Annotated in this window: 113 protein-coding genes (1 of these 113 only partly in view); 67 read left to right on the top strand and 46 right to left on the bottom strand. The window is 57.3% G+C overall.

Annotation, left to right across the window (positions count from 1 at the left end; translation table 11 throughout):
- Together recG and Q672_RS27760 are read right to left on the bottom strand one after the other, a co-directional pair.
- Positions 1–631 carry the 5' end (the start) of an ATP-dependent DNA helicase RecG gene (recG, locus tag Q672_RS27765; protein WP_022985768.1) on the bottom strand. It extends 1,466 nt beyond the left edge of the window, so 631 of the gene's 2,097 nt are visible here — the first part of the coding sequence; its start codon is at positions 629–631; its stop codon lies off the left edge, out of view.
- A 95-nt stretch (positions 632–726) separates the two neighbouring features.
- The gene (locus tag Q672_RS27760) at positions 727–1,629 is read right to left on the bottom strand and encodes a hydrogen peroxide-inducible genes activator (protein WP_022985767.1); all 903 of its coding nucleotides are present in this window, start codon (positions 1,627–1,629) and stop codon (positions 727–729) included.
- A gap of 203 nt (positions 1,630–1,832) precedes the next feature.
- On the opposite strand from Q672_RS27760, the gene Q672_RS27755 reads away from it, so the two are divergent.
- From Q672_RS27755 to Q672_RS27740, 4 genes are all read left to right on the top strand, one after another.
- Positions 1,833–2,678, top strand: coding sequence for an NAD-dependent epimerase/dehydratase family protein (locus Q672_RS27755; protein WP_022985766.1), 846 nt, complete (start codon positions 1,833–1,835; stop codon positions 2,676–2,678).
- A gap of 385 nt (positions 2,679–3,063) precedes the next feature.
- The gene (gene purE / locus Q672_RS27750; RefSeq protein ID WP_022985764.1) at positions 3,064–3,555 is read left to right on the top strand and encodes a 5-(carboxyamino)imidazole ribonucleotide mutase; all 492 of its coding nucleotides are present in this window, start codon (positions 3,064–3,066) and stop codon (positions 3,553–3,555) included.
- Between the two features lie 44 nt (positions 3,556–3,599).
- On the top strand, positions 3,600–4,706 hold the full coding sequence (locus Q672_RS27745; protein WP_022985763.1) for a 5-(carboxyamino)imidazole ribonucleotide synthase: 1,107 nt from the start codon (positions 3,600–3,602) through the stop codon (positions 4,704–4,706).
- A 205-nt stretch (positions 4,707–4,911) separates the two neighbouring features.
- On the top strand, positions 4,912–5,493 hold the full coding sequence (locus Q672_RS27740) for a TVP38/TMEM64 family protein (protein WP_031226621.1): 582 nt from the start codon (positions 4,912–4,914) through the stop codon (positions 5,491–5,493).
- A 338-nt stretch (positions 5,494–5,831) separates the two neighbouring features.
- Here Q672_RS27740 and Q672_RS27735 read toward each other — a convergent pair whose 3' ends face one another.
- The 7 genes from Q672_RS27735 to Q672_RS27710 form a co-directional block, all read right to left on the bottom strand.
- The gene (locus tag Q672_RS27735; RefSeq protein ID WP_022985761.1) at positions 5,832–6,068 is read right to left on the bottom strand and encodes a DUF2789 domain-containing protein; all 237 of its coding nucleotides are present in this window, start codon (positions 6,066–6,068) and stop codon (positions 5,832–5,834) included.
- Between the two features lie 204 nt (positions 6,069–6,272).
- Complete coding sequence (locus Q672_RS0117260) at positions 6,273–6,659, bottom strand: RidA family protein (protein ID WP_031226619.1); 387 nt, start codon at positions 6,657–6,659, stop codon at positions 6,273–6,275.
- A 198-nt stretch (positions 6,660–6,857) separates the two neighbouring features.
- Entirely contained in the window at positions 6,858–8,969 is a 2,112-nt protein-coding gene (gene spoT, locus Q672_RS27730) for a bifunctional GTP diphosphokinase/guanosine-3',5'-bis pyrophosphate 3'-pyrophosphohydrolase (RefSeq protein WP_022985759.1), read from the bottom strand.
- Positions 8,970–9,176: 207 nt separating this feature from the next.
- Positions 9,177–9,440 carry a DNA-directed RNA polymerase subunit omega gene (rpoZ, locus tag Q672_RS27725; protein ID WP_022985758.1) on the bottom strand — a complete coding sequence of 88 codons (264 nt, stop codon included), beginning with the start codon at positions 9,438–9,440 and terminating at the stop codon, positions 9,177–9,179.
- Positions 9,441–9,550: 110 nt separating this feature from the next.
- A complete protein-coding gene (gene gmk / locus Q672_RS27720; protein WP_022985757.1) occupies positions 9,551–10,180 on the bottom strand; it encodes a guanylate kinase in 630 nt (209 codons plus the stop codon).
- A 112-nt stretch (positions 10,181–10,292) separates the two neighbouring features.
- Positions 10,293–11,075 (bottom strand): oxygenase MpaB family protein, encoded by a 783-nt coding sequence (locus Q672_RS27715; protein ID WP_081703657.1) that lies wholly within the window; start codon positions 11,073–11,075, stop codon positions 10,293–10,295.
- Positions 11,076–11,285 (bottom strand): hypothetical protein, encoded by a 210-nt coding sequence (locus tag Q672_RS27710; RefSeq protein ID WP_022985755.1) that lies wholly within the window; start codon positions 11,283–11,285, stop codon positions 11,076–11,078.
- 190 nt (positions 11,286–11,475) lie between these two features.
- Between Q672_RS27710 and doeB the strand changes: the two genes are divergently transcribed.
- The 4 genes from doeB to Q672_RS27690 all read left to right on the top strand — a co-directional run bounded on the left by doeB (position 11,476) and on the right by Q672_RS27690 (position 15,937).
- Positions 11,476–12,468 carry a N(2)-acetyl-L-2,4-diaminobutanoate deacetylase DoeB gene (gene doeB, locus Q672_RS27705; protein ID WP_022985754.1) on the top strand — a complete coding sequence of 331 codons (993 nt, stop codon included), beginning with the start codon at positions 11,476–11,478 and terminating at the stop codon, positions 12,466–12,468.
- Between the two features lie 43 nt (positions 12,469–12,511).
- Positions 12,512–13,372 carry a sigma-70 family RNA polymerase sigma factor gene (locus tag Q672_RS27700; RefSeq protein ID WP_152521830.1) on the top strand — a complete coding sequence of 287 codons (861 nt, stop codon included), beginning with the start codon at positions 12,512–12,514 and terminating at the stop codon, positions 13,370–13,372.
- Complete coding sequence (locus tag Q672_RS27695) at positions 13,362–14,135, top strand: hypothetical protein (RefSeq protein ID WP_022985752.1); 774 nt, start codon at positions 13,362–13,364, stop codon at positions 14,133–14,135. Before Q672_RS27700 ends, Q672_RS27695 begins: the two co-directional genes overlap by 11 nt.
- A gap of 116 nt (positions 14,136–14,251) precedes the next feature.
- Complete coding sequence (locus tag Q672_RS27690) at positions 14,252–15,937, top strand: vWA domain-containing protein (protein WP_200866015.1); 1,686 nt, start codon at positions 14,252–14,254, stop codon at positions 15,935–15,937.
- A 49-nt stretch (positions 15,938–15,986) separates the two neighbouring features.
- On the opposite strand, the gene slmA is transcribed toward Q672_RS27690, so the two are convergent.
- From slmA to Q672_RS27665, 6 genes are all read right to left on the bottom strand, one after another.
- Complete coding sequence (gene slmA / locus Q672_RS27685) at positions 15,987–16,571, bottom strand: nucleoid occlusion factor SlmA (protein ID WP_022985750.1); 585 nt, start codon at positions 16,569–16,571, stop codon at positions 15,987–15,989.
- 91 nt (positions 16,572–16,662) lie between these two features.
- Positions 16,663–17,562 (bottom strand): acetylglutamate kinase, encoded by a 900-nt coding sequence (gene argB / locus Q672_RS27680; RefSeq protein WP_022985749.1) that lies wholly within the window; start codon positions 17,560–17,562, stop codon positions 16,663–16,665.
- Positions 17,563–17,684: 122 nt separating this feature from the next.
- A complete protein-coding gene (locus tag Q672_RS34425) occupies positions 17,685–20,084 on the bottom strand; it encodes a phosphomannomutase/phosphoglucomutase (protein ID WP_022985748.1) in 2,400 nt (799 codons plus the stop codon).
- A gap of 38 nt (positions 20,085–20,122) precedes the next feature.
- Positions 20,123–20,575: a dUTP diphosphatase gene (gene dut, locus Q672_RS27675; RefSeq protein WP_022985747.1), complete on the bottom strand. Its 453-nt coding sequence runs from the start codon at positions 20,573–20,575 to the stop codon at positions 20,123–20,125.
- Between the two features lie 22 nt (positions 20,576–20,597).
- Positions 20,598–21,797 (bottom strand): bifunctional phosphopantothenoylcysteine decarboxylase/phosphopantothenate--cysteine ligase CoaBC, encoded by a 1,200-nt coding sequence (gene coaBC / locus Q672_RS27670; protein WP_022985746.1) that lies wholly within the window; start codon positions 21,795–21,797, stop codon positions 20,598–20,600.
- Positions 21,798–21,929: 132 nt separating this feature from the next.
- Complete coding sequence (locus Q672_RS27665; RefSeq protein WP_022985745.1) at positions 21,930–22,715, bottom strand: type IV pili methyl-accepting chemotaxis transducer N-terminal domain-containing protein; 786 nt, start codon at positions 22,713–22,715, stop codon at positions 21,930–21,932.
- A 192-nt stretch (positions 22,716–22,907) separates the two neighbouring features.
- Between Q672_RS27665 and radC the strand changes: the two genes are divergently transcribed.
- The 14 genes from radC to Q672_RS27595 all read left to right on the top strand — a co-directional run bounded on the left by radC (position 22,908) and on the right by Q672_RS27595 (position 34,291).
- Entirely contained in the window at positions 22,908–23,582 is a 675-nt protein-coding gene (gene radC, locus Q672_RS27660) for a RadC family protein (protein WP_022985743.1), read from the top strand.
- 238 nt (positions 23,583–23,820) lie between these two features.
- The gene (gene rpmB / locus Q672_RS27655) at positions 23,821–24,057 is read left to right on the top strand and encodes a 50S ribosomal protein L28 (RefSeq protein ID WP_022985742.1); all 237 of its coding nucleotides are present in this window, start codon (positions 23,821–23,823) and stop codon (positions 24,055–24,057) included.
- Between the two features lie 22 nt (positions 24,058–24,079).
- Positions 24,080–24,247, top strand: coding sequence for a 50S ribosomal protein L33 (gene rpmG, locus Q672_RS27650; RefSeq protein WP_007151127.1), 168 nt, complete (start codon positions 24,080–24,082; stop codon positions 24,245–24,247).
- Positions 24,248–24,640: 393 nt separating this feature from the next.
- The gene (locus tag Q672_RS27645) at positions 24,641–24,871 is read left to right on the top strand and encodes a Flp family type IVb pilin (protein WP_022985741.1); all 231 of its coding nucleotides are present in this window, start codon (positions 24,641–24,643) and stop codon (positions 24,869–24,871) included.
- 27 nt (positions 24,872–24,898) lie between these two features.
- Positions 24,899–25,348, top strand: coding sequence for a TadE/TadG family type IV pilus assembly protein (locus Q672_RS27640; protein WP_022985740.1), 450 nt, complete (start codon positions 24,899–24,901; stop codon positions 25,346–25,348).
- 60 nt (positions 25,349–25,408) lie between these two features.
- The gene (cpaB, locus tag Q672_RS27635) at positions 25,409–26,242 is read left to right on the top strand and encodes a Flp pilus assembly protein CpaB (RefSeq protein WP_022985739.1); all 834 of its coding nucleotides are present in this window, start codon (positions 25,409–25,411) and stop codon (positions 26,240–26,242) included.
- On the top strand, positions 26,232–27,392 hold the full coding sequence (locus tag Q672_RS27630) for a type II and III secretion system protein family protein (RefSeq protein WP_022985738.1): 1,161 nt from the start codon (positions 26,232–26,234) through the stop codon (positions 27,390–27,392). Before cpaB ends, Q672_RS27630 begins: the two co-directional genes overlap by 11 nt.
- A 4-nt stretch (positions 27,393–27,396) precedes the next feature.
- On the top strand, positions 27,397–28,587 hold the full coding sequence (locus Q672_RS27625) for an AAA family ATPase (protein ID WP_022985737.1): 1,191 nt from the start codon (positions 27,397–27,399) through the stop codon (positions 28,585–28,587).
- Between the two features lie 27 nt (positions 28,588–28,614).
- Positions 28,615–29,775 (top strand): CpaF family protein, encoded by a 1,161-nt coding sequence (locus Q672_RS27620; RefSeq protein ID WP_022985736.1) that lies wholly within the window; start codon positions 28,615–28,617, stop codon positions 29,773–29,775.
- Entirely contained in the window at positions 29,772–30,692 is a 921-nt protein-coding gene (locus Q672_RS27615) for a type II secretion system F family protein (protein WP_022985735.1), read from the top strand. Before Q672_RS27620 ends, Q672_RS27615 begins: the two co-directional genes overlap by 4 nt.
- A complete protein-coding gene (locus Q672_RS27610) occupies positions 30,685–31,560 on the top strand; it encodes a type II secretion system F family protein (protein WP_031226611.1) in 876 nt (291 codons plus the stop codon). The genes Q672_RS27615 and Q672_RS27610 overlap by 8 nt, the downstream gene beginning before the upstream one ends.
- A 25-nt stretch (positions 31,561–31,585) precedes the next feature.
- Complete coding sequence (locus Q672_RS27605; protein ID WP_022985733.1) at positions 31,586–32,257, top strand: hypothetical protein; 672 nt, start codon at positions 31,586–31,588, stop codon at positions 32,255–32,257.
- Entirely contained in the window at positions 32,254–32,523 is a 270-nt protein-coding gene (locus Q672_RS27600; protein WP_022985732.1) for a hypothetical protein, read from the top strand. The genes Q672_RS27605 and Q672_RS27600 overlap by 4 nt, the downstream gene beginning before the upstream one ends.
- A complete protein-coding gene (locus Q672_RS27595; protein ID WP_022985731.1) occupies positions 32,501–34,291 on the top strand; it encodes a hypothetical protein in 1,791 nt (596 codons plus the stop codon). Before Q672_RS27600 ends, Q672_RS27595 begins: the two co-directional genes overlap by 23 nt.
- 67 nt (positions 34,292–34,358) lie before the next feature.
- On the opposite strand, the gene Q672_RS27590 is transcribed toward Q672_RS27595, so the two are convergent.
- Both Q672_RS27590 and Q672_RS27585 read right to left on the bottom strand, forming a co-directional pair.
- On the bottom strand, positions 34,359–35,546 hold the full coding sequence (locus tag Q672_RS27590; RefSeq protein ID WP_022985730.1) for a DesA family fatty acid desaturase: 1,188 nt from the start codon (positions 35,544–35,546) through the stop codon (positions 34,359–34,361).
- A 178-nt stretch (positions 35,547–35,724) separates the two neighbouring features.
- Positions 35,725–37,710, bottom strand: coding sequence for a hydantoinase/oxoprolinase family protein (locus Q672_RS27585; protein ID WP_031226607.1), 1,986 nt, complete (start codon positions 37,708–37,710; stop codon positions 35,725–35,727).
- Between the two features lie 134 nt (positions 37,711–37,844).
- On the opposite strand from Q672_RS27585, the gene mutM reads away from it, so the two are divergent.
- Complete coding sequence (gene mutM, locus Q672_RS27580) at positions 37,845–38,654, top strand: bifunctional DNA-formamidopyrimidine glycosylase/DNA-(apurinic or apyrimidinic site) lyase (protein WP_022985728.1); 810 nt, start codon at positions 37,845–37,847, stop codon at positions 38,652–38,654.
- Positions 38,655–38,790: 136 nt separating this feature from the next.
- Positions 38,791–39,165 carry a hypothetical protein gene (locus Q672_RS27575; RefSeq protein WP_022985727.1) on the top strand — a complete coding sequence of 125 codons (375 nt, stop codon included), beginning with the start codon at positions 38,791–38,793 and terminating at the stop codon, positions 39,163–39,165.
- A 79-nt stretch (positions 39,166–39,244) separates the two neighbouring features.
- Here Q672_RS27575 and Q672_RS27570 read toward each other — a convergent pair whose 3' ends face one another.
- Together Q672_RS27570 and hemW are read right to left on the bottom strand one after the other, a co-directional pair.
- A complete protein-coding gene (locus Q672_RS27570) occupies positions 39,245–40,018 on the bottom strand; it encodes a TetR/AcrR family transcriptional regulator (protein WP_022985726.1) in 774 nt (257 codons plus the stop codon).
- Positions 40,019–40,083: 65 nt separating this feature from the next.
- Positions 40,084–41,232 carry a radical SAM family heme chaperone HemW gene (gene hemW, locus Q672_RS27565; protein ID WP_031226605.1) on the bottom strand — a complete coding sequence of 383 codons (1,149 nt, stop codon included), beginning with the start codon at positions 41,230–41,232 and terminating at the stop codon, positions 40,084–40,086.
- Positions 41,233–41,369: 137 nt separating this feature from the next.
- On the opposite strand from hemW, the gene Q672_RS27560 reads away from it, so the two are divergent.
- Positions 41,370–41,825, top strand: coding sequence for a YaiI/YqxD family protein (locus Q672_RS27560; protein ID WP_022985724.1), 456 nt, complete (start codon positions 41,370–41,372; stop codon positions 41,823–41,825).
- On the opposite strand, the gene Q672_RS27555 is transcribed toward Q672_RS27560, so the two are convergent.
- The 4 genes from Q672_RS27555 to metX all read right to left on the bottom strand — a co-directional run bounded on the left by Q672_RS27555 (position 41,816) and on the right by metX (position 44,989).
- Complete coding sequence (locus Q672_RS27555) at positions 41,816–42,493, bottom strand: hypothetical protein (RefSeq protein ID WP_022985723.1); 678 nt, start codon at positions 42,491–42,493, stop codon at positions 41,816–41,818. The two genes, Q672_RS27560 and Q672_RS27555, sit on opposite strands and share 10 nt — an antisense overlap.
- Positions 42,494–42,577: 84 nt before the next feature.
- Positions 42,578–43,174 carry an RdgB/HAM1 family non-canonical purine NTP pyrophosphatase gene (gene rdgB, locus Q672_RS27550; protein ID WP_022985722.1) on the bottom strand — a complete coding sequence of 199 codons (597 nt, stop codon included), beginning with the start codon at positions 43,172–43,174 and terminating at the stop codon, positions 42,578–42,580.
- Positions 43,175–43,230: 56 nt separating this feature from the next.
- Positions 43,231–43,821, bottom strand: coding sequence for a methionine biosynthesis protein MetW (metW, locus tag Q672_RS27545; protein ID WP_022985721.1), 591 nt, complete (start codon positions 43,819–43,821; stop codon positions 43,231–43,233).
- Positions 43,814–44,989 (bottom strand): homoserine O-succinyltransferase MetX, encoded by a 1,176-nt coding sequence (gene metX, locus Q672_RS27540; protein WP_022985720.1) that lies wholly within the window; start codon positions 44,987–44,989, stop codon positions 43,814–43,816. The genes metW and metX overlap by 8 nt, the downstream gene beginning before the upstream one ends.
- Positions 44,990–45,110: 121 nt before the next feature.
- Here metX and Q672_RS27535 point away from each other — a divergent pair, with 121 nt between their 5' ends.
- Complete coding sequence (locus tag Q672_RS27535) at positions 45,111–46,412, top strand: MFS transporter (RefSeq protein ID WP_022985719.1); 1,302 nt, start codon at positions 45,111–45,113, stop codon at positions 46,410–46,412.
- 90 nt (positions 46,413–46,502) lie between these two features.
- Positions 46,503–47,114 (top strand): outer membrane beta-barrel protein, encoded by a 612-nt coding sequence (locus tag Q672_RS27530; RefSeq protein WP_031226603.1) that lies wholly within the window; start codon positions 46,503–46,505, stop codon positions 47,112–47,114.
- Between the two features lie 290 nt (positions 47,115–47,404).
- Here Q672_RS27530 and Q672_RS27525 read toward each other — a convergent pair whose 3' ends face one another.
- The 15 genes from Q672_RS27525 to ftsY form a co-directional block, all read right to left on the bottom strand.
- Positions 47,405–48,214: a hypothetical protein gene (locus Q672_RS27525; RefSeq protein ID WP_022985717.1), complete on the bottom strand. Its 810-nt coding sequence runs from the start codon at positions 48,212–48,214 to the stop codon at positions 47,405–47,407.
- Entirely contained in the window at positions 48,211–48,879 is a 669-nt protein-coding gene (locus Q672_RS34460; RefSeq protein ID WP_022985716.1) for a CatB-related O-acetyltransferase, read from the bottom strand. The genes Q672_RS27525 and Q672_RS34460 overlap by 4 nt, the downstream gene beginning before the upstream one ends.
- The gene (locus tag Q672_RS27520; protein ID WP_022985715.1) at positions 48,869–49,612 is read right to left on the bottom strand and encodes a phytanoyl-CoA dioxygenase family protein; all 744 of its coding nucleotides are present in this window, start codon (positions 49,610–49,612) and stop codon (positions 48,869–48,871) included. The genes Q672_RS34460 and Q672_RS27520 overlap by 11 nt, the downstream gene beginning before the upstream one ends.
- Entirely contained in the window at positions 49,609–50,286 is a 678-nt protein-coding gene (locus Q672_RS27515) for a sulfotransferase family 2 domain-containing protein (RefSeq protein WP_022985714.1), read from the bottom strand. Before Q672_RS27515 ends, Q672_RS27520 begins: the two co-directional genes overlap by 4 nt.
- The gene (gene lanM / locus Q672_RS27510; RefSeq protein ID WP_022985713.1) at positions 50,283–53,438 is read right to left on the bottom strand and encodes a type 2 lanthipeptide synthetase LanM; all 3,156 of its coding nucleotides are present in this window, start codon (positions 53,436–53,438) and stop codon (positions 50,283–50,285) included. The genes Q672_RS27515 and lanM overlap by 4 nt, the downstream gene beginning before the upstream one ends.
- Positions 53,428–55,158 (bottom strand): ABC transporter ATP-binding protein, encoded by a 1,731-nt coding sequence (locus Q672_RS27505; RefSeq protein WP_022985712.1) that lies wholly within the window; start codon positions 55,156–55,158, stop codon positions 53,428–53,430. Before Q672_RS27505 ends, lanM begins: the two co-directional genes overlap by 11 nt.
- Positions 55,159–55,226: 68 nt before the next feature.
- Positions 55,227–55,394: a hypothetical protein gene (locus Q672_RS34235; RefSeq protein WP_022985711.1), complete on the bottom strand. Its 168-nt coding sequence runs from the start codon at positions 55,392–55,394 to the stop codon at positions 55,227–55,229.
- 146 nt (positions 55,395–55,540) lie between these two features.
- The gene (gene trmB, locus Q672_RS27500) at positions 55,541–56,257 is read right to left on the bottom strand and encodes a tRNA (guanosine(46)-N7)-methyltransferase TrmB (RefSeq protein WP_022985710.1); all 717 of its coding nucleotides are present in this window, start codon (positions 56,255–56,257) and stop codon (positions 55,541–55,543) included.
- A 241-nt stretch (positions 56,258–56,498) separates the two neighbouring features.
- A complete protein-coding gene (locus tag Q672_RS27495; protein ID WP_022985709.1) occupies positions 56,499–57,278 on the bottom strand; it encodes a thiazole synthase in 780 nt (259 codons plus the stop codon).
- A gap of 51 nt (positions 57,279–57,329) precedes the next feature.
- Positions 57,330–57,527, bottom strand: coding sequence for a sulfur carrier protein ThiS (gene thiS / locus Q672_RS27490; protein ID WP_022985708.1), 198 nt, complete (start codon positions 57,525–57,527; stop codon positions 57,330–57,332).
- 8 nt (positions 57,528–57,535) lie between these two features.
- Positions 57,536–57,904, bottom strand: a complete 369-nt coding sequence (locus Q672_RS27485) for a DUF423 domain-containing protein (RefSeq protein ID WP_022985707.1) — start codon at positions 57,902–57,904, stop codon at positions 57,536–57,538.
- Between the two features lie 366 nt (positions 57,905–58,270).
- Positions 58,271–59,134 (bottom strand): RNA polymerase sigma factor RpoH, encoded by an 864-nt coding sequence (gene rpoH, locus Q672_RS27480; RefSeq protein WP_022985706.1) that lies wholly within the window; start codon positions 59,132–59,134, stop codon positions 58,271–58,273.
- Positions 59,135–59,370: 236 nt separating this feature from the next.
- Entirely contained in the window at positions 59,371–60,393 is a 1,023-nt protein-coding gene (ftsX, locus tag Q672_RS27475; protein WP_022985705.1) for a permease-like cell division protein FtsX, read from the bottom strand.
- Positions 60,383–61,084, bottom strand: coding sequence for a cell division ATP-binding protein FtsE (gene ftsE / locus Q672_RS27470; protein ID WP_022985704.1), 702 nt, complete (start codon positions 61,082–61,084; stop codon positions 60,383–60,385). Before ftsE ends, ftsX begins: the two co-directional genes overlap by 11 nt.
- A gap of 75 nt (positions 61,085–61,159) precedes the next feature.
- Positions 61,160–62,332, bottom strand: a complete 1,173-nt coding sequence (gene ftsY, locus Q672_RS27465; protein ID WP_022985703.1) for a signal recognition particle-docking protein FtsY — start codon at positions 62,330–62,332, stop codon at positions 61,160–61,162.
- 418 nt (positions 62,333–62,750) lie between these two features.
- On the opposite strand from ftsY, the gene Q672_RS27460 reads away from it, so the two are divergent.
- The 7 genes from Q672_RS27460 (at position 62,751) to Q672_RS27435 (ending at position 69,026) form a co-directional block, all read left to right on the top strand.
- Entirely contained in the window at positions 62,751–64,103 is a 1,353-nt protein-coding gene (locus Q672_RS27460; protein WP_022985702.1) for a M16 family metallopeptidase, read from the top strand.
- Positions 64,100–65,533 carry a M16 family metallopeptidase gene (locus tag Q672_RS27455; RefSeq protein WP_022985701.1) on the top strand — a complete coding sequence of 478 codons (1,434 nt, stop codon included), beginning with the start codon at positions 64,100–64,102 and terminating at the stop codon, positions 65,531–65,533. The genes Q672_RS27460 and Q672_RS27455 overlap by 4 nt, the downstream gene beginning before the upstream one ends.
- Positions 65,520–66,122: a 16S rRNA (guanine(966)-N(2))-methyltransferase RsmD gene (rsmD, locus tag Q672_RS27450; RefSeq protein WP_022985700.1), complete on the top strand. Its 603-nt coding sequence runs from the start codon at positions 65,520–65,522 to the stop codon at positions 66,120–66,122. Before Q672_RS27455 ends, rsmD begins: the two co-directional genes overlap by 14 nt.
- Before the next feature lie 176 nt (positions 66,123–66,298).
- Positions 66,299–66,811 carry a methanogen output domain 1-containing protein gene (locus Q672_RS27445; protein ID WP_022985699.1) on the top strand — a complete coding sequence of 171 codons (513 nt, stop codon included), beginning with the start codon at positions 66,299–66,301 and terminating at the stop codon, positions 66,809–66,811.
- Positions 66,811–67,740 (top strand): sensor domain-containing diguanylate cyclase, encoded by a 930-nt coding sequence (locus tag Q672_RS33815; protein ID WP_022985698.1) that lies wholly within the window; start codon positions 66,811–66,813, stop codon positions 67,738–67,740. Before Q672_RS27445 ends, Q672_RS33815 begins: the two co-directional genes overlap by 1 nt.
- Positions 67,741–67,841: 101 nt before the next feature.
- Entirely contained in the window at positions 67,842–68,702 is an 861-nt protein-coding gene (locus Q672_RS27440; RefSeq protein WP_031226594.1) for a metal-dependent hydrolase, read from the top strand.
- Positions 68,703–68,756: 54 nt separating this feature from the next.
- A complete protein-coding gene (locus tag Q672_RS27435; RefSeq protein ID WP_022985696.1) occupies positions 68,757–69,026 on the top strand; it encodes a hypothetical protein in 270 nt (89 codons plus the stop codon).
- 6 nt (positions 69,027–69,032) lie between these two features.
- Here Q672_RS27435 and Q672_RS27430 read toward each other — a convergent pair whose 3' ends face one another.
- Together Q672_RS27430 and Q672_RS27425 are read right to left on the bottom strand one after the other, a co-directional pair.
- The gene (locus Q672_RS27430) at positions 69,033–69,836 is read right to left on the bottom strand and encodes a mechanosensitive ion channel family protein (protein ID WP_022985695.1); all 804 of its coding nucleotides are present in this window, start codon (positions 69,834–69,836) and stop codon (positions 69,033–69,035) included.
- Positions 69,829–72,570 (bottom strand): ATP-binding protein, encoded by a 2,742-nt coding sequence (locus Q672_RS27425; protein ID WP_022985694.1) that lies wholly within the window; start codon positions 72,568–72,570, stop codon positions 69,829–69,831. Before Q672_RS27425 ends, Q672_RS27430 begins: the two co-directional genes overlap by 8 nt.
- 180 nt (positions 72,571–72,750) lie before the next feature.
- Between Q672_RS27425 and Q672_RS27420 the strand changes: the two genes are divergently transcribed.
- The 5 genes from Q672_RS27420 (at position 72,751) to Q672_RS27400 (ending at position 76,809) form a co-directional block, all read left to right on the top strand.
- Positions 72,751–73,158 (top strand): CBS domain-containing protein, encoded by a 408-nt coding sequence (locus Q672_RS27420; protein ID WP_022985693.1) that lies wholly within the window; start codon positions 72,751–72,753, stop codon positions 73,156–73,158.
- A gap of 118 nt (positions 73,159–73,276) precedes the next feature.
- A complete protein-coding gene (locus tag Q672_RS27415; protein ID WP_022985692.1) occupies positions 73,277–73,768 on the top strand; it encodes an Mpo1 family 2-hydroxy fatty acid dioxygenase in 492 nt (163 codons plus the stop codon).
- Positions 73,769–73,803: 35 nt separating this feature from the next.
- Positions 73,804–74,595, top strand: a complete 792-nt coding sequence (locus Q672_RS27410) for a helix-turn-helix domain-containing protein (RefSeq protein WP_022985691.1) — start codon at positions 73,804–73,806, stop codon at positions 74,593–74,595.
- Positions 74,596–74,616: 21 nt separating this feature from the next.
- Positions 74,617–75,483, top strand: a complete 867-nt coding sequence (locus Q672_RS27405; RefSeq protein ID WP_022985690.1) for an enoyl-CoA hydratase-related protein — start codon at positions 74,617–74,619, stop codon at positions 75,481–75,483.
- A 54-nt stretch (positions 75,484–75,537) separates the two neighbouring features.
- Positions 75,538–76,809, top strand: a complete 1,272-nt coding sequence (locus Q672_RS27400) for an O-acetylhomoserine aminocarboxypropyltransferase/cysteine synthase family protein (protein ID WP_022985689.1) — start codon at positions 75,538–75,540, stop codon at positions 76,807–76,809.
- On the opposite strand, the gene Q672_RS27395 is transcribed toward Q672_RS27400, so the two are convergent.
- Positions 76,810–77,778 carry an AraC family transcriptional regulator gene (locus Q672_RS27395; RefSeq protein ID WP_022985688.1) on the bottom strand — a complete coding sequence of 323 codons (969 nt, stop codon included), beginning with the start codon at positions 77,776–77,778 and terminating at the stop codon, positions 76,810–76,812.
- Between the two features lie 136 nt (positions 77,779–77,914).
- Between Q672_RS27395 and Q672_RS27390 the strand changes: the two genes are divergently transcribed.
- The 6 genes from Q672_RS27390 to Q672_RS27365 all read left to right on the top strand — a co-directional run bounded on the left by Q672_RS27390 (position 77,915) and on the right by Q672_RS27365 (position 83,272).
- Positions 77,915–79,207: a flavin-containing monooxygenase gene (locus Q672_RS27390; RefSeq protein WP_022985687.1), complete on the top strand. Its 1,293-nt coding sequence runs from the start codon at positions 77,915–77,917 to the stop codon at positions 79,205–79,207.
- 1 nt (position 79,208) lies between these two features.
- Positions 79,209–80,129 carry a bile acid:sodium symporter family protein gene (locus tag Q672_RS27385; RefSeq protein WP_022985686.1) on the top strand — a complete coding sequence of 307 codons (921 nt, stop codon included), beginning with the start codon at positions 79,209–79,211 and terminating at the stop codon, positions 80,127–80,129.
- Complete coding sequence (locus tag Q672_RS27380; protein WP_022985685.1) at positions 80,126–81,070, top strand: SDR family oxidoreductase; 945 nt, start codon at positions 80,126–80,128, stop codon at positions 81,068–81,070. The genes Q672_RS27385 and Q672_RS27380 overlap by 4 nt, the downstream gene beginning before the upstream one ends.
- The gene (locus Q672_RS27375; RefSeq protein ID WP_022985684.1) at positions 81,067–81,858 is read left to right on the top strand and encodes an SDR family NAD(P)-dependent oxidoreductase; all 792 of its coding nucleotides are present in this window, start codon (positions 81,067–81,069) and stop codon (positions 81,856–81,858) included. Before Q672_RS27380 ends, Q672_RS27375 begins: the two co-directional genes overlap by 4 nt.
- Positions 81,859–81,861: 3 nt before the next feature.
- Positions 81,862–82,599, top strand: a complete 738-nt coding sequence (locus Q672_RS27370; RefSeq protein ID WP_022985683.1) for a sulfite exporter TauE/SafE family protein — start codon at positions 81,862–81,864, stop codon at positions 82,597–82,599.
- A gap of 82 nt (positions 82,600–82,681) precedes the next feature.
- On the top strand, positions 82,682–83,272 hold the full coding sequence (locus tag Q672_RS27365; protein WP_022985682.1) for a GNAT family N-acetyltransferase: 591 nt from the start codon (positions 82,682–82,684) through the stop codon (positions 83,270–83,272).
- A 239-nt stretch (positions 83,273–83,511) separates the two neighbouring features.
- On the opposite strand, the gene Q672_RS27360 is transcribed toward Q672_RS27365, so the two are convergent.
- Positions 83,512–84,144 carry a class I SAM-dependent methyltransferase gene (locus tag Q672_RS27360; RefSeq protein WP_022985680.1) on the bottom strand — a complete coding sequence of 211 codons (633 nt, stop codon included), beginning with the start codon at positions 84,142–84,144 and terminating at the stop codon, positions 83,512–83,514.
- Position 84,145: 1 nt separating this feature from the next.
- Positions 84,146–85,237, bottom strand: a complete 1,092-nt coding sequence (locus Q672_RS27355; RefSeq protein WP_022985679.1) for an alpha/beta fold hydrolase — start codon at positions 85,235–85,237, stop codon at positions 84,146–84,148.
- 168 nt (positions 85,238–85,405) lie between these two features.
- On the opposite strand from Q672_RS27355, the gene Q672_RS27350 reads away from it, so the two are divergent.
- Entirely contained in the window at positions 85,406–85,645 is a 240-nt protein-coding gene (locus Q672_RS27350; protein ID WP_022985678.1) for a hypothetical protein, read from the top strand.
- Between the two features lie 69 nt (positions 85,646–85,714).
- Here Q672_RS27350 and Q672_RS27345 read toward each other — a convergent pair whose 3' ends face one another.
- Positions 85,715–86,422 carry an HNH endonuclease gene (locus tag Q672_RS27345; RefSeq protein WP_022985677.1) on the bottom strand — a complete coding sequence of 236 codons (708 nt, stop codon included), beginning with the start codon at positions 86,420–86,422 and terminating at the stop codon, positions 85,715–85,717.
- A 387-nt stretch (positions 86,423–86,809) separates the two neighbouring features.
- Between Q672_RS27345 and Q672_RS27340 the strand changes: the two genes are divergently transcribed.
- From Q672_RS27340 to Q672_RS27320, 5 genes are all read left to right on the top strand, one after another.
- Positions 86,810–87,421 (top strand): hypothetical protein, encoded by a 612-nt coding sequence (locus Q672_RS27340; protein WP_022985676.1) that lies wholly within the window; start codon positions 86,810–86,812, stop codon positions 87,419–87,421.
- 2 nt (positions 87,422–87,423) lie between these two features.
- Entirely contained in the window at positions 87,424–88,017 is a 594-nt protein-coding gene (locus tag Q672_RS27335; RefSeq protein ID WP_022985675.1) for a hypothetical protein, read from the top strand.
- A 79-nt stretch (positions 88,018–88,096) separates the two neighbouring features.
- Positions 88,097–88,384: a hypothetical protein gene (locus Q672_RS27330; protein WP_022985674.1), complete on the top strand. Its 288-nt coding sequence runs from the start codon at positions 88,097–88,099 to the stop codon at positions 88,382–88,384.
- Positions 88,381–88,638: a hypothetical protein gene (locus tag Q672_RS27325; protein ID WP_022985673.1), complete on the top strand. Its 258-nt coding sequence runs from the start codon at positions 88,381–88,383 to the stop codon at positions 88,636–88,638. The genes Q672_RS27330 and Q672_RS27325 overlap by 4 nt, the downstream gene beginning before the upstream one ends.
- The gene (locus Q672_RS27320) at positions 88,635–90,245 is read left to right on the top strand and encodes a PepSY-associated TM helix domain-containing protein (protein WP_022985672.1); all 1,611 of its coding nucleotides are present in this window, start codon (positions 88,635–88,637) and stop codon (positions 90,243–90,245) included. Before Q672_RS27325 ends, Q672_RS27320 begins: the two co-directional genes overlap by 4 nt.
- 77 nt (positions 90,246–90,322) lie before the next feature.
- On the opposite strand, the gene Q672_RS27315 is transcribed toward Q672_RS27320, so the two are convergent.
- Positions 90,323–91,606 carry an OmpP1/FadL family transporter gene (locus Q672_RS27315; protein ID WP_022985671.1) on the bottom strand — a complete coding sequence of 428 codons (1,284 nt, stop codon included), beginning with the start codon at positions 91,604–91,606 and terminating at the stop codon, positions 90,323–90,325.
- Between the two features lie 299 nt (positions 91,607–91,905).
- Positions 91,906–92,808: a fatty acid desaturase family protein gene (locus tag Q672_RS27310; protein WP_022985670.1), complete on the bottom strand. Its 903-nt coding sequence runs from the start codon at positions 92,806–92,808 to the stop codon at positions 91,906–91,908.
- Between the two features lie 67 nt (positions 92,809–92,875).
- Between Q672_RS27310 and Q672_RS27305 the strand changes: the two genes are divergently transcribed.
- The 16 genes from Q672_RS27305 to Q672_RS27235 form a co-directional block, all read left to right on the top strand.
- The gene (locus Q672_RS27305; protein ID WP_235047198.1) at positions 92,876–93,943 is read left to right on the top strand and encodes an AraC family transcriptional regulator; all 1,068 of its coding nucleotides are present in this window, start codon (positions 92,876–92,878) and stop codon (positions 93,941–93,943) included.
- Positions 93,944–94,148: 205 nt separating this feature from the next.
- Positions 94,149–94,469, top strand: a complete 321-nt coding sequence (locus Q672_RS33810) for an HIT family protein (protein ID WP_052017515.1) — start codon at positions 94,149–94,151, stop codon at positions 94,467–94,469.
- Between the two features lie 21 nt (positions 94,470–94,490).
- The gene (locus Q672_RS27295) at positions 94,491–95,402 is read left to right on the top strand and encodes a restriction endonuclease (RefSeq protein WP_031226586.1); all 912 of its coding nucleotides are present in this window, start codon (positions 94,491–94,493) and stop codon (positions 95,400–95,402) included.
- 61 nt (positions 95,403–95,463) lie between these two features.
- Positions 95,464–96,147 (top strand): type I restriction-modification system subunit M, encoded by a 684-nt coding sequence (locus Q672_RS27290; protein WP_022985667.1) that lies wholly within the window; start codon positions 95,464–95,466, stop codon positions 96,145–96,147.
- Positions 96,148–96,482: 335 nt separating this feature from the next.
- The gene (locus Q672_RS0117230) at positions 96,483–97,748 is read left to right on the top strand and encodes a tyrosine-type recombinase/integrase (protein ID WP_052017520.1); all 1,266 of its coding nucleotides are present in this window, start codon (positions 96,483–96,485) and stop codon (positions 97,746–97,748) included.
- Entirely contained in the window at positions 97,741–99,471 is a 1,731-nt protein-coding gene (locus tag Q672_RS27285) for a hypothetical protein (protein ID WP_022985665.1), read from the top strand. Before Q672_RS0117230 ends, Q672_RS27285 begins: the two co-directional genes overlap by 8 nt.
- Entirely contained in the window at positions 99,468–101,501 is a 2,034-nt protein-coding gene (locus Q672_RS27280) for a hypothetical protein (RefSeq protein ID WP_022985664.1), read from the top strand. The genes Q672_RS27285 and Q672_RS27280 overlap by 4 nt, the downstream gene beginning before the upstream one ends.
- Complete coding sequence (locus tag Q672_RS27275; protein ID WP_031226584.1) at positions 101,482–101,934, top strand: hypothetical protein; 453 nt, start codon at positions 101,482–101,484, stop codon at positions 101,932–101,934. The genes Q672_RS27280 and Q672_RS27275 overlap by 20 nt, the downstream gene beginning before the upstream one ends.
- Positions 101,935–102,179: 245 nt before the next feature.
- Positions 102,180–102,425 (top strand): helix-turn-helix domain-containing protein, encoded by a 246-nt coding sequence (locus Q672_RS27270; RefSeq protein WP_022985662.1) that lies wholly within the window; start codon positions 102,180–102,182, stop codon positions 102,423–102,425.
- Positions 102,422–102,808, top strand: a complete 387-nt coding sequence (locus tag Q672_RS27265) for a hypothetical protein (protein WP_022985661.1) — start codon at positions 102,422–102,424, stop codon at positions 102,806–102,808. The genes Q672_RS27270 and Q672_RS27265 overlap by 4 nt, the downstream gene beginning before the upstream one ends.
- An 81-nt stretch (positions 102,809–102,889) precedes the next feature.
- Entirely contained in the window at positions 102,890–105,037 is a 2,148-nt protein-coding gene (locus tag Q672_RS27260) for an HsdM family class I SAM-dependent methyltransferase (RefSeq protein ID WP_031226583.1), read from the top strand.
- Positions 105,037–106,569: a hypothetical protein gene (locus Q672_RS27255; RefSeq protein ID WP_022985659.1), complete on the top strand. Its 1,533-nt coding sequence runs from the start codon at positions 105,037–105,039 to the stop codon at positions 106,567–106,569. Before Q672_RS27260 ends, Q672_RS27255 begins: the two co-directional genes overlap by 1 nt.
- Before the next feature lie 2 nt (positions 106,570–106,571).
- A complete protein-coding gene (locus Q672_RS27250; RefSeq protein WP_022985658.1) occupies positions 106,572–107,891 on the top strand; it encodes a hypothetical protein in 1,320 nt (439 codons plus the stop codon).
- Positions 107,892–107,899: 8 nt separating this feature from the next.
- Positions 107,900–112,189: a hypothetical protein gene (locus tag Q672_RS27245; protein WP_200866014.1), complete on the top strand. Its 4,290-nt coding sequence runs from the start codon at positions 107,900–107,902 to the stop codon at positions 112,187–112,189.
- Between the two features lie 10 nt (positions 112,190–112,199).
- Positions 112,200–113,048 (top strand): hypothetical protein, encoded by an 849-nt coding sequence (locus Q672_RS27240; RefSeq protein WP_022985656.1) that lies wholly within the window; start codon positions 112,200–112,202, stop codon positions 113,046–113,048.
- A gap of 2 nt (positions 113,049–113,050) precedes the next feature.
- Positions 113,051–113,676 (top strand): hypothetical protein (locus Q672_RS27235; protein WP_031226582.1); only part of this gene is annotated, 626 nt, incomplete at its 3' end.

Below are 113,676 nucleotides of genomic sequence, written 5' to 3'. Positions count from 1 at the left end.
CATCCGGGCGCGGGTTGTGCAGCTTGGTCAAGGCGTCGGTGAGGCTGGGCAGGCCGCTCTGATCCAGCAGGGTGGAAGGAATCAGCTCGCGGGGCGGGTGTGCCTGCAAATACGCCAGAGCCTGGGTGGTGAGGTTGCGCAGGGTTTTCTGGCTGACGCCATCGGTGGTGGGATATACCGGTGTCAGCGCTTTTTCCAGCGGCGGTAGCGGCTGGTGGCCATGGGCGATCTGGTATTCGGGGTGATAGAACTCCAGGCCGGCGGCTCCCGGGCGGGGTTCGCCGTATACCCGGATCGGCCGACCCCGTTCCAGGTTGTTCTTCTGTGCGGCAGTAAAGTGATAAAAACGCAGCGTGACCATGCCGGTGCCGTCTGCCACCTTGCAGAGCAGGGAGCGGCGGCGGCCGAAGACCACATCGGCGGCCATGACTTCCCCTTCAATGACCACCCCGGTTTCCGGTCGCAGGCTGCCAATGGGGGTAATGCGGGTGCGGTCCTCGTAGCGAAAGGGCAGATGGAAGAGCAGGTCTTCCAGATTGTGCAGCCCCAGCTTGGTCAGTTTCTCGGCCGCAGCCGGTCCCACGCCCTTGAGGCGATTCAGTGGGAGGCTGGAGAGAGAATCACTGGCCATCAATAATGCGTTCCGTCAGCGAGTTGCGAGGAGCGAGTGTCGAAAGGCAAAACCGCTTTTGCACTTCGTCACCCGTCACTCGTGTGTCGACACGTTTACCCCGACAGTCCTTCCTTGGGCACGGCCTGGCGCAGTACCTCGATGGCCTTGGGACGCGGGAAGCTGTCACGCCAGACCAGCGCAATGGTTCGTGACGGGACCGGCTCCTCGAAGGGACGAACGGTAAAGGTGTCTTTGTCATAGCCGTGCTGATAGAGCGCGGAGTTGGGCAACACCGTGACCCCGAGACCGCCGGCCACCATGTGGCGCAGGGTTTCCAGGGAGCCACCTTCGATCTGCACCAGGTTTTTCTGGCTTTGAGAATCGATGGCCGGGCACAGCTCCAGCACCTGGTCCCGGAAACAATGGCCTTCGCCCAGCAGCAGCAGGGTTTCGTTAAGCAGCTGTTCCGGGGCGATTTTCTTTTGCGAGGACCAGGCGTGGTCCTTGGGCAGCAATACCGAGAACGACTCTTCGTACATGCGTGCCCGCACCAGACCACCACCGGAGAACGGCAGCGCCACAATGATGGCATCCAGCTCGCCGTGTTCCAGTTTACGACGCAATACGTGGGTGTAGTTTTCCTCGATAAACAGAGGCATGTCCGGGGCCGCCTTGCGTACTCGAGGCACCATGGCCGGGAACAGATAGGGGGCGACAGTAAAAATGGCGCCAACACGCAGGGGGGAACCCAGTTGGTCACGCTGACTCAGGGCCATTTGCGACAGCAGGTCGGCTTGCTCCAGTACCCGCTGTGCCTGGGTGACGATGGGCTCCGCCTGCGGGGTCACCACCACTTCTCGGGGACGGCGCTCGAACAGGGGCATGCCGAGCTGTTCTTCCAGCTTCTTGATGGCGGCACTGAGGGTTGGCTGGCTGACGTTACAGGCCTGGGCGGCGTGGCCGAAATGGCGTTCACGGGCCAGGGCGACTAGATAGCGAAGTTCTGTTAATGTCATGGCGTCGATATGTTTAGTCGATGATGGCCCATTGTGCACCTCGTAGAACCTCGATGCTAGAGGGTCGGGCAGTTAACAGTTAACAGTGAATAGTTAACAGCTCGCGGAGCGGGTGTGGTACCAGATTTTGGGCTGTTGTGCCGCGGTTGCAGAATGTCGTGCGGCCAGCGGTTGTTAAACACGCGTTTTTAATTTGGAGCGATATGTCTCATATCCTGATTGCGGGTCTCGGGGATCTGGGCTCGGGGCTGGCGCAAGTCTTGCTGGCCGAAGGGCATCGGGTCAGTGCCATCCGCCGCGGGCAGCAGTGTCCGGCAGGGGTGGAGTTGTATAGCCAGGATCTCACTGAGGGCGCGGCCATGTTGCCGCCGGATCAGGTGGATCTGCTGGTGATCATCATGACGCCGTCCGAGTACAGCGAAGCGGGTTACCTGAAGGCGTTCGTGCGGGCGCCGCTGACCTTGCTGGATGCCCTGGCCCAACAACAACCCCTGCCGCCAGTGGTGTTTGTGTCCAGCAGTGCCGTCTTCGGTGAACTGGCCGGCGAGGTGGATGAGCTAACGTCGCCCAGGCCGTCCCGCTATAACGGCAAGGTATTGCTGGCCGCGGAAGAGGAAATCAGCGCCCGCAGCATGGCCACGGTGGTACGCTTCACCGGTATCTATGGGCCTGGCCGCTATCGCCAGATCGACAAGGCGGCGCGGTTGGCCAGGGGCGAAGAGGCCCTGCCGGCGTCTCAGTGGACTAACCGTATCCACCGCGATGACTGCGTGGGCCTGCTGCACTGTGTGGTGAGCGGCTGGCTGGAGGGGCAGGAGATGCCGCCGCTGGTGGTGGGTACGGACTCGGTGGGTGGCCGTAATCTGGATGTGTTGCAGTGGTTGGCACAGCAGCAAGGGCTAAGCCTGGAGGTTCCCGGCGATACGCTCGACGCCCCCCCCGCCGGCAAACAGGTTAGAAGTCGGTATATATCTCAAGGTCACTACACCCTCAAGTATCCCGGTTACCGGGAAGGGTATGCTCAGGTGCTGGCGGAGAGGGATAGTTGAAAGTTTAAAGTTGAAAGTTCAAAAGGGGCTGGTGGTGTCCCCCTATGTGGGAGCCGGCCTGCCGGCGATTTTGAGCTTTCCGGCCTGAATCGCTTGCAGGCAAGCTCCCACAGGATGGGCAATCAGGCTGTTGGCTGCATGCCGGGCCCACGTTTTAACGTTCACCTTGTTCCCTTGAACGGCTCTTGAAGCGCATTTCCGGCGTTTTCACGCTAAAATCGCCCTCCTGTCGGGCAATGACGGTTTCGTTGGTCATTTTTTCGCCGTCAGACTTGCCTCCGGCGCTGGCATTAGTAAAGTGTGCGCCTCAAATTTTATCCGTGGCGGTGCCAGACCCTCCTGAAGCGCCGCAAAGGCCCGTGGTGGGCGCAATGGAGAGATGTGCATGAGTACACCGGTTGCCGTGGTAATGGGCTCCCAATCCGATTGGGAAACCATGAAAGAAGCCTGTGACGCCCTGACCCAGTTCGGTGTTGGCTGGAAAGCCGAGGTGGTCTCTGCCCACCGCACCCCCCAGCGCATGTACGACTTCGCCAAAAGTGCCCATGAAAACGGCTACAAGGTCATCATCGCCGGTGCCGGTGGTGCGGCTCACCTGCCGGGCATGATCGCCGCCCTGACCCCGCTGCCAGTGCTCGGTGTGCCGGTGAAAAGCCGGACCCTGTCTGGCTGGGACAGCCTGTTGTCCATCGTGCAGATGCCCAAGGGCGTGGCGGTGGGTACCCTGGCGATCGGCGCGGCCGGGGCCTGGAATGCCGGGCTGCTGGCGTCGCAGATGCTGGCAGCGGAGAATCCAGAGCTGCTGAACAAGATTGCTGAATGGAAAGCCTCGCGTGCTGACGAGGTGCTGGCCAACGCGGAGCTGGGCCAGGGCTAGGCCCGACCCTCAATTCGCCCCTGCTTGTGACTAACGGATCTGCTATGAATCGCGTACTCGTTCTTGGTGGTGGCCAGCTTGGCCTGATGATGGCGGAGGCCGCAGCCCGGCTGGGGCTGGTGGTGGACCGTTACGATCCGGAGCGAGCGTTGCTGCTGCCAGGCACCTCTGATCTGGCGGTACCGATCAGCTGGGAAGAATGCCAGGAGCGTTACCCGGTGATTACCGTGGAGCGCGAAGCGTTTCCGGAAGAGGGCCTGTCGGCGGACCTGGCCAGAAGCGACCGCTGCGTGGCCCGCGGTGCCCTGCAGGTGATCCCGGATCGCTTCACCCAGAAAGCCATGCTCGACAAGCTGGGCATCCCCACCGCGCCCTGGGTCACCTTGGACAAGGCAGAGGATCTGCAGGCGGCTGTCGCGCAGTTTGGGGGTGTGGTGGTGAAAGCCCGCACCGGCGGCTATGACGGTCGTGGCACCTGGATTGTGGGCGAAGGGGGCGATCTGTCTTCCGTGCCCGCGGCAGAGCTGGCCGGCAAAGCCATCATTGAGCAAAAGATTCCTTTCCGCCGTGAACTGTCCATCGTGGGGGCTCGCAGTATCAGTGGCGAAACCCTGTTCTACCCACTGACCCGTAACTGGCATGTGGACGGTATCCTGCGCCTGAGTCTGGCGCCAGCCAATGCCTGTAGCGATCTGCAAAAGCCGGCGGAACAGATGCTCAAGGGCATCATGGAGGAACTGGATTACGCCGGTGTCATGGCGGTGGAGTTCTTCGAAGTGGATGGCCAGTTGATGGTCAACGAAATTGCCCCGCGGGTGCACAACTCCGGCCACTGGACCCACGAAGGCGCGGACTGGTCCCAGTTCGACCTGCACGTCCATGCCTTGGCCGGTGTGCCGCTGCACGCGCTCAACGTCCATGGCCCCTCTGCCATGGTTAACCTGATCGGCACGCCTTTCGAGAGCGCCTGGTTGCAACACCCGGGTGTGGTGCACTGGTACGGCAAGAGCGTGCGACCGGGCCGCAAGGTGGGCCATGCCAACCTGGTGGCGGGTACTCTGGAAGGGTTACGAAAGGGCCTGGATGCCTGGGCCGACGTGCTTCCGGAAGGCTATCAGGCGGTCCTGGATTCCGAGCTGGGGCTGGGCTGATCGCCTGGCTTTTGCCTTGCGGCAGCTGGCTCAACACTTTAATCGCTTGCAGGCAAGCTCCCACAGGGGGCAGGTTGCCCTGCCTGTAGGCGACGGGGGCTGACTGAGGCGCTGTCAGTGACAGGGTCATGCTGCCTTCACATTCTCTCCCGTGGCCAATGGGGTACACTCACGGCTGACTGCAATCAGGATGCTTGTCGTGCCCATGTCACTCTCTTCACTCACGCTCACGCGCTATCGTCGATTGATCATGCTCGTCATGATCGTGGCACTGGTGCTGATCACGGTTGAGCTTAGCGGCCTGCGGGAGCAGATGTCGGTATCCTTTCTGCGTGCCCAGCTTGAAGCCAATCCGGTCACGGGTGTGCTCGCCTTTGTGCTGGTGTTTGTGATCGGTAACCTGATTCAGCTGCCCGGCTGGATTTTCCTTGTGGCGGCGATCCTTGCGCTGGGTACCGTGATGGGGGGGCTGGTTACCTATCTGGCGGCGGTTACGTCATGCCTGGTCACCTTCACGCTGGTGCGTGGGCTTGGTGGTAATGCCCTGAGAGAAATCAACAATCCCTGGGCGAAGAGTATTCTGGCCCGGCTGGATACCCACCCGATTCGCAGCGTGGCACTGCTGCGGATCCTGCTTCAGACCATGCCCGCGTTGAATTACACCCTGGGGCTCAGCGGTGTGCCTCTGCGCCCCTATCTTGTCGGTACCCTGATTGGGTTACCGATACCTATTGCGTTGTACTGCCTGTTTTTCGACAGAGTTCTATTGTTGCTGCCGATCGGGTAGATACAAGCTTCAAGTTTCAAGCTGCAACGCGAATTGAGGCTGTGCCACGCAAAACAAGACAGTGCTCGCGCACCCACTTCGGGGCTGCCTCTGTAGGAGCTTTCTTGCAAGCGATCCGAGCGATAGCGAGGTTTGCAGTTGAGTTGCGAGTGTTCTGCCTTTCGAAACCCGCTACTCATCACTCGTTTCTGGAATCTTTACCTTCGCCAAGGCTCGGATCGCTTGCAGGCAAGCTCCCACAGCGGGGATGCTTTTGAAAGCTCAAAGCTCAAAGCTCAAAGCTCAAAGCTCAAAGCTCAAAGCTCAAAGCTCAAAGCTCAAAGCTCAAAGCTGCCCCTTCAATGTCTTAACAGGGCGCTGAGCGAGTCCACCACTTCTGCCCAATCCGCATCTTCGCGCACGGCCTCTGCCAGGAATTTCGACTGGGAGGGGTTCCAGAATGGGGCTTGATGAAGGTGCATGCTGTCAGCCAGCTGGCCACCGTGTTGGTGGATGAAGTCTTCGATATCGTCGTCGCTGTTGGCCAGCCCGAGCTGGGCAAACAGGGTGTTGAGGTCGTGGGTGGCGGTATCCATATCGCTCTCCCTTGCTTGATGTGATTACGCTGTAATGCTGCTGCGGACTCCTGTCCTTGGCATTGCGTTATTGATATTGCGCTTTTTTAGCGGACCTGTCCTCCCCTGCTTTGGTCTTAATGGAGGAACGCCGTTCATCCTGTGGGCCGAAAACAACAACGCCCGCGCGAAGCGGGCGTTTACTCCGGTGTGTGCGGGTAAGGCTCAGGCGATATCCATGATCCCGTCCATTTCCACCTGGGCGCCCTTGGGCAGCGCGGCGACGCCGATGGCGGCACGGGCTGGGTAGGGCTGTTTGAAATGGCGAGCCATAACTTCGTTCACCAGGGCGAAGTGGCCCAGATCGGTGAGGAAGATATTCAGTTTCACGATGTCCTGCAGGTTGCCACCAGCGGCTTCGCAGACAGCCGTCAGGTTGCTGAAGACCTGCTCGATCTGCGCTTCCATGTCGCCTTCCACCAGCTCCATGGTGTCTGGAACCAGGGGAATCTGGCCAGACAGATAAACGGTAGAGCCGGCCTTGATGGCCTGGGAATAGGTGCCAATGGCTTGCGGTGCCTTGTCGGTGCTGATGACGGAATGGTTGGACATGATGCGTTCTTCGTCGGTTGAGCCCCGGCCATGGCCGTCAGGCGAAATAAGGAAGCGGCTATGCTGGCATGCCGCCCGCCGGCACGCAACACCGCCAACATCCATGCTGTGGGAGCTTGCCTGCAAGCGATTTGGGCTTTGATCAAGAACGTAATCGCTTGCAGGCAAGCTCCCACAGGGGCACAGGATTCAGCGACCTCAAAGGCGATGAATGCGGACGATGCTGTCCAGGGTTCTCAGTTTCTTGATGATGCGGGCCAGGTGGATACGGTCTTTCACCGTCATGGACACGTTCAGGGTGGTAAGGGTGGGGTCTTTTTCTGCCATGTCGATGGTGTCGATGTTGGAGCCCAGTTCGGACACGCTGTTGGCCAGGGTGGCAAGTACCCCCCGTTTGTTGATCAGCTCGATGCGCAGCGCCGCCGTGAATTCCTGCTCCACGTCCTTGTCCCAGCTCAGCGCAATGCATTTTTCCGGGGCGTTACGCATTTCGGCCAGCAGGTTCTTGCAGGTGTCGCGGTGGACCACGATGCCCCGGCCTGCACTGAGGTGGCCGATAATGGTGTCGCCGGGCAGTGGATAACAGCACTTGGCATAGCTGACCATCAGGCCTTCGCTGCCGCGGATAGCGAGAGGGCGGCGATCGTCTTCATGCTGGCGTTCATCATCGTCGCGGGCGCCCGCCAGCTTGCGGGCCACCAGCGGTGCCAGTCGGTTACCGATACCGATATCTTCCAGCAGGTCGTCCAGCTCCACATAGCCGTTGCCGGCCAGTTCGCTAACCACCCGTTCGATGGGCAGATCATCCAGGCCCATGTCGTAGCTGTGCAGGGCTTTTTCCAGTAGCCGCTGCCCCAGCTCCACGGCATCTTCGCGTTGCTGGTGCTTGAGGAAGTGGCGAATGTTGGTGCGCGCCTTGCCGGTGACGACAAAGTTGAGCCAGGCCGGGTTGGGGGTGGCATTGGGGGCGGTGATGATCTTGACGGTCTGGCCCGATTCCAGTGGTGTGGACAGCGCGGCGAGCTTGCCGTCGATACGGGCAGCCACGCACTTGTTGCCCACCTTGGTGTGCACGGCGTAGGCAAAATCCACTGCGGTGGCGCCACCGGGCAGCTCCTTGATGTCCCCCTTGGGGGTGAATATATAGGCTTCGTCCGGGAACAGGTCCACCTTCACATTCTCGATAAACTCCATGGAGTTACCGGTCTTCTGCTGCAGTTCCAGCAGGCGCTGCATCCAGCTCTGGGTGCGGCTGTGGGTGGGCGTGCCCGGTTGGCCGTCGGACTTGTACAGCCAGTGGGCGGCGATGCCGTTGTTGGCCATGGCCTCCATTTCCTCGGTGCGGATCTGCATTTCCAGTGGAATGCCGGAGCGCGCCTTGAGGGTGGTGTGCAGGCTCTGATAGCCATTGGCCTTGGGGATGGCGATGTAATCCTTGAAGCGGCCGGGGATCGGCGTGAAGTAATTGTGCACCGCCCCCAGTACCCGGTAGCAGGTGTCTACCCGGTCGACGATGATGCGGAAACCGAACACATCCATGATGTCCGCGAACGGTTTGTGCTGTTCTTTCATCTTCGAATAGATGCTGAACAGGTGCTTCTCGCGACCCAGTACCCGGGCTTCGATGCCTTCTTCTTCCAGGCAGTGCTCGAGGCTGGTCTTGATGGTGGTAAGGATTTCCTTGCGATTGCCGCGGGCCTTCTTCACCGCCTGGCCAATCAGCTTGGCGCGCATGGGGTGAATGGCATGGAACGCCAGGTCCTCGTACTCCACGCGCATGTTGTACATGCCCAGCCGGAAGGCGATGGGGGCGTAGATTTCCAGGGTTTCTGTGGCGATACGGCGGCGTTTTTCAGCACGCATGACATGCAGGGTGCGCATGTTGTGCAGACGATCGGCCAGCTTGATCAGAATGACCCGGATATCCCGGGTCATGGCCAGCATCATCTTGCGCAGGTTTTCCGCTTGCTGTTCGGCCTTCGATTCGAACTTGATCTGGGCAATCTTGGAGACGCCATCGACCAGCTCGGCCACTTCTTCGCTGAATTCCTCGGCCAGTTGTTCCTTGCTGATGCCGGTATCTTCGATCACATCGTGCAGCATGGCCGCCATGAGCGAGGCATGGTCCATGTGCATGTCCGTGAGAATGTTGGCCACGGCCAGAGGGTGGGTGATGTAAGGGTCCCCGGTGCGCCGGTACTGGCCTTCATGGGCCTGCTCGGCGAAATGGTAGGCGCGTACGACCTGGGCGATCTGCTCGTCGTCCAGATAACTGCGTAACCGTTTTTCCAGGTTATGAATCGTGGGCAAAAGGCCTCGTCACGCCCTTGGCGAGTAGCAAGTAAGAAGTACCTGTTAGCTTAGATTTGAGGGCAGGTTTTGTCTATGACAAGGAGACATGCAACGGGTGATAACCCGCAGAGGGAATAACTATCAGGGAAATGCAGGCAACGAGAAGGCAGGTGCCTTCCGGTTTCCGCTCCTGCGCGGGTGCGCAGGAGGGCAAAGGTGGCGCGCTTATTCGCCGAAAGACTGGGTCAGCAGTGCCAGCTCGTCCACGTCGGCGCTGCGGTCAGCCATGGGGCTGTCCACGGATTCGGCCGTGACGTGACCTTCAGCAATTTCACGCAGGGCCACTACGGTGGGCTTGTCGTTTTCCCAGGCGACGCGGGGCTCTTTGCCACCGGTCTGCAGTTGGCGGGCGCGTTTGCCTGCCACCAGCACCAGCTCGAAGCGGTTATCGAGTTGTTCCAGGCAATCTTCAACGGTTACACGGGCCATGCTGTTCTCCTACAGGCGGGTGCCACCACCGGGCAACACCAACTCAAATTCGCAAGGCGGGGATTTTAATGGCGAAAGCTTGATCAGTCCAGTCTCGCAGGCCCGCAGCCTTAGTGGCGACGATCGCGGAGCAGGTCTTCCAGGGTGCTGGCCAGCCGCGCTTGCTGACGGGGAGTGTCCAGACGGCGAGCCTCGACGATGGCTTCCAGCTCGTAGAGGGCCCGTTGAAAGTCATCGTTGACGATCAGGTAATCGAACTCGGCGAAGTGGCTCATTTCGTCCTGAGCACCGTCCAGACGGCGCTGGATTACCGCATCATCGTCGGTCTCCCGACCACGCAGGCGTTGGGCAAGGATGTCCAGAGAGGGGGGCAGAATGAAGATGCTGACGGCATCGGGCAGCTGTTTGCGGATCTGGGTGGCCCCCTGCCAGTCGATTTCCAGGATCACATCTTCGCCGCCGTTAAGGGTCTGCTTTACCCAATCGGCGCTGGTGCCGTACAGGTTGCCGAACACTTCGGCGTGTTCCAGAAAGCGCCCTTGTTCGACCTGGCGGACAAAGCTGTCGCGGTCAGTGAAGTGGTAGTTGACCCCGTCTTCCTCGCCCGGCCGCATGGTGCGAGTGGTATGAGACACCGAAATGCGCAGCCGTGGCACCTTCTCCACCAGGGCGGCGACAAGGCTGGTCTTGCCGGCGCCAGAGGGGGCGGAAACGATATAGAGCGTGCCTTTGTCGGCCATGATGACGGTGTCCTGTGATCCCGGTAAAAGGCGCATTATAGGGGGAAGGTTGCGGCCCGTCATACCCGCTGCGCCCGAGGTTCTGTTCCTCCGGCGCAGCGCGCTGGTGGGGTTACGACACCAGCAATGGGCGCCCGTAGACGATTTTGTTGGTCAGTCGCGTGATCAGATCCGCTTTTTTGCCCTGGATGCGGCGGCGCGCTTCGATCTGTGAGGGAATCCAGCGCAGGTGTACCGGCACACACTTCATGGCCGTTCGGATCAGGCGCACATCCATGTCGAACTTTTTCTGCACCTCGGGGGTGACCTCGGGCATGCCGAAAGGCCTGCGCAGGGAGTCTGGCAGCAGTACGGCAGTATGAATGCGATGGCGGTTGAGGAACGGCATTAGCCAGGGGCGCATGCTGAAAAGGTAGTCCACCAATTCGCGGCCCACCGTACCTACCGCCAGAAGATCGGACGTCACCACCTCGTTGAACCAGGCCACATAGGCATCCCAGTTCTCCGGCATGGCCTGTTCGGGAATGCCGAACAGGAAGGCAAACAGTTTTGATTCCTCGTAATACTGTTCCCGCTCGGCCTGGCTGAGCGCGCCATAGAACATTTCGTGGACCCGCAGGGCGACGATCCACAGGGTGGCGTGCACCCACAACAGCGCTTCTACCTGGTTGGCGAAGTACTGGCTTTGTTTCTGGGTGCGCCCGGTGGACTCGGAGATCTGGCCGGTGATTTTTGCATGAATGTTGTGTACCCGTACGGCCGAGTCCAGCACCTGGTCCAGATTGCCGAAGACCATGGAGTGCACATTCAGAAAGGTGCGTTGCAGTCGGCCCATGGGGTCTGTCTGGGTCTGGGAATGCTGATCAATGGCTTGGGAGACCCAGGGATGGGCCAGCTACAACAGGTTGGCGGCGCCAGCCCCAAACATCACAGAGATATTGCCGTGAATTTTCCAGGCCATGGAGTCGGGTCCGTAGAGGCCGATGTCCGGGTCCAGCACTCGCTGGGTCATGATTTCCAGCTGTTGGTGTAACGCCTCTTTGGTCACGGCCTGGTTAAGGGCGGGATTGCGCGGTTGGATGGGCTTGTTGGGCTGGGGCTGCATAGGGTGTCCTCCATTGATTCGCCTCAGGCTAATCAAGCAGAACTTGCCAGTTTTGATGCAGATCAACTTTTCTGTCTCAAGGCGGCTGGCGGATACAGATTTCGTCATCGTGATGACAGCCAAACCCGGTGAAAGTAAACATGGAAAGGCGCAATATGGCGACACTGTCCAGTAACGGGTGTCCTTCTGCATGAGCAACAGTCCCCTCAGCGCCACTGTGGAATTCCAGCGTGATGGCATTCAGCACGGCTTTCTGAAACTGCCCTATTCCCATGATGGCTCGGCCTGGGGGCATGTGATGACGCCCATCACGGTAGTGCGCAATGGCGATGGGCCAACCGCACTGTTGACCGGGGGCAATCACGGTGATGAATACGAGGGCATTACCGCGCTGATCAAGTTGGCCAATCGTCTGCGGCCGGAGCAGATTCGTGGCCGGGTGATCATTCTTCCCATGCTCAATCATCCGGCGGTGGTCAATGGTAGCCGCACCTCGCCGCTGGATGGCGGTAACCTGAATCGCTGTTTTCCCGGCAATCCCGCCGGGACGCTGACAGAAAAACTGGCGGATTACCTGACCCGTTATCTGGTGCCGCTGGCGGATGTGGTGCTGGATATCCATTCCGGGGGCCGCACCCTGGATCTGCTGCCTTTCGCGGCGACCCATCGCATGGACGACAAGGCCTTTGAGGCGCGCTGTTTGGCGGGGGCCACGGCCTTCGGTGCGCCCTTCACCCTGTTCATGGCCGAACTGGAAGGGGAGGTGCTGTTCGACAGTGTGGTGGAAGCCCAGGGCAAGGTGTTTATCAGTACCGAACTGCGTGGCGGCGGCACCACCACGCCGGAGACGGTCGCGTTGGCGGAGCAGGGGGTGGACAACGTGCTGCGCTTTGCCGGGATCCTGCCTGGCGAGCCCGTGGAGGCCGTCTCGCAAGCGCTGGAAATTCCGGATGGCGACGCCTACCGGGTCAGCGAGCATGCGGGCATTCTTGAATTCACCGTGACGCTGGGCCAGTGGCTGCAGCAGGGAGAGGTGATTGCCCGGGTGTATTCGCTGGAGCGGACCGGCCAACCCCCGGTGGAGTATCGCGCTCCCTATGACGCCATGCTGCTGGGGCGTCGGCATCCTGCCCGGGTAAATATTGGCGATACCTTTGCGGTGCTGGCGGTGCCGCGGGTTTAATGGAGCCCGACGTGACTGATCGCAACGTGATTCCTTTCTCTTGATGACTTCAGCAAACAGGTCCGACATCCCGGTGGACTGGTCTTCCGTGATTCTGGACCCGGCATTTCTTGCCGGGCTCGACCGTATGGCGGCAAAGCGGTTTGTCCAGCCGGCACTGGCGGAAGAGGCCGCTGGGGCCATGCTGGACGCGCTTAGCGAAACGGATTGGCAGCGTTTACGTGCTTTTGGTGGAAAAAGCGCACCGGCCACGTATGCCTATGCGGTCGCTGGCCGAGCCATGGAAGATTTTGCCCGTCGCCGTTTTGGGCGGCCCCGGCCCCCGCAATGGCTGCAGGAGAAGGGGCAGGCCTGGGTTCGGTTATGGCGGATGCTGTGCCTGGAGCGTCAGTGGCCGGAAACCCTTATGCAGGTGTTGGGTAAAGAGTTTGTCGACGGGCTGGTACGTGAGGCGATTGCGGTGATCAAGCAGCGTATTCCGCGCTGTGGTGAACCGGGATTCTCGGAATGTTGTGTGACAGAGCTGGGGCTGGAGCAGTTGCCTGACGACGCCGGAGACAGCGTGGATCAGGCACTGGCCCGTACGCAACATCAGCACGCGTTGGCCGTGTTGGGTCGCTTGCTGAATCCTGCTGATGCAACCGTGGGGTCGGGTCCGTCTGATGAAGAAGACGTGCTGAACGAGCTGATCAGGCGTTTGGCTTTGACGGCAGACGATCGTTTGTTGCTGTCGCTCAGTTACGAAGACGGCCTCTCCAGTCGCAAGATTGCCACGCTGCTGGAAACCAGTGCGGCAACGGTGCAGCGCCGTCTGGCGGGCTTGCACCATCAACTTGAGCAGGCCCTGCGTGTGATGGGGCTGGCCGACACTACCGCTGCCGGGGAGGTGAACCTTGAATCCTGAAACAGAAAAAAGCCTGTTCAGGGCATTGCGGTATCAGGATCAGCCGTCCCTGCTGTCGAGGCCGGAGTTTGAGGGCTTTGCCACCACGGATGAGATTCTCGCCGCTCATGCCGACGGCCGGCTGACGTCGGCGCAGCAGGAGTGGCTGACGGTTGCGTTGGCCAACAGCAATATACTTCGGCAGCAGTGGGTGGCCTTGCTGGAGTCCCGGGAGACGGTGGCGGCACGACAGGGTGTCTGGCGGCGTTTCGCCATGGCCGGGGCGGCGGCCAGTGTGCTGCTGGCGGGTGTGTTGGTGTTTGTGAATGACCCGCCCCAGGAGTTCTCTCCGCCGGCGTCGCCCATGGCAGAATCCCACCAAGCCCCACAGGCAAGGGCGCAGGTGGACGCCCCGATGCACAAGCAATCGTCTGCCGATCAGTCGTTCGCGTTCGAAGACAGGGCTGAGCCGCCACAACGCCCGGCGGCGGCTCTGGCGATGCCCGTTCCGGATTGGAATGGGTTCATGGCCGTGTATGCCGGTGATCAGGCGCATCTTTCTGATAGCCCGGAGGGGCGTTTCCAGGCATTGGCGCTATCGCTTCGGCACTTGCAGCAAGAGGACTGTTCTGTGGCGGCGGCGGAGACGTTTCTGCAACGGCTTACACTGTCCCGCCAGGATTATCCCGCCCCATTATCGCCGCTGGAGCCGGGCTTGACCGCAGACGCATGTGCTCTGGGGGAACAGCTGATACAGATGGCACGGCAGGCCGTGGGGCAATAGCAATCGCAGGGTAACGTCTTGTTGTCGCAGGTTCCTTCGAAAACGGGTCACAGTTCCTGAAGCAATTGTCCAGGCTGTCCGTCTCATTAAGGAAACCGACCTTGATGGAGATCGACATGAGCCTTACCCGTCCCATTGCAACGCTGCAACGTTACCGTTCCCTGATGCCCTCTGGTCCACTGGCTGTGGGCTTGTGTACGGGGGTCCTGACGCTGTTGAGCGCGGGTTGCCAAAACGGCGGCCAGGAAACGCTGGCGGACAGTCAGACGGGCCAACCGGCCCAACGAGAGCAGCTGCTGGTGGATGCCATGGCCTCACCGGCGCGGATGCAGCCGCAGGCCAAAATGATGGCGATGCCGGCGCCGCAGCCCCTGCCGCAGCCGTCCCGTGACCGCTTTGAGGCGGTTGAAGAAAACACCGTCAAGCAGGCTTCTGTTGATCCGGTGTCGACGTTTTCCATTGATGTGGATACCGCGTCCTACAGCTTCTCCCGGCGGATGATCAACGAGGGGCGGCTGCCGACTCCGGACGCAGTGCGCCTGGAGGAGTGGGTCAACTATTTCGATTATGACTACACCGCCCCGGCCAGCCCGGATACACCGTTCAGCACCGGGGTGACAGTGGTGGAATCACCCTGGACTGCAGGCAACAAGCTGGTGCATATCGGCATCAAGGGTTATCAGGTGGACGCCTCCAGCCGTCCCCGCGCCAATCTGGTTTTCCTGCTTGACGTCTCCGGCAGCATGGGCGCGCCGGACAAGCTGCCACTGCTACAGCAATCGTTATCGATGATGGTCAAGGACATGCACCCCGAGGATAGCGTGGCCATTGTGGTGTATGCCGGGGCCTCCGGGGTGGTACTGCCGCCCACGGCCGTGAAAGACCGTACGGCGATTACCCAGGCCCTGAGCCGCTTGCAGGCGGGCGGCTCTACCGCTGGAGGGGAGGGTATCCAGCTGGCGTATCAGCTGGCAGAACAACACTTTGATGAGAAGGCCATCAATCGAGTGATTCTTGCCACCGATGGTGATTTCAATGTTGGCGTTACAGACCCGCGGTCACTGGAGGCGCTGGTCAGTCGCCAGCGCGAGAAGGGCATTTACCTGTCTGTCCTGGGGTTTGGCCAGGGCAACTATAACGATCATTTGATGCAGACCCTGGCCCAGAACGGCAACGGGGTGGCGGCCTATATCGATAACCTCAATGAAGCGCGCAAGGTGCTGGTAACAGAATCAACCTCGTCGCTGTTCACCATTGCTGAAGACGTGAAAATTCAGGTGGAGTTCAACCCGGCCACCGTGCAGGAGTACCGTTTGCTGGGTTACGAAACCCGCGCGCTGGAGCGTGAAGATTTCAATAACGACAGCGTGGACGCCGGGGAGATCGGTGCTGGCCATACCGTCACCGCGCTTTACGAAATTACCCCGGCAGACAAGACGCCGTTAATCGACCCCCCGCGTTATGGTGCCAGGGAGAATGCGGCGACCGCAGGGGCGCAGAGCAACGAGTATGCGTTCATCAAGTTGCGTTATAAGCGGCCGGGGGAATCCCGTTCCCGACTGCTACAGACACCGGTAGCCATGAGCCAGCCGGCCCTTTCTGCAGAGGCTCGCCAGGAGGTGGAATTTGCTGTGGCGGTGGCGGGCGCTGCCCAGATCATCAAGGGCAGCAAGTTCAGCGGCAACTGGACCCTGGAGGAGGCGATTGCATTGGCACAGAACAATCGCGGCGAAGATCCGTATGGTTATCGGAGTGAGTTTGTGCAGTTGCTGCGTCAGGCGCAGGTCAGCCGGGACATCTGAGGGCCGGTGTGCCCCGTGATGAATTTCGCCCGGCAAGGCCGGGCGGCGTTCAGCGGAACAGGGTGGGGGCCAGTAGCTCCCATTGAGCGGGCCAGTCCTGGCTGGGTTTCTGCTTGAAACCGGAACGTACAAACTGGGCAATGCGGCCTTCTACTACGGCCAGCAGCAAGTTGGCGGTGATCGTGGGGGTGGCCTGGGTGCGTAGCCCTTCCTTGAATTCCGCGTCGCGCAATACCTGTTTGAGCTGGGTCTCCACGCGGTCGTAGAACTGCTGGATACGTTGGTGCAGGCGCTCGTTTTCACCGGTAAGGGCATCACCGGTGAGCAGTCGGGTAATGCCCGGGTTGCGCTCGGTGAAGGCCAGCATCAGTGCGAGAATCTGCTCCACCTGACTGGCGGCGCTGCCGTCTTCGGTGATGCGATTGATCCGCGAGAAAATCGCTTCTTCAATAAAACTGATCAGCCCTTCGAACATTTTCGCCTTGCTGGGAAAATGCCGGTAGAGGGCCGCCTCGGAGACACCCACTTCGCGGGCCAGCCCGGCGGTGGTAATCCGCCCTCCGGGTTCGGCTTCCAGCATGTGGGCGAGCGACTGCAGGATCTGCTCTTTGCGAGACGGTTTCTTGTCTGTCATGAATCGTCGTTCCCCAGTGATTGTTCTGTTGTAGCGATGCATCTGATGGCAAGGTGCCTTCCCCCTGGCACCTTGCTCGGGTTGTTTGTGCTCAGTCCTTGCTGATCAGGGTGCCGATGCCTTTGTCGGTCAGGATCTCCAGCAGCACGGCGTGGGAGACGCGGCCATCAATGATGTGCGAGGTATGCACACCGTTCTGGACTGCTTCCAGGGCGCAGCCGATTTTCGGCAGCATGCCGCCGTGAATGGTGCCGTCCTTGATCAGGTCGTTCACCCGGTCCGCATTGAGACCGGTGAGGACCTTGCCTTGCTTGTCTTTGAGACCGGCCACGTTAGTCAGCAGGATCAGCTTTTCCGCGCGAAGGACTTCGGCCACCTTGCCGGCCACCAGGTCGGCGTTGATGTTGTAGCTGACGCCGTCATTATCGACCCCGATGGGGGCAATCACCGGGATGAAATCACTGCCGGAGAGCAGGTCGATAACGCGGGTGTCGATGCCCTGCACTTCGCCCACATGACCGATGTCGATGATCTCGGAGGTCTTCAGGGCCGGGTCGTTTTCGTCCTGGGCCTTGAGCAGCATCTTGCGCGCCTTGATCAGTCGGCCGTCCTTGCCTGTCAGGCCGATGGCCTGACCGCCGTTGTGCTGAATCAGGTTGACGATGTCCTTGTTGACCAGCCCGCCGAGGACCATCTGTACCACGTCCATGGTCTCTCGGTCGGTCACCCGCATGCCCTGAATGAATTTGGATTCCTTGCCCAGGCGCTCCAGCAGGCTGCCGATCTGTGGGCCACCGCCATGGACGATCACCGGGTTGATGCCCACCTGTTTCATCATCACCACATCACGGGCAAAGCTGTTCTTCAGCTCGTCGTTTTCCATGGCGTTACCGCCATATTTGATGACCACGGTGGTGCCGGTAAAACGCTGAATATAAGGCAGCGCTTCAATCAGAATCCGGGCGGTATCGTGCGCACTGTTGGCGTCCATCATGTCTCCTGAACGTGGGCGGTGAATTCCGGGCAGGGAGGCAATGGCCTGTGCCATTGCCTCCCTGCGAAGCGGGATTATACGGGAAAAACCGCAGTTTCGCGTTGCCCGGAACGGTGCCTCTAGAACGGCACGTCCAGGCTGTCGTCAACGGCTTTCAGGTGGTTGCGGAACTGGGTCTTGACCCGTTGCAGGGCTTCCTCGTCGCGACCTTCAAAGCGGGCGACCAGTGAGGCGGTGGTGTTGGAGGCCCGCACCAGGCCCCAGCCATCCGGGAAGTCCACACGTAGTCCGTCAATGGTCGTGGGGCGGCCGCCGGCAAATTGCTCGGCGCGGGCGCTAAGTGCATCCACCAGCTGGAACTTCTTGTCTTCCGCTACCTCAATGTAGAGAGCGGGCGTGGTAATGCCGGTCTTCAGGCCGGCAAACACCTGGCTGGCCGGATCATCGAGTAGCGACAGGATTTCCAGCAGGCGGCAGCCGGCATACATGCCGTCATCGCAGCCAAACCAGCGATCCGCAAAAAAGATGTGACCACTGATTTCGCCAGCCAGAGGGGCGCCGGTTTCTTTCATCTTGGCCTTGATCAGGGAGTGCCCGGTTTTATACATCATCGGACGGCCGCCGCTCTTGCGGATGATAGCCGGAAGGGCGCGGCTGCATTTCACGTCGAACAGGATGTCGGCGCCGGGGGTGCGGCCGAGCAAATCGCGGGCGAACAACATCAGCAGGCGGTCAGGCCAGATAATTTCGCCCCGATTGGTGACCACGGCAACCCGGTCGCCATCGCCATCGAAGGCCAGGCCGAGATCCAGCTGTTCCTGTTGAACCATGCGCACCAGGTCTTGCAGGTTGTCCGGGTTGCCCGGGTCCGGGGCGTGGTTGGGGAAGTTGCCGTCGATATCGGTGTATAACGGTGTGACTTCGCAGCCCAGCTGGGTGAACAGGCGCGGCGCCAGCTCGCCGGTGGCGCCATTACCGCAATCGATAGCGATCTTCAGCGGGCGGGCCAGCACGATGTCGTTGACCACGTCGTTCAGGTAGCGGTCGGTAATGTCGCGTTGCTCTTCTCTGCCGCGGCCTTCGGAGAAGTCCCGGGACTTGATGCGTTCCTTGAGCGACTGAATACGATCACCAAACAGGGTCTCGCCATTGATGACGATCTTCATGCCGTTGTGGGACGGAGGGTTGTGACTGCCGGTGACCATGACGCCGGTCTGGGTTTCCAGCACCTCGGTGGCGTAATAGAGCACCGGGCTGGGTACCAGTCCCAGGTCGATGACGTCACGACCGGCTTCCAGCAACCCCTTGATCAGTGAGCGGGTCAGCTCCGGGCTGGACAGGCGACCATCGCGGGCTACCAGTACGGTTTGCTGGCCGGCATCGCTGGCTTCGGTGCCGATAGCCCGGCCTAGCAGGTAGGCAGCCTGGGCGGTAAGGGACACGCCAGCCACGCCGCGAATGTCGTAAGCACGGAAGATATCATCCGGCAGGGACTCGGTTTGTTGCTCATCGGTCAGCAGGATGCCGTCATCCATTTCTTCGGCGATTTCCATGGGGGCGGCTTCCGGCGTTTTGCGGGCTTTGCGCACTCCGCCTCGCTCCCGTAATTTCTCAACGGTCTTGGCGTGGGCGGTGTTAACAGTCTGGAAAATATCGAAGTGAAAGTGGTTGCGGGCGGTGACGCCGGGCTGTCGTGCCAGCTCGTCGCTGTAGCGGATCAGCTCGGCGGCATCCTGGCGCAGGGCGCGTGCCAGCAAGCGGTTCACGACCAGAGTGACCAGTAGCAGCAAGACAACCGAAAGCCCGATGGCCGCTGTTGCCAGTACCACGAGTTGGCTGTCGGCACGGGGCAGGACGACAGTGGCCTTGACGGGGCCCGCAGAGGCCGTGCTTTTTGCTCCATTGGCGCTCTGTCCGTTGGCAAAAATACCGGCATTGCCAAACTTGATTTCCAGTTTGGCGCCATCGGGGAGGGCTGCATTGACCAGCGTTGACAAGGACGCAAGGGAGCGGGTCAGGAGCAGGGTGCCATTCTGGTTTTTGGTGGCGCGCGCAATCACCAGTTCAGGGGGCTTTCCGGCAATCACAACCGGTTTGGGTTGTTGGCCCAGTCGGACTTCTTTCAATAATTCCTGGGCCGTGTAACTGAACTGGCTGGTGTCCGCGCCACGGCGGGGCACCAGGATCAGGGTTGAGTCGGGTTGCCATAAATGGGGGGAGGCATTGAACTGTGTCAGGGTGTTGTTGGCGAGAGCATTTTCCACTTCGGGGCGATCGGCCAGCAGGTCGAGTTGGGTGCTGGCCTCGTGAATCAGGCCCCGTACCTGATTGGCTATGGCGGAAGCCAGTGCCTTGGCCTGGCTTTGTTCAAGCGCGACCTTTTCATGGTTGCTCTGGTAGACAAACAGGCCGCCAATACTCAATACAATAGCCGCGATGCCAGTGACCATTAATGGCAGGATTTGCTTCATGGCGCTGACCGTCATGGGCTTGTCGCCGTTGTTCTTGTTCTTTCCCATTATCCCCTCCAGAAACCCGTCTCTTAAGGACGTTATTATTAATGGCGGCCGCTGTGACCAAAGCCCCCGCTTCCCCTTTCGCTGGCGCTGAAGTTGTCGACCTGTTCGAGTTCTACCTGCATGACCGGGACAATCACCAATTGGGCAATGCGCTCGCCGGCTTCGATGGTGAAGGGCTGCTGGCCGCGATTCCAGCAGGATACCATCAGCTCTCCCTGGTAATCGGAGTCGATCAGCCCCACCAGATTGCCGAGCACAATGCCGTGTTTGTGGCCCAGCCCGGAGCGGGGCAGGATCATGCCGGCGAAGCCGGGATCGCTAATATGGATAGACATGCCTGTGGGTAGTAACTGGGTGTCACCGGGAGCAAGGGTGAGGGGTTCCTTGACCATGGCGCGCAGATCCAGTCCCGCAGAGCCATCGGTCGCGTAGTGGGGCAAAGGGATGCTGTCGCCAAGGCGGGGGTCCAGAACCCGGTACTGCAGTTTCATCGGTGTGTCCTTGTGGTTGGATTCAGTCTTTATACCGGATCGCAATCAGTTCAATAAGCTGTTTGGCGATTTGTGTCTTGGATGCCAGTGGCAGCACCTTGTGGCCGCCAGGCCAAATCACGGTGAGGGCATTGTTGTCGCTGTTGAATCCCACGTTACTGCCCGAGACGTCGTTGGTGGCAATCATGTCCAGTTTCTTGTTGACCAGCTTGCCCTGGGCATAGGCCATGACATCCTGGGTCTCGGCGGCAAAACCGACAGTGAAGGGCCGCTTGTTGTGTTCAGCTACAGAGGCAACGATGTCGGGGTTTTTCACCAGTGTCAGATGGATTTCTTCGGTGGACTTCTTGATCTTGTGATCGGCTGTCACGGTGGGGCGATAGTCGGCTACGGCAGCGGTGGCGATAAAGACGTCACAGCCTGTTTCGACTACCTCCATACAGGTCTCGTACATATCCACTGCGCGCACCACATCAATCCGATCCACCCGGTTGGGCGTGGGCAGATTCACCGGTCCGGCAATCAGGGTGACGCGAGCGCCAGCTTCGGCGGCGGCCTCTGCCAGCGCAAAGCCCATTTTCCCGGAGCTCTTGTTGGTGATGTAGCGCACCGGGTCGATGGCTTCCCGGGTGGGGCCGGCGGTGATGACCACATGTTTGCCGGTGAGCAGGGAGTAATCGAACACTTCGGCGGCCTGCTGGATGATCTCCAGGGGTTCCAGCATGCGCCCTGCGCCCACATCGCCGCAGGCCTGGCTTCCGGAACCGGGGCCGAAAACATGAATGCCTTTCTCTTGCAGGATAAGCAGGTTCTTCTGGGTGCTGGTGTCCGCCCACATTTGCTGGTTCATGGCCGGCGCGATGGCAATGGGGGCGCCCGTTGCCAGACACAGGGTGGAGAGCAAATCGTTGCCGTGCCCATGGGCCAGGCGCGCCATGAAATTGGCAGATGCTGGAGCAATTAACACCAGGTCGGCCCAGCGAGCCAGTTCAATGTGGCCCATGGCGGCCTCGGCAGCCGGGTCCAGCAGGGTGGTATGAACCGGGTGGCCGGATAGCGCCTGCATGGTCAATGGGGTAATGAACTCGCAGGCGCCCTGGGTCATCACGACCCGGACCTGAGCTCCCGCGTCCTGAAGGCGGCGGACCAGATCGGCGGCCTTATAGGCGGCGATGCCACCGGTGACTCCCAGGAGGATGCGCTTGTTGACCAGACGTTGCATGCAAAAACCCTTAATGGCTGACGGCAATCATGGCAAATCTCTCCTGCCACGGAGCCCGCGAACGGCGAATAATTCAGGCGCATAGGGTAGCACTAAGGGGAGTGCTAAGGGACTCCCCGCCAATCCAGTACCTTAATGCACGTTCTGCTGCATGAGATTCTGGTACTGGAAGGTAATGGCATCCATGCGCGAGAGGATGGAATCGGTGGTCACGGCGATTACCGTGGGGACGTAGCGGCCACTGTCTTCCAGCTGGAAGCCGGTGCGTGAGAAGTCCCATTGATTGCGTACCCGTTGCAGGGCGTCACGTAGCTCGTCGGTGTTGCTGGGATAGCGTTCCAGTTCATTGAGGGAGCGGTCGAACAGGGTGATGGCATCATCCAGTTCCTGCTTCAGGCTGTCGGAGCGGACCCGCCAGGCGCGTGCCACGTACACCTTGGCGATCTTCTGCGAGAGCATGCGCTGGCGGCCGGAGAGGTTAACGAGCCGGGCACTGTCGATCCCGGAGTGGGCTTCGATGGCTTTGACCACGTCATCACAGGCTTTCAGAAGCGCCAGGTTGTCCTCCATCAGCAGGGAGGCGCCGGTCTTGCTGGGGGCGCTGATGATGCGTAGCCGGTGCGGAAACCACAGGGCCTCTACGGTATCCAGTTTGCTGTCGATGGCAGCCGTGGGGCTGTAGTCGCGCAGCATCAGCAGCTGTTCTTCAAACAGAGCGACGGCTTCGTCCAGTTGCCGCTGGGCTTTATCGGTCTGGATTTCTGCGCCAATCAGCAAGTGATTCTTCATCATTCGCTGGGTGAGCATGCGCTGGCGCCCTGAAATGTTGACGGCTTCGGCATCATTGATAGCCATGACCGGAGTCGGGATAAGCAGAGGCAGGAGCAGGGCAACAAGCGGAAGGAGCAGGCGTTTCATGGTCGTATCTCATGCTGTTGTTGTTTGTGCGGGCGTTGACGACAGGGGTGGAGCAAGGACTGGGCCAGTGGTGTGTTGCTATGAAAATCAATGAGTTGGTGGCTGACAGCGATAAAGCGGGCCTTTTTGGCGCGCCATTGCCGCCCACTGCTGGTGCATAAAGGGGCGTTTTGATCACTTCAGGGGAGCGTAATGGCGATTACTGACTGGCCCGTGGATGAGCGGCCCAGGGAAAAGCTGCTAAGCCGTGGGGCCGAATCACTCAGTGATGCAGAGCTGCTGGCGATCTTCTTGCGCACTGGTCTGCGAGGTGCCACGGCAGTGGACCTGGCCCGCCAGCAGCTGGCTGCTGGCGGGGGGTTGCGGGCGATGTTGGACAGCAGCCCGGAGGTGATGGCGCGGCTGCCGGGGATGGGGATGGCCCGCCGTGCATTGTTGCTGGCGGCGCTGGAGCTGGGGCGGCGCTATCTGGCGGAACCACTGGAGCGTGGCATGCCCCTGGATAATCCAGACAAGGCCGGGCAATTACTGACGGCCCGCCTGCGCGGTTTGCCCTATGAGGTGTTTGCCTGCCTGTTTCTCGACAACAAGCATCGGCTGATTGCTTTCGAAAAGCTGTTTCAGGGCACCATTGATGCGGCGGCGGTGTATCCCCGTGAAGTGGTACGGCGTGCGATGGAGCTCAACGCCGCGGCGGTGATCCTGTCCCATAATCACCCTTCCGGGGTTGCCGAACCGAGCCAGGCGGACCACGCGATTACCCGGCGACTGGTGGAGGCTCTGGGGCTGGTGGATATCCGTGTGCTGGACCACCTGGTGATCGGTGACGGAGGCTGGGTCTCGTTGGCCTCCCGTGGGGCGCTTTAACCAGGGGCTGAGTGGCGGAAATGGCTCGTTGCGCTCACCCCTTCGGCTGATCTGCGTTTGGGTTTTCGGCGAAGGTCGATCTCCGCGGGGTTTGTGGCAGCCATCGTAACCCATTGAATGTTGGTGAATCCGGGCGTGGATCCAAGATAGCGCTTGAATCCTGACCAGCGTACTGGTATAAAACGCGCCTTTTCCGGGGCTCTACCGTCCCCCGCAAGAAGATTTACGGAGCAAGACAATGTCCAAAGTTTGCCAGGTGACCGGTAAGCGCCCTGTAACGGGCAACAACATTTCGCATTCGCACATCAAAACCAAGCGTCGTTTTGAGCCGAATCTGCATCATCACCGTTTCTGGGTTGAGTCCGAGAAGCGTTTCGTTCGCCTGCGCGTCAGCTCCAAGGGTATGCGCATTATCGACAAGAAAGGCATCGATTCCGTTCTGGCGGAAATCCGTGCCCGCGGCGAACGCGTTTAAGACTGAATTAAGGAGTTAACCCATGGCTGGTCCGATTCGCGAAAAGATTCGTCTGGTGTCCTCTGCGGGCACTGGCCATTTCTACACCACCACCAAGAACAAGCGTCTCCATCCCGAAAAGATGGAAACCAAGAAGTACGATCCGGTTGTGCGCAAGCACGTTGCCTACAAGGAAGCCAAGATCAAGTAATTTGATCGATAGGGTTCCACCTGGCAATACGGACGGAAAAACCCGGGCAGCGCCCGGGTTTTTTTATGGGCGACATTTGTCTGTTTCGCCAGGATTGTTGTTGCCGTCAGGGTGGGCGTCGACGGTTTGCGGGCAGGAGTGACGTCTTGATGCAAATTGAGACATGTGTCACATTTTGAAAGTGATACCGCTTGTCGCCAAGATGACTCCAATTAGCGCCGGATCGCACGTGCCCCTTGAGATTGCGGCCGCCAAGGCGTGTTATTGATTCAGCTACATAAAGCCAACGGACTGTTGCTTGTAGCTTTCACAAGACGCGAATAGCATTTCAGTATTGGATTCATATTTGCGCATATGAAGCGCATAACATAGGGAAATGAAGGGAGAGTACCCATGAGCAGTATCAAGCAGTTCTACCACGCCGTTTTGATGCGGTTGTATGGTGGGGTTTCCGGCACGGCACGGCACCAGCGTGGAGCCAGTGCACTGGAATATATCGTGCTGGCAGCCGCCCTGATCACCATCATTGGCGTACTGGCAACCAACACCACGGTACAGGACGCCCTGAATAGCGCATTTTCCGACCTGTTTTCCGATGCCTCAAATGGCGGCGGCGGGACCTGATCCCGGTATCTTGAAGGGCATCTTCACGTGAAAGGTCGTTACCCTGAATCCGGCGCGGTTGCGCTCGAATTCCTTATGCTGTTTCCGTTCGTGGTAGCCATGCTCTACGGTTCGGCGGTATACGGCCTGACCTTTTTCGCACAGTATCGTATGCAGAGCGCGGTGGATGGCGCGGTCGAGACCGCGCTCTACCTCGACCGCTCCCGGTTTTCAGACAATCTGGGTAGCGCAGTGACGACACGCGCAAACACAGCATTGGCTGCGTTGGTGGCGCAGTTGCCACCGAGCCTCCGTGATCTGGATACCAGTGCCGCTTGTGCACTGGAAACGGTGGGGGGGGTGGAAATGTTGCATTGCCGGTTGGTGTATCCGAATTATCAAACCAACCCGGTCGTGCCCGCATTGGATTTTGGCATGCTGGGGGAGTTTCCGCCGCTGCCTGCGCAGCTGGATGTGGACGCCAGGGCGGCTTTCTGAGTAAAGCCCTGAGCGGTCTGGCATAACAAACAGAACAGACAGGGATGTTCCGGAGCGAACATGGGTTCTAAATTGTTGTACATGTTGCCCGCGCTGGTGGTTGCGCTGGTGGCTCTGATTCTCGCCCTCGCCGGGCTAAACCGCGACCCTGCTCCCTCTCTGGGGGTAGATCAGCAACGTGAGCGTGAAACTCAGCCCCAGGCGCCTGCCTATCGATATTGGGTCGTGACCGAAAGCCTGAACGTAGGCGACACCCTGGAGGAAGAATCGCTTGCGGTGGTGTCTTCCCCTGCCCCTATCGCCAATGTGCTGAATGCCGATGAAAAGGTTGTCGGCAAGGCCCTTCGCCAGTTTGCCCGCCCGGGTGAGCTGCTATCTCGCAATCATCTTGAACCGGGGGGGACGCTGCCGGGCAACGTGCCTGCCGGGTTCCGTGCGGTAGCCGTGGCCGTTGATGATGTGGTGATGGCCGGTGGGCTGCTGCAGCCGGGCGATCTCGTGGATGTGGTTGTGGCGTTCCGCAAGGGCATGGAGCGCGATAACCCGGCCGCGATGGTGCTGCTCAACCATGTTCAGGTACTGGCGGTGAAAGGCGCGATGGCGGTAGCAGATACCGAGGCGGCCAGCGAGGCTCAGCGCCGCAATCACACTGTGGTACTCGCTGTGCCTGGGGAAAAGGTGCCGGCATTGTTGCTGGCAGCAGAAGAGGGTGTGCTGCGTCTGGCGGTGGTGGCCAGTGAAGACAAAGCCGTGGCCGACACGTCCAGGGCGGGCAAGCCGGTTTACTTCCGGGATCTGTTCCCGGCGGGCACGAAGTCGGCTCCCAAGGCTGCCCCGGGGCAACGGGTAGAAGTTTACGAAGGATCGGATTCAAGGAGCACCTATGTACGTTAAAGCATGGAGTCGGGCGCTGGTGCTGCTGCTGGCGGGTTGTGTCAGTGTGGTGAGCTGGGCGGAGGGTTTCAGTGGCTCCATGCGGGTGGCCCCGGGAGACCAGAAAGTCCTGTCGTTCCCCGCGGCAGTGGCAAAAGTAGCTACATCTGATCCGGCGGTGGCCGCGTTAACGGTGACGGGCAGCCAGGAGTTATTGCTGACCGCCAAGGAAGAAGGTTCTGCTGTGCTGTCGATTTGGCTTCGTGGCGAAAGCAAGCCATTGCGCAGCACGGTTGTAGTGGCGACAACGCTGGGGTCGTCGTTGCCTTTCGGTACTCAGGTGCAAACTGATATCCGTGTGCTGGAAGTCAGTCGCTCTGAGTTGAACCAGATGGGTATCAGCTATAGCAATGTGTGGGATGGCGGGGCATCCGGTGCCGGGATTGCGGTACCGGGGGGCGGGTTCCAAACGCCCGGGGTGGCACCGGTGCCGATCAATTCAGAAGGCTTCAATCTGTTCAAGTTTGGTTCCAACTCAGTGGTGGCGATCAATGCGCTGGAAGCCGGCGGTTTTGCCTACACTCTGGCGGAGCCCTCACTCACCAGTCTGTCGGGCCAGAGCGCCAGTTTTCTCTCAGGCGGGGAGTTTCCGGTGCCAACGCGCAGTACCACAGACGGGGTGCAGATTGAGTTCAAGGAGTTCGGGATTGGCCTGAGCCTGACCCCCACGGTGATTGACGAATCGCAAATTATTCTTAAGGTCGCGCCGGAAGTGTCCGAGCTGGATTTTTCCGCCGGGGTGGAAACAGGCGGGGTCGCAGTGCCCGGGCTGCGGGTGCGGCGTGCCGAAACTACCGTTTCGCTGGCGCCCGGTGAAACCTTCATCATTAGTGGTTTGGTTAGCCGCAACACCATCAACAATAGCGACCGCCTGCCAGGCATTGGCAACATCCCGTTGCTGGGCGCCTTCTTCCGCTCCTCTCGCATTGAGAAGAATGACAAGGAGTTGGTGATGGTGGTAACGCCGCACCTGGTAACACCGCAGAACAGCACTGAGCCGCCGGTGACCTTGCCGGGAGCGGGCTATCACAACAGCAGCATGGGGTGGCTGGACATGGCCACAGAAAGTCGCCGCGGGTCGCAACCGATCCGTCATGGTCTGAGCTGGTGATGCCATGAGTGACCACGATATTGTTCTGTCCGTGGTGGATGACAACGGCCTGGAAACCTGGCTGGAGCGGGTGGTAGAAGAGCCGTTTCGTCTTGAGCAGGTGAGCCGGACAGACCTGACGCGTGTCTTGCGGTTATTGGAAGCGACCACGGCCCATGTGGTGATGGTGGAGATTTCCGAAGCCGATATGGACCAGTCGCTGGCCATCATTACCGCCCTGACCAGCGCCCGCCCCTGGGTGACGGTCATCACGGTATGCGGTCGTGCCAATCAGGACCTGCTGTTGCAGGCCATGCGCGCGGGTGCCCGGGATTGCTTTGTCGCAGGAAGCGATGCCTCTGATATCCGTGAGCGTTTGCGGCGACACCAGTTGCTGCGGGTTGGGCATTATGATGATCAGGTGCGTGCCACTCACAGCAACCTTGTGCTGGTCGCGTCTGCCAGCGATACCGTAGACACCCGTTTTCTGGCGCAAAATGTGGCGCTGGGTCTGAACCAGTTGTTTCCGGACCAGCGCTGTCTGGCCATCGACACGCAACCCAGTGGGCGCAGCATTTTTTATCTGGATATCCATAACGAGTACACCCTGGAGAACCTGCTCGCCAGTCCGGAGACCCTGGATGAAACCCTGATTGGTACTGCGTTGGAAGAGTATCGTCCGGGACTGCGACTGTTGGCTGGTGGCTTGCGCCGCGATGAGCTGGAAGGTGACCGCAGTGCGGATCTTTTCATCGCACTGAATCACCTGATGCAAATGTTTGATCGCATTGTCATCAACGTGGGTACCTTGCAAAGCCGCCATTGGGTGCGCGCGCTGGGCATTCATGCGCGTCACCTTTTGATTGCCATGCATCCACTGGTAGATCAGGCCCATGTGGTGCGCAGCCTGGGAAGCGAGTGGCGAGCGCACCTGGGCAAAGAAAGCCGTGTCAGTCTTGTCGTTGATGGCATTGATACACACGTGCCTCCATCGCTGGATGAGTTGGCCGAGACTGCAGGCATGCCGGTGCTGGCGGGGTTGCCTATGGATTGGCGTCACCGGTTGCTGGCGATGAATACCGGGTTGCCGGTACAGGAACAGGCGCCGCGTTGTCACTATGCGCGTTCGCTGCAGACGCTGGTGGGCAAATTGGAGCTAAGCCAGGATGAAGTGGTTGAACAGTCCTGGTGGCAGCGATTGCGGGGCAAGCGTTAACAGCGCGAGAGACGACAGGAGTCGGATGTGGCTGGGCGGATAGACGCAGAATACCAACAACTCAAGGACCGTACCCACCGCTGGGTTGTGGAGCGTCTGGACGAAGATGGTGTTGAGGTTAACGAAGCCAATAACGATGTGCTGGTTGAGTTTGTACGCAATGCGGTGGGGCAGCATATTGCCCTGAATCGGGTGCCGCTCTCGACTCAGGATCTCAACCAGCTGTCGCGAGACACTCTGGATGAAGTGATCGGCTTTGGCCCACTGGAACCATTGCTGGCTGATCCCAAAATCAACGATATTCTGGTGAACGGTCCTGATAGTGTGTTTATTGAGGTGGCCGGAGTTCTTCAAAAAGCGCCAGTAAGGTTTATCAACGATGATCATGTGATTCGAGTCATTCGCCGCATGCTTGCTCCCCTGGGGCGGCGTCTGGATGAGTCCAGTCCGATGGTGGATGCCCGGCTACCTGATGGTTCCCGGGTCAATGCCATCATTCCGCCGCTGGCTCTTGATGGCCCGAGTATCAGTATTCGCAAATTTACCCGAAATCATCTTAGTGCTGATGCTTTGATCGAGAGTGGTTCGCTGACACAAGCTTGCCTGGACACCTTGATCAAAGCGGTAGAGTCACGTCGAAATATCATTGTCAGTGGTGGTACCGGTACCGGTAAAACCACCATGTTGAATCTGATCAGCCAGCATATCCCCCGGGAAGAACGGATCCTGACGATTGAGGATTCGGCAGAACTGGTGCTGCACCATCCCCATGTGGTGCGACTGGAGACCCGGCCAGCCAACACCGAGGGCAAGGGCCGCATCAGTGCCCGTGAGTTGGTAGTAAATGCCTTACGGATGCGCCCGGACCGGATTATCCTGGGCGAGGTGCGCTCCAGCGAAATCATTGAGCTGTTACAGGCCATGAACACCGGTCACGAAGGCTCCATGAGTACGATCCATTCAAACAGTACCCGCGATGCGTTGGTGCGAATAGAAACCTTGCTGGCGGTGAGTGGCTATGACGCCAGTGAGCAGGCCATTTCGCGACTGATTGGTTCGGCACTGGATGTCATTATCCAGTTGCAGCGCTTGCCCGATGGCCGGCGTCGGGTCAGTGAGGTAGTCGCTCTCACTCCCACCGAGCAGGACCCCTATCATCTGGATTACCTGTATCGGAGCGACCCATGAGTGCGGTGCAGCTGCTTGGTATGGCACAGACGCTTGGCATTATTGCTGTGCTGACGGTGTTGGTGCAGTTGCTGTGGTTCCGACGCAGGCATACCCATCTTTTGAAAAACCGGGTTCGTCAGCGTCTGGAGCAGCGTTCGGAGTTGGTATCCGAAGTGGTACCCGGTCGGGTCGCTGTTGGGCCTTTGGAAAGAATTTTGCTGCGTGCCGATATTCGGCTTGGGCGTGGCCAACTCGGTCTCTTGGGTGTGCTGGTTTTTTTTGTCCTTGTAACAGTGGTTGTCAGTTCCGGCTGGATTCCCGCTGTTGCGGTTTTCGCGTTGATGCTCGCCAGTGCATGGCTTTATTGGCGCTACCGTTTTCAGCAGCAACGTCGCATGATTTTTGAATCGTTGCCCGGAATTATGGATTCGGTGTTGCGTTACATGGACGCAGGACGATCTCTGGAGGCATCTTTGCAAGAAGCTTTCCAGGATGCTCCCCCAGTGTTCACGCCGCTAACGTTCCGTTTGCGAAGCGCCATTGAATCGGGGCGTGACTTCACAAGGCTGTTTGATGATTTTGCTCGTCTCTATCAAGTCGCTTCTCTAGTGCTCGTTTCGATCGCGTTGCGCACTTCTGCCCGGTTTGGCTCATCCGTACGCCCTGTTCTGCAGCAGGTTGCCAACTCACTACGTTCCCAACAGGAATTACGACGGGAGTTTCTTGCATCAACCGCGGAGACCCGGTTTACCGCGGGTGCCTTCACGCTTTTGCCTCTTGGTATGGCGGTCTACATGATGCTGATCAACGAGAAATATGCAGAAGTGCTACTGAATACGTCTACCGGGCATAACATGCTCATTGTCGCCGGCGTGCTTCAAACTCTGGGTGTAATAGTGATCTGGCGGATGGTGCAGGGGGTGGGTCGTGAATGATGTCTTGCCAGCCCTTGCCTTGCTGCTATCGGTCGTTGCGTTGTGGTTGTTGTTTAAAGGGCGCCACTGGGAGCTTCAAAGTCGCGTTAACCAGCGCTTGCAGGAACAGAGTAATACAGGGACACGGTCCGGGACCGAAGCGCGAAGAGGCATGCGCAGGCTCAGTGATCTGCTTGCCCAGTCATCGATTACCGCCAGTGATTACCAAGAGATTCGCATGGCGCTGGTCGGGATGGGAAAAACCCGTGAACAGATTCCGCTGATCTATCTGGTGGCCTGCTGGTTACTGCCAGTACTGGTTTCGCTGGTGAGTTTTCTGGTGTTTGGCATGGTGGGTGGCGTCATTGGATCCGCGTTGGCTTTTGTTGTGCCTCGCCGACTGATTCGCAGCATGGGTGAGCAGTCTGAGCTACGGCAAAACCTGGAAGCGGTTGAGCTGTGCCACATGACGCGCATGCTGATGGAAGCTGGCCTCTCCCTTGAGCGGGTGATGCGCATTGTTGGCGTCCAGGGACGTCCTTTGCTACCGGTGTTGATTCATCGCATCGATAGATTCAATCGTTTGATGCAGTCTGGCGCGGAACGCAGCCAGGCCCTGGATGAACTTGGTCAAAACAAGCGTATTCCGGTGCTGCGCAGCTATGTGGTGCTGATGAAACAGAGTAGCCAGCTTGGCGCCGGTGTCTCTGTGAGCCTGGACCAGATTATTGTAGAAGCTCAGAGCGTGGAGCGTAATCGTATCCGCGAGGAAACCAATCGCATTGGCGCGAAAATGACGGTTGTGATGATGGCGTTCATGTTGCCGGCGCTGTTTATTTTAATTGGCGGGCCTGCGGTAATGTCTATCGCAGATGCCCTGACACGATAGGGATCAAATGGGTAGGGAGTCGATGATGCGAATCTGGGTGTACGCAGCGGTGGTGATGCTGGCGGGATGTGCTCATCAGCAGCCCGAACAGTCAGCGTCGGAGACGCTGGATCTGAATAACATCGTTTGCAAAAGTGCCCTGCAGCCAGAGCAGAAAGTGGATCTGGAAATGGTCGACACCCTGATGGCCAAGGGCCGCAATCACGCTGCTCTTGCACGGCTTGAAGGCAAGCCGATGAATGCACTGGACCATTGGCTGCGCTATGGGCAGTTGTTAGCGGCATCAGGCAAGCTGGATGAGTCCGAAGCCGTATTTCGTGCCATGGTAAACCGCTGTGGAGATGGGCGTAGTGAGCATGGGCTTGGGATGGTGCTGCTGAAACGCAATCAGGTGGTTGCGTCGTTGGGGCATCTTGAAAAAGCCAGAAATCTGGCGCCGGCTGCCGCTCAGGTCAGAAACGACTATGGTTATGCCCTGTTGCTGGTGGGGCGCTATGAGGATGCCGCCTTTGAGTTGCGCACCGCATTGGAGTTGGCCAACGGTCAGGGACCGGTACGTCAGAATGTGGCGGTGGCATACCTTTTGACCGACAATGAAAAAGGCCTGCAAACGCTGAAATCCGAATATGGGTTTACGGCGGATGAAATGGCCTATGCCGAGAAACTGCGTGAGCAGTTCGGGAGGGTATTGAAATGAAGCGTTGGTTGTTATGCCTGTGTCTTCCTGCCAGTGTGATGGCTGCGGAGCCTCAGCAACAATACAGCTTTGGTGTATCTGATCAGGTGGTCAGCAACCCACCAAAGACCGTGACCGACTGGTTGCTGGATCAACAGCGGGACTCCCGCCAGGTGGAAGAAAGCGAGCTGCCGGCACCCCTTTATGTCGATAGCCAGCGTCGTCTGGCGGAGTCCTTCCGTACGGCAATTCCGGAAAGCTTCGGTGAACAGACCCGGGACGACTAAATTTCAGCGCGGTGCGATCAGTGTGGTCACGCCGCTACTGTTGCTACTTATCGTCATCCTTTCGGTGTTGGCGCTGGATGGCGCTCGTCTTTATGCCCTGCGCAGTGACATGCAGGCTCTGGTCAATGTTGCGGCCCAGGCGGGCGCCTCAGCGACCCAGAGCTGCGGAGGGTTGACGCCTTCTGTCGCCACTGTGAGGCAACGGGCTCTGACCGCAGCTCGGGCTCAGGGTTTCACGGGTGAGGATGCTGACTTGTTAGTTCAGGTTGGCGTGATAGAGGATGCGGATGATGACGGCGTTCTTGCGTTCGATGCGGTTAACTTTATAGAAGAAAGTAACGCTGTTCTGGTGTCTCTCACGCGAAGCGAGCCGATTTCCTTGCTGTTGCCGCAGTCGACGTTTGGTTCTCTGGAATTGACGGTGAATGCGGCGGCCAGAAAGGAGGTTGTTGCAACGATTAGCGCAGCCGGTGGGCTGGCGAGTGTAGGCGGGGATGGCACGTTACTGGGGGGGCTGTTGGGTGCTGTGCTGGGGCAGCCCGGGTTCGCATTGGATCCTACCAGTTTGAGCAGCCTAGAAAACGCCACCGTTCGACTGGGGGATCTGCTAACCGATCTCGGGGTTAATCAGGTTGTAGATTTGTTGCCTCTGGATGCGGATCAGCTAGCCTCTGCGTTAGGGGATGTTGCGGGTTTGGCCGGGCCGGTTGCTGACCTTCTTGATGATATTGCTGCCGCACCGGGTATCGAAACCATACAGATCGGCGATGTGATAGACGTTGTCGAAAATGCGTCCGTACCGGATGACAGTGAGTTTCCGATATACGATCTGGTAATCAGTCTGGTGTTGAATATCGCCGAGCAGCAACAGGCAGGATCCGATGGTGTGATCGCCTTACCTGTGAATATCAGCAGCCTTTCCATTCCGCTGGTGGCCAACATTGAGGCTGTGGATTTATCCCTTCATGTAGGTGAGCCCCCTACAGTGAAAATCGGCCCTGCCCGGCAAGACAAGGATGGAAACTGGCGGACACGATTTTATGCCCCCGATATTACCTTGCAGTTGACCGCAGAAGCGGAACTTCTGCCAATCAGCCTGGGCCCTCTATTGGAGTTTTCTCTTGCTGAACTGGATGTGCCGCTGGCGGTGAATGCAGGCGGCGGCGGAGGCGCCTTGGTGGCTGCGGATTGTGCCAGTGGGTCAGGCAACAGTGTTGAGTTTACGGTCGAGGTTGAACGGGAGGTAGCCCGTATTGTCACTGGCTCCCTGGACTCTGACGGTAGTCTGATCGCGGCTCCTCTCGATGCCAATGTGGGGCGTTTACGTTTATTGGGGCTGCCAGCGCTTAATGGCATTCTGCACCTCAATGCCGAAGTGGACGGAACCGTACCGGGGGTCACGGAGACCGTTACGATGGATCCCCGGTATAACCTCTATTGTGATCCTGTGGACGGTTGTGACGAGATTGGCTACAGCGATGAAGGGGACGGTGTCTCAGGGCTTGATCTGGATATTGTGATTAATGAAGCGTCACTGCTGGAAACCAGCCTGGGCAGTTTGAACCTGAATCTGCTGCTTAACCCGATTGTGGATCTGGTAGAAGGGTTACTGGAAACGGTGGTGGAGAGCCTCGGTGAGGCGTTGATTAACCCCTTGCTGAGGACTCTGGGGGTTGGATTGGGCAGTATTTCGGTGAATGTGTCAGCTGCCAGCCAGGATTCTGTCCAGCTGATAGAAAATATCGCGGTGGTGGGTGCAGAGGAATAGTGGTTGAATCTGCTTTCGAGACTCACGAAAAATAAAAAAACGGCCGCTGAAAGCGGCCGTTTTGATATCAGGCGGTGGCGTGCCGGTAACGGGTCAGCTGGTCGGCAAAGTCCTGCAAGGCAGCGATGCCGGATTCGCGGGCATCGTGATACCACTGCTCCAGCGCTTCCACCATTTCGGTGGAGTTACGGCTGGTCTGGGACCAGATGTCCTGCAGACGCAGACGGAACTGGTAGATCGCGTGCAGGGTCTCGTTGCTGTCGGTGAGGCTGGCCAGTCGTTGCTGCTGAGTCGGTTTGATCAGAGACACATCACGGTGCAACAGCGCATGGGCGCGAGCGTAGAGTCCACGTGTGGCTTCACAGGCACGCTCGCGCTCCTGTTTGAAAACCGGTGCAATCACAGACTTGCGGTAGTTGGCCATCACCTGAAAACGGTGTTGCATCACCCCGCGCAGGGCGTCCAGGTCGATACTTTTGGCGTCACGGTCGATGACCGGCTTGGGCGCCACCTTTTTCACTTTGGCCAGCTTCAGTATTTCAAACAGGCGAATCCAGGCCCAGCCCGCATCGAACTCGAAGCGGCGAACGGACAGCTTGGCCGAGTTCGGGTAGGTGTGGTGGTTGTTGTGCAGCTCTTCACCGCCAATCAGGATGCCCCACGGAGAAATGTTGCGGCTGGCGTCGGCGCATTCGAAATTGCGGTAACCCCAGAAGTGGCCAATGCCATTGATGACGCCGGCCGCGAATACCGGGATCCACATCATCTGTACGGCCCAAACGGTGATGCCGGACACGCCGAACAGGGCCAGGTCGATCACTGCCATCAGGGCAATGCCGCCCATGGGAAAGCGGGAGTAGACGTTGCGCTCCAGCCAGTCGTCCGGGCAGCCAGCGCCGTATTTGGCCAGGGTTTCCTGGTTTTCGGCTTCTTCGCGGTACAGTTCGGCACCTTCACGCAGTACCTTCTTGATGCCTTTCACCTGCGGGCTGTGCGGGTCGTCTTCGGTCTCGCACTTGGCGTGGTGTTTGCGGTGGATCGCGGTCCACTCGAGGGTATTCTGGCCGGTGCTCAGCCACAGCCACAGGCGAAAGAAGTGCTTCAGGGCCGGGTGCAGGTCCAGGGCACGGTGGGCGGAGTAGCGGTGCAGGTAGACCGTGACGCTGACAATGGTCACGTGGGTCATGGCGAGGGTCACCAGGACCAGCTCTCCGAGGCTCAGGCCCAGCAGGCCGTTTTGAATGAAATCAAGCATGGGGTCGCACAATAAAGAATCGGAGTGGCTATTGTGCCCAGTCGCCATGACGGGAAGAAGACGCAGGATGGGTCAAATTCGGACTTTCTGGCCAATGGTTGACCGTGGGGATAGGCGGTGGGGCTGCAGAGCGTTACCTGAACCGCCATCCTGATCGCGCAGAAAGGCCGGAGGTCGCTCAACCATGGGATGCCCCGCGTTCCAGCAACAGGTGCCCCAGCGCGTCGACAGTGGCCTGCCAGCCTGGTGCAAGCCAGGTGGTGCCGACAGCTTCGGCAATCAGGGCCGGGCCTTCAAGGCGCTGGCCGGCACCCAGCGATTCCCGCTGGAAGAGGGCGACGGGAGTATCGATACCGGGCAGTTGGGCGTGCCCGGACGGTTTACCTGCCTCGGCGGTGAGCGCGGGGCTGTCTGGCGTGTGGCTGTTGGCCAGCACCTGCACACGCAGGTTCACCTGCTGCACGGGGAGGCCGAGGCGATGCCCAAAGCGTTGCTCGTGGGCCGCATGAAAGGCGCTCTCCCGCTCGGCAGGGTCATCCCGCCAAATGACCTGCAGCACGGAAGATTGGCCCCGGTAGCACATCTCCACAAAGGTCTGGAATTGCAGATCCTGCGCGTCAACGCCCTCGGCCTGCAGTTCCTGGCTGCCCTGTTCCTCGAGCTGCTGGCGAAGAGCCAGAAGCTGGGCCTCACTGGCGTTATCAGCCAGGGCCTGCAACAGTTCGCGCTTGCGGGGTGCGTAAACCAGCCCTTCCGCGGACAGCACGCCAGCACGTTGCGGCACGATGGCACGGCGCATACCCAGGTTGTCAGCCAGGGCGCACACATGCAGCCCCCCGGCACCGCCAAAGCTCATCAGGGCAAAATCTGCCGGGTCATGCCCCTTCTGGATGGAGATTACCCGTAGGGCCTGGGTCATGTGCTCATTGGCCAGGGCCAGAACGCCCTCGGCAGTTTCCTGCACACTCAGCCCCAGCGCCTTGCCAAGCCGGGCCATGGCGGCGTTGGCCGCGGCCACGTCCAGTTGCAGGGAACCGCCAAGCGCAAAGGCTGGTTGCAGGCGGCCCAATACCACATTGGCATCCGTCACGGTGACCTGGGTGCCGCCCTGTCCGTAGCAGGCCGGCCCCGGGGAGGCGCCCGCGGATTGCGGGCCTACGTGCAGCAGGCCTGCCTCATCCACGTAGGCCAGCGAGCCGCCCCCGGCACCAATGGTATGCATGTCGACCATGGGCACGGCCACCGGGTAGGGGCCGATGCGCCCCTGCTGGGTGAGACGAATGGCGCCATCGAGCAGGGCCACGTCCGTTGAGGTGCCGCCCATATCGAAAGTCATCAGGTTCGGTTGTTGAAGTTGCTCGCCCAGTCGGTGGGCGGCGGCCAACCCCCCGGCCGGGCCGGAGAGCAGCAGGTTAACGGCCTGTGCGGCAGCCTGCTCGGAGGCAATGGTGCCGCCGTGGGATTGCATGATCGCCAGTGGGGCTGGGCGCGTCGCCTGCTGCAGGCGTTGCAGGTAATCGGCCACTTTGGGCGACAGCCACGCATTCAGCCAGGTGGCCAGACCGCGTTCATATTCGCCGCGAGTGGCGACAATCTCATGGGAAGTACTGACACTGAGCCCGGCGTCGCGCAGGGCCTCGGCCAGTTGCTGCTCGTGTTCTCCCTGCAGATAGGCAAACAACAGGCAAATGGCCACCGACTGCGGATCATGCTGTTTTATCCGGGTGACCAGATCGGCAATCTCGTCGCTGGAGAGCGGCTGAAGTTCGTTGCCCCGGGCGTCCAGCCGTGCGTTGATGCCTTCAACGGGCAAGTCGGTCAGGGCAGAGGCGGCAGGCGTGGGAGTCAGGTTATACAGCTCGGCCCGGTTCTGGCGGCCGATGCGCAGGATGTCTTCGATACCACTGTTGGTGACAAAAACGGTGCGCGCGCCTTTGCCTTCCAATGCTGCATTGGTGGCCACCGTGGTGCCATGAACAATGGCCAGTTCGCCGGTGGCCATGGCCGCCCCCATGCCCAGTGCCTCGATTCCCTGCAAGATCGCGCGCTCCGGTGCGTCCGGTGTGGACAACACCTTGTGAATGCGTGGCTCCCCATCGCCGAGCAACACAAAATCCGTAAAGGTTCCGCCGGTATCGACACCGAGCCAGTATGAGAGAGGCATAAAAGTGAACAGTGAATAGTTAACAGTGAACAGCGAAAACAGGGCTAACGGCGAACCTTCGTGATGCTACCATACCGGAAGCGAGTGGATGCTAGCTATTCACTGTTAACTATTCATTGTTCACTGCTTTTGCCATGCCTGAATTACCCGAAGTTGAAACCACCCTGCAGGGTATCCGTCCTCATCTTGAGGGGCGGGTGTTGCGGGGTGTGGATGTGCGTGAGGCGCGGTTGCGCTGGCCGGTCAGCGAGGCCCTGTATGCGCTGAAAGACTGCCCGGTGCTGGGGCTGAAGCGGCGAGCCAAGTACCTGCTGATACAGCTGGCCGAAGGGCAGTTGCTGATCCATCTGGGGATGTCTGGCACCTTGCGGGTAGTGGAAGCGGGGACCCCGCTGCGCAAGCATGATCATGTGGACTTGCGACTCGATGACGGCAAGGTGTTGCGGTTCAATGATCCTCGCCGGTTTGGCACGGTGCTGTTTCAGGCGGGCGCTGCAGATCACCCGCTGCTGGAGAAACTGGGGCCGGAGCCGTTGGGGGACGACTTCACGGGCGAGCGGCTGTTTGACCGCTCCCGTGGCCGCAAGGTCGCGGTGAAAAGTTTCATTATGGATAACGCCACGGTGGTGGGTGTGGGCAATATCTATGCGCAGGAAAGCCTGTTCCTGGCGGGTATACATCCCTCCAGGGCGGCAGGAAGGGTATCCAGAGAGCGTTATGATCGCCTGGCTGAAGCCATTAAAGCGGTGTTGGCGAAGGCCATTGAAGCGGGCGGTACCACACTGCGGGATTTTACCCGGGCAGACGGGCAGCCGGGCTATTTTGCCCAGTCGCTACGGGTATATGGGCGGGCCGGGCAGCCGTGCATTCAATGCAAAACCGTGCTCAAGGCAGATCGCCACGGACAGCGTAGCACCAGTTATTGCCCGCAATGTCAGCGCTGATCAACGATTGAACAATTTCCGTATTGCCGGGCTTGGTGCAAAGGTGTAGATTGTGATGCAATTGTCGGAATATTAACGACTTAGCTGAAAGAATGTCAGCGATACTTTAACTATAAGAACGCAAGAGGGACTGACCATGAAGCGAGCAAAGCGCCCGGTAGTGGCATCTGCACTCGCCGCCACCATGATGCTCACCGCAATGGCTCCCATGCCGGCTGTGGCTGGCACCATGGCGGGAGATCGTCCGGGGGAAATCGCGATGATTGCCGACACCATTATCGCCCGCCCGGTATTGCTTGCCTCCACCGTCGTTGGGGCTGGGTTGTTTGTGGTGACTTTGCCCTTCAGCCTGCTCGGAGGGAACGCCGGAGAGGCAGGGGAAGTGCTGGTGATGAATCCTGGCAAAAACACCTTTGTGCGTTGCCTTGGCTGTACGCCAGCCCAGCATGAAAGTCTGAGGGCGGAAAAGGCGACCCGTGATGCGTCTGAGGATGTTGCCAGCGCAGATTAATTTGGCGAGCCACGCTGAAATAAAAAAGCCCGGCATATGCCGGGCTTTTTTGTGGCTTGCGTCAACAGGCGTTTGCCAATCAGCCGCAGGCGCGGTCGCTGTCCAGGTTCAGGCAGCCGCTCTTGTCGCTACAGAGGTCGCCAAACAGCGCATTGCACAGCTCTGATACCTTGCTGTTCAGTGCAGCATCGTCGAAAGGGTTCTCGGCGAGCGGCTGCCATTGCAAGGCATTGAGTTGCAGCTGCACGTGTCGCAGCAACATCCGGTAAGGATCGTTCAGGGTATACATGTTGAGAATGCCTTCGGCATGAATCAGGGTGTGCATGCCAATCGTCATGGCCCACTGGCCAACGCTGAACGTCAACGGCGCATTCCCGTGGCTTTCGAGTTCGCCGTTGTCCATTGCTTCCTGCACAACGCCTTCGACCATGCGACCGATGGGCTGGTGTGCTTCCAGAAGCTGATCACGGCGATGGGTCGAAGCGGCCTGCCAGACCACATCGGTCATGACGTATTGCTCGAGCCGGAAGTGCTCAGGATGGTGTTGGGCAAACAGGGCAAAAGCCACGGAGAAGCCCATCATTTTGTCGCGGCTGCTAAGGGAAGAGTCCGCGACCCGCTTGAAATACTCGCGTCGAGTAGCGGTAAGCTCCGTACAGACCGCCATGAGCAGGTCTTCCTTGGAGGCGAAGTGGTGGTATAGCGTGCCGGTAGCGAAGTTGCAGCTACGCGCAATGGCGGCCATCTGGATACCCAGCAGGCCCTCGTTGCACAGCTGCTGCCGTGTGGCTTCAATAAACAGTTGTTCGCGTTCTGCAAGGGCCTGTTCGCGCCCGCTTCGAGTTTTAATCATGGTGAAATTCTTGTCTTGTCCGTATGACTAGTGTGGTTACCCGGGCACTAATACGCAAGTGCCATTCACAGCGTATTGGCGAGGGTTTCCAGCACTCCATTCAGATGTTGCAAACCGGTACGGGTGCATTTGATATGACCTTGCTCCATGGCAATGAGCCCCCGGTATTGCAAATCCCCCAATAAGCCTTCCCATTCTGCCGTATTCACCCCCGTCCTGTCCGCTATCACCTGTAACGATATGCCACCGGTGAGGCGTAATCCGTTAAGTAGTGCCTCAAATGAACGATCAGCACCGGTCACAGGCTGTAACTGGCGACGACTTTGGGCCGGGTCGGCGAGGTAATCTTCCGGTTTACGGGTTTTCTGGAAGCGCAGAATGGCATTATCCGCTGCCTTGGTGAGCTTGCTGTGAGCCCCGGCACCGATCCCCAGGTAGTCACCAAATTCCCAGTAATTGCGGTTGTGGCGGCATTCAAGGCCCGGTCGTGCAAAGGCGGACACCTCGTAACGGTGATAATTGTGCCTGGCCAACAGGGCGAAACCGGCCTCCTCGGTGTCGGCCATGCTGTCGCCGTCCGGTTGCTGTGGCGGCGAGCGGTAAAAGACCGTGTTGGGTTCGATGGTGAGCTCATACCAGCTTAGATGAGTAGGCTGCAGAGCAATGGCCTGTTCCAGGTCGGACAGCGCCTGCGCCTGACTCTGGCCGGGCAAGGCGTGCATGATATCCAGATTCAGATTGTCGAAGCCGGCCGCCCGGGCTTGTGTGGCGGCACGCACCGCGGCACTGGCATCGTGGATACGCCCCAGTGCCTGGAGGTGACCGTTGTTGAAACTCTGCACCCCGATGGACAGCCGATTGATGCCCGCTTCCCGGAAGCCCTCAAAACGGGCGGCCTCGGTGGTGCCGGGGTTGGCCTCCAGGGTGATCTCGGCATGCTCGGACAGAGGCAGGCGGGCACGGATACCGGCAAACAGCTCCCGGTAAAACGCGGGCGACATCAAACTGGGGGTTCCCCCACCAATAAACACCGTCTCTACCGGCCGCTCCCCTGCCAGTTGCAGATCCTGCTCCAGGTCCACCAGCAAGGCCTGCAAATAGGCCTCTTCAGGCAATTCGCCGCGCTCATGGGAATTGAAATCACAATACGGACACTTGCGCACGCACCAGGGCGTGTGGATGTAAAGGGAGAGGGGGGGAGGGGTGAGAGGCATGGAGGTCAGTTAACAGTGAATAGTTAACAGTGAACAGCTAAATTCACCGGCTTGGGGTATGGTAGCAAACCGTCCGGGCGAAGTGTGTGTTTTGCCTTCGCTGTTCACTATTCACTGTTAACTAATAACTGCTGTTTATGCATATCTGGGTTGATGCCGATGCCTGTCCGAGGCCGGTGAAAGAGGTCTTGTTCAAAGCAGCGCAGCGGGTGCAGGTGCCGTGCACCCTGGTGGCCAACCAGGCCATTGCGGTGCCGAGGTCGGCGCTGATCCGCTCCATTCAGGTGGGGCAGGGGTTTGATGTGGCAGATAACGAAATTGTCCGCCGATGTGAACCGGGGGATCTGGTGGTCACCCAGGATATCCCCCTCGCTGCGGAGGTAGTGGCGAAGGGCGCAGAGGCCGTGACGCCCCGGGGGCACTGGCTCGACAAGGATACCGTGCGCGAGCGCCTGAACATGCGGGACTTCATGGAAGAGATGCGCTCAGCCGGGATGGAAACCGGTGGTCCGAAAAGCTATTCCGCCCAGGACAAGGGGCGGTTCGCCAATGCACTGGATCGTTGGTTGGCACGTCACCGGACTCAGAAGTAGCCCATTACCCCGATTTGCCCCCAGCTTTCATCCTGGCCGCCATCGCGGCGAACGTCTTCGCCGGCCCAGCTGTACTGCCAGCCGGCGTAGAAACTCAGTCCTTCGATGGCGTTCCAGGTGAGCTGCAATCCGGCCTCAAGATTGTTGAGTCCGTCGTAGGCCTCACTGGCATAGCCATCGTCATAGGTCTGGGTAAGCCGCAGGTCCACGATCACGGTTTCCCATAGTGGTGTTTCGGCGATGGCAGAGAGGGCGTAAAAACGACCGCTGGCCTGCTTGCTCCAGGTGCTGTCCAGAGCCAGCCGGATCAGCGTAGTCAGCCTGCGCGATACGCCGATGCCGACCTCGACATCGTCGGGATCCTGAGGGTGGAACTGCAGGTAGCTGACATTCAGGTAGGGGTTCCACTCTCCGAAATAGGGGGCGTATTCGGCGTAGAGGGTGTTTTCGCGGTAGTCGCCGCCGGCCTCCCAGGCTTGCCAGACTCCGGCAGCGATATCCGCCATCACCAGATCGCCGCCGACGCTATAGAGGCTGCTGCCATCCAGATTGTCGCGACCTTCGGAAATATATTGGCTTTGCCACTGGGTTTGCAGGCTGCCCTGCAGGCCAGCGGCAAACAGTGGCGCGGGAAGACTCAGCAGGGAGGCGATGACACGTAAAGACACGGCACAGCTCCTTGTGGCGTGGAGTGAAAGTCAGGGTAACCCGTGCGCCGTGAAACGAAAGTGAGGGCTGCGGGCCGTGCCGTCCTATGGCTCGCGTTTCAGCTGGGTGAGCAATGCAGCCATGGCCTTGCCGCGATGGCTGAGGGCGTTCTTCTCTTGCGGATCCAGTTGTGCCGCAGTGCAACCCTTTTCCGGAACGAAAAAATGAGGGTCATAGCCGAAGCCCTGCTCCCCCTGGGGTTCCAGAACGATTTCGCCGTCCCAGGTGCCCTGGCACAGGATCGGGGTGGCATCGTCTTCATGTTCCATCAATGCCAGCACGGCCACGTAGCGGGCGCCCCGGTTGACGTCGGGAAGATCGGATAACAGCTCGACCATCAGTTTGTTGTTCTTGGCGTCGGTGGCGCCGACCCCGGCAAAACGGGCAGAGAACACGCCGGGGGCACCGCGCAGGGCATCGATTTCGATCCCGGAATCATCGGCAATGGCGGGCAGGCCGGTATGCTTGCAGGCGTTGCGGGCCTTGATGATGGCGTTTTCCACAAAGGTGGTGCCGGTTTCGTCCGCTTCCGGCACATCGAATTCGCTCTGCGGTACCACCTCGATATTCAGTGGCGAAAGCAGCCCTTGCAGTTCTGCGAGCTTTTTCTTGTTGCCAGAGGCAAGAACGAGTTTTTCCATGGAGAACTCCTGCGCTGTTAGCTGCGTGCGTCTAACTGCGTAGCACGTAGCTGTCTTTATGCCTTGACTCGATAAATCGCAATTTCGCCGAACAGATTGGGCCACCACTTGCTCAGTATGCTGCGGCGGTGCTCGCGGTTGATCACCTGTCGCTCGAGAATCTGAATGCCGTGTTTGCGACAATGGGTCTCGAAGTCCTGCACGGTGCACAAGTGAATATTGGGCGTGTTGTACCACTCGTAGGGCAGTGCGGAGGAGACAGGCATGCGGCCCTTGAGCCCCAGATAGGCACGAATCTTCCAGTGGCCGAAGTTGGGGAACGTGATAATCGCCTCGCGGCCGACCCGGACCATTTCGTTGAGGATCTGGTCGGGCCGTAATACCGCCTGCAGGGCTTGTGTCATCACCACATAATCAAAGCGATGGTTCTGGAAGTTGCCGAGCCCACCGTCCAGATCCTGCTCCAGTACATTCACCCCTTTCTCGAAACAGGCGGCCAGATTGTCCTGATTGATCTCCAGGCCGTAACCCTGGGCCTGCTTGTGTTCACCCAGCCAGGCCAGCAGGGTGCCGTCACCACAGCCGAGGTCCAGCAGCGTGGCGCCCTTGGGGATCCACTGGCTGATCAGTTGCAGATCATCACGCATGGTCTGACTCCCCGGTGCTGCCGTGTTCTATCTCGTTGGCGACTCTGTGCATATACGCCCCGAACAGCTTGGTGTATTCCGGGATATCCAGCAGGAAGGCGTCATGGCCCTTGGGGGTGTCGATCTCGGCGTAGCTGACGTCGCGCCCCGCGTGTACCAGGCCATCGACAATTTCGCGGCTACGCTCCGGTGCAAAGCGCCAGTCGGAAGTGAACGACATCACCAGGAATTTGCAGCTCGGCTTGCTGAGCGCGGTTTCCAGGGAATGCTCGAAGTCCCGTGCCGGGTCGAAGTAATCCAGCGCTTTGGTCATCAGCAGGTAGGTATTGGCGTCAAAGTTGCGCGAGAACACCTCACCCTGGTGGCGCAGGTAGGATTCCACCTGAAACTCCACATCAAAACCGTAGTGGAAGCGGCCGGAGCGCAGGTCGCGGCCAAATTTCATGCGCATGGCATCATCACTGAGATAGGTGATATGGCCCACCATGCGCGCCAGAATCAATCCCTGACGTGGGTAGGTGTCGTGCAGGTAGTAGCGCCCGCCATGGAAATTCGGGTCGGTAAGAATCGACTGGCGGGCCACTTCGTTAAAGGCAATGTTCTGGGCCGACAGTTTCGGGGCCGCGGCAATCACCACCGCGTGGCTGAGACGGTCCGGGTAGTCGATGGACCATTGCAGGGCCTGCATGCCGCCCATGCTGCCACCAATCACCGCCGCCCAGCGCTGAATGCCCAGCACATCGGCTAGCCGCACCTGGCTGTTCACCCAGTCCTTCACGGTCATCATGGGAAAATCCGGCCCCCAGGGCTGACCGGTTTCCGGGTTGATTGCCGATGGGCCGGAGGAGCCGTGGCAGCCGCCGAGATTATTCAGACATACCACAAAGAAACGGTTGGTATCGATCACCTTGCCGGGACCAATACAGGTATCCCACCAGCCCGGACGCTTGTCCTTCATGCTGTGGTAGCCCGCCGCATGATGGTGACCGGACAAGGCATGGCAGATCAGCACCGCGTTGGACGCGTTGCGGTTCAGGGTGCCGTAGGTTTCATATACCAGTTCGTAGGACGGCAGGGTTCGACCACACTCCAGTTCGAGCGGGGTGTCGAAATGGTGTGTTTTTGGCTCCACCAGACCCACGGAATCTGCGGGGATCTCTTGCGGCATGATGACTCGCTTACATAGGTTGTCGCAAAGTCTAAAGCTCGACCGGTGGGGGCGCAATGCAGGACCGGTAACCGGCCGTGGTAACATGGCCCTTTGTGGAAACGGGAAGGGACCATCTTCTATGGCATCCGACAAATTGCTCGATACCCTTTATCAGAAAGTTGCCAATGATGAGGATGCCCGCACCTGTACCGACATTTCGGATGCGGCCTGCCGGGAGGTACCGGGTAACTTCTTTCGTATCATCAGTGCCAATACCCTAACCAAGATCGGTGATCTGCTGATCAATCCGAAAACGGTGCTGGCGTGGTTGATCGGTGCCGTCGGGGCGCCTGCTTCTCTGGCGGGGTTGTTGGTGCCGATTCGTGAGTCTGGGTCACTGATCCCGCAATTGATGATTGGTGCCCTGGTACGCCGCTACCCGGTGCGAAAGGGCTTTTGGGTGCTGGGGGCTGCTCTGCAGGGGGTGGCTGTGCTTGGCATGGCAGCGGTGGTGTGGTGGCTGGACGGTTTGCAGGCGGGACTTGGGGTAATCGGCCTGTTGGTGCTGTTCAGTATTAGCCGTGGCTTCTGCTCGGTGGCCATGAAGGATGTGCAGGGCAAGTGCATCCCCAAATCACGGCGGGGGCGCCTCACCGGGTTATCCGCCACCTTGTCCGGTGCGCTGACGTTTGCGCTGACACTGCTGCTGTTTCGCGGCGATAGCGACCCATCCATGCTGTTCTACAGTGCGTTGTTGGCGGGGGCCGGCGTGGCCTGGTTGGTTGCTGCCCTGGTGTTCTGGCGGGTGGATGAATACCCCGGAGCCAGTGAGGGTGGCAGTAATGCCCTTAAAGAGGCTTGGGCTAGCCTGTCGTTGCTGAAAACAGATCGTCCATTTCGACGTTTCGTGCTTGCCCGCGCCTTGTTGATGGCCTCTTCGTTGGCATCCCCTTTCCTTGTGCTGCTGGCTCAAGATCAGTCAGAGCTGGCACTGATGCTGGGTAGCTTCGTGCTGGCATCGAGCTTGGCCAGCGCAGTAAGTGCAACAGTGTGGGGCTACATGGCCGACAGCTCCAGTCGTGCGGTGATGATCCGTGGTGGCGCTTTGGCGGCGCTGGTATGCCTTGGCGCGGGTGGGCTGTCACTATCCGGCTGGCAGCCAGATGGGGTGCACTGGTTCTATCCGGGCGCGTTTTTTGTTCTCGCTATCGCACATGCAGGTGTTCGTATCGGACGCAAGACCTATATGGTGGATATGGCAGGGGGAACCAAGCGAACAGATTACACGGCCGTCAGTAATACCGTGATCGGGGTTTTGCTGCTGGTGGTTGGTGTGTTCAGTGCGGCGGTGGCGACGCTGGGAAATGATTGGGCGCTTGTGGTGCTGGGGGGTATGGGAGCAGCAGGGGTCCTTTGTGCGATATCGCTTAAAACCGTGTAAGTAATATCCTAAAGCTATATGGGGAGACTGCCTGCGTTGCTATTTTGCGCTAAGGTGAGTGGTTTGTTTGTCATCCTTTCTGGGGGAAAAATGAAGAAGACGTTAGTGGTTATGCTTTGCTCATTGGCAGCGAGTGGTGTCTGGGCCGAAGAAAGCCCGAGCCGGGGTTTGATGGTTGGGGCAGGAGTAGGGATCGATACCGGTAACTTCGCGGACGAGCTCGAAGACGAGCTGGGTTCGGGCTTCAATGTTGATGATGATGGCGCCAACACAGGGGCGGACCTGTATGTCGGGTTTGCCTTCGGCGGAGCCTCATCTGTACGCCTGGGCTACCGGAAATTTGGTGAGCAGGCAGGTGAGGTCAGCTTCGGTGGAGCAAAAATCGGAGAGTATGAAGTGGATGCCGATGGCCTGTATCTGGCTGCGGATCTGATGTTCCCTGTAGCGGATACCGTGTACCTCGGTGGCACATTGGGACTGCAACGGTGGGATGGAGAGTCCACTACTCGAACCGCATCGGGCACTTCCAGAGCCTCCAGTGAAGGGAGTGACTTTTTTTATGGTGTGCGCGGCAAGTTTCTGTTCAATCAGGGCAAGGCCGGTGTCGTTGCGGGCTATACCTTGTACCGCTTCGAGGATGAGCGTGGCGATGAGCTCGAGTACGACAGCATCAGCCTGGGATTAGAAGGCTACTTCCGCTGATGTCCTTGTCACTGGTCTCGCCGTTTCTGGTGATACCGGCCTAGATCCGATCCTCTCTGTCGTTGATGTTGGCCAGCCTGGTGCTGGCCAACATCGTCAGTGCCAAGGTATGGAGCACATGACGGAGACCTCAAGCCGCAATGTGATGATTCCCGGCGGCCTATCCTTTCTTGATGTTTTCACTATACGACGGCTTGCGCTAACAGGATTGCTTTCCCGGGTGATGGGGTTTTCTTCTGTTTTCCGGCATTACCTGAGGCTCAGGTGTGGCGTGCGGGAAAAAAGGGGGGCTAGGTAAGCTCGGGGGGTAAGCCAAAGAGTTGTTCTGTGGATTCGAGCGTCATGTTGATGCCTTTGACCAGGCACCAGCGAGAGGCATTTCCTTGCGCCTGAACCCGTGCGCCATGGTAAGACCAGGGGGTATTCATGAAAATGGCAATCCGCCCTGGCTGAAATGGAATCAGCGTGGCCGCCTCCGGAGCGCAGGATTTCACATGATCCGGCGCGCGCTTGGCCATGATCTCTACCCCTTCGCGGCCAATGATTTGTGGTCCACGAAACAGCCTGGTGCCCCAATCCGGCAAGGCGGTTTGTTCCGGATCAAGATAGAGGATCAGGCTGTAGAGTCGATTGGGCCAATCCATATGTGTTGGCAAGGTGCTGCCCGCAGCACGAATATTCAGGGCGCCACTGGTTGCCCAGGGTTGCAGCTGAATCAGGTCTTGCATGCTGTCTGCACGATGCCCAAAGAGGCGCTGGTATAATGACTGTCTTGCTGGGGCGAACAACGTATGGATCGCGGTCGCGACAACATCATCAAAAAGCGCATCGTTGCAGTGTTGCCAGAAGACTTTACGCCGACTCTGCCATTGCGCCAGTTCTTCACTTTTGTCCCAGATCTGGAACGCCAGTAGTCCATGTCCGGCATCACTGAATTGTGCTTTCCCGGGCAGGCATTGATACGCCTGCAAAATGAATTCCGAGGACAGTGCCCCATCGATGATGGTGTGAGGAAAAGGTTCGCGAATAACATTTGCCCGCCGAACACTTTCCAGCAAGCGAGCATGCTCACGGCGAATCAGTGGATCGAGCGTAGTCATGATTGCCAGTACGCGTTGGCAATGGCCAGCGCCTTGGCCACATCTTTGCGTGGCAAGGTGCGGACAATATGCTGCGGAAGTTCCCACCAGCGGCTGGCGATCAGAGCCTCACGTGTCGCTTCGTCGAAGCGGTATTTCAACACTCTGGCAGGGATGCCGCCTACAATGGCATAGGGGGGAACGTTCTCGGTGACGACGGCGCCGGCTGCAATGCAGGCGCCATGACCAACGCAAATGCCTTGCAGTATGACCGCATTGTGGCCGACCCAGACATCACACCCGATCACAGTGGGGTAAACGCCAGCCCGGTAAATATCCTCCGGGCCCATCTCTCCGCCCATTTCCTGCTCCAGATCCAGCATCCCGGTTGTCAGCATGTCAACGTTGTGGCTGACTGCGCCGAGAGTGGCCAGGGCGCTGATGGAGCTGTGCCGCCCAATAATGAGGTTGGTTGGCATCTGGGTCCGGCACTGATAGTACGCATTGCGCCCCATCAGCAGGTTGAAGGGCTGATAGTCGTTGCTGACTCTGCTTTGTTTTTCCAGGAAACAGGCTCGCTCGTGATCACCATCAAAGGCCGAGAGAGAAAGCTCTTCCGGATGAAGCCAGTCGGCGTAACTGGCCAGTGCTTTCAGACGGTTCAGTTTTTGTTCGTTACTGATCATCGGGTTTTCCATGGGGCCACAGTAAGGATTGCGGGATAGAGCCAAAGGGTGTTCCCGCCAGCTGGAGTTGGGCCAGCGGCGAATGGATATGGGAAAACGCGACGCTGCGTTGAGCCTCTCTGCCGACGATTCCCTTGCGGTGTGTGACGGAAACGTCAAAAACGATGGCGGTTCCGGCGCATCCTTCAATGTTTTCGTAGGGAAGATTGGCGCCACTGCATAGACACGGGTCCTGATAGCTAACCTGATTCTTCCATTGTTCAAGCCGGGTCCTGTGATTGCGATAGTGAGTGCCTGACTTCACCTGAATGGCACCATTGTTTGTTGTTACATCGGACACATAAATCATCAAGCGAAGAGAAAGTGTTGGATCCCAGTGGGGGTGATGATTGCCGGCCCCCCGGCGATCATGTTTATACGTATCTTCGCAAATTGAGGCGAAATCATTCCGGCTGTCACGGCATTGAAAATACAGTTCTCCAAGCTGGCGAAACCAGTCAGGGAAAAGGCATTGATGCAGTGTTGTCAGTTGATGATTGAGCAAATCAATCGCTCGGGCGGGAAGAATTTTTTCGCCATCCATGGGGGGGGCGAGTTTGAGGCCTGCCAGAGATTCGGAAAAACAGCGATGGTGCTCCTCTGCCAGCGCCATGGAACGGTCAGCATAGAGGCCGGGGAAAACCACGACGCCCTTCTCTCGTAATGTTTGGGTTGCCTGCTGAAGATTCATCATGACTTATCAAGCTCCCAGTCCAGTCGGCGGCTTGCATAATCATACAGGGCAAATTCCCGATGAAAGCGTGCCCGGAATTGTTCCCGGTAATGAGCAAGGTCGATAATGTTTTCTTCTCTTGGGCTGGTGTTTTCAAACGGGATCGAAGGGGTTGGCTTCCCCAGCTTTACCGCCAGAAGCTCCAGGGAGTCAGCAAACCGCTCGGTGAGTCCGATCCACATAAAGCGTTGCTCGAGCCAGCCCTGAATGTGTTGCTCGCTGGCGCTCCACAGGTCGAAAGGAAGCCCGAGATAATTGAATATTTTTGGGTTTTTAAGGGTGTCTTCCAGATATTTTTCTACGTCAATTTGGCCAAGATCGCCCAGCCTGCGACGGAAATAATAGCCGGACAAAACCATTTCCATGGGGTCGCGCAGCATGGTAATGAACTGGGTGGCATCAGGATAGTAATCGAGAGCCCCAATGGCCCACTGATGATGATAAAAATGCCCATGGACACAGGCGTTTTGCTGGGCTGCCGCTCTCTCCGGAGGGCCCTCGGGATCGTCGGGATAATGCAGAAAGAGTCGATCCTTGAAAACACTTCTCAGGCAGGTCGTAAAGCTGGTTCCTGCGCATTTCGGGATATGGATAGAGACCAGTAGCTTGTCAGGGTTGTACTGTAGCATGGTCATTCCTTATCCAGCACCAGTAGTGAAGGTAGCCGATCCGGCTGTTCCAGTCTGAGGAGGGTATAGCCGATGCCAGCCATCCCCGTCATCATCCCCGGCTGCATGCTCTCCCCTCCGGGAATTGTCCAGCTGAGCTGGGACTGATGGCGCTGTAACATTCGTGATGCCAGATGGCCTGCCGTTTGTGGCTCGCCCAGAAGCAGCCACATGTCGATCAGTCCGCAGTTTCCCATGGAGAGATGATCCCATTGCATGAGTGGCCGGTCACGCAAACGTTGCAGGGCCAACTCGGCCGTCGGGCTGAAAGTTCCGGTCAGTTTCTTTACCCGGTCGAGGGCAATGAGGATTCCGGCTGCACCGTGGGCCCAGCCATCACTGTCGGCAGGTGCGTCCTGCTCAGCAGATACCTTCCAATTGCGCTTTTCAGGGATCCACTGGTGATCCAGGAATTCCACACACTTCGTTATCGTGCGAAGCGCATGATCAGCCTGTGCTACGCCCGGGAAGGCATCCAGCAACTGACAGAGTGCAGTCAAGGGGCCGGCTATGCCATGTCCTGCGCCTGTCTGAAATGCGGCGGGGTTGTTGTCATCGTAGCGGCCGTGATCGGGCCAGCCGACCAGCCTGGCAGGAGGCCCGGTCATCACACACTGACGGAGTAACTCTGCCAATGGCATTGGCTGTGGTGCTGGCAGGTTGGTGCGCATGGCGACACTGGCGCCAGCCAACCCACTGATCCAGTCCGCGCTGCTGCCTGACGGACGAAATTGCGCTGAGGAAATGCCGTTACGCAAGGTTGCCAGGCCCGTTTTGAGCGTGGGCATCTCAATCAGTTGCAGGGCGTGTTGCAAGGCAAATAAAAGAGCGGTACGACCAACCAGGCCTCCGTGGCGATTATCAAGTTCTTCGCTCCACGTAGCAGCACTGTCGAGTAGGCCGGTAAAGATATTTTCGCTGAGCTGGTAAAACCGTGACGCTTGGGTTCGTTGTGCCAGAGCGGCAAAGAACAATCCCATCCCGGCCTGCCCATCGTAAAGGCTGGCGCCGAGCGCCCGAACCGTACTGGGGCGATCGGCGCCAAGGGATTGCGGGGCGATCCAGGTTGGCTGGAGCCCTTGCGTCTGCGGCTGCGCAACCGCCATCTTCAGCAGGGTATCGCCAATATGAACCGCCGCTTCCAAGGCTGACGGTGTGCTGTCCGTGCGCTGCCTGGCGAGGGGTAGATCTGTTGGCTCAGGGTCGCTTCGGGTAGTGAACAGGCATGCTTTAATCAGACTGGTCTGGAAAGCGACTTCAGCGTCGGATAGCCGCATGAAGCGTTCTTTGATGGCATCCAGGCCGGATTGGGAAAAGAGAGTGACAGGGCCGCTGGCGCCACCGTTCCAGGCTGTCGCATTTACTGGCAGAGTGAAGTGGGGAATGTCTCCGTTTTGCAGGGCTCGCTTTTCTACTTCAAGGAACGGCCATACGTGTGGGCAAGTGTCATGGCTCAGAAAGGTCGCGGCCAGACACTCCTGCTCAATTTCGGCGTCAATCAGTGTCAGGGAATAACGGGGGTGGCGAACAGCCTGTTCCAGCGTGGCGTAGAGCGTGGTATCCCTGACCAGAAAACGGACCTGACAGTCTGCCAGTAATTCGCCCAGTTGCTGGTTCCATGCGGTTGAGTCAGCCAGGCGTCTGGCAGCTCCAACGAGGCTGGAAAAACCAGCGATAATGCTTTCCTCATATTCACAGGGCGGCGGAAGAGCTGCGCTACTGTTGGCGCTTTCAACCCGAACCCACTCGGTTTTCAGTGCCATTTGATCTGTATTAATGTGAGTCCAGCAGTGTGTCTTCAGGTCGGTGAGATATTTTTTTCCGGCTGAAATACCACTGATCTGTATCGCGGTGCCATCGCCGTACGAGAGCCACCGTGGCAACAGGCCTGAACGTAAAACCGTGGCGTCTTCGGCCCGTGCGCCAGTCATCGCCGAACCTGTGCCGCTGCCGGAGGTGGCGGTGGCGAGTGGTACGGGGGACGCCAGCATCTCGGCATCGATGATAACGGGGCCTTGTTCAGCCGCCATCACATTTTCATCGTGAAGGTCCGTGCCAGCGAGCATCCATGCCGCAAAAATTACTTTGCCAGCTTGCCGATAATACTGTTCGGGGTTACCGGTCTGCGCATGGATCTCTGCAGCCCAGCCATGTCCCTCACCGCTCAGCATTGGGGGGACAATATCAGCTAGTGAGGTATCCAGTTTTTCACACAACTGCGCAATGCAGCTTTCCAGTTGCATCTCGCGCGGCTTGTAATACAGCGCGTGATGCGCGGAGAACTCGACACGCATCACGCTCTGTCCGTTGTGATGACGATCTGACAGGCCACACCGCACGGCGGTAACCGGTTTGTCGGGCGCGATGCCAAACCGCTGTTTCAGCGCGTGTCTGTCCTCTGCAAGATGGTATGACAGTTGGAGCTGGTTATCTCGCCACTGACAAAGAGCGAGGCTGGCCAGCCGGGTAGCGTAAGCATATTTGAGAAGGAAAGGGGCGATGTCGCCGTCACGCAGGTTGTTGATGAATTGGTTGTAGAGTCCATCCCCCGGGGCGACCGTCGCCGTTGATGACAGCCGGAACAGGGAGAATTCATGTTCAAGGCAACGTGCCAGGTTGGCAGAAAGGCGTTGGAGCAATTCTCTGCAAAGTGCGGCTCTTGCCTGGGGAGAAAACTGGCTTGACCATTCGGGGCACTCTTTTATGAGGGTTGCGCGGTATCTTGAAACCACAGGAGCCAACAGGGCTTCAAACGGGATCGGGTCGCTGGCATCCAGGAAGGCAGCGCCTTCAATATCAACGCTCGCCAGCATGATGGTATTAGCCATCTCCCAGGCGGTTTCCGTCCAGGCCGCGCACGGGACGTTCTCTCGCAGTGTGCCAGGGCGCAGGCGATCCAGCAGACTGCCCGCATTCAGAGTGTAGTGATCCCATTGCAGTCGTTTTGACAGGCTTCCCGGAGAGAAACGGTCTAGTACTTCCTGCCATCGTTGCAGGCGTCGCGTAGCGGTCTTGCCGCCGCTCTCGCTCATATCCGCCTGTAACCATTCGCCGGAAAGGTGCTGAGCCAATGTCAGCGTTCGTGCCGTGAGGGTGCGCTGAAAAGCGTCAGTGTTCATCTTCGCTGTCATTGGGCTGCGAGGGAGTTGAGGCCGCGTCAAGCAGTTGTCGATAAAGCGGGGAGTGATTCAATAGATGGGAATGGGTCCCTTGTGCCGCCACGCTCCCCTTTTCCATCAGAACAATCCAGTCGGCATTACGGATGCTGTCCAGGCGATGAGTGATGATGAAGCGGGTTTCCCCTTGGGGGCGTGCCAGAAAGCGTTTCAGAATGGTGCTTTCGTTGATGCGGTCCAATTGTGAGGTGGCTTCATCCAGAATCAGCACAGGCTTGGTGGTTAGCCACGCCCGTGCAAGGGCTACACGCTGGCGCTCGCCACCTGACAGCCGCTCGCCAGCCTCTCCGCAGAGGGTTTGCAGGCCGGCGTCATGCTGGGCAATGACGCTGTCGACCCGACACGCGGAAAGTGCATCAGCAAGCTCAGCATCGCTACAGAGGGGAGACGCGAAGCGGATGTTGTATTCCAGAGTGTCATTGAAGATACCTGTGCGTTGTGAGAGGTACAATGTCTGCCGCATTCGCCCATTGGCGTGGACCGGGTTACCGTCATAACAAAGCCGCCCTTCGGCAGGGTGAATGACCCCGGCAAGGACTTTCATTAAAACGGATTTTCCCGCCCCGCTCTGGCCAACAATGGCAACCGTGCTGCCTGTGGTGACATCCAGCGTGACATCCTTGAGCAGGCTTTCTCCTTCCTCGCTGTACACGCTGACATGCTCAATGGAAATTGACCGTGAGGGGGCGGGTGCCTCGGCCTCCGGATCAGGGGGCTCCAACTCCAGTACTTCGAGGTTCTGAATGTCGGTCTTCGCCTGAATGAATGCGGTATACAGCAACCCTACCGCTTGAAGCGGGGCAAACACCTGAAGCATGTACATATTCACCATGACCAGATCCGCTACGCTGGCGTGCCCGTTCTGCATGTCTCTGACTGTCAGGAACAGCATCAACCCAAGCCCGGAATGCACAATCAGCGACTGAATGATTTTGCTTCGTGACAGGTGCTGTTGTTGTGCTCTCCAGTGTTGGTGTAGCGAGTGCTGGCGAGAGAGAAGGCGCAGACTTTCGCTTTCGGTGTTTTCGAATTGCTGTACGATTTCATGATTTGCCAGACTGTCGCCAATCATTGCGTGCACTTGATTGTCGGCCTGGATTCGTTGGGCATAGAGCTTTTTTTGGGTGTCGGCGATGTGCATGGTAAAACGCACATAGACCGCCAATGTGACAACAAGAATGGCGAAAAAGGCCAGCCCCTGAGACCAACCCAGAATGATGGCTGCGATGAGGCAGTAAAGCGCATTGGGCAGAAGATTGAACAAGCCGACACTGCTAAGTGATTCCAGGCTCCATGCTGCCCGCGTCAACATCTGGGTGAGCTTGGGGGAGGCATGGCGGGAGTGGAAACCGTTGGTCTTGGCGTGCAGTGCTGCAAGGGCCTGGGCCATGAACTGCCGTTGAACCCGCTGTATCAGCGGTAAAAACAAAATTTGTCTCACTTCATCTGTCACCACCACTGACAGCGAGGCAAGCACATAGCCGGCCAGTAACCAGAACACAATGTCAGTTGTGTCGTGGCTATCAAATTGAGAGACCAGTGATGCAAACAGTAATGGGATGCCGGCCTGTAGAGCCCGGGAGGAAGCCAATAACCCCAAGGTAGATACTGAGGCGAGGGCGTGACGGTACAGGGTATCCCTGATCAGACGATAAGCAAGCATGGCCTGGCTGGAATAGAAAATAAAAAGGCACCCGAAGAGGGTGCCTGTCTGCTGTCAGTGTAAACGGATCAGCAAGTAATGTTTCTGGACTGGTTGATGCAGATTGCTTCTTCGCTTCCCATGGTGGGCTTGAACACCGTTTCCAGCAGCTTGCTGTTTACGGTTTGCTCGGCCTGCTGGTCAATAGTTTCAGCCGCAACCAGTTCTGCTTCGATATCATCTTTGAATTCAATCATTGTCGTTCCCCTTGGGCTGGTTTATTCGAAATTTTCATGCCGAAAGTGTGAGCCGGCTCATGCTTCAGTACTCTTTATAATAGATACCAGTCGCCCAGGGGAGATTCAATACCTTAAATGGGGTAGAAATACCATTCATCTATTGGTTAGCGTTTTTCATACAAAAGATCCCATACCCCATGCCCCAGTCGCTCGCCGCGGCGTTCGAATTTGGTTTCAGGGCGCCACTCAGGACGGGGGGAGAAGGTGGCATTGCCTGCCAGATTGGTAAAGCCTTCCATGCGGCTCATCACTTCCACCATGTGCTCTGCATAGTTTTCCCAATCCGTTGCCATATGCAGCATCCCTCCGGGCTGCAGCTTCTGACGCACCCGCTCGACCCATGCCGGCTGCACGATTCGGCGTTTATGGTGCTTTTTTTTGTGCCAGGGGTCAGGGAAGTACAACTGCACCCGGGCCAGGCTGTTGTCAGGAATACACAGTTCCAGAATCTCCACAGCGTCGTCACAGTAGCTGCGCAGGTTGGACAGGTTCTGCTGCTCGATTTCCATCAGCAGAGCACCGACGCCGGGTCGGTGAACTTCGATACCGATGAAATCCTTGCTGGGGTCAGCCTTGGCCATGGCGGCAAGGGATTGCCCCATGCCGTAGCCGATTTCCAGCACCCTGGGCGCGTCGCGGCCAAATACGGCCTGCGGGTTCAGAAGGCCGTCATCACGCTCCAAACCAAAGGTGGGCCAGAGCGAGTCCAGGGCATTGCGCTGACCTGTGGTCAGGCGCCCTTCGCGGAGAACAAAGCTGCGCACCTTGCGCATGACCTTGCCGGTTTCCGGGTCTTTATCCTGTTTGATGAAGTCGAGCATGGTGATCTGCTGGCGAGTGGTGGGGCCGTAATTGTAGCAGAAAGGCGGGGCGCAAAGGCGTTCACGTGTTGTTGATCAGGTTAGGGGGATAGTCGATAGCGTTACCCCATGGCAACAAGATAATACTTCCCCCTGGCATCGACTCTTCCCCGGAGCGATGCCATTTTTTTTGCTGTTTCGCGGTGAATCCGCGCGCCCAGACCCGTATGCGGGCAACCTCCAGGCGCGCAGGTAGGGAGCGCTAGCGGCTGATACCTTCCAGGGGCGATGAGGCGCTGGCGTAGGCCTTGCGGGGCATGCGCCCTGCCAGGAACGACTCCCGCCCGGCTTCGATCGCCTTCCTCATGGCAGATGCCATCAGGACCGGGTTGCCTGCATGGGCAATGGCCGAGTTTAGCAGTACACCATCACAGCCCAGCTCCATGGCAAAGGCCGCGTCGGAGGCGGTGCCGACGCCGGCATCCACAATGATGGGGACGTTGGCGTCTTCCTTGATCAGCTGTATGTAGTGGGGGTTGAGGATGCCCAGTCCCGAGCCGATCAGCGAGCCCAGTGGCATCACGGCAACACAGCCCATGGCTTCCAGTTCCTTGGCCACGATGGGGTCGTCGTTGGTGTACACCATCACCTTGAAGCCATCGTCGACCAGTGCCTGCGCCGCTTTCAGGGTGTGAGGAATGTTGGGGTAGAGGGTTTTCTGGTCGCCCAGGACTTCCAGTTTTACCAGGTCGTGACCGTCCAGCAGCTCGCGGGCCAGCTTGCAGCACCGCACCGCTTCCTCGGCGGTATAGCAACCGGCGGTGTTGGGCAGGATGGTGTATTTTTCCGGCGGAATGTAATCGAGCAGATTCTCTTCGTCGGCATTCTGGCCAATGTTGGTCCGGCGAATGGCCACCGTCACCATTTCCGCCCCACTGGTTTCGATCGCGTCGCGTGTTTCGTTGAAATCCTTGTATTTACCCGTGCCGATGATCAGTCGTGATTGGTAGGTCTTGTCGGCAATGGTGAGTAAATCGGACATGGGGGCCTCGTTACAGTTAAGGGGTTACGTCAGGGCGTGTGCGAGCAGGGGTCAACCGCCGCCGATGGCATGCACAATCTCCACCACGTCACCCTCATTGAGAGCAACATCGCCGTGCTGGCTCTTGGGGATGATTTCCCGGTTTACTTCCACGGCCAGCCGGCGGCCGGTCAGGCCGAGTTGGGCAACCAGGTCGGTAATGGTGTTGCCATCCAGTGTCAGGGTATCGCCATTTACGGTGAGGTTCATGATCGTGATCAAGCGTGTTTGAAAAGGGACCAGGCCAGCATCAGCCAGCCGATAATCAACGCGGTGCCACCCAGTGGGGTAATGGCGCCAAGCCACTTTTGCCCGGTCAGCACCAGAATGTACAGGCTACCACTGAAGACCAGCATACCGGCAAACATGACCCAGCCAGCGGTGACCAGATTGCTGACGCCATAGGCTTTGGCCAGCAGTCCTGCCAGCAACAGCGCCAGAGCGTGATAAAAGTGGTATTCACTGGCGGTGGCCCAGGTGGCCAGCATGGACTCGTCCACGCGAGCTTTCAGGCCATGGGCGCCAAAGGCTCCCAGAATGACGGCCAGTGCGCCGTTGAGGGCGCCAAGGACAAGCAGGGTTTTCATGCGAAGCTCCACAGGTGACGGCGATGTCGGGTGCCGTCTTGGGCTGCATAGTGTAGCGGAATTCTCGGATTGACGGGCACAATCTCACGCCTCGACTTGCCGCTGAGTCTGCGTGGCGGGATGGAAGTGGTCGATTCCTCGTCAAGCCCGGTTGCGGCTCAAGACCGTCTTTTCTCATCGCTCTCTTGGGCTATCGCGCCGCCACCGGGCGTAACGAAGGAACGCCCGCAGGGTGAGCGGAGCGAATAACCGACCCTCCTACGGCAAGTGAGGGGGTTAAATCGGGCCGTTCACGGAAATTCGCGATGCGTAACAAAAAAAGCCCCTCGGTGAGGGGCTTTGTTCTGTCGCAGTTCGCGTGTTGCGTTATGCGGCAATCGCGTTGCGTAGCTTCTTGATGGCGTTGTTTTCCAGCTGGCGAATACGCTCAGCCGATACGCCGTACTCGTCGGCCAGTTCCTGCAACGTGGATTTCTGGTCGGCCAGCCAGCGGCGTTCGAGAATGTCGCGGCTACGGTCGTCCAGTGCCATCAGGGCAGAGCCCAGTTGGCGGGTTTCACGCTGTTGTTGATCCTGCTCGGCGATCAGGTCAGCGGGGTCGCTGTTGTCGCTGTGCAGGTAAGCGGCCGGGGAAACCACGGCGTTGTCGTCGTCATCGTTGGTGGGGCCATCGAAGCTGGCGTCATAGGCGCCAAGCCGGCCTTCCATTTCTTTCACCTGCTCTGCGGTCACGCCGAGATCATCGGCCACACGCTGAGCTTCTTCCAGCGTCAGGCGACCCAGGCGTTTCTTCTGGCCACGGAGGTTGAAGAACAGCTTGCGCTGGGCCTTGGTGGTGGCCACTTTCACGATGCGCCAGTTCTTGATCACGTATTCGTGAATTTCGGCCTTGATCCAGTGGACGGCGAAACTCACCAGGCGCACGCCCTTGGTGGGGTCGAAGCGCTTCACGGCTTTCATCAGGCCCACGTTACCCTCCTGCACCAGGTCGCCCAGAGGCAGACCATAGCCGGTGTAGCTGCGAGCAATGTGAACCACAAAACGCAGGTGCGCCAATACCAGGTTGCGGGCGGCGTCCAGGTCCTGTTCATAGTAAAGCTGTTCGGCCAGGCGTTGTTCGTCGTCTGCGCTGAGAACCGGCACGGCATTAACGGCTCGCATGTAAGCGTCCAGGTCATTACCCGGTACGGCCAGCGTGAGCGCCTGTGCTTGGGAAGTAGGGTGTGTCATGCGCATGTCTCCTTGTGAAGACGTCTCTTTGAAATCCGTTGAGCCCGATATTAGCACTCGAATTAATAGAGTGCTAATAGGCAGAAAAGTTCAAATCAATCAGCTTTTTCGATCTTTCACAGCATAGCGCGACACTGTGAATCGCTGGTGAACGGGGAATTCGACCCGGGAGATGGGCGGGGGTTCCGGAAGGGTGAGCCGCAAGTGGCCAGGGATAAGCAGGCCGTTGCGGCCTGCTAGAAGTTGGGCTCGATGTCGCCCAGGTGGCGACCGACTGCCAGCCACGCTCCCAGTAGCCCCAAAATACCGCTGAACATGGGAAGTATGATCAGGCTGGATGCGGCCATAGAGGTAAGTGATTGCTCGCTTTTATAGAGGGTGAGCAGCTCGTCGATAGGGCCGCCAAGCCACCAAAGGGCCGTCTGTACCAGAATCACGGCAACCAGCCCGCCGGCAAAGCCAAAGCAGAACCCGGTGTAAAGGAAGGGGCGGCGCACGAAGCCATCGGTTCCGCCAACGATTTTTACCACCACGATTTCGTCCCGGCGGCTTTCGATGCCCAACCGGATGGTGTTGACCACCACTAGCACCACGGCGGCGGCGAGCGCCAGGGTGAGGGCAGAGATCAGCCTCTCGCCCAGTTCAATCAGGGCATGCAGGCGGCGCACCCACTCCACGTCCAGCTGCACCAGGTCGACCCCGGGCTCCGCAGCGAGGCGGTTTTCCAGGTCCCGCAGGGTGACCGGGTCGGTACTGTCCGGGAATACCACGATAAGAGGGGGCAAGGGGTTGTCCGGCAGGGCCTCAAGTACGTCGCCAAACCCCGATAGCGCCTGAAATTCGGCCAGCGCCTGTTCGCGGGTAATCACTTTCGTGCGTTGGATGTGATCCAGCGCTTCCCATTGCCGGGCCAGATCCCGCTGCCGGGACTCCTCGACATCCATGGTCAGGAACACGGACAGGTGGGCGTTGCCATCCCAGCCCCGGGTGATGGCCCTGGCATTGTCCAGCAGCACGGCCAGCCCGGCGGGCAGGGACAGGGCAATGGCAATCACCAGAATGGTCATGGTGCTGCTGGCACGGCTCAGGTTGATACGGTGTAGAGCGTCCCGCAGTGAATCCCGGTGGTGCTCCCGCCAGCTGGCAAGGCGATCCTTCAGTGAGGTGCTGGCGCTGTGGGCTCCAGCCGCGCGGCGTGGCTTTTCGGCCTTGGAGCGACGGGGCTTGATGGGGGTGGCATTGCGTTTGTTAGCGGCCATGGGGATCCCCTGTTCCATTGCCATCGCGGTCATCGCCATCGTGGATCAGGCGGCCCTCGCGGAGGGTCAGCAGACGGTGGTTATAGCGGGCAATCAGGCTCAGGTCGTGGGTGGCGATCAGTACCGCCACGCCGACTCGGGCGAAGTCCTGGAACAGATCCATGATTTCTTCAGAGAGCGCGGGATCCAGGTTCCCGGTAGGCTCATCGGCGAGCAGCAGTGGGGGTTTGTTGACAACCGCGCGTGCGATGCCCACCCGTTGTTGCTCCCCGCCGGAGAGCATGATCGGGTTGAGCTTTTCCTTGTCGAGCAGTCCGACCTTGTCGAGTGCAGCGCGTACCCGTTTTCCGATATCGGCGCGGGAATAACCGGCAATGATCAGTGGCAAGGCGACGTTGTCGAATACGCTACGGTCAAACAGCAACTGGTGGTTCTGGTGCACCATGCCGATCTTGCGGCGCAGCAGGGGAATGTGGCGGTTGCCGAAGCCATTGAGGTTCTGGCCTTCCACCAGCACCTGCCCCTGGGATGGGCGCTCGATCATCATGATCAGTTTCAGCAGGGTCGACTTGCCCGCCCCGGAGTGACCGGTCAAAAAGGTGAGTTGCCCGGCTGGCAGGGTAAAACTGACCTTGCTGAGCGCGTCTTTGCCGTTCGGGTAGCGTTTACTGACCCGGTCGAACTGAATCATGGATGTCCTTCGGACTGTGTCATGCCTTGCGGGGCGACACTGCGCCCCGTCAAGGGTGTTCTGGAGGAGGTGGGATCAGCCCGTCACATCCTCAAACAGCGCCTGAACGAACTCTTCTGCATGGAACGGTCGCAGGTCTTCCAGGCGTTCCCCAACACCGATAAAACGAATCGGCAAGCCAGTACGTTTGGCCAAGGCGAACAGGATACCGCCTTTGGCGGTGCCGTCGAGCTTGGTCAGTGCCAACCCGGTCACGCCGGCGGCATCACGGAACTGTTCGGCCTGGTTGATGGCATTCTGACCGGTGCCGGCATCCAGTACCAGCAGCACTTCATGAGGGGCATCCGGAATCAGTTTCTTCATCACCCGGGTGACCTTGGTCAGCTCGTCCATCAGGTTGCCGCGGGTATGCAGGCGGCCAGCGGTGTCGGCGATCAGCACATCGGCCCCGCGGGACTGGGCCGCCTGAACGGCGTCGTACACGACTGAGGCCGAGTCGGCGCCGGTGTGCTGGGCGACTACGGGAATATCGTTACGCTCTCCCCAGACTTGTAGCTGTTCCACAGCAGCGGCACGGAAGGTATCGCCGGCGGCCAGCATCACGCTCTTGCCCTCGGCCTTGAAGCGGCAAGCAAGCTTGCCGATGGTGGTGGTCTTGCCGACGCCGTTGACGCCCACCATCAGGATTACATAGGGTTTTTTGCTGGTGTCGATGATCAGGGGTTGGTCGACTGGTTCCAGCAACTTGCGCAGTTCGTTCTGCAGCGATTCATATAGCGCATCGGCATCCACCAGCTCTTCACGGGTTACCTGGTCGGTGAGCGCCTGGATGATCACATCCGTGGCTTCTACACCCACATCAGCTACCAGCAGCTGGGTCTCGATTTCCTCGAAGATCTCGTCGTCGATCTCCTTGGCGCCCACCAGCAGGTCGGCCAGGCCTTTGCCCAGGCCCTTGCGGGTCTTGCTCATGCCCTGCTTCATGCGGGCCCAGAAACCCTCGCCGTCATCATTGCTGTCGGCATTGACGGTTGTGGTGGCGGGAGCCGCCTCGGGTTCGGGATTGCTCACGACGGGGGGGGCAGGCGCAGGCTCTGGCACCGTTTCTGCCCCCTGTGTGCGCTCACCGTCCTGGCTCTCGGGTGTGCTGTCTTGTTCGTCAGTACCGACAAACATGCGTTTCCAGAAGCCGGTTTTTTTCGGTTCCTGCTTGGAATTATCGTCGTCGCGGGAAACTTCGTCGCTCATGTTCAGTCGTATCCAGATACGAAGGGAGTAGCCCTTCCTCAACAATCAGGCTGCAAGTGCAGGGCAATTGAGGAGCCTCTGAATAATGCCTTGCGTGCTCAGCGTGACCAAGCGTAGCAGATGTGCGCTCCTGGTCGCGCTCTTCGGGTCTTCCAGGCTGACCCGCACTCGTTGTTGCGCTTTCTTGATGGATGGACATACACCTTCAAAAGCGCGCCTAGATTGCGGGCCAGCCTGAAAGACTGAGCATGCAAGGCATTATTTAGAGGCTCCTTAACCGGTATGCTATGCCGGTAACAGCAAAAGGCGCCTGCCTGCAGGGTGGTCGCTCGCAGCGCGAGCGCGCGGCTATCCTAACATTAAGGAGTGCGGTGAGCAGCTTTCACCGTGGGGGACGCGCCAGCAATAGAGGCAATACATGAAAAAATGGATCGCGGGCCTGTGTCTGGCCCTGTGGGCGGGTGTGGCCGGAGCCTCGGCGCCGACCCACAGCTTTACCCTGGATAATGGCATGAAGGTGATTGTGCGCGAGGATCATCGCGCGCCGGTGGTCACCGTGATGGTGTGGTTCAAGGCCGGCAGCATTGATGAGGCGCCCTTTGAGACCGGCCTCGCCCACGTGCTGGAGCACATGATGTTCAAGGGGACTGAGCATCTGGGGCCGGGCGATTTTTCCCGACTGGTGGCCCGTTACGGTGGCAGCGACAATGCCTTCACCAGTTACGACTACACCGCCTATTACCAGCAATACGAAGCGTCCCGCCTGCCGTTGGCACTGGAGCTGGAGGCCGAGCGGTTGGGCAGCCTGCAGATTGACGATGAGGAGTTTCATCGTGAGCTGCAGGTGGTCCTCGAAGAGCGCCGCATGCGTACCGACGACAACCCCAATGCTCTCGCCTGGGAGAAATTTCAGGCCATCGCCCGGCCAGGGACCGGTTATGCCCACCCGGTGATCGGCTGGCGCTCACTGCTGGCCCAACTGCAGCCAGAGCAGGCCCGCAGCTGGTACCAGCGTTTTTACGTGCCAGGCAATGCCACCCTGGTGATAGCCGGGGATGTGAGCCGCGAACAGGTGGAGCCGTTGGTAGAGCGGTTTTTCTCTGATCTCCCTGCCGGCGAGACACCGCCGCGCCCGGAACAGTCCGTCAGGCCGGCGGCTGGTGAGCGGCGGTTGGCATTGACCATGCCAGTCAAGGTGCCTGCCCTGTACATGCTCTACAACGTGCCGTCTCTGGTGACGGCGGACAACAAGCAGGATTTCTATGCCCTGACAATGTTGGCGGGAGTTCTGGATGGCGGCATGAGCGCGCGGATTGAGACCGACCTGGTTCGTGGGCAGAAACTGGTAGCAGGTGCGGGGGCGTCCTACAGCGGTATCCAGCGTGGAGATGGCACTTTTACCCTCTCCGCGGCACCGAACCCTGAGGTGTCCCTTGAGGAGGTGGAAGCGGCCTTGCGTGAGCAGATCGTACGGCTGCAGACGACCCTCCCTGACGAATCTGAAATGGCCCGGGTGCGTGCAGGTGTGCTGGCCGGGCAAGTGTATGAGAAAGACTCTGTGATGGGGCAGGCCATGGAGCTGGGAACATTGAGTACGCTGGGTTTAAACCTGGATTTATCAGAGACGTTTGCCGATGAGCTTGCCAGGGTGACGCCAGAAGAAGTGCAGCGTGTGGCGCGGGAATGGCTGGTGCCTGAGCGCCTTGCTGTCGCGTATGTGACTCCGCCTGCCGAGCAGCAACAGCGCAGCACGCTGGAGGCCACACAATGAAGAGACTAATAAAAGGTGCGCTGTTGCCTGTGCTGGCGGTTCTATTATCGGCCTGTCAAAGCATGGGCGCGTTCCCGACCACAGAAGCCCAGGTGGCGGCCAGTGAGCCCCAGGCGCCGGCACTGGATATCCAGTCCTGGCAAACGGCGGAGGGCGCCAGGGTCCTGTTCGTCGCCAGTGATGCCCTTCCCATGCTGGATGTCCGCCTGGTAATGGCGGCGGGCAGCTCCCGGGATAACGGGGTTGCAGGGCTGTCTTCGCTGACCAGTGCCCTGTTGGGTGAAGGCGCTGCGGGCTTGAATGTGGACGATATTTCCCGCGGTTTTGAAGACCACGGAGCGCAGTTTGATGTGGGCAGTTATCGGGATATGGGGGTAGTGGAACTGCGCACCCTCAGTGACCCGGAATTTCGCGATCCGGTATTGACTTTGTTCAACCAGGTGATTGCCACTCCCAGCTTCCCGCAGGATGCGCTGGATCGCATTCGAACCCAGATGATGCAGGGCCTGCGCATGGAGCAGCAGGTGCCTGGCCCCCAGGTCAAGAAAGCCTATATGGCTACGGTGTTCGCCGGGCACCCCTACGGTGAGCCCAGTGACGGCACTCTGGCAACGCTGCCCGCGATTACGCGCGAGCAGCTGGTCGAGTTCTACAACACCTATTACGCGGCCGGTAACACCGTGATTGCCATGGTGGGGGATGTCAGCCGGGAACAGGCAGAGCAGATCGCTGGCCAGATCAGCCAGTCACTGCCCGAGGGAGGCGCCGCACCGCCACAGTCCCGGGCACAGGCCCTGACTGAACGCAAGCATGAGCACATCAATTTCCCGTCCGCACAGACCCATATTCTGCTGGGTAATCAGGCCACCTGGCGTGGTAACCCGGATCACGTCGCGCTTTACGTGGGCAACATGGTGCTGGGGGGAGGGGGCTTTGCTTCCATTCTCACCGACGAAGTCCGCCAGAAGCGGGGGTATGTGTATGGCATTGGTAGCGGCTTCTCGGCAATGGCTTCCGGTGGGCCGTTCCAGGTGTCGTTCAAGACCGCCAACGAAAACGCGGATGACGCGCTCAGTCTGACCCTTAAGTTGATTGATGATTTCGTTGAGAGCGGCCCCACAGAGACACAGCTTGAAGAAGCCCGCACCAGTATCCTCGGCAGCTTCGCATTGGGCACGGCGGATAATAGCGACATCATTGGCCAGCTGGGCGCCATCGGGTTTTACGATCTGCCCCTGGATTACCTGCAATGGTTCAACCAGCAGGTGCAAAACGTCACCACGAATGACATCCGCGAGGCGTTCCAGCGTCATTTGGTGCCGGCTAATCTGGCTATCATCAGTATTGGTCCGCAGGCGCCTGAGGTGAAGGCCGTTGGCGATGACCTGCAAGCCGGTGAACAAGGCAGCGTGGTTGATGGCGAAAAATAAAGGGCGCGGGGGGGGCGCCAGCAAAGGGCAGGTTCGAATCATCGGAGGTGCCCAGCGCGGCCTGCGTCTGCAATTTGTGGATCAGGGGGGGGATTTGCGCCCGTCGTCGGATCGCTTGCGTGAGACACTGTTCAACTGGCTGCAGTTCGAGTTGCCGGGATTGCGGGTGCTTGATCTGTTCGCCGGTTCCGGAGTGTTGGGGGCAGAGGCGCTGAGCCGCGGCGCAGCCACGGCCACGCTGATCGAGAAAAAGCGAGAGCGCGCCGTTGACCTGGATCGCCAGTTGCAGCCGTTGTTTGCTGAACGGGCCTGCGTTGAGGCCCGTGATGCCCTGATATGGCTACAGCAGCCCGCCACCCCCTTTGATCTGGTGTTCGTGGATCCACCCTATGATCTGGGGCTGGTCGAGCCTGCCTGCAGGTCGCTGGAGCAGCACGGCTGGTTGGCTCCACAGGCCTGGGTCTATGTGGAGTCTCGCAGTCACGATAGCCCTCCGCAGGTGCCTGCCCGCTGGCAGTTGCATCGGGAAAAGCGTGCAGGGGAGATTCATGCCCGCCTGTTCCGCTGCGCGTCCTCCGACGCCCGATAAATGAGCTCCGCCAGCCGCTACAGACGGTTTGTCTGCCGCTAGCCAGGTGAATGTAAATCTGAGTTCCATTCATCCCATTATCACGCCGATTGGGCGTTTCCCGGCTCCATCACTCGTTATTGACGGCGCTATATTGTGATTGAGTTCACAAATAGGGCGAGAGAGAGGGAGGCACCATGGATGAGGTGAAGAATGCCAGTATCCCTTTGAACAGGGACCGTTTCATGCGTCAGCTGCTCGGTCAGCTGGCTGAAACCATCGAAGATGTTGCCGGGCTGGAACATGCAGAAGGGCTGATCGCCATGGTCGGTCAGAACATGGGCGACAGTATCAATCGAGCCTACAAGGATGCCCTGGATGTGGGGCGGCTCGATCTCGAGCAGGTTGCCGCTGTGCTGGTGGATTTGAAACGTCGCATTGAAGGCGATTTCTATCTGTTAGAGCTTAGTGATCAAAAAATCATTCTCGGTAACCGGCGTTGCCCGTTTGGTGGCCATGCCAATGGCCGCCCCGCCTTGTGCATGATGACGTCCAATGTCTTTGGCGTGATTACCGCAGAAAACAACGGCTATGCCAGAGTGGAAATCAAGGAAGCGATTGCGAATGGTGATGCGCAATGCCGGGTAGAAGTCAGCCTCGACCCCAGTGAAGAGGGGCCTGGTCGTGAGTACTTTGTGGCAGATCCCTAATGATTACTCCTGAATGCGGTGCGATTCTGGATGCGATTTCCCTGCCGGTATTGCTGATCGATGGGCAGGGCTGCATCAAGGCCGTCAATCGTCAGGCGGCGGCCTTGCTCAAGGACGGAGCGCCAACCAATATGGCTGTGCTTTTACTTGGAGGGGGCGAGAAATTTCTGCGTAGTGTGCGACGTAACAGTCAGAGCGCTCACATGGGCACGCGTTTGGCGGCGCCACTGGAGCACTACTATCCAACCAGTTCCCGAATCAGCCTGAAAGGGGAATGGCAGGACTGTTATCTGATCGAACTGTTTCCCCGTGATATTGCCGTGGGCAGCATGCGTCGGGTATCAACCAGTTTGCGCCGCGAGGCCCAGTTACGGCGCACCTGCGTACAAGCCGAAGAAACCGCCCGCAGTGCCGAGAGTGAGGCGTGTGAAGACCCGCTCACCAGAATTCCCAACCGGCGGGCGTTCGATCGCTGGTTGGCGGAGCTGGCCCAGCAGTCCAGCCATCGGCACCACCCCTTTTCCCTCTTGTTAATCGATATGGATTACTTCAAGCGTATTAACGATAACCATGGTCATGATGTGGGTGATCAGGTGTTGAAAACCGTGGCCCGGCTATTGTCAGAGTCGCTGCTTCGGCCGGGTGACAGGGTTGCCCGAATCGGCGGTGAGGAGTTCGCGGTGCTGTTACCAAACACCGATGTCGAAGGTGCCAGCGATGTGGCCTGGCGGTTGGTAAAAAGGGTCAGGGACTATAATCGGCGCATTCAGCGCCAGCAAAGTGGCTATAAATTATCGACCCTTTCCATCGGTGGCACGGCTTGGTGTCCCGCGAAACCGGTTTCCGCGCAGGCGCTGATGAAAGCGGCGGATCAAAGCCTGTATCAGGCCAAGGGGCAAGGCAGGGATCAGGCGGTGATTCTGGGTTAAGGGCCATTCTTGTCCACGCGGGATCCCGAAAATGGCACAACCTGCACTAGAGTCCCACCTCCTTACTACCGAATACTGTATCGGTATACGGAGGAAACATCATGAATGCGCAAGCGAAAACGCCTAAAAGAATAAACCAGAGTGATATTCAGCCTCGCCGCATGGACTTCGAGTTTGACCCGTCCATCCCGCGTTACTGGTTTGACAACGACCAGTTCAAAAGCATGTTGCTGACGGCGTTGTCCTGCACCTTCCCCGAAGGGGAGCGTTTTTTTGTCCGCTCCGTACGATACTTCCAGAAAAGCATTCAGGATCCGATGCTGCGCGAAGAAGTAAAAGGCTTCATCGGGCAAGAAGCACATCATGGCAATGAGCATGATGCCTTCAACGCATTCATGGAATCCAAGGGCGTGCCGACACACAAGGTCGACGCCTATGTGAAGCAGGGCCTCAAATTCATGGCCAAGTGGTTGTCCCCCGAGCGACAGCTTGCCAAGACCTGTGCGCTGGAACATTTCACTGCCATGCTGGCAGAAATGATTCTGGAAAATCCGGAATTTATTGAAGGCATGGATCAGCGAATGGTGCCGCTGTGGCTATGGCATGCCATTGAAGAAAGTGAGCATAAATCTGTGGCATTTGATGTTTACAGAGAGCAAGTCGACAGTTACTGGGTTCGCAGCTCCGAGATGGCGTTCACCACCGTTGAATTTATTGGTTTCACTATCTATCACTACATTCAGCTGCGTCAGGAAATGGATGACCCGACCGATTGGAAGTCGGTGCGGGGTGGCCTGAATTGGTTGCTGGGTAAGCCGGGCTGGTTGCGTAAACTCGGTAAGTCATACCTGGCTTACTACAAGCGCGATTTTCATCCGTCGAAGCGAGACAGCGAACATCTGCGCAAGCGCGCCTTGATTCGCCTGGCGGATATGCTCGGCAAGCCGGAACTGGTGGCCTGAAGATTCACGTGCTGATGGCGTCAGCCTGTTACCCTTTGGGTAATGGAGGTGTGCATGAGCAATCTTATCACCCGCTTGAAGCAGCGGCTTTTTACCCGCAAAGACGTGCTGTCAGATCACCACGCAGGAGAGGATAATCCTTACCGGGATTATCATCCTGCCCATCAGGGTGACACGCCCGATGATCTTCACCGTGGGCGTCATCGCTACAAGGAAACCTTTACCAATCACTGGGATCTGGATTATCTGTCCCGGGAAGAACTGGAAGAGATTCTGGCTGAGCGTAACGGCGCTACCTCAGGGGCCAGGCGTAAGTCACGTTGATCCGGCTCATGCCGGCCGGATCACCCCGGCTTCGGTGAAGCGTTTTGATACCCGCACGACGATATCGCTTTGAAAAGCTTTTTCGTAATGGACATCCAGAACGTAGGCTTTCGCCCGCAGACGAATGGCCAACCGGTAACCCACTTCGATTTCTTCAATCGCGAAAGTCACCGGCTTTTTCAGATAGGCGAAGCGACTGGTGAAAATAACTTCTTCGATTATTGCCTTGGCCTCTTCCAGGTTGGCATCCAGCCCCACGTGAAAATCCGTGACCACCATCATGTCCAGCTCGCCGGCATTGCCGGACGCGACCACGTCGGTAATGAAGCGGGAGTTGGGAATGGTCACCAGGTTGTCGTCCAGGGTTTGCAGACGCACGGTGCGCAGACCAATGGACACGATTTCGCCATAGACATTGTCGAAGCTGACCCGGTCGCCGACCCGGAAAGGGCGATCAAACAACAGCAGCAAGCCCGCCACCAGCGAAGCCGCAATATCCTTGAGGGCAAAGCCCAGCGCCACGGCCACCGAGCCGCCCGCTGCCAGCATGAATTCTTTCGGGGGTTGCAGCACTCCGACCACCAGGGCAATGGCGCCCACCGTATACAGCACAAAACCGATCAGAGTGGTGATCTGCAGGATCAGGAAGCGCCGGGTGGGCAGTTTCTCAGTGACTTTCTGGCCGGCTTTGCTGATGCCCCAGTTCAGCGCCCACAACACAAAGCCACCGATGAACAGCAGCAGAATGGCGTAGACATTGAACAGCTCAACGACAACCGCCAGGTCGTTGACGATATTTCCATCATTCATTGAGCAGATTCTTCCTTGTCAGGTAACTGATCACCGGCTGATACCACAGGGGCACCAGGCGGTAGCGATTGTCGTCGGTTTTTTTCAGGAAGCCGGCATCAAAGCCACTTTTGAGCGCATAGCGCACCACATTTTCCGGCAGACAGGTTGCCGCACTGATTTCGCTGCTACTCAGGCGGCCGTGGGTGGCGATGGCGGCATACACAAACAGGGCGTTTTCTCCCATGCTGTCGAGGATGCCTGCGGATGGCGGCGTCGGCAGGCCGACCTGAACACGGCGGCCCTGTACCTTGATGGAGGTCAGCCATAAACGTAGTGCTACCAGCGGGTTTCCCCGGCTGGCGTCCCACAGGAGGCTGAAGTAACGCTGTTCGGCATTTCGAACATTACCGGCCTCCGGCCCTCGTGATGACAGCAGGACTTCGTCGTAACTGACCTGGTAGCCGCCGAGATGGTTGCGGGACAAAATTAGTGAGCGGATATCCGACTGCCCCCAGCGCTTGACCCGCACCACATTACGGAACTGATAGTCACGGCCGAAGACGTTGCATAAATAGGCCCAGCTCTGGTTATTGATCATCAGTAACCAGAAGACATTATCCAGCCGTGCGTTAACCAGGCTCAGCACGGTGCGCCAACCCGCCAGCCCCCCCTGGGATGCCAGGAAAAAGTTTTGCGCCTCATCCAGAATCAGCAGCGTCGGAGCCCGGCTTTCATCGCTTTTTACCAATGCGGCCGGGCCTTGCTCCACCAGCTCGACGTTCAGGGCATCGCCGACAAGCCGGTGGATCTCATCGGGCTGAATGGTACGTGCGGGCACTTTCAGGGTAATGACTTCCAGGCCTTGGCAGCTGTCGCTGAGGGCGCTTTGCAGCTTGCCTATGCTGATGCTCTTGCCGCTGCCCTTCTCGCCGACCACGACCAGCGCATTTTCGTCGGTCTTGTCGCCATGCCAACGCTGGATCGTCTTTTCCATGGCAGCGACCAGGCCGGTATCGATGAAAGGCAGTTTGCTGCCTTCGGGAAGTTCCTGGGCAAACCAGCGCTCGTAGTTGCCTTCTTCCGGTGTTTCGGCGCTGTTGGCTTTTTCGTCATCTTCCTCGTTATTGATCTTGGTGCGCAGGCGGAACCAGCGGGCCTTGAAACGCATGTACCAGTCAAAATCGGCCAGTACCCGGTCAAGAAAATCCACCAGAAAGCTGACCAGAGCGACGGGCAACATGAGCGGGGCAAAAAGCCAGAACAGCCATGGCGTCAACAGACGCTCGGCTACCGGGTCCAGATACGATGGCAGGATTGCCTGCAGGCACAAAAGGTAATCGTGATTTCGCAGTGCCAGCAGTCGGCCGACCGCGAGATAAAGGCTGGTACCCAGTAACCCTGCCAGCAGGTAATACAGCAAAGACGGCCCCAGGCTTTCCCAGACCACCAGTAAAGGGAACCACGGCACCATCAGCCAGCCCGCTACCTTGCGTGAGTGGGCAATGACCTGACGCGACTGGTCAGCACTCAGGTAGGTGTTGGCACTCTGGGCGACGCGACCAATCAGCCATTCCCCGACCAGGCTGGCCAGTCCGTAAATCACGTACAGGTGGGCAAACGGCAGCAGCCATAGCAGTACCTTGGTCGAGGGGCTGTCGAGCAAGGGGGCCAGCTGACCCAGAAAAAACCACAACAGCAGCCAGGGCAGCATCGGCGCGATGCCACTGATCAGCCGGCTGGCATTGCGCAGCCAGCGGCGCTGGCCGCTGGCGGCCACGACTTTTTCGTGCAGGCTCAGGGCCCAGTGGCGACTGCGATGGGCCAGTTTGGCCAGCAGCACGAAACCGGCGATGCCCAGCACCAGAGCGAGCATGTTCTGCACGATGGGCATATAGCCGGTACGGCGGATCGGTGCGCTCAGGTCATAACGCACCAGGGTGATCGTATCCATCAACCGTTGCTGAATTCGGGCGCCCTCCCGTGCCAGTACCGCAGGGATACCGGTCAGCCCGCCCATGTCCAGCACCATGTCGCTGAGGTGGCGGCGATGCCACTGATCAGCACGCAGGTCGCGAACCTGTTTCTGTACCTCCAGCCGGGCCTTGATCAGGTCCCGGTAAGGCGTCGTGATGGGAGATGGCGGTGACAGGGAAGGAGGTTGATGCCAGAGTTGATCCAGATCCGCAGTCACCCCGGCATCGGACTGTGTCATGTGCGGCACTAGCGCCCAGAGGCGGGCAATGTGGTCTTGTACGAGTCTGGCGCCCGTGACCAGCGAGGGGCTGCTCTGGGGGTCGTCGATACGTTCTTGCAACTGGTTATGCAGGGTGCTCAATTGGGCCAGGGCCTGGCGCTGGGCCGGGCTCATGCTTAGCAGGGTATGACGCAAGCGGTAAAGGGCGGTGTCCAGCGTCGACAACTGTTCGGTCAGGGCCTCAATGTCGTTCTGGACTGCCTGGCAGCGACTGTCAGTGCTCTGGCGTTTGGCCGGCGGGTTGCCCGAGACCGCGTCAGGATGGGCGAGTGGTTGCCCAAGCAGCCCTTCCAGTTGCTGCGGCGCGGGGACCTCCCCATTCAGGATGGTCTGCAGACGCTGACGGTCAGAGGCCAGTTGTTGCTCTTCGCGCTCCAGCGCAATCAGGGTCTGTTCCGCTTGTTCGCACGCTGTGGCGGCCTGGGCAAGAGGCGCCATCCCGGAGAGCAGCAAGGTCAGAATCAGACCCCAAAAACGTGGCTGTCGCGTGAATCCCATTCCTTGCCCTCTGTCCCTGAATTTTGTGCGCGTTCCCATTGTAGGAAGCGCGAGGGGGTACGTCACCTGTTGGTGCACCGCCTCATCAGAACCGGCGATCAGTCCGATAGCGGAATCGCAAGGGCAGTTTCCCGGCCCGGTGGTATAGTCAAAGGACGTTCAGCGTTGAAGGAGCGCATCATGAGCGATCTAACGGTGGCCGCACTCATGGCCCGACATCCGATGGCGGTGGCAACGGGCACAGAGCTCACAGAAGTGGTGGAGATTCTGCTGCAACACAAATTCACCGGACTGCCCGTGGTCGATGACGGTCAGCGGGTCGTGGGATTTGTGTCCGAGCAGGATTGCCTGCGCAAGTTGCTGGTATCCAGTTATCACTGCGAAGGCAGTCTGATTGTGGATGAGTTCATGCACGATCAACCTCTCACGGTCAGTGAAAGTGACTCCGTGGTGGATGTGGCAGAACTGATGGTGACCCAGAAACCCAAGATCTACCCGGTGGTGGATGCCCAGAAACGGCTGGTGGGCTTGTTGACCCGTGAGCAGGTGCTGCGCGCCCTGAAGGACAGTCGACGCGCTTGCGCCTGAGGGTGCCTGCGATGCCGGTAAGGGCTGCGAAACGTATCATGGCCCTTTCGTACAATTGTGTCCGCGTGCCCCGGGTTAGCGTAAGACCAGCTCAAAACAACAACTCGGGAGAGCTGGCATGCGCGATCTTCACACCTTTCTGGGCGACTACGCAGAGAGTCACCAGAATCCGGTAAACCAGTGGGTGCACATCCTGTGTGTGCCCGCCATCTTTGTCTCCACCTTAGGGCTGTTCTGGCTGATTCCGGTCGGTCAGTGGCTGGGTTTGGAGGGCAGTCTGGCCTATTGGGTCAATGGCGGTTCCCTGCTGGCGCTCGTTTGCATGCCCTTTTATTTCCGGATGTCTGCCGGCATGACCCTGTTGATGGCGGGTTGGCTGGCGGCGTCCATCGCCGCCATCGTACTGGTGGAGCGCAGCGCCCTGTCGCTGGGCTGGACCAGTGCTGCCGTGTGGCTGTTGGCCTGGGCCGTTCAGGTATGGGGCCACAAGGTAGAAGGCAAGAAACCCTCGTTTGTGGATGACCTGGTGTTCCTGCTGGTGGGCCCCATGTTTGTCTCCATTGAACTGGCCCACAAGCTGGGTCTGCGCAAGCACCCCGTTTCGGCCTGATCCGCACATTGTCCGCCCGGCTCCGGGCGGGCATCATGACCGGCATGTCTACACTGTCGCCGGTATCCGACCCCCGTCTGTTGTCCCCGCTCTATGTCTGGCGCGGGGGCTGGCTGGCCGTGCTGTCGAATATGGCCAATCAGCCGCACCGGCATGTGGCGGCGTCGCTGTTGGTGGGGCTGCAAGGGCCGCTTAATGTCACCGTGGATGGTCGGCGACTCGATCAGCAGATCGTCCTGGTTCCCCCGGAGCAGACCCAGACCCTGCACAGTGAAGGGCCGGTCGCAGTCATTCACCTCGATCCAGATGAACCTGCCTGGCGAGGGCTGTCCGCTGGCATGGGGGGACACCTTCAGCAGATTTTGTTGACTGCGTTGCCTCCCCTGGCAGAAGCGCAAGCGCACCCCGACAGTGTGATTCGTTTGCTGGCCGCCATTCGCGACACCGCCACTATTCATCCACTGGACCCACGTGTGGCCAGCGCCTGCCGGGTGCTACGCGAGCATGAGGAGGTGGATCTGGAGCAGCTGGCGGAGCAGGCCAACCTGTCAGCGTCCCGCTTTCGGCGTCTTTTCAGTGAGCAGTTGGGCGTCACTTTCAAACGATTTGTGCTGCACCTCAAGAGCCAGCGGGCGCTGGCGTTATGGGAAAGCGGCATGACCCTCACCGAGCTGGCGGTGGCCGCTGGTTTTTACGATCAACCCCATCTCAACCGGACGCTTCGGGCCATGTTCGATGCCCTGCCATCGCGCTATGCTCGGGGGCAACCGGTACAGGTAGTGCCGCTTTCTGTGCCCGAGGGCATCTCTCAGACACGGCCGTCCTGACAACAACAATGCGGAGTCATCATGGATTACAAGGACATCAAGACCGAGCTTTCCGAGAACATTCTCACCATTACCCTTAACCGCCCCGAACGACTGAATGCGTTTACCCTGCGCATGAAGGATGAGGTGGTTCATGCATTGAATTACGCCGACAGCACCGATGAGGTGCGTGCGGTCATCGTTACCGGTGCCGGCAAGGTGTTTTGTGCCGGCATGGAGATGGAGCCGGAGGATGGCGGCAATCTGTTTGGTTATGACGATGCGGAAGGGATGGATCCGCCGCTTGAGCAAATCCGGGACTCCGGTGGCGAGCTGTCACTTGCCATTTATCAGTGCCGCAAACCGGTGATTGCCGCCATTAACGGTGCTGCCGTGGGGGTGGGCATTACCATGACCCTGCCCATGGACATTCGACTGGTGGCAGAAAACAGCAAGATCGGTTTCGTCTTCACCCAGCGAGGCATCACCCCGGAAGCCTGTTCCTCCTGGTTCTTGCCCCGGGTCGTCGGCATGCAGAAAGCGCTGGAGTGGGTGATCAGTGGTGACATTTTCATGGCGGAAGAAGGCGTGGAAGCCGGCCTGTTTCACAGTGCCCATGACAAAGGCGAAGTGCTGGATGTTGCCCGCTGCATGGCGCGCAAGATGATCGCCAAGAGCTCCCCCATCGCTGTGGCACTGGCCAAGCAGATGTTGTGGCGCAACCCTAACTTCAGTCACCCCGCTGAAGCACATGTGGTGGAATCCAAAATGATTTACTGGTCTAACGAGTTCTGGGACGGCAAGGACGGTTTTACCGCGTTCCTGGAAAAACGTGCACCCCGTTTCGAGACCGCTATGGCGGACATCCCCAAGCAGTTCGATTTCTGGAAAGAGCCTGAGATAAAATAATTTTTTTTTGCCGCATTTGTGGCGTTTGCGTGAAAAGAGAGAGGACCGACCATCATGAAGAAGGAAACCCTGTCGATACACGGGGGCTTTGCGGGCGACCCGCAGACACATGCGGTGGCTGTGCCCATGTACCAGACGACAAGCTATTATTTTGATGATACCCAGCACGGCGCGGATCTGTTCGATCTGAAAGTGCCGGGTAACATTTACAGTCGCATCATGAATCCGACCAACGCCGTGCTGGAAGAACGTGTTGCGTTGCTGGAAGGGGGAATTGCTGCGCTGGCAATGGCGTCTGGCATGGCGGCCATTACGGCTACCGTACAGACCCTCGCACGTACGGGGGACAATATTGTGTCGGTCAGTCAGTTGTACGGCGGAACCTACAACCTGTTTGCCCATACCTTGCCGAATCAGGGCATTGAAGTGCGCATGGCCGATGGCCGGAATCCTGAAGCCATTGCCGCCGCGATTGATGACAAGACCAAGATGGTGTTCTGCGAATCCATCGGTAATCCGGCCGGGAATGTGGTGGACATGGCGGCACTGGCGAAAGTGGCCCACGATGCGGGCGTGCCGTTAGTGGTTGATAACACGGTTGCCACCCCGGCGCTATGTCGCCCCTTTGAGCATGGTGCTGATATCGTCGTGCACTCCCTGACCAAATACATGGGCGGGCATGGAACCACCATTGCCGGTGCGATTGTTGATTCCGGAAAATTCCCCTGGAAAGACAACCCGCGTTTTCCGCAATTCAACCAGCCTGATCCCAGCTATCATGGCGTTGTCTATGTGGAAGCCATGGGGGAGGCGGCCTTTATCGGTCGCGCGCGTGTTGTCCCGCTGCGCAATATGGGGGCGGCACTGTCTCCCATGAATGCCTTCCTGATTCTGCAGGGCATTGAAACCCTGTCGCTACGCATGGAGCGTCATTGCGAAAACGCAATGAAGGTGGCGGCGTTTCTCCGGGACCACCCGAAAGTGAGTTGGGTGAACTTCGCCGGGCTGGATTCCGACAAGGACCATGCCCAGGCGAAACGCTATATGGATAACGGTATACCCTCCTCGATCCTCAGCTTTGGTGTCGAAGGTGGCCGCGATGCTGGTGCCCGGTTTATTGATGCCCTGGAGATGATCAAGCGATTGGTGAATATCGGTGATGCCAAGTCTCTTGCTTGCCATCCGGCGACCACAACCCATCGTCAGCTCAGCGATGATGAACTTAAGAGTGCCGGAGTGAGTGCAGATCTGGTGCGGTTGTCTGTCGGCATCGAACATATCGATGACATTCTGGCCGATATAACTCAGGCGCTGGAAAAGGCCTGATTATTGTTGCTCACGAAACTGGGCCGGCGTCATGCCGGTCCAGCGTTTGAACGCTTTCGAAAATGCACTCTCATCCGAGAAACCCAGTTGCTCCGCAATATCACTGAGTCGCTGGGCGTCCTGTAGTTTTTTTTCTGCCAACCCCTGAAGCAAGCCGTCGCGAAGCAGTTTGAAACTGGTGCCTTCCTCTCCCAGTTTGCGCACCAGATGGCGGCCGCTCATGCCCAGGGTGTCGGCCACTTTCTCCTTGCCCCAGTGGGGGTGCTGGCGGAGCTGTTCAGTGACCTGGGCACTGAGAGACTGGTCGCCGAGAGATTGCAGCAATTGGTCTGCCAGGGTGCGCAGGTGTTGGCACAGGGCAGGGTTGGCGTAGATCAGCGGCAGGTCCAGATCCGTGACCGGGATGATCAGGGTGTTGTGGTCACACAGAAAGCGCACATCGCTCAATCCCAGCAGCGACTCATAACGGCGATTATCATCCAGGGCAGCATGGGTGAAGTGCAGGCTGTGGGCGGCCAGTTTGTTGCCTGTGGTCCAGCGGGACAACTGCAGAAGGGTTGCCATGGCGGCCTCGACCCGTTCCGCCTGGCGAGTCTGGTACTGCGGCAGGTAATGGATAATGCAGCGGTCAGCGTCTTCGTGATACTGAAAGTGCCCTCCTTCCCCGACGATGGGGTAGTAGTCGATCAGGCTGTCGAGTGCGTCCCGTACCGTCTCACAGCTCATCAGCACCATACCGGCGGTATCCAGGTGCCCGACTTCCATGGCCAGCCCGAATTGCACGCCGACCAGTGGATCGTCCGCCTGGGTGCAAAAGCTCTCCCATATCTGCCCCTGCAGTTCCAGGCTGACCCGTTCCTGCGAGGCAAACCCATTGCGCAGCGCGTCAGGCAGGGCAAACCCCAGCGTTTCTGCCGCCTGGCTGATGGCCTGGGTAAAGCGCACTGTGACTGTGGGGCTGTGAGGCATGGTATGGCGGTCCTGATTTAACCGTGGACAGGTCCTGAATTAGCCGTGCGAGGGAAGACTCTCACACCTAGGCTGGACATCATACCAAACTCTGAGCCTGGCTCAGGGAATTCTAAAAAGAAGACTCGGGACAGTTATGTACGCAGTGATAGGTGCCGGCCCAATGGGCTTGGCCACGGCCAGAAACCTGAAAAAGTACAATATTCCTTTCATCGGTTTCGATCTCAACACCGATGTAGGCGGGCTCTGGGACATTGATAACCCCCATAGCACCATGTACGAATCTGCTCACCTGATTTCGTCGAAAGCCATGACGGAATTCAGGGAATTCCCCATGGGGGACAAGGTCGCGACCTACCCTCGGCATAGCGACATGCGTGATTACTTCCGTCGTTATGCAGAGCATTTCGATCTTTACGATTGCTATGAATTTTCTACGCGGGTCGAAAAGGTTGAGCGTGAAGGGGAAGGCTGGAATGTCACTACCTGCTGTAACGGGGCAAGCCAGACTCGCCACTTCGACGGCGTGCTGATCGCCAATGGCACCTTGCACAAGCCCAATATGCCCAGTTTGCCTGGCAAGTTTGAAGGCGAGCTGATGCATTCCTGTGACTACCGCAAGGCAGACGTATTCGAAGGCAAGCGCGTGCTGGTCGTCGGTTGCGGCAACTCCGCCTGCGATATTGCGGTGGATGCGGTACACCGCGCTGCCAGTGTGGATATGTCGGTACGCCGTGGCTATTACTTTCTGCCCAAGTTTATTGCGGGCAAGGCCACCGACAGCATTGGCGGAAAAATCCCGTTGCCACGTATCGTCAAACAGAAAATCGACGCAGCCCTGATCAAGCTATTGGTCGGCAAGCCCAGCGATTACGGCCTGCCGGATCCTGACTACAAACTTTATGAATCTCACCCGGTGATCAATTCCCTGGTGCTGCACCATATTCGCCACGGCGATATTACCCCCCATGGCGATATTGCCGGCATTGTTGGCAAGACGGTGACCTTCGCCGACGGCCAGTCCCGGACTTACGATCTGATTTTGATGGGCACCGGCTACAAGCTGGATTACCCCTTCATCGATGCACAGGAGCTCAACTGGCAAGGGGCGGATGCGCCGCAGTTATACCTGAATGTGTTCCATCCCCAACACCGTAACCTGTTCATGATGGGCATGGTGGAAGCCGCTGGGCTGGGTTGGGAAGGGCGCAACGAACAGGCGGAAATGGTGGCGCTGTATTTGCGTGCCCGTCTGGATGGCAACCCGCAGGCGCAGTCGCTGGAGCAGAAGGCCACGGCAGAGGCCTCACGCAATCTGGATGGTGGATTTGACTATCTGAAACTGGCACGCATGGCGTACTACGTGCATAAGGATAGCTACCGCAAGGCGGTTAATGCCCACATCACCCAGCTGAAGCAGGGGGTGTGAGATGGAGGTGCATTTCGGCAGCGAGAATCTGCTGATTCTCAACGTTATTCTGGCATTCATGATGTTTGGCGTGTCGCTGTCCCTGACGGGGGACGATTTCCGTCGAGTGGTACAGCGACCGGATGCTCCCATCGTTGGGCTGCTGGCGCAGTTCGTGTTGTTGCCTGCCGCCACCTGCCTGACCACCTGGTGGTTCGAGGTCGATGCTGAACTGGCGCTGGGCATGATTCTGGTGGCGTCCTGCCCGGGCGGCTCGTTTTCCAATATCATGACCTGGCTGGGGCGGGGCAATGTGGCGGTTTCGGTGAGCATGACCGCCGTGTCCAGCCTTGCCGCCATGGTGATGACGCCCTTCAACTTCTCTCTCTACGGTTGGATCAATCCCCATACCCGACCGATTCTTACCGACATTCAACTCGACAGCCTGGAAATCCTGATGCTGGTCGTGCTGGTGTTGGGCTTGCCTCTGGTCATCGGTATGGCTGTGGGCAAGGCGTTCCCGGCGTTTGCCCGGGGCGCCCAGAAGCCCATGCGCTATATCACCCTGCTGGTGTTGTTGTTGTTTGTGGGTGTGGCCTTCGGCAATAACGTGGATGTGTTTCTGGCCACCGCCGACCGCATTGTGGGGTTGGTGGTACTGCAGAATCTGCTGGCCTTGGGGTTGGGCGCTTTTGCGGCCGGGTTTACCGGCTTGCCGCGGGCCGACCGCCGCGCCATTACCATGGAAGTGGGCATTCAGAACTCCGGACTGGGGTTGGCCATTTTGTTTACCTTTTTCCCGGACGAAAGCGGCATGATTCTGATTGCTGCCTTCTGGGGGGTATGGCATCTGGTCAGTGGACTGGTGCTGGCCGGGATCTGGTCACGACAGACTGCGCGTGGTGAAGCCGGGGCCCGTCAAACTGAGGGAGAATCATCATGAATCATCCTTCGCAGCGGCGGATCCTGATTACCGGTGCAGCAGGGTATATCGGCCGCCAGCTGGCTCGTCGTCTGGCGTCGGAACACGTTGTTGTTGGTGTGGATATTCGCCCGGATGACAATGCGGATTTTCCTTTTTATGTGCGGGATATCCGCGACCCTTCGCTGGGTGAGCTGATCCAGAAACATGGCATTGATCAGGTAGTTCACCTGGCGGCGGTACTGGAAGACAGCGGTGATCGCGAGCGCGATTTCGACATTGATGTCAACGGCACTCGCAATGTGCTGGATGCCTGTATCGCCTCTGGTGTACGCCAGTTGGTGGTCACCAGTTCCGGGGCGGCTTACGGTTACCATGCGGACAACCCCGAGTGGATCAATGAAGACGCCCCCCTGCGGGGCAACCCTGAATTTGCGTACTCGGACCACAAACGCCAGGTCGAAGTGCTATTGGCGGATTATCGCCAACGGCATCCTCATCTGGGCCAGCTGGTGTTGCGACCGGGCACCGTGCTTGGTGCCAATACCCGTAACCTTATTACGCGGCTTTTTGAGGGCCGAAGTCTGTTGGCGGTCGCCGGTTCTCCGTCACCGTTTGTGTTTATCTGGGATCAGGATGTGTTGGCGATTATCGAAAAAGGTGTCACAGAAGAACGCAACGGCTGTTTTAATCTGGCCGGCGATGGGGCGCTGACAATCACCCAGCTCGCAGCCATCTTGCGCAAGCCGGTCGTTACGGTTCCTGCCTGGGCGATTCGTGCAGGGTTGGCGGTGGGGCATGCGCTTCGCCTCACCGGATATACCCCGGCGCAAGTGAATTTTCTTCGCTATCGGCCGGTGCTGGGTAACCAAAAACTGAAACAGGAATTCGGTTACCTGCCGAAGAAATCGTCGGAGCAGACCTTCCGGTTCTGGCTTGCCTCCAGGGAGTCAAAGGCATGAAAACCGTATTGATTACCGGAGCCGCGTCGGGCCTTGGCTGGGCGCTGTCGCAACAGGCGTTTGCGTTAGGTTATCGGGTGATTCTTGCTGACATGAACGAAGTATTGCTTGAAGCAAGAGTCGAAGCGCTGGCTGCCCGGGATGCCGAGCGTGTGACCAGTCGGGGGCTGGATGTCACCAACAGTGATGCCATCACTTTGCTGGTGCCCTGGCTGGAAAAACACGGTGGCCTGGATCTGCTGATCAACAATGCCGGCATTACCCATCGTTCGCTGGCCGAAAAAACGGCCATGAGTGTGTTCCAAAAAGTCATGGCGGTGGATTGGCAGGCACCGGTGGAGCTGTCTGTGGCCTGTCTGCCCCTGCTGAAGAAAAGCCGGGGAGGCATTATCAATATCGGTTCCATGGCGGGCTGGATGCCGGTGCTGGGGCGGGCCGGTTACTGCAGTGCCAAGAGTGCGTTAGGGCAGTTCTTTGAAGTTATGCGCGGTGAAGTGTCCCGCTATGGCATCCATATTCTTATGGCGTACCCGAGTTTTCTGGACACCCCCATCGAGAAAAATGCTCTGGGTCATGATGGCAAGCCTGCAGCGCATGCCCGCTCCATGGTGGGCAATATGCGAACCCCTGAATGGATGGCCGAACAGGTTTTTGACGCCTATGGAAAAGGCCGCAAGCGACTGTTCCCGGACCGGTTTACCTGGTTTGCCAGCGTGCTCTGGCGTGTTGCGCCGGATCTCTACCAGCGTTTGATGCTGCGCAAGTTTGCCAGCGAGCTGGAGCAATAACGGATGGACCTGCTTGCCTCTCCCTGGCTGCTGCTGGGGTTGTTCATTTTTCTCGCCTTTACCACCGAAGCGATGACCGGCTTTGGCAGCATTGTGATTGCCCTGTCACTGGGCGCGCTGGTGTTGCCGATCCCGGAGATCCTGCCGGTACTGGTGCCATTGAATATCGTCATGAGTGGCACCCTGAGTTGGCGTCACCGTCATGCGATCCATTGGCCAACCCTGTGGAAGCTGATCCTGCCGTTAATGGTGCTCGGCACTCTGGCAGGTTACGGGCTACGGCCGTGGCTGGGGGAGCAATTGCTCAAAAGCGGGTTTGGTTTGCTGGTGCTCTGGTTCAGCAGCCGTGAACTGTGGCGCATGTATCGTGGCCTGGCGGTCACTGCGCATGGTGGGCTCTGGTCCCGTGGCTGGATGTTGATGGCCGGGGTGACGCATGGCCTGTTTGCGTCGGGAGGGCCACTGTTGGTGTATGCGCTAAGCGGCCTCAAGCTCGACAAGCAGCGCTTTCGTGCCACCCTGATTCTGGTCTGGCTGGCCTTGAACAGTTTGCTGACAGCTGTGTTCCTGCTGGATGGCACCTTGCTGCCCGCCCTGCCACGCATCGCTACCCTGGTTCCGGTGGTGATCGCGGCGATGCTGGTGGGCGAGCTGCTCCATCATCATGTGAATGAAGCGCGTTTCCGTCAGGCAGTGTTCGTGGTGTTGTGGTTCACTGGCGTGATCCTGGCCTGGCCCTAGCCGCGCCCCCTTGCTCTTTTCCTTTGCGCGGCCATCGTGCTATTGATTCCCTGTCCCATTGTCAGAGTTACAAGGAGAGGGCATGTCGTCAGTAGAAATTCGTCCGGTGACCGGTATCGCCGTCGAGCCCTGGCTGGATGAATTGGCCAAGCTTCGCATCGAAGTGTTTCGTGATTTTCCGTATTTGTATGAGGGTGACCTGGCCTATGAGCGCCGCTATCTGGACCGCTATGCGCAGTCCGATCAGAGCGTGTTCGTACTGGCGCTGGAGTTCAACAAGCTGGTCGGGGCGGCGACAGGTTTACCGCTGCGCGAGGCAGACGATGAGTTCCAGGCGCCGTTTCGTCAGTTGGGGGCAGAGATCAATACGGTTTTCTACTTTGGCGAATCCGTGCTCAAAAAAGAGTGGCGTGGTCAGGGGATTGGGCACCGTTTTTTTGATTTGAGAGAGCAGTACGCGGAAGATTTTGGTTATCGCCATACCGCTTTTTGTGCAGTACAGCGCCCCGAAGATCACCCGGCTCGCCCCGAAGGCTACCAGCCGCTGGATCTGTTCTGGCGTGGGCGTGGCTATTTCCCCCAGAACCAGTTGGTGGCGCATTTTGACTGGACCGATATCGGCGAGGCAGCGCTGTCACGCAAGCCCATGCAGTTCTGGCTGCACAGCCTTTAGAGTGCCAGAAGTGGGTGGATTGACCATAAATATTGCATATACCCCATTTGGGTGATGTGGGGGCGTTTTGCCATTCCCTATACTGACTTCGGGGTAATAGGGGATATCAAAAAAATGGATCAGCAATATAAATTTTCCACCTGGTATGAACGCGCACTGAAGTCTGCTCTGGTGGTCCTGCCGCTGGCACTGGTTGCGGTGACGGTCGCGATTGTTGTCGCAGGCTAGCCTGGCGCCGTTCAGGGCCGTCTGCGCATCAATACCACCGGGTTGCCCGTCAGGTGCAGCTCCCAGCCCTGTGTGTCTGCCAGCCAGGCAAAGGTTGCCGGTTGCCAGAAGCAGACATGCGTCGGGTCACGGCGGTAGTGCCAGCGGGCAAAGGCGTGGTCGTCGGTTAGCCAGCGGGTCATCAGGCCCAGCCAGCCCCCGGGGCGAACGTGGTCGGCAAACCAGGCCCACTCACGGGCCGGCTGGTGCAGGTGCTCAATAACTTCCGTGCAGGTGACAAAGTCATACTGTGGGGCCAGTCGCGTTTCGTCTTTGGCGTAAATCGGATCCCAGGTGCCGCAGGGGTAGCCTCGTTCCGTCATCATGGCGGCCAGGGCCGGTCCGGGCCCGCAGCCAAAATCGAGGCCTTGCGCACCCGGCGACAGCTGTTCGCAGAGCGGGTCGGCCAGTTGTGCCAGAAAACGCCGGTAGCCGGGATCGTCCGGGCGGTTGTCGTGCAGGTCGTACTGGCCTTTTTCTTCGTCGGGGCCGGGTAGCCTGTCGGGGTGCTCGAAGGTCAGTTGGCAACACGGGCAGCGAAAGTAGTCGCGGCCGTCCACCTGCGCAAAAGGGTGCGCGTCACCGGCGCACAGGGTGCACTGCATGTCAGTCCTCAAGCCAGCGCTGCACCCGGGCATAGGTGCGGCTTTCTTCTATCATGGTCATATGCCCCATCTGGTAAAACAGTTCCCGGGTCAGCAGCGGGGCATCCGGGTACAGGCGCGAGGCCAGGGCGCTGTCCACCGAAACCAGCCAATCGCCCCGTGGGGCTGGATGTTCCGGTTCGCTGACACTGCCAGCGATAAACAGTTGTTTTACTTCCGGGTCCAGCGGCACCTTGGCGCTGGGGCGGGTGTCGTCCAGGGGGCGGTCACGCCACTGCGCTTCCAGTACATAGCCAAAGCGCAGATCGCGGATCCCGTCAGAGCGCAGGTTGCCCAACCGCATCAGCGGACGTGACCAGGGTGTGGTGGCCAGTAGCCGGTTGGCATTGTTGCCCACTCGCTCCAGCAGCGCGCCCTGATGGGGCGAGCCGAGACAGGCCAGATGGCTGACCTTGTCGGCCCAGCTGTCGCCGCGCTCACGGGCCTGGTGCAGGGCGCTGCGAGCGACCAGGCCGCCCATGGAATGCCCCACCAGAATGATGCGTTCGGGCAGGGCGGTATGGGCCAGCAGGCCCGCCAGCTTGCGACCATTGTCGGAGATATGCAGGCCTGTGTTATAGCGCAGATAACGCACATCGGCGTTAAGTTCACGGCGCACCCATTGGCTGAAGCTGTCGGCAGCCGGATTGTTCCAACAGGAATCATTCATGCAAAGGCCATGAAGGAACAGCACCAGGGTGTCGCCTTGCAGCTTGCCACTGGGCAGGAGGGTCATCGGCAAGGCGTAATGGCTTTGTTGCTCAACCAGTAACTGACCAAACACGCCATTGAGGATGCTTTGCAGGTCGAGGCTGTCGCGTAGTTCACGGCCGGGGTCGGCCGCCAGATCGGCCAGCCCGGCAAGATTGCCCGCCTGCCGAAAGCCGTAGCGCACCAGGTTATAGACCATGGGGGCCGGGGTGTACTCCTGGCCACGCAGGCCAAAAGGGTTGGCGACACTGCCATGAATATCCTGAACGACCTGGGTGATCTCGTTGCCGAAGCGGGTCACCAGCTGAGCCAGTCCGCCTACTTCCCGTCCAATTCTTTTCATTATGTGTAATCCGTTTGCCCCGCGATGAGAGGGATTATCTTACCTGTCACTGCGGGATTCGTAAGGCATCGTAAAATGCTGTGCAAGTGTGCCCTGGCCCGTGGCCAGCGTTTTATTCAGGCGTTACTGTAGGCATCGTTTTCAGCCGAAACATCAAGGAGTGACATTATGCGTACTTTCGGTAAAGCGGCACTGGCCGCCCTGTTTGCTTCCACCGCTTTTCTGGCTGCCTGTGACGCCAACGACGGCCCAGCCGAAGAAGCTGGCCAGAAGGTGGATAATGCCATCGAAAAGATTACCCCGGATAGCAAAGGGCCGATGGAAGAAATGGGCGAGGATATGGACAACGCCTATGATAATGCCCAGGAATCTGTGGAAGACATGAAAGACGCAGCAGAAACCAACTAATCGGTTCACTGCCAAAAAAGCCGCCTCAGGGCGGCTTTTTTTATGCCTGTGTGCGGGCATGGTCGTCCCCTAATCTGCGGCACAGCGTGCGAGCAGTTGCGTCACCACATCCTGCTCGGCTGGAGTGACCATCAATTGATAGCGCTGTTTGATGGCCGACCAGCGTTGTCCGTATTCACACCAGTAAGCGTGATTGGCAGGTAGCCACTGGTCCGGGCTGCTGGCTCCCTTGCTACGGTTGGTGCTGGCCGATACCACCAGAAGATTGTCCGGATCGTTGGCAAACTGGCGCCGCAAGGCGTCATTCCACCGGTCGCCACCATGGCCATGGGCATGACGCAGCGGCACGATGTGGTCCACATCCAGTTGTCGGGCCCGGGTAAAGGTGTGCCCGCTGTAGGGGTCGTACCAGCGGCCGCTTGCAACAATGCAGTGATCCTTGCGGGTAAAGCTCACCGGTGTCTGGCTGGCGCGGATCAGTGCTTCCGCCCGGCTGTCCTGACAGTCGCCATCCTCATCGTCCCAGTGGGGCCAGTCGCCGCGGTCATAGAGCGTGGAAAACGCTCGCCCGGCATCGCGGGCTTGTTGTTCTGCCTCGGCCTGTTGCTGGTGTTGCTGGCGGCAGACATCGGTGTGGCAGTGATAGGTGTCGGTTTTGCGGTCCGTATGGCCGCCGTGTGCGTCCAGCCCGCCGGGATGGGCATGCACGAAAAGGGGCGGGCTCACCGCCAGAACGCCACCCAGGGTGAGCAAGAGAAAGGCACGGGGCAGGGACAACAGAGCGACTCCAGAACAACAGTGCGGTACGACTTCCGGCTGGCAGTGTGATGCGTAGTTAGCACCTGCGAGCAGGATCGAGAGTAAGAGATTATCCTTATTAAATAAGGGGGATATCTTACATCAGGCCACAAAAATGTGATGCAGTTCCGCGTTGTTATCATGGGGGATACAAATGGCAACGCGGGGCAACACATCGGTACGCTTTGCCTCTGTGGACCGCATTCAGTGATCGTTAAAGTGTGTGCCATCGCGACGCTGAACAGGGATTGGCTTCCGGCAGAGGGTGCCGGGGACGACAAGGCATTCTTCAGGTCGCCCAGGTCGAGAGATAACGACCAATTTCATGATTTCAGGGTTGTGCGGGCATTGAGCAGGAGTCCCGGTATGGCAGTAGTTTGCTCTCAGAATTCGGCGCCTCGGGAGCGTCTGGCAGGTCAGGCGGTGGCCCATCGCCTGCGTGCACTGAACGAATACCTGGCGGTGTATCGCGCCACCCGCGCCTCCGGTGGTGAGGCGCACACCACTCAGCGCATTCGCGAGCTGCGCAGTGATGTGGCGCGCCTGCGCGCCTGGGGCTGGTACCTGTCTGCAAAAGAGCGGGGTGCCAGCTGGATTCCGGCCTTGCAGCGTTTGGCGGCAGCGCTGTCCGTTTTGGTGTCTGTCAATCTGGTGGCCCAGCGCCGCCACCCCCGTGGGGCCGCCTTGCAGCATCTCAGCAGCTACAGCCTGGTTGAGCGGGCCTACGCAGCGCTGGAAGACGACACCCAAGGGCAGCTGCTGACTCTGCGGCTGGCGCAGATGCAGCGTCCGGCACTGGATTACCAGCGCAATATCGACATTCTGGATGCCCGCCTGGCGGATCTGGCGGCTCTGCGGCTCAATGGCTTGCCCGAGCCGGGACAGGTGACGGTGGTATGCCATGTGCTGCGTGGTGTCATGGCTGTCGGTGGTGCCCTTGGCTTCTCCTTTCCCTCTGCGCAACCGGTAGATTCCTGAGTATGGAAGCAATCAAACAGGTCCTGCCCTTGCTGGACGGTATGCCCCGGATCTTTTCCTTGTCGGATCTCAAGCAGGCGATCAGCGAGCAGGAAAGTGCTCTCGATGTGGCGCTGCGTTGGCTGGAGGCGGGTGTGATTCGCCAGGTCGCCCCGGCCCGGCCGATCTTCTACCGGGTCGTGTTGGGTGAGCCCCTCACCGATGCGGAACGCTGCGCGGCCCTGTTACGCACCTTCCCTTCGGTAGTGATGGTGGCCGGCTCGTCACTCTGGCGGCAGGGGATCAGCGTACAGAAAGATGCCCAGCTGGAGTGCTGTATCACTGCGCAAGAGGTGGAGTGTTCCTTGCCCGGGGTCGTGCTGCGTTCCCGGCCAGGCAAATGGTGGGCGGTGATTCGACACGCGGAAGGTGTGGCAGGGGATTACCATGGCATGGCGATGCTGACCCCGGAAATGGCTGTGGCGGATGCGGCGGCCTTCAGGGATGTGTGGATGCCTGACCGCGAGGGTATCGACTGGACGCGCCTGTCTACCGCACGGCTCAGTGTGGCCTCCGAAGCCCTGGCGCCGCTGCGTGTAGCCGAACTGGCAGAGTAATCCCGCCTGGCCCTGTCATTGACCCGTCACGGCCAACTATTATTAAATGAGAACCATTTCCTGTCTTTGGTTCTCATCTATGTGGGTAGCAGCACTCCCGGCCTCACTCGCGGCCGTTGTTCTCTTTTATCTCTCTGACCGTCAGCAGCGCTGGCTGGACCAGCCGCTGCCCGGCGTGGCGCGCTTGCTCGCGTTGTTGCTGGCGCTGGCCGGCGCGGCGCTGTGGGTCATGGCGCTGGGCCTGGGTGTTGGGCTGATGGTGGCCCTGTGGCTGCTGACCCTGCCTGCACTCCTGATGGCCTTGTTCGCAGGCCATCATCGCGATACGTTCCAGAAAGTCTCCGGCAAGATGGGGCGCAACCCATGAGAGCCTTATTCGGCGTGTTGTTGAGTCTGCCATTGTCGATGATGTTGATGGGGCTGGCTGCTGCCTGGGTGCCGGTGCCCTGGAACAGCTGGCTGGTCCTGCAATTGATCATTGGCATGCTGCTGTGGATGAGCCTGAGCTTGCTGGTGGCGCTGCCCGAAAAAGCGTGGCCGCCCCTGGTGGGCCTGCTGGTGGCGAATGGCATCGTCTGGGCGACCCTGCAAACCACCGGTATTTATGGAGGGGCCGCATGAAGGCAGATCGTCTACGCCGTTTTATCGACCTGCATGCCTGGCTGGGCATGGTCAGTGGCTTGGCCCTGTTTGTGGCGTTTTTCGCCGGGGCTATCAATGTCTTCCATCACGAGCTGCATCACTGGCAGGAAAGTCACCACGGCCATGAGCAGACAGCCGGCCCGGCGGACCCGGACCACTTTCTGCAGCAACTGATTTCGCGGTTCCCGGCCTCGGCCGATCGTATGTATTTCCTGCCCGATGAAGACCCCGGGGCCATGTGGTTCCAGCCCGGCGAAGACGGTGCAGCGGGGGAGTGGCGCACGGCCCATGCCTCCAACTTTGCAGAAGATGGCAGCTTCACGCAGCAGCCGGGTTCCGAGCTGGCGGATTTTGTGAATGAGCTGCACTACGAGTTGGGCATTCCCGGTAACGGTGGCCTGATCAACATCGGCATGACGCTGATGGGGTTCGTTGCCGTGTTATACGGGGTGGCCCTGTTCAGCGGGCTGATCATCCATTGGCCCAAAATCCGCAAGGAACTGTTTGCCCTCAAGCACCAGGGCAACCTGCGTCGCTACTGGAAAAACCTGCACAACCTGATTGGCATCATCAGCTTCCCCTTCCACCTGATCATGTCGGTCACCGGTGCTGCCATGGGGCTGTTTACGGTCATGGCCATCGTGCTCGGTTTGCTGGTGTTCGGTCCGCAGCTGCAAGGGGTGATCCAGAAGGAAACCGACGTCTGGCCGCCGGTGCAAAGCCAGGGGGAGACCCTCGCCATGGCGCCCATGGCGGATTACCTGGCGGCGGCCAATAACGAGTTGCCCGGCATGGACGTGGGCTGGGTGGAAATTCGAGGCTACGGGGATGCCGCAGGCTGGATGGATGTGGCCGGTTCGCAACCGGGCTTCCTTGGCCATCATGTGCATGTGGTGCTGGATAACACCATGAAGCCGCTGCGTATCAGCGCCCCGGGCGAACGCACCTTCAACTTTGCGGCGATTTCCCCGGTCTATTCCCTGCACTTCGGGGATTACGGCGGCGTCTGGGTGAAGCTGTTGTACTTTGCCATGGGGCTGCTGGGGTCGTTGCTGTTTGTGTCCGGGAATATCCTGTGGTGCGAGCGGCGCAGTGACCGTGTTGGTCCGTCACGCGGCTCGGCCTTCCTGCTGCGTTTGACCTTGGGATTGTGTTTCGGGGTGGTCAGCGGCATCGCCTTCAGTTTTCTGGTCAGCAAGCTGCTGCCTTACACGCCCTGGGCCGCGTTGGTGGCATCGGCCGAGCGGCAAATCTTCTGGTGGGTGTTGGTGGTGCTGGTGTTGTGGAGTCTGCGTGCTTCGCCGCTGCGTTTCAGTGGCCTGTGGCTACGTATCATGCCGTTCCTGTATCTGGCGATCCCACTGGCGCAGGTGGCAGTGGAGGGCAGTCATGCCTGGCAAGAACCGGATGCCCTGCTGGTAAACCTGGTGGTGGTGGCCGTGGCGGCGTGTTTGTGGGGGGTACGTGCCCAGTTTCGCAAGCGCCTGCGACTGGCAGAGCCGCATCCGTTGTGGGTGGGTAAGGTCACCCGCGAGCATCCCAAGCACCTCACCGAGACCGAGCTGGAAAATCAGGGCGCGAGCTGACGCCGGCAGCGCTCACGCCGAAGCATAAAAAAACCGGGCAGTGAGCCCGGTTTTTTTATGGCCGTTGCTGAAGCTGATCAGAAACGGTAGGTGGCTTGCAGGGCCAGGCCGTGAGCGCTGTTCTCGAAGTCGGCGCTGTAAGTGTCCTGGTTAACCTCGCCTTTTTCTTCATCAATATAGGCATAGGCCGCATCAAGGGTCAGGTCGTCAGAGACGTTCCAGCCGGCACCCAGGGTGTAGATATCGCGGTCGCTCACCGGAATCCGCACGGTACGGTGCTGGTCGTTGGTGGGGGACTCGTCAAAGGCATAGCCGGCGCGGATCACCCACTTCGGGTTCAGCTGGTAGGCGCCGCCCACGGCGAACGACCAGGTGTCTTCCCACTCCAGTTCTTCGGTAATGGTGCCGAAGCTGGACTGGAACATGGCATTCACGCCGCTGTTCTCCACTTCGATACCTTCAAGGCGGCTCCAGCGGGTGAAGGTGGCGCCAGCGTACAGTGCCAGTGCGTCAGTGGCCTGGAAGCTGAAAGAGGTATCCACGGATTCCGGCATGGTGATGTCCAGTTCCGCGTCATACTTGCCGTCGATGGCAGGCGCCACGGGGGCGGGGGTGCCGCTGATGGTGGTGTCACCTTCCAGGGAGTAATCGACCTTGGAGTGGTAGGTCAGGCCCCAGTCCAGTCGGTCGGTAATGCCGAACAACACACCCACGTTGTAACCGTAGGCAATGTCGTCCCCTTCAATTTCCACATCAGCGTCAGACATGGCGGCCAGAGCCGGGTTGAAGGCGGCGGCCGGCACGTTGCTGGTCAGCTCACCAGAGATGTGATTGATGGTCGGGCCAAAGCCCACAGAAACGCGATCGTTGAAGGCGTAGCTGACGGTGGGCTGAATGGTGACAACCTGCACCATGCTGGTGACGCCTTCATAGCGACCTTGCCAGCCATTTTCGTAGTCGCTTTCCACGCCGAACGGTGCATACACACCGATCCCGGCGTGCAGCTTGTCGCTGATCGGGGTGACGTAGTAGCCGAAGGGAATGGTGGAAAAGGGCACCATATCGCCATCGTTAGTGCCGGACACGGGCAGGCCGGGGGCCAGTTGCCCTTCGGCATCGCTGATATCGGTGCTGGCATCAATAAAGGCCAGGCCGCCGGACACCTCGGCACGTTCCAGGCGGCTCATGCCCGCCGGGTTGCCGAACAGGGTGCTGGCATTGGCAGCAGTAGAGGCGCGACCTGCGTAAGCCGAGCCTGCACTGGAGGCGCTTTGCTCATTCAGCGCCAGGCCATTGGCCATCGCCTGGGTAGAGGCAGCAGCAATCGCTGCGGCCAACACGGCTTTGTTTGAATACTTCATGATAACTTTCCCGAGTTATGTGTTGTGGCGCGCGAACGTTATCACTGTGAAACATTTAATTACAGATGGCGAAGATCAAAAAATGCACCATTTGTCGTCAGATGGCCGGTAAAATCTGTAAACATGGTGTTTAAATCCTCGAAGATGGTTCACGTTTACATTGTATAGTGTAGAGGTTGTGCAGCAATTAGGCGGCGACGGTTATCTTGCGGGTTGTCAGGTCCAAATGGTGGACCTGAGAGCGGATTACTCCGGAAGCGTTCCGGGGCGGATTATTGATTGCGCCGTCAAACGTGGTATCAGTCAGCGCCTTCATGTTGGGCTGTCGCGGCCACCGGCTCACGCGAAAAAATGCCGATAATCGGGGTGCCCTGGGCCTGCAGAATGGGTTCGATATCCCGGTGCAGGGCGTGGTACTGGTAAAACGGCACGCGCGGAAAAAGATGGTGAATCGAATGCAGGTTCTGACCCAGCCAGAACCACTCCAGCGGTTTCATCCAGCGCGGCATGATCAGGCTGTTGGTATTGCGGTAACGCTCGCTCACCTTGTACGGGTGGTGCGGGCGGTAGGCAAACCAGTAGGCAGTGAACAACCCGCCCGTGTAGTAACCCAGTAGCAACACCACCGCCGTACCCGGTTGATCCACCATGGCCAGAAAGGCAATCCGCCACCCCAGCGACACGGCCAGCTCGCTGCAGTAAATCAGTTTCTCTTTCAGCGAGGCGCTGCCCCAGCTGTGCTGCACAAAGAACGTATTCTGAATCCACTGAAAACGCAGCCCGGCGATGATCATCGCCAAGGGGTTTTTCTGCATTCCGCTGACCACAAAATCCGGGTCCTTGTCCGGCTGGTTGGTATAGCGGTGGTGCGTGAAGTGCTCAATGCGGTGCGAGGCATAAGGAATCGCAATGATCGGCGCCACCAGATAGCCGCACAGGTCGTTGATCCACTTGCGGCGATCGTCCTGGCCATGAATATTGCCGTGGGCGGCTTCGTGCAAGGGCGTGTAGGACATATACGTCAGCGCCGCCACCAGCAGGAAGGCAGGTAAGGCAGGCAGGGAGCCATTGGCAAACAGTAACAGCGTGGCAACAAAGGCCACCACCACGGCCAACGTGAGCGCAATTGTCGGCCACGCGGTTTTGCCCATATAGTGTTTCGCGCAGGCAATGGCCTGTTTGTTCAAGGTTGCCGGGTCCATGGTACTGCCTCTGGTGGTTATTATGGTTTCAGACTAGGCCGGCACCCCCACAATCAGAATAGCCGCCGTGGCCAATCACCCTGCAGAAGTGGCCAGCGCTAACGGCGGAACAGCGGAACGGGCAATGCAACACAGCGACGACACCCTCCACCCGGTGGCCATCAGCCAGGTGATGCTCAACTTTGCCCAACGCCATGGCATCGACAGGCAGACCTGCCTGCTCGGCACCGGCATAGCCGATGACGCCCTTTCCAGCGGAGAAGGATTGGTCACCCGCACCCAGGAAATGCGCCTGATCGAAAACCTGATGCTGGCCCTGCCGGACGACGGCGCCTGGGGCTTCGAACTGGGCCTGCAATATCACCTGGCCACCTTCGGGGTGTGGGGCTTCGCCCTGCGCACCTGCAAGACCCTGCGTGAAGCGGCCATCCTGGGAGTGCGCTATCTTCCTCTCAGTACCGCCTACTGCCGCATCGAACTGGTGGAAGACGACGACACCTTTGGCGTCACCTTCGACCCGGATCCCATCCCGCCGCACCTGCGCCAGTTTCTGCTCGAGCGGGACATGGCCACGGCCCTGAATCTGGTGCGGGAAATCACCCTGCAAGGCGTGGACTTTCGCGCCATCGACCTGGCCGGCCAGCCCGATGTGAGTGCCGAGGCCATTCAGGAAGAATGTGGCGTGAAACCCACCTTCGCCGCCCGCAGCAACCGCATCCTGGTGAACCGCGCCGGCGCCAGCCAGCCCTTCCCTGGCTACGACCCGGTGCTCACCCGCATGCTCGAACAGCAATGCCAGCAGCGCATGGACACCGTAGAAAACAGCGGCATCGCCGGCAAAGTGCGCCAGCAATTACTGGGCGAACTGGGTCTCGGCGCCACCCTCAACGACATGGCCAGCGCCCTGGCTCTGTCTTCGCGCAGCCTGCGTCGCAAACTGGAACAGGAAGGCACCAGCTACCGCGATCTGGTAGAAGAAGAGCGCCGCCAACTAGCCCTGCAACTCCTCACCAGCACCACCATGAAAATCGAAGAAGTCGCCGCCCACTTGGCCTACACCGACGCCGGCGGCTTCGTCCGCGCCTTCCGCCGCTGGCAAGGCTGCTCCCCCAGCGAATATAGGGATAAGCACTAGCCCAAGATAAGTTCTCTAACCTCCTGTAGGAGCCATGCTTGCATGGCGATAGGGCGTAGATTTGCCGGAGCCATGAACTCAGTCTTGTCCCCATTGGTTTTATCTGTGCCCCGCGGGCGAATAACCTGATTCCCAAAAGGTCAAACGTTCCGGCTCTCAATGCTGTCAGTTAAAGGCCGCAATCAAGGTAGGCAATCACTGGCACATGCCGCTGCCTGTGATAAGGTTCACCAATAAAAATGAACAGCCTTCAGGCAAGGATTGCCAAGGCAGAAGAAGGGGATGGGGATGCCGGATTGTCCATTTTGCGCAGAGCCTGCCGCACAGGCGGAGGGTATCGAGCTGCATACCCCCCCTGGCCTATGTCCGCGAAGACAAATACCCGGTTTCCCCCGGCCACCTCCTGATCATCCCACGCCGCCACGCCGAAGACTGGTTCAGCCTCACCCCGGATGAGCAGGCCGCCATTACCCAGCTAATCAATCAGGCCAAAACGTATTTGAGCCGAAACGATTTCTGGAAATAAATAAATCAAGAGGAACAGCTCGTGCCAATCCCCGATTTCCAATCCGTCATGCGCCCCATGCTTGTCGCCATCAACGATGGCAGCCCGAAGCTCATGGCCGATGTGCTGGAAGAGGTGTGTCAGCACTTTCAGCTATCCGAGGAAGAGCGCGCCCAGCGGCTGCCGTCGGGCAAGCAGACTTATATCAAGAACCGGGTAGGTTGGGCGCGTACCTATATGAAGAAGGCCGGGTTGGTGACCAGTCCGGGCAAGGGGCTGATGCAGATTACTGATCGGGGCCGCCAGGCCATGCAGGACTGTCCGGAGCGGGTGACCGTGCGCTACCTGAAGAATTATCAGGAGTTTGTGGATTTCCACACCCATACCCCCAGCGAAGACAAGACCGAGCAGCCCGAGGCCGAGACCAGTAACGAGACACCGGATGAACAGTTGCAGCAGGCCCATGCCTCGCTCATGGACTCCCTGGCCGATGAACTGTTGGACACCATCACCGCCGCCACCCCGGCCTTTTTCGAGAAACTGGTGGTGGATCTGATGCTGGCCATGGGCTACGGGGGCTCCCGGGAAGACGCCGGGCAAGCCACTCGCTACACCAGCGATGGCGGCATCGATGGCATCATCAAGGAAGACCCGCTGGGTCTGGATGTGATCTACCTGCAGGCCAAGCGCTATACCGAGAAAGGGGTGGGCCGGCCCGAGGTGCAGGGCTTCGCCGGGGCGCTGGACATGCAGCGGGCCCGCAAGGGTGTGTTTATCACCACCTCCAAGTTCAGCGGTGATGCCCGTGAATACGTGGGCCTGATCGAGAAGAAGATCGTGCTCATCGACGGCCAGGAACTGGCCAAACTGATGATACAGTACAACCTGGGCGTGGGGATCAAGGAAACCTACGCCGTGAAGCAGATCGACAGCGACTACTTCAACGAAGAATAACCGGCCACGGTGCCTGCCAGACGGGCCGCCGGGCGACAAAGACAACACCGAGACAGACCTGATGACCCAAAAGCTCACCCTGCAACAACTCGAATCCTTCCTCTGGGAAGCCGCCGACATCCTGCGCGGCAATATGGATGCCTCCGAGTACAAGGATTACATCTTCGGCATGATGTTCCTCAAGCGCCTGTCGGATGCCTTCGAGGAGGCCCGGGAAACCGTGGTGCAGTACTACCTGGACAAGGGCAAGACCCAGCAACAGGCAGAAGCCCTGGCCGATGATGAGGATGAGTACGACAAGACCTTCTACATCCCGGCCAACGCCCGCTGGGATGCGCTCAAAGACCTGAAGCACGATATCGGTTCCGAGCTGAACCAGGCCATGGAAGCCATTGAAGAGCACAACGGCTCCCTGGAAGGGGTGCTGGTGTCCATCGACTTCAACATCAAGAACAAGCTCACCGACAAGAAGCTGCGTGACCTGCTCAGCCACTTCAGCCAGCATCGCCTGCGCAATGAAGACTTCGAGCGCCCGGATCTGCTCGGCACCGCCTACGAATACCTGATCAAGATGTTCGCCGACAGCGCCGGCAAGAAGGGCGGGGAGTTCTATACCCCCTCGGAAGTGGTGCAGTTGCTGGTGTCCCTGCTCAAGCCCCATGCCGGCATGCGCATCTACGATCCCACCGCCGGCAAACGTTACATACCTACTTTTAATCCCACACCATACGTTGCTTGCTGGTGACATTTTTCCACAGGAAATCCTTTCCTCAACCAGCCCCTAGCCATCTACTCAGCGAATACCAAGGTTTTAGATAGAGTTAAAAAAGTCGAAAATCCCAACCTAATCCCCCTCTATACATACGCCCTAACAGTAAAATCCCTATCAAGAGAATAATGTTGACGCTTTATCGCCAGATTCCCGTCAGCTATCTGATGCTTGCTGCTTAAACTTTCCTTCCAGCAACTCGATCCAAGAGAATTTGATTAATTTTCAACTCTATCTCAAACCTCAGTACCACGATTTTTTTAATTAAATAGAATGCTGTCATCAACATGTATGTAACTGGTGACAGCACAGTGGCAAGTCTGGAACACATTTTTTATCGACCGCAAAATGCACGAATAAATGAGGATGTGCTGGACTGGGAATATATAAACCGAAAGCCAATCTCCCGACTGCCTCAGATTGTTTGGGACGACAACACAACCTGGGCAGAAGCCAACATCTGGTCGCTGGAGCAAGCGACATCCTCTAAAAAGGACTTAAAAACAGTTCACTCGAACATGTCTCATTTGCTGGCTTATGCAAAGTGGCTGGAGTCTGAATCCATTACTTGGTGGCATTTCCCGGAAAGAGAAAGTGAACGATGCCTCGTGCGTTTCAGAGGGGCATTGGTATCAGCACGAAATAATGGCGATCTAGCGCCAAGTACAGCATCGCAGCGAATGGCTGCCGTTATTCGCTTCTACAAGTGGATGCATTCCAGAAGATTGATTTCGCCAGAATGGCCAATGTGGGAGCAGCGTGTTGTGGGCATTAAACTCACTAATGCGTTTGGTCTTGAGCACACCATGCGCGTGGCAAGTACAGATCTCGCTATTGCAAATCGTAAAGTAGCCGGTGCAATCCAGTTGGAAGATGGTTTGCTACCAGTTTCTGTGTCAGCAATGAAAGAAATTATTGCACTTGCAGACAGGGAGTCTAGTGAGGAACTCGCATTGATGCTGCGGCTAGGATTTTTCACTGGCATGCGTCTTGGCACCATCACTGATTTAAAGGTTAAGACACTCGAAAATGCAACTCACTATCCCAATGCAGGTTGGAAACGATTGGCTATTGGTCCTGGAGCCAGGCCGCCGGTTGCGACCAAATTTAGTGTGTCTGGAGCAGTGCCTATACCCGCGGAATTGCTTGAATCCTTGATCAATTATTCGATGAGCACCAGGCGGCTGAAGCGCCAGGCAATAGCACGAAAAGAAGATCGAGACCTATTGTTTTTAACCCGCTACGGCAATGCGTACAACAGTGATCAAAGTCGGGCTATTAATGTTGAGATGTCACGTTTACGGCAGGCCGGTAAACGATCCGGCTTAAAAATTATGCGTGGATTTCACTTTCATAGGACACGCGCAACCTTTGCTACAGAACTGATGAGAATCTCGCTGAAGTTCATGCCTGTAGGTGATGCCATTCAGTTTGTCCGAGAAGCCTGCTTGCATAAGGATGAAAGCACAACGCTGAAATACATCAAATTCATTGAATCAAACAAGGCGATGGCTGACGCCGCAGACGCTTTTACCAAGCTGTTTATGGGGCTAGTACCGGGAGAGGCCAATGAATAATCTGAAACTGGGTTTTCCCGCGTTCCCACTAGGAACCCATCAAACACCCTGGGATATGAGTGAACTCATGTATCAGGGAGCCGCTGAAATCCCGCGCCACAGAGTGCAAGAGGCAATAATGTCTGGGTCGCTGGGCAAGCCAATTAAAGCTCGAATGGCTATGCTGATTGCCTTACACGAGTCAATTACCGCGTTCATAGCCCAGGGAAGGAGCCGATCAGCCATCGTGACCTATTTCGAGCTGACATGGCGATTTTATGCTTGGGCCGATCAGCAGGGCCATACCATTCAGCCTGATACAGTAGTTGACATTTACAAGGAGTGGACCGAGTTCCTTATCGATCGTTCGGTAATTCACAAACAAATATCGGAGATTTTTGCTTACAGGCAAGCGGTTACGATGGCAAACATTATTGCCAAAGCCATTCAGCTTCCCGGCAGTAAACCAGGAAGAAGTTTGGTGCTGCGCACCCGCATAAGAAAACCACTTGATAAGAAAAATGTTCTATCAAAAGAGGCAGACAAACAAAACCTTCAACAGACTTTTGAGTTCGGAAGAACACTAACCGCGATTACCGATAAGCTTGATGTAAAAACCGTGCGCGGATCGCTGCCCATCTACATAAATCTTGCCAATGAAAAAGTGATTACGCTACTTGGCAGCATCATGAGTCCAGACCTAGATCCCGACACCATAAAAGACGCCACGTTACGGCGAAAGGCAGAAGACGCAAGAAAGCCACTACAAGACCACGAAAGTTTATTTGATAGGCACAAGCGTTCCGGAATCATAAACCTTCGGATAGAAGCTGAATTGCTCATCTTTTTGGCGCAAACAGGCATGAACTTGCGGCAAGCTGCCGATATGGAGCGCGATAGTTATCGCTGGAAGTCAGATGGTGGCGAGCTGGAAGTATTTCGTGTCTACAAAGGTCGCCGCAGTGGGGACGCGATATTCAGGTGCTATAAGGCCTACAAGGATCATTTCCAGCGCTATTTAACATGGTTGGATAAAACCGGTCTGTCAGAAATTGATAGCCGACTGTTTCCTCAGCAAAGTCGGAGCATGATTACTGTTAAAGGGCAAAAAATCAGGTTCTACACAACCAAAACGCTCTTTAAAAAAGTGGGAATCCCGTTCATTAATCCGCAAGAAATCCGCAAAACGCGAGTGAATTGGCTGCTGAGGCGAAGCCATAATCTTCAACTCACTGCCGATCAGATGGCGCACGACAAAGAAGTCTTGCTTAGAGACTACGAAAGGCCACACCACCAGTCGGCCTCGGCGGAGATCATTCAATTCCACAAGGCAACTGATCCGGTGATTGCGCCCCCTGGGCCGGGCATTTGTGTTGATGGTTCGCACAACCCGATACCAATATCAGGTATAGCCCATGAAGCACCAAAGCCTGATTGCATTAGCCCTGAAGGCTGTCTGTTTTGCACCAAGCATAGAGACGTTATGAGTGCTGACTATTGCTGGAAGCTCGCCTCGCACGCTCGGATCAAACGGCTGGAAACCGACCTCTATAAATCACCCCAAAAGGGCGTTGAGCACCCCGCCTACCGGGTGATCGAGCGGATAACTGCAAAACTCGAAGCGATCTCAGCAGGCAGCGCAGTCAGGGCAACCTGGGTGCAGGACGCCAAAGACGCCGTTCGCTCCGGCAGGTATCACCCGCACTGGGATGGTCACATTAAACTACTTGAGGTGATTGCATGATCCTTGCTGAACTGCCGGGCTTGAATATTGATGCACCGACTACCACGCCAGATGCGCCAAATTTCAAGCCGAACCGCTGGCCGCCGCCCACTGACTTTCCTGTGGTGATCGATGGAAATCAGAATGTGGTGTCACGTTATGGTGATGTGCGTTGGGATTTGACCCCTTGGGCTGGCACCACCTTAACCATGTTTTTCGGCGATGGGCCTGGCCAGGGTAGTCGAGTTAGTCCAGAAAACGCGGCTTTGCTTAGGCAGGTTGTAGCATGGTGGCTGTGGGGTGTGTCTCGCATGCGTTCGCCAAGAGCGTTAGTGGCAAAATTTGAAACCTTAAAGCCGTTATTTGTGGCCTGCACAAATAACAATATTTTAGCGTCTGACCTGTACCGCTTTCCAAGGGTGATTAAAGCGCTACCCAATTTTTACGGGTCAAAGGGCGAGCGGCTGATTAATTACCTCACCGAGTTAAATTACGCAAAAGATGTGCTCGGATTTACCATCCTTGATGCCAAAGGCTTGGTGCTTCTGAGTCAGTGTCTGCCTGATAGAGAAGAGGCACAAACGGCATATATCCCAACTCGAATCTGGAGCTACCAGGTCACCCGTCTGCGTGAATGCATCGACGACTATATTTCCAACAAAGAGAACCTTGAAGCCTACTACAAGTTTTGCCTGGATGCGGTAGCCGCCAATGCGGGCGGGAATTTAGCGGACGCATTTGGCGGGTTAGGTGTCAACACGCCGTTTAACGGCGCCAGACCAAAAGGCGCAAGAGCTTGCGGCAAGGTTTACTATGGCTCGTTCCGAGAAACAGCAGAGCGCTATAAGGTTGATTGGTTGCTCGATAAATGGTGCAACACTGAGAACAAATTCACACCAGGTACGCTCTCCAGTTTTTTCAACTTGGTGAGCATTGCAGGGCTAGCTTATACGCTGAACTTCACATTAATGCGCATAGACGAAGGCGCCAAGCTTCGCGCAGACTGTTACGAGGTCGAACGGGATGAATTTGGTGATGACATCCACTTAATCAAAGGGGTTACCACCAAAACAGTACAGGACGGCAATGCCCGCTGGATAGTATCGCCAACAGTGCAGCCCGTGATAGCGGCCATGATTCAGATCGCGCACCTGCGGTTAATTCCAGCGCTTGCCAACCCCTATACCCAACTTTCCGAGCAAGACATCAGCAACCCACTGCTCCAATCCTTTACGTTCGAGCCTTGGAGCTCCAATCGAAGTATCAAAAACTCCACGAAGAAGTACAAAAAGCAAAGAACCTATGCCGACATTTGGCACACGTGGCCAAAACTCTTCGACGCAAATGCGATGACCATCACCGAGGCCGATTTCGAGCTGGCGAATCGCATGACCTTTGGCCTTGATCCAGAAAAATTCGCCATTGGTAAAGTCTGGCCCATAGCCTGGCATCAATTGCGTCGAACTGGTGCAGTTAACATGCTGGCAAGTGGCTTAGTGACTGAGGCCTCGCTTCAGTACCAGCTCAAACATGCCAGCCGAGCCATGAGCCAATACTACGGTAAAAACTTCTACCGCTTGAAAGAGCCGCTGAATGACGAAGCCAAGGGCTATTACCTGCGCGAAATGTATCAAACCATGGTGCGCGAATTTACTGATCTGCAATCCGATCAATACCTGTCACCGCACGGCCAGAAACGTAAAGAACAATTGCTAGAGGAGATCTCCGAAAAGGATCACCAACAGTTGATCAGCGCAGCCAAATCTGGCCGCATCAGTTACCGACAAACCTTCCTGGGGGGCTGTGCCAAATCAGGGCCACCGTGCCCACTGGGCGGCATCAGCAACATCAGCGCCTGTATGGGTTTTGGTAGCAGCAGCCCCTGTGCATCAGCCTTGTTGGATAAAGCCAAGCTACCGTTAATTCAGCAGCTCACATCAACAATAAACCTGCAACTAAAGGGGGCTGAGGTCGATTCGCCGCTATACGAATCCCTTCAGGCGCAACTGGAATCCGCGGAGCGAGCCATCCATGTCATCGAAAGTAACTGAACCAAGAAAAGTGAGTAAGGCCGAGCTGAAGTTTCGCGAAGCCTTCGAGCGCCTCAAGGCAGGCAAGCCTGACATCCTGCCCAAAGGCACACCGCTCAGCCAGAACAATGTCGCCAAAGAAGCAGGGGTAGACCCGTCCGCCCTACGCAGAGCAAGATTCCCAGAGCTGGTTGCCGACATCCAATCCTGGATAGAAACCCACAAAGGCGAATCCCCCCAGAAATCCCCACGGCAGATGATGCTGGCTCAGCGATCAAGAAACCGGGATCTTCAGGAGCAGAACCATGCCCTGAAGGCGCAGCGCGATAACGCCCTCAGCCTACTGCTGGACGCCCAGACTCGCATCTCAGAGCTAACCTTGGAGAACCAACGGCTACGCGCCCAGCTTCCCCAGAGTAACGTCCATCACCTATCAACATCGCCCAAGCGTTGATATACCTAGCTGGGCGGCTCAGCCCCTGAAGTTGCCTAAAGGGTTACCTCAATTACGCACAATTACGCATGGTTTGCGTAATTACGCATAGGGCGCGTAACTCCGCGTAATTTCCCCAACTCTCGGCCTGACTTTCCGAATCAAGGCCCTATAATTTAATTTCAACTCGCAAAATGCTAGGCAAATGTGAAATCTGTGGTAGGATTCGGTGTTAATCAAAAAACCAGACACTTAGAGGCACAGCCATGATCCGCTGCCATCTCGCTCGCATGATGGGCGAACACAAGATGCGTATTGCCGACGTCGCCAGGGAAACCGGCCTTAGCCGCGCTACGGTAACCCTTCTCTATAAAGAGACAGCGCAGAAGGTGGACCTTGAAGCGCTAGATAAGTTATGTGACTTATTCGATTGCAGTATTGGTGACATGCTGGAACGCACGGAAGGAATCAAACCCGGTGGCGCGACTGACTCAGCAGGGAGCATGAGATGACCCATGATTCCCAGCAAAAACGCCTGGAGCAGTTAATCGCCCAGTTAAAGGCAATGCCAAAGCACGCCTCTCTTGTTTTTGGCGAGCACAACGCTCTGTGGCAATCACTCGGTTTTAGCCAAACCCAAGTGGCACTCTGGCTAGCTTCTTTACCCCAAAATAATCAGCAAAAAGAGCAATCGTTGACGCAATATCAGGTCAGCCTGGATATATCGGCTCACCTGGTGTCGTTGCTACAACAAGCCGGCGGCCGTATGCCTTTGGGGCAGGTTTTAAAAAAGCTCCCGGCAGGTACCACCACCAGTGAGCAGCAAATACGCAAATTGGCGCAGCAGCATGCACAGTTAGACATAAAAGGGCCTTTTCTGGTCTTGGTTCATTAATCACATAGATGAACTAAGCGCAGACACGTAACGGCCACTGGCACGCCACTACGAAACATTGAGAAGAATTAAGAAGATATCATGGCAAAAGAAGCGAAAAAACAAGACTCACGGCAACCTCTTCCAGCTCTATTTAGTGTGCTCGCCAATCAGCATACCGAGTTCAGTCAGCCATTGGTTGAATTGCCCGAGCACGAATTTGCCAAAGCAGGGCTTATTCAAGGTTTGGTAGAAGGTAACCTAACCCCTCCTGTCATGCTCGTAGCACTGGCGGAGGGCCATTGGGAATACGCGGCCGATACCGCCAAGTTTGATGAATTGGCTTACCAGTTGTTAAGCGACACTGAGGGTGATTGGCCTGTATTTGCAGTGGTGGCCGATGGCAGCAACCAGCGTATTTTAGCCTTGTTTGGTGCCGATGGCTCCGACGGTACCCACGGTGTTGATAGCCTACCAAGCCTTGAAGAGTTACGCAGTTTTGATCGCTTAGAGCGCGACCCAACCTTCCGTTGGTCCATGCGGGTGTATACCCGCCTCATGCAGCGTTTCGATGCGTTTCATGAAAACGTCTATCGCGTCACCAAAGATAAGGTGAACGACAAAAACGACATTATCGAAGAAGTGGCCAAGCTGCTGTTTTTGGAAAGCTTCCGCGTGCATCATGATGAAAATCTCACGTTTAAAGACGCGGAAGGGGATACCATGCGCTTTCGTGATGTGTTCCATTGGCAATACGTGGAAAAACACGGCGATAAAGCGGTTGCACAAATCAAAGCTGCCTTTGAAGAGTTTAAGAACCACGAAGACTATGTGGTGATCTCCGACGATGGCTCGCGCAATGCCATCTTCCCGCCCGAATCACACCTGCGCTTATCGGTGGCGAAAAACTATCAGGATTTGCTTGAAGCCATGCAAAACCTCGGGCCAGTTAAAACCAACGATGGTAAAACCTTAAAAGAGCAAGGCACATTGGGCGATGTCTCTGGCGATTTATTGGGCCGGGTGTTTGATGTATTTCTGCGCGCTAACTTCGAATCCAAAGGTGGCCTTGGCGTGTATCTCACACCCAACCCGGTAAAACAAGCCATGCTCGAAATCGCCATGCACGACATCGATGACGATGATGAGATGCGCTCGCGCTTGGCCAATGGCGATTTTCGTTTCTGCGATCCGACTTGTGGCTCCTTTGGTTTTGGCTCGGTGGCCTTAAGCCAAATAGATAAATGGATCGACTTTAAACTGGTACTGGCCGACGACAAAAAAGAACAGCTAAAACAGAAACTACGCGAAAGCGCCTTTACCGGTGCCGACGCCGCACCGCGTATGGTGATGTTGGCCCGCGTCAATATGGCGCTGCAAAACGCACCCAAAGCGCAAATTTTCTATACCGATAACTCACTGACCACCCAAGCGCTTAAACCCAACAGCTTTGACCTGATTTGTACCAACCCACCCTTTGGTACTCCCAAGTTTGGTAAAGATAAAAAAGGCCAGGAATCGAAAAAGAACTACGAAGCCAATATGGAGCAAGTGCTTGGTGGTTTCCGCCCAACCGAAAAGGTGGTCGATAGCTACAAAGCCTATTACGACCACCTAAAAATGAAGTGGCAAGATACCGGCGATTTGGAATTAGATGAAAACGGCAACCCAAAATGGGCCGGTTACCGCACCGATTTACGCAAAACCGGTGGTACCGATAAAAAACCCTTTTACAGTATGCAACCGAGCACAGAAGGCTTAGCCCTTGGCAGCAAACCCGACAGCAAAGGCAACTGGCAACCCGTGGGTGCCACTATTGACCCTGCGGTGCTGTTTATCGACCGCTGCCTGCAACTGCTTAAACCCGGTGGCCGTTTAATGATCGTGCTGCCCGATGGCATTTTATGTAACTCCGGCGACCGTTATGTGCGCGAGTACATCATGGGCAAAAAAGACGAGCAAACAGGCGAGTTTGTTGGCGGTAAAGCTATCGTCAAAGCGGTGATTTCTCTACCCAGCGACTGCTTTAAGCTCTCGGGTACGGGCGCAAAAACCTCGATTTTGTATTTACAAAAACGCCATGCTAACCCGAATCAACCGGAAAAATTTTTGCCGGAGCCGCAAACCGAGGTGTTTATGGCCGTAGCCGAAACCCTGGGTTATGTGGTGAAAAACAATATCGAAGACTATAACGCCGGTGTGGCGAACGATCTGGATAAGATTGTTTCGGCTTATAAGCGGGGTGAGTGATGTTTGCTAAAAGATACAGCCCTGATGAATTAATAGATATTATCGCGGCGCCATCGTATAGCCCTGAGATTATCAACTACGTTAAGAAAGTTGCGAGTGAACCATTTCTATCGCAGTTTTTAGGCCAGAAGCCAAAGTTGGGAATTACAGGAACAATCGCCAAAGACTATGTTGAAGCTGATACTAAAGACGCAGTTCCTTATGTATCAACCAAACAAGTTAAGGGGCTTCACGCGTATATTGATGATGCGAAATACATTTCGAAAGAGGCCGATATCGAGTGGGCAAAGTGTAGAGTAGAAGATGGTGACATCATCATTAACAAGAGTGGTAATGTCGGCGCTGCAGCTGTTCTTTGTTGCGCGCCATATGCATACGTGAATTCAGTCTCCGATATTATCAATATTAAGCTTGCAAAGAATTCCGAGATTGATAGGGATTACCTAGTAGTTTACCTAAATAGCCCCTATGGTCAGAAACAATTACAACGACTTAGTGGCGGTGCGATTTTTAGTCACGTTAGTTTGCATGCTATACCTGATATCCGTATTTTTAACCCTGATATAAAAGCCCAAAAATACATCGGGGATAAAGTTCGCCAAGCCGAGCACCTGCGCGCTTGGGCAAAGCGGTTGGAATCTTCAATTGAACGTTTGCTTACATCAAATGATGACTACTTATCGGCTTGCAACACGGCTGAAACAAAAACTAGTCGTCCACAACTAAACGATTTATCAAATAGGTTGGACCCTAAATACTACGGTAATAAAGCTATTGCCGTTCACCGTTTTGCTCGTAAAACTGGAATGGCGCTGGGAAGCTTAATCAAATCTGTTGCTAATGGTTTTGAAGAGCGTTCATTTATTGAAAGTGGTATGGCTTACATTACCGTATCTGAAGTTTCGTCAGGCCGTCTAAACGCACAAGCTGCCCCCAAGATCAGTAAAAGCGTCGACGTGCCAGCAAAGGCAATTATTCATGAGTCTTGTGTTTTAGTGGTGCGAACGGGGTCAATCGGCACAGCCGTAAAAGTGCACGCATTGGATAAAGGCTGTGCAATTAGTAGTCATTTGATTCGATTAGAATTCAATGATGAAGAAACCGCAGCTGCTGTGGCAGTATTCCTGAATTCGGCAGCAGGGAAAGTGTTGCTTCATAAAATTAGCTATGGCGCGGTTCAACCACAAATTGGGCAAGAAGAATTACTCGCTCTAAGTATTCCTGAGTATGTTCTTAATAAAAAAGCGAAATGTTTAGAGCTTTTGAATAGCTACGAACTTGCTATTAGAGCTTCAATGAATCTCACTAATTCCGCCAAAACCCTAGTCGAAGCCCTAATCGAAGGCCTGCTCACTGAACAACAACTTATCGAAGCCCAGCAAGCCTTGGATGATGGCGACAACAGTTTAGACCAAGCGATTTTAAGTAAGCTCAGCAACGAAGGTTATGCCGTTGAAGGTGCTGAACCACTGTTTAGTGATATTGAAGAGCTGTACCGATTGCTGGAAAGCGCCGCCGAGGCAGAGGAGTAACTATGGTGGCCAGCAACATGGATGGTAACGCGCCAGTCTGTAGCCTGTTAACCCATGAGGCAGCACACAGCTTTTGTCAGTTGTTTGGTCAACTTTGGTCCTGTGGTGGTTTAGAGGCCAATAAAGCTGAACCGTTGTTGAGCGCCATACCTGCGCTTAACAAGTTATTACAGCCGATTGCTAACGACGATGCTGAAAGCGGTTTTGAGCGAGAAATCAATGCTTATTGCCTAAGCACACCTTTGCTGAATGCACACAACGAACTGAGCCAATTAGGCGAATGGCAACTGGCACTACTCGGTCTAAATAAGGAAGTACGTGCCCATTGGCTCAATTTAGCTGCTGCCCGCTGCCGTGAAGCGGGTGCCATGAGTGACCCACAGGTATTGGTTAAACTTATCCAGCAACTGGGCAATGCCAGTGAGTGGGTATTGGCGCAGCTGGAAAGCGCTGATGCTAATCCACAACTTATCGCCGGGCCACTGGCGCAGCTAGAGCGCGATTTACTCGGCCATAGCTTGAACGATAACGCTGCTATTCCAGCGTTATGCCGACTTTTGCGTGCCTGTTTTACGCTGCACACCTTAAGTGAACAAACCGAAGCGCTGACGCCAATCCAACCTATCGATAACACCGCGAAACAGCTTGCCAGTAATTGGTGTAGCGGCCGTTTATTGGCACTGCCTGAGTCTTTATTGAGTGAATACAACCTCAAGCAGCCAGTTAACCTCCTTCTCAAACCCCATGCCGATTGGTTGTTGGTGTCGCGGTTTATTAACGATGAGGAGACATTCATTCAGCTCTTCGCCCAGCAGCCCTGGTGGTTTTTATTAAGCCTGCTGAGCTTTGTGCAAGATGCCTGGGCCGCCGAGCAGCGCGGCGGTTTATTGCTGACGTTGCCCGCCGGGCAAAACGCATTCGCGCCGACTCAGGTGAATGTTGTTGTGCAAGGCATTGAAGGTGATGAAGTGAACTTGGGCAGCCTGGCCGAATTTTTAATGCTATTGCTGGGTGAGTTGAATATTGCGCTTTACCCAGCACTTACCGATAACTCAGAAGATAAGCAGCACTTAAACCGTGGGCTTAGCCCGGTGATTGGTAATTTACTGGCCAAAAAAATCTGGCAGTTTTTAGAGGCAGGCCGAGGCGAACCCGGCCAGTACCACATTCACCCCGAGTTTAGTGATGCCTGTTATAGCCTGCCGTTAGCTCCGCTGTTTGGCTACAAAAGCCAGCACTTACAACAGGCCATCAAGCAACTGGCGCAAGCAAGCTATGCCAATCACAAACGCACCAGCGTGGCTAACAGAATACACAGTTAAGGGATTCCATGATGAGTTTCGAATTAGATGATGCCGTCGTCGATAAGCTAGCCAAGCAACACCGCTGGGCAGCCACCGGTGTATCGGACTATCCACCGCGCGACCCATTGGTTGGCCAAAGCCGTTTTTTTAAACGCTTTCAAACGTTTTTGCATACGGTAGACCATGACGACGATCGCTTTGCCCATGTGTTTGCGGTAGAAGCGGAGTGGGGGCGAGGTAAATCTCGTTTAGGGCATGAGTTAGTGGCGCAAATTAACGACTGCTCCAAAGGCTGGTTTGTGCGTGATGAGCAAGGCCAGTTGCACGATCAGCAGCTGTTTAATAGCGAAGCGCAAGACAAATACCTGGCGTTGTATATTCGCTATTCCCAAGTGGCATCTGACTATCAAAATTCCGACAACTGGTTTGCTTTTGGTTTGTATCAAGCGCTATTGCCATTGGCGACCCAAGCTTTTGACGGCTCGATTCAAAGTGAAATTGCCAAACAAGCCTATGAGCGTTTAATGCCGTATGGCTTTAATGCTGAGCTGTTGGCAGGTGCACTCCAGCTGGATAAAAACCACAGCGAAGAAGATCTCTATACCGACCAAACCCTGGTGGTGGAATTGGTGCAAGCCGCCTACGAGGTACTCAAACGCTTTGGTGTGCAGTATGTGTTGGTGGTGCTCGATGAGTTAGAAACCGTGGCCGAAGCCGCCACCTTTGGTTTGGAAGATGAGCAAGACAAGCGTCTCGATGGCCAAGCCATTCGATTGATTGGAAAAGCCATTAAAGAAGAAGATCCGCGTCGTAAACTGCCTTGGTTACGCTACGTGGCGCTGTGCTCGCCACTGTTGGGCCAGCAATTGCGCGAGATTCAGTCGGTGGCGCGCCGTTTTGAATTGGTCGAGCTGGAACATAACGCCTTTGCCGATGTATCCGACTATGTGGCCAGTCTGCTAAAAGAGGGCAAACTGGCCTTTGATTACCCAGCCGGCTTGGTTGAAGCGGCCTACGCCATGAGTGGTGCTAACTTCGGTTGGTTTAACGTGGTGATGGCCAATGTGGATGCGGTGTTAAGCCAATATCAGCAGGCTGGCCGCAGTCTCGATGATGTGGGCGATTTGTTTGAAGCTGTGTTGGCAGGCTCTGGCCGTGTAGCCAAGCACGTATTGGATAAAGGTGCCATTGAAGGCATTCAAACCCGCGACCAAGCATTGTTAAGTCAGTGTCGCAGTTTGCTATATGGCCAGTTACCTGTGCGTTTGGCAGAAGTAAACCAAGCCACTGAATTACTAAAACTTAAAAACGAAGACCAGGAGCCGATTGCGGCACACTACCGTAAGCTCACCATCGACCGCTTACAGTGTCGCCAAGCCTTAGAGCAAGCCAAATTCCGCCGCGACAAAGACGAATGGTATTACCCCGCGGTCGATCAAGCGCTCAGTTTGGATACCTTGCTGGATAACCTGCGTACTTTCTCCATTAAAGAGCAAGCGGCCAGTGGCGATAAAAACGCAGTGCTGTTGCCGCTGTCCAAAGGTGAATTCAAATACTTACTGAGCTTGTTGTACGACCACCCCGCCATTGAATTTGCCGCCGATGCCTTGTGGCATAAATTGGTGGGCGATACCGCCGAGTTAGATAGTATTGAGGCTACCCACATTGGCCCCAGTGTGGCGATGTTATTGCGCTTGGATTTACGCTATCGCAGCGCGCAGCAAAACTCGATGATATTTAAAGACCCCAGCATGGGCGATGGCCATGAGCAGGCCATGGCTGAGTTGGGTAAGCAAAGCAGCCAAAAACCGATTATTAAAGCCATAACCCGTGTTACCGGTTTTGTCCGTTTGCTGGATAACAACTGGCGTTACGATGAAAATCTGCTGGACAACAAGGCAGGCACGGGTGACGAGCCGCTGGCCATATTAACCGAGCCTAAAGGCCGCCAAGGTGGCTTATTTACGTTGGAAGGTTTTAAGTTACACCCAGACGGCAAAGCCCTGTTTGCTTGGGTGAGCAACTTGAATGAGCTGCATAATCTACACACCTTTGCCGCTGAATACAGTCGCCAGAATGGCCGCATGCCCGTATTAGCGCTCACGGCATCCGCCCATTTAATGGAGCAGTACAGTCGCTTGGATGACAACGACACATTGCGCGATGCCATACTGCTGCATTACGTCAACCCAAGTGAAGCCGACCAGTTAGAGCGCATTGGTTTGAGCTTAGCAGACTGCCAGCAACATGGCGTTACCTTAAATGCCGAAAGCTTTACTGCTAAGTTTAAAAACAAACTGCACGCGCTAAGCACCTTTGCTAACGATGCCATCCACAAATGGCGCCAGCGTTTGCAACAGCGCGGCTTAATTGCTTGGCCACTGAAAGTGGATGGCAAGTTATCAACAAATGATCGCGATTTGTTATTCAAAGGCTGGTATCAGCTGGCTATTGCCCATCCTGAACTTAATGGTGTGTTGGATTTACAGCAACAACATGGTGTGCCGGTGGATGAACTCAGCAGCTTGCTGGATAAACTCAAAGTGCCCGGCAGCTATATGGCCAAGGGTTACACGCCTGATGAGCATGCGGGTTTATTTACTGAACTCAACAATGTTCAACGCAGCCAGGCGAAGATCCCCCTGTTTTTAGCCCGCATTGCACACCCCAAAAAACAGCAAAAATGGCAATTCGATGGCTTTAAACAGCAGTTTTATTTTGCCTATGTTGCGGAAACCAGTATTACCGCTAAAGGCGTGTTTAGCGACTGGATGTGGTGGTGTGGTGAGCTGAATTTACTCACCTTAACCAATCCAATTGAAAAACAAGCCATTTGGGAAAGTTACCCACGTTCTCGTTTAGAAAACGCCATCACTGAAGCACAGAACTGGTTTAGCGGCAATGGCATGGACAGTTACAAAGCCAACGTGGAAGTGATGAGCCGCGTATATGGTTATGGCCGCATTAATGAAGTCTTTGCACCGCTGGGCAAAAATCAATTGGGCTATGCCACAGTAGAGGCTAAAGAGCAGTTGGAAAAAGCACAAACACTCTATAACGCACTTAAGCGAGAAGAAGAGCAGCTCGAAGATATCAACGACGCCAGTGGTGCCCAGATTTTGGCTGGGCTTATTCATAAGCGAGCTGAAGTGTTGAATTTGGTTGCTAAAGTCAAACCGCTGAATAGCACTAAACCAACGCTGAAAGATGCGCACATTTTGGATTTGGAAGACAAAGGCACCTCGCTTTATCAGCGTGTAGAGCAAGCTTGTTTATTCGCTGAATTTGTCGAGCGCAGCGCTGAGCGTATCAACAACCGACTTGCCGATCTAATTAAGGACGTGGAAGCCGACTGCTCCACGCTCACTCATTTTCCGAAAAGCCTCTATACCAACACGCTTCGCACCATTGGGCATATACTGGACGGCGCATTAAAAGATGATTCAAGCAGTGCAACAGGGCAGAAGGAGCAACAGGCCGGTAGTGATACTTTGTTGCATTACCTGCGCAAACTCGATTTAGGCAAAGCCCAGGATAAGCTTTCGGCTTTAGCGCTGGAGGTGGGCTTAAACCTGCACAGTGAACAACAGTTGGGAATGGCGGAAATCCAGGGTCACATTCTCGCCAGCTATCGCAATTGCAAAGAGCGCTTTGAGAAGTTAGTGAATAACCTAGTCGAGCAAAACCAGCGAGCAAAGCAGTTACAACAACTGCTTAGTAGTGCCACTGTTGAATATGAACACGCTGATGATGTTACTGAGCTACCCAAGCTGGTTATGAAACTACAACTGATTGACGATGCGATAGCGGATTTACCAAACGACGCCGAAAGTAAGCGCCAAAGCATGCAAGCCAGCTTACGCAATGGTCAATTCTCTGGGTTACGTGATGTGCCGGAAGAATTGCTCAAATCGGCTCGTGGGCAAGTGGCACCAATACAAGGCCAACTGCTTCAGATTGAAGAACGCTTAAATCAAGTAAAACGTAGCGCCATCCAACAGGTAAATAACTGGTTGCCTGTATTAAAGCCACTGTTAGCTTCACAGCAGCAACCACTACCTGCTGAGTTAACAATAACCGACGTTGCCAAGTTAGGGGTAAGTGAGCTGGTGATGGTGTGTGATAAAACCCTGTCAGATTGGCAAAGCCAAGGTGATGCCATTTTACAAGGTACTGGGTTAACACTGGCGCAGTGGCAGCGGGTCTATCAGGCGCTAAGTCAAAATCTGGAGCCCGAGTTAACACCTGAACAGCAACAAAGCTTGGTCGATAAAGGCATAGTAAAAATGCGCTTAACGTTTGCTACGGGGTTGTGAGGGTAATGCGATGAGTTTTTACCTGTCATCGGCATTGGCGAGTAATCGTAAGGGTCGGTTTTTACAAACAATCGCGGGGGCTGAAGCGCTAGAATCGGATTGGCGAAGCGCTCCGCCTGACAGTGGCCTGCTAATGGTGCAAGCAGAAGAGCTGATTGACAATGACGCTTGCCAAAATTTGCACCAATGGGCCATGAAAGCTGGCTGTGCTGCTTTAATCATTGCCCCCCAAACGGGGCAACTAGATACGTTAGAACAGCTACCGTCAGCACTGGATTGGACAATTGCCCCCGCTACTTTAAGCGTTCAAGAGTCAGGTTTAACAGCGATTCTTTCGAGCGAAACAAACCAAGCCATTGTTGGTTTTGCTGGTAGTGCAGATCGCAAACAGCATATGGCGGGCGATGTGGTGCATACCCGTTATTTCCGAAAACACAGCAATAGTGGTTTGTTTGCTGTGACAACCTTGCCTTTATGGTCTTTAAATTTGCTCGATCATGCAGAGGTTTTAGTCAGATGGCTAAATTGGTTTATTGACCATGCGGGCGTAGCAAACTCTATTGCTGAAGAAAAAACTGAATTGGCGGAATATTCGCCCGACAAATACGATTTGGTTGTTTTGTTATTGCTCTACGCTGGCAATGGAATAAGCCTGGATGTCATTGTTGCCAATGACACGGTTAAGTTACTGTTCGATTTGAATAGCCTTGATATCAACAAGCGTAGCGAAGTATTACAGCAGTACGGCTTTATTAAGGGGTCGAATTTGACTGAAACCGGTAAATCGGCGGTTCAATTGTCGCAATACTGGGCTTACGCGTCGCTACTTAGCGAGCAGTTAAATACAGGAGCGCTATGAACATGAATGAACATAAAACAATGAACTTAGCGCAATCTCTCGCCATTGATAGCCAGCTTCGTTTACCTGGTAGCGCAGGACGCTTGCTTAAGCAAATCCGTGATATTGAGCAAGTGGGACCGCTATTTCGTGATGCAGGTTTAGTTAAGGCCGTCCCTAAGCCTACGGTGGTAAATTTACGAGTGGCGGGTATTGCGACTAAATCGTGCATAGATAAAGCCTTAGGCGGCTTTATCTATGCTAGTGCAGCAGTACGAACCGATTTACTCATTGACGATAACAAGGTCAGTACCGTAGGTAATGATTCTATTTCTGAATTGGACGATATCGATTTTGAAGCACAGCGTAAGCGTCTCGATTTGATTGAAATTCGACAGGCGTATCAACTTGTGGAGAAACAACTGCTAAGCCATGAGCCTTGCGATTTGATTTTAATGGATACGCCTCTGTTTTTAGCAAGAGATATGGCGCCTCTGGAGCGCAACGTTCGACATAAACAGGAATACGACAAAACCAAACAAGTGATCGAGGATTTCTGGCAAACCCATCGTTCAAAGCTGTTTCCCTGGAATAAAACCGGTGTGGTATTAGCCAGCATTCTGGCTGAGGGGTTCTACCCCGTTTCCAC

Source organism: Alcanivorax sp. P2S70 (genome assembly GCF_000475295.1).
Lineage (GTDB): Bacteria > Pseudomonadota > Gammaproteobacteria > Pseudomonadales > Alcanivoracaceae > Alcanivorax > Alcanivorax profundi.
This window is presented reverse-complemented; position numbering and strand designations above follow the sequence as displayed.

Bases quoted from the DNA above. Each gene is read 5' to 3' on its own strand.
- Q672_RS27260 (WP_031226583.1), top strand. From the start codon at position 102,890: ATGGCAAAAGAAGCGAAAAAACAAGACTCACGGCAACCTCTTCCAGCT.
- Q672_RS34235 (WP_022985711.1), bottom strand. From the start codon at position 55,394: ATGATTGAATTCAAAGATGATATCGAAGCAGAACTGGTTGCGGCTGAA.
- Q672_RS0117260 (WP_031226619.1), bottom strand. From the start codon at position 6,659: ATGTCCAACCATTCCGTCATCAGCACCGACAAGGCACCGCAAGCCATT.
- Q672_RS27310 (WP_022985670.1), bottom strand. From the start codon at position 92,808: ATGGACCCGGCAACCTTGAACAAACAGGCCATTGCCTGCGCGAAACAC.
- Q672_RS27460 (WP_022985702.1), top strand. From the start codon at position 62,751: ATGAAAAAATGGATCGCGGGCCTGTGTCTGGCCCTGTGGGCGGGTGTG.
- Q672_RS27745 (WP_022985763.1), top strand. From the start codon at position 3,600: ATGAATCGCGTACTCGTTCTTGGTGGTGGCCAGCTTGGCCTGATGATG.
- rsmD (WP_022985700.1), top strand. From the start codon at position 65,520: ATGGCGAAAAATAAAGGGCGCGGGGGGGGCGCCAGCAAAGGGCAGGTT.
- metW (WP_022985721.1), bottom strand. From the start codon at position 43,821: ATGCGTGATGATCTGCAACTGATCAGCCAGTGGATCCCCAAGGGCGCC.
- Q672_RS27385 (WP_022985686.1), top strand. From the start codon at position 79,209: ATGGAGGTGCATTTCGGCAGCGAGAATCTGCTGATTCTCAACGTTATT.
- Q672_RS34425 (WP_022985748.1), bottom strand. From the start codon at position 20,084: ATGGGAAAGAACAAGAACAACGGCGACAAGCCCATGACGGTCAGCGCC.
- Q672_RS27420 (WP_022985693.1), top strand. From the start codon at position 72,751: ATGAGCGATCTAACGGTGGCCGCACTCATGGCCCGACATCCGATGGCG.
- Q672_RS27360 (WP_022985680.1), bottom strand. From the start codon at position 84,144: ATGCAGTGCACCCTGTGCGCCGGTGACGCGCACCCTTTTGCGCAGGTG.
- Q672_RS27280 (WP_022985664.1), top strand. From the start codon at position 99,468: ATGATCCTTGCTGAACTGCCGGGCTTGAATATTGATGCACCGACTACC.
- Q672_RS27740 (WP_031226621.1), top strand. From the start codon at position 4,912: ATGTCACTCTCTTCACTCACGCTCACGCGCTATCGTCGATTGATCATG.
- Q672_RS27505 (WP_022985712.1), bottom strand. From the start codon at position 55,158: ATGCTTGCTTATCGTCTGATCAGGGATACCCTGTACCGTCACGCCCTC.
- Q672_RS27380 (WP_022985685.1), top strand. From the start codon at position 80,126: ATGAATCATCCTTCGCAGCGGCGGATCCTGATTACCGGTGCAGCAGGG.
- Q672_RS27275 (WP_031226584.1), top strand. From the start codon at position 101,482: ATGTCATCGAAAGTAACTGAACCAAGAAAAGTGAGTAAGGCCGAGCTG.
- Q672_RS27600 (WP_022985732.1), top strand. From the start codon at position 32,254: ATGAAGCGTTGGTTGTTATGCCTGTGTCTTCCTGCCAGTGTGATGGCT.
- Q672_RS27405 (WP_022985690.1), top strand. From the start codon at position 74,617: ATGGATTACAAGGACATCAAGACCGAGCTTTCCGAGAACATTCTCACC.
- argB (WP_022985749.1), bottom strand. From the start codon at position 17,562: ATGGACGCCAACAGTGCGCACGATACCGCCCGGATTCTGATTGAAGCG.
- Q672_RS27735 (WP_022985761.1), bottom strand. From the start codon at position 6,068: ATGGATACCGCCACCCACGACCTCAACACCCTGTTTGCCCAGCTCGGG.
- Q672_RS27530 (WP_031226603.1), top strand. From the start codon at position 46,503: ATGAAGAAGACGTTAGTGGTTATGCTTTGCTCATTGGCAGCGAGTGGT.
- Q672_RS27375 (WP_022985684.1), top strand. From the start codon at position 81,067: ATGAAAACCGTATTGATTACCGGAGCCGCGTCGGGCCTTGGCTGGGCG.
- ftsY (WP_022985703.1), bottom strand. From the start codon at position 62,332: ATGAGCGACGAAGTTTCCCGCGACGACGATAATTCCAAGCAGGAACCG.
- dut (WP_022985747.1), bottom strand. From the start codon at position 20,575: ATGAAACTGCAGTACCGGGTTCTGGACCCCCGCCTTGGCGACAGCATC.
- rpmG (WP_007151127.1), top strand. From the start codon at position 24,080: ATGGCTGGTCCGATTCGCGAAAAGATTCGTCTGGTGTCCTCTGCGGGC.
- Q672_RS27665 (WP_022985745.1), bottom strand. From the start codon at position 22,715: ATGAAACGCCTGCTCCTTCCGCTTGTTGCCCTGCTCCTGCCTCTGCTT.
- Q672_RS27700 (WP_152521830.1), top strand. From the start codon at position 12,512: ATGACTTCAGCAAACAGGTCCGACATCCCGGTGGACTGGTCTTCCGTG.
- Q672_RS34460 (WP_022985716.1), bottom strand. From the start codon at position 48,879: ATGATCAGTAACGAACAAAAACTGAACCGTCTGAAAGCACTGGCCAGT.
- cpaB (WP_022985739.1), top strand. From the start codon at position 25,409: ATGGGTTCTAAATTGTTGTACATGTTGCCCGCGCTGGTGGTTGCGCTG.
- rpmB (WP_022985742.1), top strand. From the start codon at position 23,821: ATGTCCAAAGTTTGCCAGGTGACCGGTAAGCGCCCTGTAACGGGCAAC.
- Q672_RS27370 (WP_022985683.1), top strand. From the start codon at position 81,862: ATGGACCTGCTTGCCTCTCCCTGGCTGCTGCTGGGGTTGTTCATTTTT.
- rdgB (WP_022985722.1), bottom strand. From the start codon at position 43,174: ATGGAAAAACTCGTTCTTGCCTCTGGCAACAAGAAAAAGCTCGCAGAA.
- Q672_RS27645 (WP_022985741.1), top strand. From the start codon at position 24,641: ATGAGCAGTATCAAGCAGTTCTACCACGCCGTTTTGATGCGGTTGTAT.
- Q672_RS27435 (WP_022985696.1), top strand. From the start codon at position 68,757: ATGAGCAATCTTATCACCCGCTTGAAGCAGCGGCTTTTTACCCGCAAA.
- purE (WP_022985764.1), top strand. From the start codon at position 3,064: ATGAGTACACCGGTTGCCGTGGTAATGGGCTCCCAATCCGATTGGGAA.
- hemW (WP_031226605.1), bottom strand. From the start codon at position 41,232: ATGCCTCTCACCCCTCCCCCCCTCTCCCTTTACATCCACACGCCCTGG.
- ftsE (WP_022985704.1), bottom strand. From the start codon at position 61,084: ATGATTCAGTTCGACCGGGTCAGTAAACGCTACCCGAACGGCAAAGAC.
- radC (WP_022985743.1), top strand. From the start codon at position 22,908: ATGGCGATTACTGACTGGCCCGTGGATGAGCGGCCCAGGGAAAAGCTG.
- Q672_RS33815 (WP_022985698.1), top strand. From the start codon at position 66,811: ATGATTACTCCTGAATGCGGTGCGATTCTGGATGCGATTTCCCTGCCG.
- Q672_RS27760 (WP_022985767.1), bottom strand. From the start codon at position 1,629: ATGACATTAACAGAACTTCGCTATCTAGTCGCCCTGGCCCGTGAACGC.
- Q672_RS27240 (WP_022985656.1), top strand. From the start codon at position 112,200: ATGAGTTTTTACCTGTCATCGGCATTGGCGAGTAATCGTAAGGGTCGG.
- Q672_RS27245 (WP_200866014.1), top strand. From the start codon at position 107,900: ATGATGAGTTTCGAATTAGATGATGCCGTCGTCGATAAGCTAGCCAAG.
- Q672_RS27265 (WP_022985661.1), top strand. From the start codon at position 102,422: ATGACCCATGATTCCCAGCAAAAACGCCTGGAGCAGTTAATCGCCCAG.
- Q672_RS27340 (WP_022985676.1), top strand. From the start codon at position 86,810: ATGGCAGTAGTTTGCTCTCAGAATTCGGCGCCTCGGGAGCGTCTGGCA.
- Q672_RS27515 (WP_022985714.1), bottom strand. From the start codon at position 50,286: ATGACCATGCTACAGTACAACCCTGACAAGCTACTGGTCTCTATCCAT.
- Q672_RS27430 (WP_022985695.1), bottom strand. From the start codon at position 69,836: ATGAATGATGGAAATATCGTCAACGACCTGGCGGTTGTCGTTGAGCTG.
- Q672_RS27525 (WP_022985717.1), bottom strand. From the start codon at position 48,214: ATGACTACGCTCGATCCACTGATTCGCCGTGAGCATGCTCGCTTGCTG.
- Q672_RS27325 (WP_022985673.1), top strand. From the start codon at position 88,381: ATGAGAGCCTTATTCGGCGTGTTGTTGAGTCTGCCATTGTCGATGATG.
- gmk (WP_022985757.1), bottom strand. From the start codon at position 10,180: ATGGCCGACAAAGGCACGCTCTATATCGTTTCCGCCCCCTCTGGCGCC.
- Q672_RS27485 (WP_022985707.1), bottom strand. From the start codon at position 57,904: ATGAAAACCCTGCTTGTCCTTGGCGCCCTCAACGGCGCACTGGCCGTC.
- Q672_RS27630 (WP_022985738.1), top strand. From the start codon at position 26,232: ATGTACGTTAAAGCATGGAGTCGGGCGCTGGTGCTGCTGCTGGCGGGT.
- thiS (WP_022985708.1), bottom strand. From the start codon at position 57,527: ATGAACCTCACCGTAAATGGCGATACCCTGACACTGGATGGCAACACC.
- ftsX (WP_022985705.1), bottom strand. From the start codon at position 60,393: ATGGCCGCTAACAAACGCAATGCCACCCCCATCAAGCCCCGTCGCTCC.
- Q672_RS27560 (WP_022985724.1), top strand. From the start codon at position 41,370: ATGCATATCTGGGTTGATGCCGATGCCTGTCCGAGGCCGGTGAAAGAG.
- Q672_RS27250 (WP_022985658.1), top strand. From the start codon at position 106,572: ATGGTGGCCAGCAACATGGATGGTAACGCGCCAGTCTGTAGCCTGTTA.
- lanM (WP_022985713.1), bottom strand. From the start codon at position 53,438: ATGAACACTGACGCTTTTCAGCGCACCCTCACGGCACGAACGCTGACA.
- metX (WP_022985720.1), bottom strand. From the start codon at position 44,989: ATGCCGCAAGAGATCCCCGCAGATTCCGTGGGTCTGGTGGAGCCAAAA.
- Q672_RS27570 (WP_022985726.1), bottom strand. From the start codon at position 40,018: ATGATTAAAACTCGAAGCGGGCGCGAACAGGCCCTTGCAGAACGCGAA.
- Q672_RS27590 (WP_022985730.1), bottom strand. From the start codon at position 35,546: ATGCTTGATTTCATTCAAAACGGCCTGCTGGGCCTGAGCCTCGGAGAG.
- Q672_RS27415 (WP_022985692.1), top strand. From the start codon at position 73,277: ATGCGCGATCTTCACACCTTTCTGGGCGACTACGCAGAGAGTCACCAG.
- Q672_RS27285 (WP_022985665.1), top strand. From the start codon at position 97,741: ATGAATAATCTGAAACTGGGTTTTCCCGCGTTCCCACTAGGAACCCAT.
- Q672_RS27755 (WP_022985766.1), top strand. From the start codon at position 1,833: ATGTCTCATATCCTGATTGCGGGTCTCGGGGATCTGGGCTCGGGGCTG.
- rpoZ (WP_022985758.1), bottom strand. From the start codon at position 9,440: ATGGCCCGTGTAACCGTTGAAGATTGCCTGGAACAACTCGATAACCGC.
- Q672_RS27335 (WP_022985675.1), top strand. From the start codon at position 87,424: ATGGAAGCAATCAAACAGGTCCTGCCCTTGCTGGACGGTATGCCCCGG.
- Q672_RS27290 (WP_022985667.1), top strand. From the start codon at position 95,464: ATGACCCAAAAGCTCACCCTGCAACAACTCGAATCCTTCCTCTGGGAA.
- Q672_RS27575 (WP_022985727.1), top strand. From the start codon at position 38,791: ATGAAGCGAGCAAAGCGCCCGGTAGTGGCATCTGCACTCGCCGCCACC.
- Q672_RS27330 (WP_022985674.1), top strand. From the start codon at position 88,097: ATGTGGGTAGCAGCACTCCCGGCCTCACTCGCGGCCGTTGTTCTCTTT.
- Q672_RS27425 (WP_022985694.1), bottom strand. From the start codon at position 72,570: ATGGGATTCACGCGACAGCCACGTTTTTGGGGTCTGATTCTGACCTTG.
- Q672_RS27400 (WP_022985689.1), top strand. From the start codon at position 75,538: ATGAAGAAGGAAACCCTGTCGATACACGGGGGCTTTGCGGGCGACCCG.
- Q672_RS27255 (WP_022985659.1), top strand. From the start codon at position 105,037: ATGTTTGCTAAAAGATACAGCCCTGATGAATTAATAGATATTATCGCG.
- Q672_RS27410 (WP_022985691.1), top strand. From the start codon at position 73,804: ATGACCGGCATGTCTACACTGTCGCCGGTATCCGACCCCCGTCTGTTG.
- rpoH (WP_022985706.1), bottom strand. From the start codon at position 59,134: ATGACACACCCTACTTCCCAAGCACAGGCGCTCACGCTGGCCGTACCG.
- coaBC (WP_022985746.1), bottom strand. From the start codon at position 21,797: ATGCAACGTCTGGTCAACAAGCGCATCCTCCTGGGAGTCACCGGTGGC.
- Q672_RS27355 (WP_022985679.1), bottom strand. From the start codon at position 85,237: ATGAAAAGAATTGGACGGGAAGTAGGCGGACTGGCTCAGCTGGTGACC.
- Q672_RS27390 (WP_022985687.1), top strand. From the start codon at position 77,915: ATGTACGCAGTGATAGGTGCCGGCCCAATGGGCTTGGCCACGGCCAGA.
- mutM (WP_022985728.1), top strand. From the start codon at position 37,845: ATGCCTGAATTACCCGAAGTTGAAACCACCCTGCAGGGTATCCGTCCT.
- Q672_RS27320 (WP_022985672.1), top strand. From the start codon at position 88,635: ATGAAGGCAGATCGTCTACGCCGTTTTATCGACCTGCATGCCTGGCTG.
- trmB (WP_022985710.1), bottom strand. From the start codon at position 56,257: ATGCTCGACTTCATCAAACAGGATAAAGACCCGGAAACCGGCAAGGTC.
- Q672_RS27520 (WP_022985715.1), bottom strand. From the start codon at position 49,612: ATGATGAATCTTCAGCAGGCAACCCAAACATTACGAGAGAAGGGCGTC.
- Q672_RS27625 (WP_022985737.1), top strand. From the start codon at position 27,397: ATGAGTGACCACGATATTGTTCTGTCCGTGGTGGATGACAACGGCCTG.
- doeB (WP_022985754.1), top strand. From the start codon at position 11,476: ATGAGCAACAGTCCCCTCAGCGCCACTGTGGAATTCCAGCGTGATGGC.
- Q672_RS27365 (WP_022985682.1), top strand. From the start codon at position 82,682: ATGTCGTCAGTAGAAATTCGTCCGGTGACCGGTATCGCCGTCGAGCCC.
- Q672_RS33810 (WP_052017515.1), top strand. From the start codon at position 94,149: ATGCCGCTGCCTGTGATAAGGTTCACCAATAAAAATGAACAGCCTTCA.
- Q672_RS27535 (WP_022985719.1), top strand. From the start codon at position 45,111: ATGGCATCCGACAAATTGCTCGATACCCTTTATCAGAAAGTTGCCAAT.
- Q672_RS27585 (WP_031226607.1), bottom strand. From the start codon at position 37,710: ATGCCTCTCTCATACTGGCTCGGTGTCGATACCGGCGGAACCTTTACG.
- Q672_RS27615 (WP_022985735.1), top strand. From the start codon at position 29,772: ATGAGTGCGGTGCAGCTGCTTGGTATGGCACAGACGCTTGGCATTATT.
- slmA (WP_022985750.1), bottom strand. From the start codon at position 16,571: ATGACAGACAAGAAACCGTCTCGCAAAGAGCAGATCCTGCAGTCGCTC.
- Q672_RS27445 (WP_022985699.1), top strand. From the start codon at position 66,299: ATGGATGAGGTGAAGAATGCCAGTATCCCTTTGAACAGGGACCGTTTC.
- Q672_RS27440 (WP_031226594.1), top strand. From the start codon at position 67,842: ATGAATGCGCAAGCGAAAACGCCTAAAAGAATAAACCAGAGTGATATT.
- Q672_RS27495 (WP_022985709.1), bottom strand. From the start codon at position 57,278: ATGTCCGATTTACTCACCATTGCCGACAAGACCTACCAATCACGACTG.
- Q672_RS27350 (WP_022985678.1), top strand. From the start codon at position 85,406: ATGCGTACTTTCGGTAAAGCGGCACTGGCCGCCCTGTTTGCTTCCACC.
- Q672_RS27710 (WP_022985755.1), bottom strand. From the start codon at position 11,285: ATGCAGCCCCAGCCCAACAAGCCCATCCAACCGCGCAATCCCGCCCTT.
- Q672_RS27270 (WP_022985662.1), top strand. From the start codon at position 102,180: ATGATCCGCTGCCATCTCGCTCGCATGATGGGCGAACACAAGATGCGT.
- Q672_RS27455 (WP_022985701.1), top strand. From the start codon at position 64,100: ATGAAGAGACTAATAAAAGGTGCGCTGTTGCCTGTGCTGGCGGTTCTA.
- Q672_RS27690 (WP_200866015.1), top strand. From the start codon at position 14,252: ATGAGCCTTACCCGTCCCATTGCAACGCTGCAACGTTACCGTTCCCTG.
- Q672_RS27395 (WP_022985688.1), bottom strand. From the start codon at position 77,778: ATGCCTCACAGCCCCACAGTCACAGTGCGCTTTACCCAGGCCATCAGC.
- Q672_RS27605 (WP_022985733.1), top strand. From the start codon at position 31,586: ATGCGAATCTGGGTGTACGCAGCGGTGGTGATGCTGGCGGGATGTGCT.
- Q672_RS27315 (WP_022985671.1), bottom strand. From the start codon at position 91,606: ATGAAGTATTCAAACAAAGCCGTGTTGGCCGCAGCGATTGCTGCTGCC.